General features: G+C 37.4%; 110 protein-coding genes (1 of these 110 running past the window's edge). 76 read left to right on the top strand and 34 right to left on the bottom strand.

The features are described 5' to 3' along the window. Positions 1 to 344, bottom strand: partial view of a hypothetical protein gene (locus RFX69_RS15895; RefSeq protein WP_000005343.1) — the 5' portion only. 304 nt of this gene lie to the left of the window's left edge; the window shows 344 of its 648 coding nt (coding positions 1–344); its start codon is at positions 342 to 344; the stop codon falls past the left edge of the window. 210 nt (positions 345 to 554) lie between these two features. Here RFX69_RS15895 and RFX69_RS15890 point away from each other — a divergent pair, with 210 nt between their 5' ends. The 3 genes from RFX69_RS15890 to RFX69_RS15880 all read left to right on the top strand — a co-directional run bounded on the left by RFX69_RS15890 (position 555) and on the right by RFX69_RS15880 (position 3,449). Beyond that, a complete protein-coding gene (locus RFX69_RS15890) occupies positions 555 to 1,010 on the top strand; it encodes a phasin family protein (RefSeq protein ID WP_000368000.1) in 456 nt (151 codons plus the stop codon). A gap of 169 nt (positions 1,011 to 1,179) precedes the next feature. Next, on the top strand, positions 1,180 to 1,452 hold the full coding sequence (locus RFX69_RS15885; RefSeq protein WP_001043034.1) for an HU family DNA-binding protein: 273 nt from the start codon (positions 1,180 to 1,182) through the stop codon (positions 1,450 to 1,452). Positions 1,453 to 1,583: 131 nt separating this feature from the next. After that, entirely contained in the window at positions 1,584 to 3,449 is a 1,866-nt protein-coding gene (locus tag RFX69_RS15880) for a SurA N-terminal domain-containing protein (RefSeq protein ID WP_215763631.1), read from the top strand. A 39-nt stretch (positions 3,450 to 3,488) separates the two neighbouring features. Here the strand turns inward: RFX69_RS15880 and RFX69_RS15875 are convergent, their stop codons facing one another. Further along, complete coding sequence (locus tag RFX69_RS15875; protein ID WP_000565267.1) at positions 3,489 to 4,454, bottom strand: AraC family transcriptional regulator; 966 nt, start codon at positions 4,452 to 4,454, stop codon at positions 3,489 to 3,491. Positions 4,455 to 4,625: 171 nt separating this feature from the next. Between RFX69_RS15875 and RFX69_RS15870 the strand changes: the two genes are divergently transcribed. Further along, positions 4,626 to 5,849, top strand: coding sequence for an alkane 1-monooxygenase (locus tag RFX69_RS15870; RefSeq protein WP_000993544.1), 1,224 nt, complete (start codon positions 4,626 to 4,628; stop codon positions 5,847 to 5,849). A 119-nt stretch (positions 5,850 to 5,968) separates the two neighbouring features. Here RFX69_RS15870 and RFX69_RS15865 read toward each other — a convergent pair whose 3' ends face one another. The 4 genes from RFX69_RS15865 to RFX69_RS15850 all read right to left on the bottom strand — a co-directional run bounded on the left by RFX69_RS15865 (position 5,969) and on the right by RFX69_RS15850 (position 10,621). After that, positions 5,969 to 7,174: an acyl-CoA dehydrogenase family protein gene (locus RFX69_RS15865; protein ID WP_001053244.1), complete on the bottom strand. Its 1,206-nt coding sequence runs from the start codon at positions 7,172 to 7,174 to the stop codon at positions 5,969 to 5,971. Positions 7,175 to 7,195: 21 nt separating this feature from the next. Next, positions 7,196 to 8,479: an acyl-CoA dehydrogenase family protein gene (locus tag RFX69_RS15860; protein ID WP_171519582.1), complete on the bottom strand. Its 1,284-nt coding sequence runs from the start codon at positions 8,477 to 8,479 to the stop codon at positions 7,196 to 7,198. A 229-nt stretch (positions 8,480 to 8,708) separates the two neighbouring features. Continuing rightward, complete coding sequence (locus tag RFX69_RS15855; protein ID WP_215763711.1) at positions 8,709 to 10,082, bottom strand: AarF/ABC1/UbiB kinase family protein; 1,374 nt, start codon at positions 10,080 to 10,082, stop codon at positions 8,709 to 8,711. Between the two features lie 236 nt (positions 10,083 to 10,318). Next, positions 10,319 to 10,621, bottom strand: a complete 303-nt coding sequence (locus RFX69_RS15850; protein ID WP_001985715.1) for a hypothetical protein — start codon at positions 10,619 to 10,621, stop codon at positions 10,319 to 10,321. 190 nt (positions 10,622 to 10,811) lie between these two features. Here RFX69_RS15850 and ybaK point away from each other — a divergent pair, with 190 nt between their 5' ends. From ybaK to RFX69_RS15750, 20 genes are all read left to right on the top strand, one after another. After that, positions 10,812 to 11,276 (top strand): Cys-tRNA(Pro) deacylase, encoded by a 465-nt coding sequence (gene ybaK / locus RFX69_RS15845; RefSeq protein ID WP_289332452.1) that lies wholly within the window; start codon positions 10,812 to 10,814, stop codon positions 11,274 to 11,276. A 373-nt stretch (positions 11,277 to 11,649) separates the two neighbouring features. Next, positions 11,650 to 13,434: an IucA/IucC family siderophore biosynthesis protein gene (locus RFX69_RS15840; RefSeq protein WP_289332453.1), complete on the top strand. Its 1,785-nt coding sequence runs from the start codon at positions 11,650 to 11,652 to the stop codon at positions 13,432 to 13,434. Continuing rightward, on the top strand, positions 13,427 to 14,860 hold the full coding sequence (locus tag RFX69_RS15835; RefSeq protein ID WP_289332454.1) for a lysine N(6)-hydroxylase/L-ornithine N(5)-oxygenase family protein: 1,434 nt from the start codon (positions 13,427 to 13,429) through the stop codon (positions 14,858 to 14,860). Before RFX69_RS15840 ends, RFX69_RS15835 begins: the two co-directional genes overlap by 8 nt. 20 nt (positions 14,861 to 14,880) lie before the next feature. Then, positions 14,881 to 16,320 (top strand): DHA2 family efflux MFS transporter permease subunit, encoded by a 1,440-nt coding sequence (locus RFX69_RS15830; protein WP_057051745.1) that lies wholly within the window; start codon positions 14,881 to 14,883, stop codon positions 16,318 to 16,320. Positions 16,321 to 16,331: 11 nt separating this feature from the next. After that, on the top strand, positions 16,332 to 18,173 hold the full coding sequence (locus RFX69_RS15825) for an IucA/IucC family siderophore biosynthesis protein (protein ID WP_057051744.1): 1,842 nt from the start codon (positions 16,332 to 16,334) through the stop codon (positions 18,171 to 18,173). Positions 18,174 to 18,182: 9 nt separating this feature from the next. After that, positions 18,183 to 20,093: an IucA/IucC family siderophore biosynthesis protein gene (locus RFX69_RS15820; RefSeq protein WP_057051743.1), complete on the top strand. Its 1,911-nt coding sequence runs from the start codon at positions 18,183 to 18,185 to the stop codon at positions 20,091 to 20,093. A 12-nt stretch (positions 20,094 to 20,105) separates the two neighbouring features. Then, on the top strand, positions 20,106 to 20,876 hold the full coding sequence (locus tag RFX69_RS15815) for a (2Fe-2S)-binding protein (RefSeq protein ID WP_001097745.1): 771 nt from the start codon (positions 20,106 to 20,108) through the stop codon (positions 20,874 to 20,876). Further along, positions 20,863 to 21,480, top strand: a complete 618-nt coding sequence (locus RFX69_RS15810) for an RraA family protein (RefSeq protein ID WP_001071704.1) — start codon at positions 20,863 to 20,865, stop codon at positions 21,478 to 21,480. Before RFX69_RS15815 ends, RFX69_RS15810 begins: the two co-directional genes overlap by 14 nt. An 85-nt stretch (positions 21,481 to 21,565) precedes the next feature. Next, positions 21,566 to 23,884 carry a TonB-dependent receptor gene (locus tag RFX69_RS15805; RefSeq protein ID WP_057051742.1) on the top strand — a complete coding sequence of 773 codons (2,319 nt, stop codon included), beginning with the start codon at positions 21,566 to 21,568 and terminating at the stop codon, positions 23,882 to 23,884. Positions 23,885 to 23,968: 84 nt separating this feature from the next. Continuing rightward, positions 23,969 to 24,262, top strand: a complete 294-nt coding sequence (locus RFX69_RS15800) for a hypothetical protein (RefSeq protein ID WP_057051741.1) — start codon at positions 23,969 to 23,971, stop codon at positions 24,260 to 24,262. Next, positions 24,263 to 25,786 carry a PepSY domain-containing protein gene (locus RFX69_RS15795; protein ID WP_057051740.1) on the top strand — a complete coding sequence of 508 codons (1,524 nt, stop codon included), beginning with the start codon at positions 24,263 to 24,265 and terminating at the stop codon, positions 25,784 to 25,786. It abuts the gene before it with no gap. Then, positions 25,783 to 26,121: a hypothetical protein gene (locus RFX69_RS15790; protein ID WP_000006577.1), complete on the top strand. Its 339-nt coding sequence runs from the start codon at positions 25,783 to 25,785 to the stop codon at positions 26,119 to 26,121. Before RFX69_RS15795 ends, RFX69_RS15790 begins: the two co-directional genes overlap by 4 nt. A gap of 134 nt (positions 26,122 to 26,255) precedes the next feature. Continuing rightward, on the top strand, positions 26,256 to 26,876 hold the full coding sequence (locus RFX69_RS15785; protein ID WP_000956973.1) for a GNAT family N-acetyltransferase: 621 nt from the start codon (positions 26,256 to 26,258) through the stop codon (positions 26,874 to 26,876). A 330-nt stretch (positions 26,877 to 27,206) separates the two neighbouring features. Further along, on the top strand, positions 27,207 to 29,354 hold the full coding sequence (gene mtlD / locus RFX69_RS15780) for a bifunctional mannitol-1-phosphate dehydrogenase/phosphatase (protein WP_289332455.1): 2,148 nt from the start codon (positions 27,207 to 27,209) through the stop codon (positions 29,352 to 29,354). Between the two features lie 105 nt (positions 29,355 to 29,459). Further along, entirely contained in the window at positions 29,460 to 30,086 is a 627-nt protein-coding gene (locus RFX69_RS15775) for a 2'-5' RNA ligase family protein (RefSeq protein ID WP_289332460.1), read from the top strand. After that, on the top strand, positions 30,074 to 30,592 hold the full coding sequence (cobU, locus tag RFX69_RS15770; protein WP_163049722.1) for a bifunctional adenosylcobinamide kinase/adenosylcobinamide-phosphate guanylyltransferase: 519 nt from the start codon (positions 30,074 to 30,076) through the stop codon (positions 30,590 to 30,592). The genes RFX69_RS15775 and cobU overlap by 13 nt, the downstream gene beginning before the upstream one ends. Positions 30,593 to 30,594: 2 nt before the next feature. Further along, a complete protein-coding gene (gene cobT / locus RFX69_RS15765) occupies positions 30,595 to 31,650 on the top strand; it encodes a nicotinate-nucleotide--dimethylbenzimidazole phosphoribosyltransferase (RefSeq protein ID WP_289332456.1) in 1,056 nt (351 codons plus the stop codon). Continuing rightward, complete coding sequence (locus RFX69_RS15760; RefSeq protein ID WP_280006719.1) at positions 31,643 to 32,242, top strand: histidine phosphatase family protein; 600 nt, start codon at positions 31,643 to 31,645, stop codon at positions 32,240 to 32,242. The genes cobT and RFX69_RS15760 overlap by 8 nt, the downstream gene beginning before the upstream one ends. Before the next feature lie 124 nt (positions 32,243 to 32,366). After that, positions 32,367 to 33,935, top strand: a complete 1,569-nt coding sequence (locus RFX69_RS15755; protein ID WP_272231910.1) for a histidine phosphatase family protein — start codon at positions 32,367 to 32,369, stop codon at positions 33,933 to 33,935. A 106-nt stretch (positions 33,936 to 34,041) separates the two neighbouring features. Beyond that, positions 34,042 to 34,785, top strand: a complete 744-nt coding sequence (locus RFX69_RS15750) for an adenosylcobinamide-GDP ribazoletransferase (protein WP_000187500.1) — start codon at positions 34,042 to 34,044, stop codon at positions 34,783 to 34,785. Between the two features lie 75 nt (positions 34,786 to 34,860). Here the strand turns inward: RFX69_RS15750 and RFX69_RS15745 are convergent, their stop codons facing one another. From RFX69_RS15745 to RFX69_RS15720, 6 genes are all read right to left on the bottom strand, one after another. Further along, positions 34,861 to 35,970 (bottom strand): 3-deoxy-7-phosphoheptulonate synthase, encoded by a 1,110-nt coding sequence (locus tag RFX69_RS15745; RefSeq protein ID WP_000572397.1) that lies wholly within the window; start codon positions 35,968 to 35,970, stop codon positions 34,861 to 34,863. 96 nt (positions 35,971 to 36,066) lie between these two features. Beyond that, positions 36,067 to 36,954, bottom strand: a complete 888-nt coding sequence (locus tag RFX69_RS15740; RefSeq protein ID WP_000011876.1) for a sulfite exporter TauE/SafE family protein — start codon at positions 36,952 to 36,954, stop codon at positions 36,067 to 36,069. A gap of 132 nt (positions 36,955 to 37,086) precedes the next feature. Continuing rightward, positions 37,087 to 37,389, bottom strand: coding sequence for a hypothetical protein (locus RFX69_RS15735; RefSeq protein WP_024432797.1), 303 nt, complete (start codon positions 37,387 to 37,389; stop codon positions 37,087 to 37,089). Continuing rightward, entirely contained in the window at positions 37,386 to 38,942 is a 1,557-nt protein-coding gene (locus RFX69_RS15730; RefSeq protein ID WP_024432796.1) for a PepSY domain-containing protein, read from the bottom strand. The genes RFX69_RS15735 and RFX69_RS15730 overlap by 4 nt, the downstream gene beginning before the upstream one ends. Then, positions 38,935 to 39,234 (bottom strand): hypothetical protein, encoded by a 300-nt coding sequence (locus RFX69_RS15725; protein WP_029641982.1) that lies wholly within the window; start codon positions 39,232 to 39,234, stop codon positions 38,935 to 38,937. The genes RFX69_RS15730 and RFX69_RS15725 overlap by 8 nt, the downstream gene beginning before the upstream one ends. Positions 39,235 to 39,295: 61 nt before the next feature. Continuing rightward, a complete protein-coding gene (locus tag RFX69_RS15720) occupies positions 39,296 to 41,431 on the bottom strand; it encodes a TonB-dependent siderophore receptor (protein WP_079548534.1) in 2,136 nt (711 codons plus the stop codon). A 221-nt stretch (positions 41,432 to 41,652) separates the two neighbouring features. Here RFX69_RS15720 and lpxB point away from each other — a divergent pair, with 221 nt between their 5' ends. Beyond that, the gene (lpxB, locus tag RFX69_RS15715; protein ID WP_024432278.1) at positions 41,653 to 42,828 is read left to right on the top strand and encodes a lipid-A-disaccharide synthase; all 1,176 of its coding nucleotides are present in this window, start codon (positions 41,653 to 41,655) and stop codon (positions 42,826 to 42,828) included. Here the strand turns inward: lpxB and RFX69_RS15710 are convergent. After that, on the bottom strand, positions 42,825 to 43,472 hold the full coding sequence (locus RFX69_RS15710; RefSeq protein ID WP_000091623.1) for a CerR family C-terminal domain-containing protein: 648 nt from the start codon (positions 43,470 to 43,472) through the stop codon (positions 42,825 to 42,827). The genes lpxB and RFX69_RS15710 overlap by 4 nt on opposite strands. 118 nt (positions 43,473 to 43,590) lie before the next feature. Between RFX69_RS15710 and RFX69_RS15705 the strand changes: the two genes are divergently transcribed. The 4 genes from RFX69_RS15705 to RFX69_RS15690 are packed head-to-tail and all read left to right on the top strand — an operon-like array spanning position 43,591 to position 48,621. Further along, complete coding sequence (locus RFX69_RS15705; protein WP_289332457.1) at positions 43,591 to 44,613, top strand: HlyD family efflux transporter periplasmic adaptor subunit; 1,023 nt, start codon at positions 43,591 to 43,593, stop codon at positions 44,611 to 44,613. Next, positions 44,606 to 46,363 carry an ATP-binding cassette domain-containing protein gene (locus RFX69_RS15700; protein WP_272247340.1) on the top strand — a complete coding sequence of 586 codons (1,758 nt, stop codon included), beginning with the start codon at positions 44,606 to 44,608 and terminating at the stop codon, positions 46,361 to 46,363. Before RFX69_RS15705 ends, RFX69_RS15700 begins: the two co-directional genes overlap by 8 nt. 10 nt (positions 46,364 to 46,373) lie before the next feature. Then, positions 46,374 to 47,498 (top strand): ABC transporter permease, encoded by a 1,125-nt coding sequence (locus RFX69_RS15695; RefSeq protein WP_032058404.1) that lies wholly within the window; start codon positions 46,374 to 46,376, stop codon positions 47,496 to 47,498. Between the two features lie 4 nt (positions 47,499 to 47,502). Then, a complete protein-coding gene (locus RFX69_RS15690) occupies positions 47,503 to 48,621 on the top strand; it encodes an ABC transporter permease (protein ID WP_289332458.1) in 1,119 nt (372 codons plus the stop codon). Positions 48,622 to 48,670: 49 nt separating this feature from the next. On the opposite strand, the gene RFX69_RS15685 is transcribed toward RFX69_RS15690, so the two are convergent. Continuing rightward, positions 48,671 to 49,540, bottom strand: a complete 870-nt coding sequence (locus RFX69_RS15685) for a DUF2797 domain-containing protein (RefSeq protein WP_000422836.1) — start codon at positions 49,538 to 49,540, stop codon at positions 48,671 to 48,673. A 39-nt stretch (positions 49,541 to 49,579) separates the two neighbouring features. On the opposite strand from RFX69_RS15685, the gene RFX69_RS15680 reads away from it, so the two are divergent. Then, the gene (locus tag RFX69_RS15680; protein ID WP_289332797.1) at positions 49,580 to 50,041 is read left to right on the top strand and encodes a DUF6231 family protein; all 462 of its coding nucleotides are present in this window, start codon (positions 49,580 to 49,582) and stop codon (positions 50,039 to 50,041) included. Between the two features lie 99 nt (positions 50,042 to 50,140). Continuing rightward, positions 50,141 to 50,731, top strand: a complete 591-nt coding sequence (locus tag RFX69_RS15675) for a YidB family protein (RefSeq protein ID WP_000183451.1) — start codon at positions 50,141 to 50,143, stop codon at positions 50,729 to 50,731. A gap of 109 nt (positions 50,732 to 50,840) precedes the next feature. Here the strand turns inward: RFX69_RS15675 and RFX69_RS15670 are convergent, their stop codons facing one another. The 3 genes from RFX69_RS15670 to RFX69_RS15660 all read right to left on the bottom strand — a co-directional run bounded on the left by RFX69_RS15670 (position 50,841) and on the right by RFX69_RS15660 (position 52,903). Beyond that, positions 50,841 to 51,947 carry a porin gene (locus tag RFX69_RS15670; RefSeq protein WP_000734917.1) on the bottom strand — a complete coding sequence of 369 codons (1,107 nt, stop codon included), beginning with the start codon at positions 51,945 to 51,947 and terminating at the stop codon, positions 50,841 to 50,843. 254 nt (positions 51,948 to 52,201) lie between these two features. Further along, entirely contained in the window at positions 52,202 to 52,615 is a 414-nt protein-coding gene (locus RFX69_RS15665; RefSeq protein WP_000312749.1) for an HIT family protein, read from the bottom strand. 18 nt (positions 52,616 to 52,633) lie between these two features. Beyond that, complete coding sequence (locus RFX69_RS15660; protein ID WP_001037927.1) at positions 52,634 to 52,903, bottom strand: YARHG domain-containing protein; 270 nt, start codon at positions 52,901 to 52,903, stop codon at positions 52,634 to 52,636. A gap of 264 nt (positions 52,904 to 53,167) precedes the next feature. Here RFX69_RS15660 and RFX69_RS15655 point away from each other — a divergent pair, with 264 nt between their 5' ends. The 5 genes from RFX69_RS15655 (at position 53,168) to RFX69_RS15635 (ending at position 56,141) form a co-directional block, all read left to right on the top strand. Then, positions 53,168 to 53,593, top strand: a complete 426-nt coding sequence (locus RFX69_RS15655) for a GFA family protein (protein WP_000065217.1) — start codon at positions 53,168 to 53,170, stop codon at positions 53,591 to 53,593. A 129-nt stretch (positions 53,594 to 53,722) separates the two neighbouring features. After that, positions 53,723 to 53,923, top strand: a complete 201-nt coding sequence (locus RFX69_RS15650; protein ID WP_000564581.1) for a hypothetical protein — start codon at positions 53,723 to 53,725, stop codon at positions 53,921 to 53,923. Between the two features lie 499 nt (positions 53,924 to 54,422). After that, complete coding sequence (locus tag RFX69_RS15645) at positions 54,423 to 54,647, top strand: hypothetical protein (protein ID WP_000826147.1); 225 nt, start codon at positions 54,423 to 54,425, stop codon at positions 54,645 to 54,647. Between the two features lie 178 nt (positions 54,648 to 54,825). Then, entirely contained in the window at positions 54,826 to 55,200 is a 375-nt protein-coding gene (locus RFX69_RS15640; RefSeq protein ID WP_000789457.1) for a TonB C-terminal domain-containing protein, read from the top strand. Between the two features lie 173 nt (positions 55,201 to 55,373). Next, positions 55,374 to 56,141: a class I SAM-dependent methyltransferase gene (locus RFX69_RS15635; protein WP_002057617.1), complete on the top strand. Its 768-nt coding sequence runs from the start codon at positions 55,374 to 55,376 to the stop codon at positions 56,139 to 56,141. Positions 56,142 to 56,221: 80 nt separating this feature from the next. Here the strand turns inward: RFX69_RS15635 and RFX69_RS15630 are convergent, their stop codons facing one another. Then, positions 56,222 to 57,307: an alpha/beta fold hydrolase gene (locus RFX69_RS15630; protein WP_289332796.1), complete on the bottom strand. Its 1,086-nt coding sequence runs from the start codon at positions 57,305 to 57,307 to the stop codon at positions 56,222 to 56,224. 133 nt (positions 57,308 to 57,440) lie between these two features. On the opposite strand from RFX69_RS15630, the gene RFX69_RS15625 reads away from it, so the two are divergent. The 7 genes from RFX69_RS15625 (at position 57,441) to RFX69_RS15595 (ending at position 62,913) form a co-directional block, all read left to right on the top strand. Next, positions 57,441 to 58,628: an O-succinylhomoserine sulfhydrylase gene (locus RFX69_RS15625; RefSeq protein WP_289332795.1), complete on the top strand. Its 1,188-nt coding sequence runs from the start codon at positions 57,441 to 57,443 to the stop codon at positions 58,626 to 58,628. Positions 58,629 to 58,805: 177 nt separating this feature from the next. Beyond that, the gene (locus RFX69_RS15620; protein ID WP_000917295.1) at positions 58,806 to 59,042 is read left to right on the top strand and encodes a hypothetical protein; all 237 of its coding nucleotides are present in this window, start codon (positions 58,806 to 58,808) and stop codon (positions 59,040 to 59,042) included. Between the two features lie 264 nt (positions 59,043 to 59,306). Then, positions 59,307 to 59,636 (top strand): YbaB/EbfC family nucleoid-associated protein, encoded by a 330-nt coding sequence (locus RFX69_RS15615; RefSeq protein WP_001024697.1) that lies wholly within the window; start codon positions 59,307 to 59,309, stop codon positions 59,634 to 59,636. Positions 59,637 to 59,645: 9 nt separating this feature from the next. Next, positions 59,646 to 60,242 (top strand): recombination mediator RecR, encoded by a 597-nt coding sequence (gene recR, locus RFX69_RS15610; RefSeq protein WP_000490551.1) that lies wholly within the window; start codon positions 59,646 to 59,648, stop codon positions 60,240 to 60,242. A 305-nt stretch (positions 60,243 to 60,547) separates the two neighbouring features. Then, on the top strand, positions 60,548 to 61,672 hold the full coding sequence (locus tag RFX69_RS15605; protein WP_032043206.1) for an HRDC domain-containing protein: 1,125 nt from the start codon (positions 60,548 to 60,550) through the stop codon (positions 61,670 to 61,672). 502 nt (positions 61,673 to 62,174) lie between these two features. Next, positions 62,175 to 62,441: a hypothetical protein gene (locus RFX69_RS15600; RefSeq protein ID WP_000183704.1), complete on the top strand. Its 267-nt coding sequence runs from the start codon at positions 62,175 to 62,177 to the stop codon at positions 62,439 to 62,441. 130 nt (positions 62,442 to 62,571) lie between these two features. Continuing rightward, positions 62,572 to 62,913, top strand: a complete 342-nt coding sequence (locus tag RFX69_RS15595; RefSeq protein WP_000367440.1) for a hypothetical protein — start codon at positions 62,572 to 62,574, stop codon at positions 62,911 to 62,913. Positions 62,914 to 62,984: 71 nt separating this feature from the next. Here RFX69_RS15595 and RFX69_RS15590 read toward each other — a convergent pair whose 3' ends face one another. Then, on the bottom strand, positions 62,985 to 63,149 hold the full coding sequence (locus RFX69_RS15590; protein WP_000086293.1) for a hypothetical protein: 165 nt from the start codon (positions 63,147 to 63,149) through the stop codon (positions 62,985 to 62,987). Between the two features lie 442 nt (positions 63,150 to 63,591). Between RFX69_RS15590 and RFX69_RS15585 the strand changes: the two genes are divergently transcribed. The 7 genes from RFX69_RS15585 to aroC all read left to right on the top strand — a co-directional run bounded on the left by RFX69_RS15585 (position 63,592) and on the right by aroC (position 69,947). Further along, positions 63,592 to 63,897, top strand: a complete 306-nt coding sequence (locus RFX69_RS15585; protein WP_000543500.1) for a YcgL domain-containing protein — start codon at positions 63,592 to 63,594, stop codon at positions 63,895 to 63,897. Further along, positions 63,890 to 64,276 (top strand): hypothetical protein, encoded by a 387-nt coding sequence (locus RFX69_RS15580; protein WP_001206390.1) that lies wholly within the window; start codon positions 63,890 to 63,892, stop codon positions 64,274 to 64,276. Before RFX69_RS15585 ends, RFX69_RS15580 begins: the two co-directional genes overlap by 8 nt. Positions 64,277 to 64,305: 29 nt before the next feature. After that, on the top strand, positions 64,306 to 65,157 hold the full coding sequence (locus RFX69_RS15575) for a MoxR family ATPase (RefSeq protein ID WP_309169485.1): 852 nt from the start codon (positions 64,306 to 64,308) through the stop codon (positions 65,155 to 65,157). Positions 65,158 to 65,172: 15 nt separating this feature from the next. Continuing rightward, a complete protein-coding gene (locus RFX69_RS15570; RefSeq protein WP_000498050.1) occupies positions 65,173 to 66,360 on the top strand; it encodes a VWA domain-containing protein in 1,188 nt (395 codons plus the stop codon). Positions 66,361 to 66,396: 36 nt separating this feature from the next. Continuing rightward, a complete protein-coding gene (gene trpB, locus RFX69_RS15565) occupies positions 66,397 to 67,602 on the top strand; it encodes a tryptophan synthase subunit beta (RefSeq protein WP_289332794.1) in 1,206 nt (401 codons plus the stop codon). 236 nt (positions 67,603 to 67,838) lie between these two features. Continuing rightward, the gene (gene prmB, locus RFX69_RS15560; RefSeq protein ID WP_289332793.1) at positions 67,839 to 68,843 is read left to right on the top strand and encodes a 50S ribosomal protein L3 N(5)-glutamine methyltransferase; all 1,005 of its coding nucleotides are present in this window, start codon (positions 67,839 to 67,841) and stop codon (positions 68,841 to 68,843) included. A 12-nt stretch (positions 68,844 to 68,855) separates the two neighbouring features. Then, complete coding sequence (gene aroC, locus RFX69_RS15555; RefSeq protein ID WP_000918444.1) at positions 68,856 to 69,947, top strand: chorismate synthase; 1,092 nt, start codon at positions 68,856 to 68,858, stop codon at positions 69,945 to 69,947. 96 nt (positions 69,948 to 70,043) lie between these two features. Here the strand turns inward: aroC and RFX69_RS15550 are convergent, their stop codons facing one another. Further along, complete coding sequence (locus RFX69_RS15550; RefSeq protein ID WP_000775755.1) at positions 70,044 to 71,273, bottom strand: GGDEF domain-containing protein; 1,230 nt, start codon at positions 71,271 to 71,273, stop codon at positions 70,044 to 70,046. 320 nt (positions 71,274 to 71,593) lie between these two features. On the opposite strand from RFX69_RS15550, the gene RFX69_RS15545 reads away from it, so the two are divergent. Beyond that, complete coding sequence (locus tag RFX69_RS15545) at positions 71,594 to 72,346, top strand: TenA family transcriptional regulator (RefSeq protein WP_289332792.1); 753 nt, start codon at positions 71,594 to 71,596, stop codon at positions 72,344 to 72,346. Between the two features lie 46 nt (positions 72,347 to 72,392). Here the strand turns inward: RFX69_RS15545 and RFX69_RS15540 are convergent, their stop codons facing one another. After that, entirely contained in the window at positions 72,393 to 73,532 is a 1,140-nt protein-coding gene (locus RFX69_RS15540; protein WP_000367581.1) for a helix-turn-helix domain-containing protein, read from the bottom strand. A 157-nt stretch (positions 73,533 to 73,689) separates the two neighbouring features. Continuing rightward, the gene (gene lipA / locus RFX69_RS15535; RefSeq protein WP_289332791.1) at positions 73,690 to 74,676 is read right to left on the bottom strand and encodes a lipoyl synthase; all 987 of its coding nucleotides are present in this window, start codon (positions 74,674 to 74,676) and stop codon (positions 73,690 to 73,692) included. A 364-nt stretch (positions 74,677 to 75,040) separates the two neighbouring features. On the opposite strand from lipA, the gene RFX69_RS15530 reads away from it, so the two are divergent. From RFX69_RS15530 to RFX69_RS15505, 6 genes are read left to right on the top strand one after another with little or no spacing between them, the layout of a single operon-like run. Continuing rightward, positions 75,041 to 76,003: a thiamine pyrophosphate-dependent dehydrogenase E1 component subunit alpha gene (locus RFX69_RS15530; RefSeq protein ID WP_004747291.1), complete on the top strand. Its 963-nt coding sequence runs from the start codon at positions 75,041 to 75,043 to the stop codon at positions 76,001 to 76,003. A gap of 13 nt (positions 76,004 to 76,016) precedes the next feature. Then, positions 76,017 to 77,036 carry an alpha-ketoacid dehydrogenase subunit beta gene (locus tag RFX69_RS15525; protein ID WP_001133053.1) on the top strand — a complete coding sequence of 340 codons (1,020 nt, stop codon included), beginning with the start codon at positions 76,017 to 76,019 and terminating at the stop codon, positions 77,034 to 77,036. Between the two features lies 1 nt (position 77,037). After that, the gene (locus RFX69_RS15520) at positions 77,038 to 78,573 is read left to right on the top strand and encodes a 2-oxo acid dehydrogenase subunit E2 (protein ID WP_215763506.1); all 1,536 of its coding nucleotides are present in this window, start codon (positions 77,038 to 77,040) and stop codon (positions 78,571 to 78,573) included. 10 nt (positions 78,574 to 78,583) lie between these two features. After that, entirely contained in the window at positions 78,584 to 79,987 is a 1,404-nt protein-coding gene (lpdA, locus tag RFX69_RS15515) for a dihydrolipoyl dehydrogenase (RefSeq protein WP_215763505.1), read from the top strand. A gap of 26 nt (positions 79,988 to 80,013) precedes the next feature. Further along, positions 80,014 to 80,799 carry an acetoin reductase gene (locus RFX69_RS15510; RefSeq protein WP_215763504.1) on the top strand — a complete coding sequence of 262 codons (786 nt, stop codon included), beginning with the start codon at positions 80,014 to 80,016 and terminating at the stop codon, positions 80,797 to 80,799. 29 nt (positions 80,800 to 80,828) lie between these two features. Then, positions 80,829 to 81,887, top strand: a complete 1,059-nt coding sequence (locus RFX69_RS15505) for a 2,3-butanediol dehydrogenase (protein WP_289332790.1) — start codon at positions 80,829 to 80,831, stop codon at positions 81,885 to 81,887. A gap of 51 nt (positions 81,888 to 81,938) precedes the next feature. On the opposite strand, the gene RFX69_RS15500 is transcribed toward RFX69_RS15505, so the two are convergent. Together RFX69_RS15500 and RFX69_RS15495 are read right to left on the bottom strand one after the other, a co-directional pair. After that, on the bottom strand, positions 81,939 to 82,850 hold the full coding sequence (locus RFX69_RS15500; RefSeq protein WP_000637008.1) for a bestrophin family protein: 912 nt from the start codon (positions 82,848 to 82,850) through the stop codon (positions 81,939 to 81,941). 69 nt (positions 82,851 to 82,919) lie between these two features. Continuing rightward, positions 82,920 to 84,191 (bottom strand): sigma-54-dependent Fis family transcriptional regulator, encoded by a 1,272-nt coding sequence (locus RFX69_RS15495; RefSeq protein ID WP_289332789.1) that lies wholly within the window; start codon positions 84,189 to 84,191, stop codon positions 82,920 to 82,922. A gap of 191 nt (positions 84,192 to 84,382) precedes the next feature. Here RFX69_RS15495 and RFX69_RS15490 point away from each other — a divergent pair, with 191 nt between their 5' ends. The 4 genes from RFX69_RS15490 to RFX69_RS15470 all read left to right on the top strand — a co-directional run bounded on the left by RFX69_RS15490 (position 84,383) and on the right by RFX69_RS15470 (position 88,822). Continuing rightward, on the top strand, positions 84,383 to 85,078 hold the full coding sequence (locus RFX69_RS15490) for an MBL fold metallo-hydrolase (RefSeq protein WP_163047693.1): 696 nt from the start codon (positions 84,383 to 84,385) through the stop codon (positions 85,076 to 85,078). A 9-nt stretch (positions 85,079 to 85,087) separates the two neighbouring features. Next, complete coding sequence (locus RFX69_RS15480) at positions 85,088 to 86,743, top strand: TIGR01244 family sulfur transferase (protein ID WP_350499138.1); 1,656 nt, start codon at positions 85,088 to 85,090, stop codon at positions 86,741 to 86,743. Positions 86,744 to 86,917: 174 nt separating this feature from the next. Continuing rightward, the gene (locus RFX69_RS15475; protein WP_000925652.1) at positions 86,918 to 87,709 is read left to right on the top strand and encodes a sulfite exporter TauE/SafE family protein; all 792 of its coding nucleotides are present in this window, start codon (positions 86,918 to 86,920) and stop codon (positions 87,707 to 87,709) included. Positions 87,710 to 87,817: 108 nt separating this feature from the next. Next, on the top strand, positions 87,818 to 88,822 hold the full coding sequence (locus RFX69_RS15470) for a homoserine dehydrogenase (protein WP_289332788.1): 1,005 nt from the start codon (positions 87,818 to 87,820) through the stop codon (positions 88,820 to 88,822). Positions 88,823 to 88,854: 32 nt separating this feature from the next. On the opposite strand, the gene RFX69_RS15465 is transcribed toward RFX69_RS15470, so the two are convergent. After that, positions 88,855 to 89,772 carry a DMT family transporter gene (locus tag RFX69_RS15465; protein WP_001023744.1) on the bottom strand — a complete coding sequence of 306 codons (918 nt, stop codon included), beginning with the start codon at positions 89,770 to 89,772 and terminating at the stop codon, positions 88,855 to 88,857. Positions 89,773 to 89,938: 166 nt separating this feature from the next. On the opposite strand from RFX69_RS15465, the gene RFX69_RS15460 reads away from it, so the two are divergent. Next, complete coding sequence (locus tag RFX69_RS15460; protein WP_000331398.1) at positions 89,939 to 90,793, top strand: helix-turn-helix domain-containing protein; 855 nt, start codon at positions 89,939 to 89,941, stop codon at positions 90,791 to 90,793. Here the strand turns inward: RFX69_RS15460 and RFX69_RS15455 are convergent. Next, a complete protein-coding gene (locus RFX69_RS15455; protein WP_079747754.1) occupies positions 90,790 to 91,185 on the bottom strand; it encodes a helix-turn-helix domain-containing protein in 396 nt (131 codons plus the stop codon). The genes RFX69_RS15460 and RFX69_RS15455 overlap by 4 nt on opposite strands. A 95-nt stretch (positions 91,186 to 91,280) precedes the next feature. Between RFX69_RS15455 and RFX69_RS15450 the strand changes: the two genes are divergently transcribed. Then, complete coding sequence (locus RFX69_RS15450; RefSeq protein ID WP_000771649.1) at positions 91,281 to 91,889, top strand: FMN-dependent NADH-azoreductase; 609 nt, start codon at positions 91,281 to 91,283, stop codon at positions 91,887 to 91,889. 83 nt (positions 91,890 to 91,972) lie between these two features. On the opposite strand, the gene chrA is transcribed toward RFX69_RS15450, so the two are convergent. Further along, positions 91,973 to 93,322 carry a chromate efflux transporter gene (gene chrA / locus RFX69_RS15445; protein ID WP_289332787.1) on the bottom strand — a complete coding sequence of 450 codons (1,350 nt, stop codon included), beginning with the start codon at positions 93,320 to 93,322 and terminating at the stop codon, positions 91,973 to 91,975. Between the two features lie 241 nt (positions 93,323 to 93,563). Between chrA and RFX69_RS15440 the strand changes: the two genes are divergently transcribed. The 8 genes from RFX69_RS15440 to RFX69_RS15405 are packed head-to-tail and all read left to right on the top strand — an operon-like array spanning position 93,564 to position 100,775. Next, positions 93,564 to 94,307, top strand: coding sequence for a GntR family transcriptional regulator (locus tag RFX69_RS15440; RefSeq protein WP_000080816.1), 744 nt, complete (start codon positions 93,564 to 93,566; stop codon positions 94,305 to 94,307). 28 nt (positions 94,308 to 94,335) lie between these two features. Next, the gene (locus RFX69_RS15435) at positions 94,336 to 96,069 is read left to right on the top strand and encodes a fumarate reductase/succinate dehydrogenase flavoprotein subunit (protein WP_272230807.1); all 1,734 of its coding nucleotides are present in this window, start codon (positions 94,336 to 94,338) and stop codon (positions 96,067 to 96,069) included. A gap of 20 nt (positions 96,070 to 96,089) precedes the next feature. Continuing rightward, the gene (locus RFX69_RS15430; RefSeq protein ID WP_000864074.1) at positions 96,090 to 96,335 is read left to right on the top strand and encodes a ferredoxin family protein; all 246 of its coding nucleotides are present in this window, start codon (positions 96,090 to 96,092) and stop codon (positions 96,333 to 96,335) included. Between the two features lie 19 nt (positions 96,336 to 96,354). Beyond that, positions 96,355 to 97,785: an ABC transporter substrate-binding protein gene (locus RFX69_RS15425; protein WP_289332786.1), complete on the top strand. Its 1,431-nt coding sequence runs from the start codon at positions 96,355 to 96,357 to the stop codon at positions 97,783 to 97,785. A gap of 34 nt (positions 97,786 to 97,819) precedes the next feature. Next, entirely contained in the window at positions 97,820 to 98,674 is an 855-nt protein-coding gene (locus RFX69_RS15420) for an ABC transporter permease (RefSeq protein ID WP_000096302.1), read from the top strand. A 1-nt stretch (position 98,675) separates the two neighbouring features. Further along, entirely contained in the window at positions 98,676 to 99,515 is an 840-nt protein-coding gene (locus RFX69_RS15415; RefSeq protein ID WP_272230809.1) for an ABC transporter ATP-binding protein, read from the top strand. Beyond that, a complete protein-coding gene (locus RFX69_RS15410; protein WP_289332785.1) occupies positions 99,512 to 100,510 on the top strand; it encodes a HEAT repeat domain-containing protein in 999 nt (332 codons plus the stop codon). Before RFX69_RS15415 ends, RFX69_RS15410 begins: the two co-directional genes overlap by 4 nt. Beyond that, positions 100,494 to 100,775: a gamma-butyrobetaine hydroxylase-like domain-containing protein gene (locus tag RFX69_RS15405; protein ID WP_001167100.1), complete on the top strand. Its 282-nt coding sequence runs from the start codon at positions 100,494 to 100,496 to the stop codon at positions 100,773 to 100,775. The genes RFX69_RS15410 and RFX69_RS15405 overlap by 17 nt, the downstream gene beginning before the upstream one ends. Before the next feature lie 39 nt (positions 100,776 to 100,814). Here RFX69_RS15405 and RFX69_RS15400 read toward each other — a convergent pair whose 3' ends face one another. Continuing rightward, positions 100,815 to 102,101 (bottom strand): MFS transporter, encoded by a 1,287-nt coding sequence (locus tag RFX69_RS15400; RefSeq protein WP_289332784.1) that lies wholly within the window; start codon positions 102,099 to 102,101, stop codon positions 100,815 to 100,817. 518 nt (positions 102,102 to 102,619) lie between these two features. Here RFX69_RS15400 and RFX69_RS15395 point away from each other — a divergent pair. Then, positions 102,620 to 104,824 (top strand): TonB-dependent siderophore receptor, encoded by a 2,205-nt coding sequence (locus RFX69_RS15395; protein ID WP_289332783.1) that lies wholly within the window; start codon positions 102,620 to 102,622, stop codon positions 104,822 to 104,824. A 55-nt stretch (positions 104,825 to 104,879) separates the two neighbouring features. Here the strand turns inward: RFX69_RS15395 and RFX69_RS15390 are convergent, their stop codons facing one another. Next, positions 104,880 to 106,298 carry an aspartate ammonia-lyase gene (locus RFX69_RS15390; protein WP_215763692.1) on the bottom strand — a complete coding sequence of 473 codons (1,419 nt, stop codon included), beginning with the start codon at positions 106,296 to 106,298 and terminating at the stop codon, positions 104,880 to 104,882. Between the two features lie 413 nt (positions 106,299 to 106,711). Between RFX69_RS15390 and RFX69_RS15385 the strand changes: the two genes are divergently transcribed. The 4 genes from RFX69_RS15385 (at position 106,712) to RFX69_RS15370 (ending at position 110,018) form a co-directional block, all read left to right on the top strand. After that, a complete protein-coding gene (locus tag RFX69_RS15385; RefSeq protein ID WP_000922089.1) occupies positions 106,712 to 106,897 on the top strand; it encodes a hypothetical protein in 186 nt (61 codons plus the stop codon). Between the two features lie 91 nt (positions 106,898 to 106,988). Beyond that, positions 106,989 to 107,210: a hypothetical protein gene (locus tag RFX69_RS15380; protein ID WP_125507878.1), complete on the top strand. Its 222-nt coding sequence runs from the start codon at positions 106,989 to 106,991 to the stop codon at positions 107,208 to 107,210. Between the two features lie 777 nt (positions 107,211 to 107,987). After that, positions 107,988 to 108,884 carry a LysR substrate-binding domain-containing protein gene (locus tag RFX69_RS15375; RefSeq protein ID WP_001047845.1) on the top strand — a complete coding sequence of 299 codons (897 nt, stop codon included), beginning with the start codon at positions 107,988 to 107,990 and terminating at the stop codon, positions 108,882 to 108,884. 237 nt (positions 108,885 to 109,121) lie between these two features. Beyond that, a complete protein-coding gene (locus RFX69_RS15370) occupies positions 109,122 to 110,018 on the top strand; it encodes a LysR family transcriptional regulator (protein ID WP_001983834.1) in 897 nt (298 codons plus the stop codon). 60 nt (positions 110,019 to 110,078) lie between these two features. On the opposite strand, the gene RFX69_RS15365 is transcribed toward RFX69_RS15370, so the two are convergent. From RFX69_RS15365 to RFX69_RS15345, 5 genes are all read right to left on the bottom strand, one after another. After that, positions 110,079 to 111,251, bottom strand: coding sequence for a thiolase family protein (locus tag RFX69_RS15365; RefSeq protein WP_000095308.1), 1,173 nt, complete (start codon positions 111,249 to 111,251; stop codon positions 110,079 to 110,081). 65 nt (positions 111,252 to 111,316) lie between these two features. Further along, positions 111,317 to 112,726, bottom strand: a complete 1,410-nt coding sequence (locus RFX69_RS15360; protein ID WP_215763664.1) for a short-chain fatty acid transporter — start codon at positions 112,724 to 112,726, stop codon at positions 111,317 to 111,319. Between the two features lie 116 nt (positions 112,727 to 112,842). Then, positions 112,843 to 113,484, bottom strand: coding sequence for a 3-oxoacid CoA-transferase subunit B (locus RFX69_RS15355; protein WP_289332782.1), 642 nt, complete (start codon positions 113,482 to 113,484; stop codon positions 112,843 to 112,845). Position 113,485: 1 nt separating this feature from the next. Further along, positions 113,486 to 114,190, bottom strand: a complete 705-nt coding sequence (locus RFX69_RS15350; protein WP_289332781.1) for a CoA transferase subunit A — start codon at positions 114,188 to 114,190, stop codon at positions 113,486 to 113,488. 245 nt (positions 114,191 to 114,435) lie between these two features. Then, positions 114,436 to 115,317 carry a LysR family transcriptional regulator gene (locus RFX69_RS15345; RefSeq protein WP_000172956.1) on the bottom strand — a complete coding sequence of 294 codons (882 nt, stop codon included), beginning with the start codon at positions 115,315 to 115,317 and terminating at the stop codon, positions 114,436 to 114,438. Positions 115,318 to 115,343 lie beyond the last annotated feature (26 nt).

The raw sequence follows: 115,343 nt of genomic DNA, 5'->3' as shown, positions 1-115,343 counted from the left end.
GTCTCTGCATCCCCATCAATTCGCATGTTATTCAGGCTACGTTGATTTGAAAAAACAAAAATTTTGATAAGGTCAACGAGAGTACTATTAATTTCTAAATCAATCCGACGGTCATATGAGTGAATATCAAATAGCAATCCTTTTTCCGTAAACTGCACATAGAAGTCGAAAAATGGCAAATAGCTATTAATACGGATTGTTATTTTATTGGCGATAAACTTTTTCGCTTGCAAGCGAAGAACACCATCGTGGGTGAGAATAAATGAGAAAAAAGTTTCTAAAATAATTAGAACAATATTCAGCAACAGACGTGGATGTTTTTGTCTTTGTTGCGTTTCACTCATAAAAGTTTATCCTTAAATATTAGAGATTAATTGAGAGAATGAGACATCCTATCTCAAATTTAACACAATGTCCTGTTAAATATATTTACATGACATGATTGTTTTGTAGAACAGTTTCATAAATGTATCAAGCCTTGACTTTGTTATTATAAGAATATTTTGTGGTTAAATAACACTTCGTCTCTCTCATCCGATCAGGAGCTTAGATCAATGGATAATGCAAACATAGAAACACAAGCAGAAGAGCAAGGAGAAAAAAATAAATCAAAATCAAAAAGTTCTAGAAAATCTGCATTAGATTTTAGAAAGTATACTAAACAAATCTGGTTGGCAGGTTTGGGTGCTTTTTCACGTGCCGAAGAAGAAGGGAACAAACTATTTGACTCATTAGTCAAAGTAGGGGAAGAGTTAGAATCCAAAACAGGTGATTTAGCAGATACAACTGTTGGTAAAGTAACCGAAAAAGCAAAAGAGTCGGTTTCTGATACAAAAGACAAGGTCGAGAAAATTTTAGATACGAGTGTAAACCACTCTTTAAATAGAATTGGCTTGGTCACTCCGAAGGATTTACAGCACATTGAACAACTCCTAGTTCAACTGCATATAAAGGTAGATGCTTTAATTGAAGAAAATCAGAAATTGAAGGCAAAATTGAATGAAAAGTAAAAAAATGTAGGGATTTAGCAAATATATAACAGTTTTTTAGCATTTATTTTTGCTAAAAGCTCTGCTCTAGTATTGCGTTTTCCCCCAAAGCATTGCTATAAAGGCGTCATGGCCTTTTAAACTATAGCCTTGGACCTTAAACAAACGATATTAAGAGGATGTTTTATTCATGAATAAATCAGAATTAATCGATGCAATTGCTGAAAAAGGGGGAGTATCTAAGACTGATGCAGGCAAGGCACTCGATGCGACAATTGCGTCAATTACTGAAGCACTTAAAAAAGGTGACACAGTAACTTTAGTTGGTTTTGGTACTTTCAGTGTTAAAGAACGTGCTGCACGTACTGGTCGTAACCCTAAAACTGGTGAAGAGCTTCAAATTAAAGCAACAAAAGTACCTAGCTTTAAAGCTGGTAAAGGTCTTAAAGATTCAGTTGCTTAATCTTTTAAGATGATTAAACGCGCCAATATAGGCGCGTTTTTTATTAAAAATCTGAATTGACCAATATTGCTCATTCATTCATTGTGGTTTTTCAGTTAAAATTCTCCTCGAAATAAAATATTGGAATACTTATGGAATCGTTTCGTACAGTCATTAAGGGTTGGCTCGGCAAAGTCCTTTTAGTTTTGTTTTTGACCCCTTTAGCGCTTGTAGGTATTGAAGGATATTTTAATAGGGGAAACAAGGCAGATGTCGCAAAAACTGTAAATGGACAGGACATATCAAAAAAAGACCTTGAAACTTTAACGCAAAGGTATAAAGAACAATATTTAGCTGCTGTAAAGGGTGATGAAAGTTTACTTAATTTACCGGTAATTCAAGCCAAAGCTCTTGATATATTGGTATCCCGTAATTTGCTCATTCAACAAGCTGAAAAATTAGGTATTTCTTTAAGCGATGCTCAAATCGAGCAAATGTTAGCTCAGCAGCCAAGTTTGCAAGAAAATGGCCAGTTTTCACAAAAATTATATGAAAATTATTTGCGTTCGATTGGCATGACAAGTGAAGGTTTAATTGCTAGCTTACGTCAAGATCACGCTTTAAAAATGTTGACTTCAACTTTTGCAGATTATTCTTTAGTGAGTAAAGTTGATTTAATGCAAATTGCGAATTTGCAAACCGAACAGCGTACATTGCATTTGGCTAGTATTAAGTTAGACCCTTATAAAACTGGTTTAACTGCATCGAACCAAGAGGCTACTGATTACTACAACAAACATCAGAATGAGTTTAAACAGCCTGCTTCTGTTGATGTAGATTATGTTGTTTTATCTCCGTCTTTAATGGCTAAGCCAGCTCCAGCCACAGATGCCGAGCTTAAACAAGCTTATGCAAAGTTCGTAGAAACTCAGCAAAAAGATGCTAAACGCATAGTGAAACATATCCTTATTACGACAGACGCTCGTGATGATGCGGCAGCTCAAAAACTTGCTAAAGATGTATATGCAAAAATTCAGGGTGGACTTTCATTTGCTCAAGCAGCAGCTCAGTTCTCTGAAGATCCAACTTCTAAAACGAAAGGTGGATTAGTTGAAGCATATGCACCTGGTGTTTTCTCTGATGCATTTGATAAAACTGTTTTAAGCTTGAAAAATGGTCAAATTTCTCAGCCAGTAAAAACACAATATGGCTATCATATTATTGAAGCGGAGACTCAGGCGAACCAAATTCCTTCATTTGAAGCTGAGAAACCACGTTTAATTGCAGAAGTCGAAAAGAATAAAGTTGCATCTGTTTATTCAGATACCGTAAATAGTTTGAATGAAACGATTGTTGGTAATGATTCTTTAGATGCTGTTGTACAGCAGGTTAAAGGTACAAAAATCGAATCATTAAACGGTGTAACTTTAGCTACTCAAAATCCATATTTAAGTGATCCTAACGTAAAAATTAAATTGTTTAATGATGATGTGAAAAATGGCGATCGTAATGCTTCATCTAATATTCAATTAGCGAACGGAGATACTGTTTGGGTTAAAGTACGTGACTATCATGCGGCTGGTGTTAAACCACTTGCCCAAGCAATGAATGAAGTAAAAGCTAAAGTAATTGATGAGAAAGCACGTAAAGCAGCTCAAGCGAAAATCGCTACAATGCTGACAGAATTCAAAACTCAGCCAGCTGAACAAGTTGTTGCGAAAAATAAAGTTGCTTTTGAATCAGCGGGTGTATTTACTCGTTCACAAGGTTTAAAACGTGCAATTGAGCGTGCAGCATTTAGTGTTCCTGCGCCAAAATCAGGTATGTGGTCTGTAACTACCGCGAACTTACCAAATGAGTTAGTGGTTGTAGCCGTTTCTAATGTAAATTCAGCTGCTGTTAACGCTATGCCTGCTGATCAATTGCAACAATTAAAACAGCTTTACCGCCAATCTCGTGGTCAACAGATACTTGAAGATTACAGCGAATACTTAAAGTCACACGCTAAAATCAAATAAAATCTATGTAATAAAAAAAGCGCTTCGGCGCTTTTTTTATTATTCATCGAGATTAGTACCAATATAATTTTGTCTATATTGTTTAGGTGATAAATCAAATACTCTTTTAAATGCCTGACTAAATGCGGTTTCGGAAGAATAGCCCACTTTATTTGAAATTTGTTGTATTGATAAATTACTTGTGCGTAGATATTGGCTAGCTAAGCGGAAGCGATAATGCTGTAAATAAGTAAGAGGTGGTTCACCAATAATACTATTAAAAAGATTGGCAAACTTAGATCGTGACATGCAGCATTGTTCAGCTAATGATTCAACAGTCCAGCTTATTTCAGGTTGACTATGAATTGCGGATAAAGCATTACTTAATTCAGGATGTGTGAGGGCACCTAACCAATTTTGTTGATCTGACATTTGTTGAATATGATCACGAATACATTCTATTAAAAGAATACTGACTAAGTGATCAATAATTTTGTCATGACCTGGTTGGATTTTTTGTGTTTCGACCGCTAAAAAGTAGAGACCTATTTGCAACCATTCAGGAGGAGTGGCCTGGTTCTCATGTTGAATATGCATAATAGAGGGTAATGCATTAATAAGTGGCCCTGCCATATAAGTATCGACTTGACAGCGCAAGCAGAGTAATAGGGTATTTTCAGATGTTGATGAGCCTAACTCAATTGGATCGTGGCGATGTCCATTAAATAATGGAGTAATATCGACTGGATCTACAAGTTTACTTGCAGTAGCTTTTGAGTCTGTAGCATGATGCGCTTTTCCAGAAGGAATTAAAATAATATCTCCAGCTCTTGCTGTTATTTTCTCTGACACATTTAATTGGATATATACAGAACCCGTTAAAACAATATAAGCCAGTAAAGCAGATTGATCTTGTGTTTTAAAAGCCCATTCACCTTGTGCTTTTATATAAATATATTCAGACTTATTTAAGTGGATATCATCAAAAAATTTACTTAGTGCATCCATGTTTACGTGATCAATCATTATTTTAATAAAATTATAGTGAGCTATAAGAATAGATCAACATGTGTTTTTAGGACAAAAAAGTGGAAGAAAATGCCAAAGACTTTGAAATAGGTTTTTTGGACGGTTACAACTGTTAAGAAAATAGTATTTCTTTAACTATATAGATATATAGAAAAAGGAAATATGACTATGAATGCACCAGTAAATGTTCAGCAAGAACTTATGCCAGTGCCAGCGTCTATGCGTGAGATAGATCGTAAGCGCTATTTATGGATGATTAGTCCGGCTCTACCTGTAATTGGTTTAGGTATTTTAGCTGGATACCATTTTGGTCCACGCCCATTAAAGAAAGTATTTGCTTTAGGTGGCCCACTTTTATTACATGTTGTGATTCCTGCAATTGATACAATTATTGGTAAAGATGCGCGTAATCCAACCGATGAAGAAATTAAACTTCTTGAGAAAGATCCATATTATTCGCGTTTGGTAAAAAGTTTTATTCCATTGCAGTATGCGGCAAATATTTATGCATGTTATTTAACAAGCCGTAAAGATACTTCATTTATTGACAAAATTTTGCTTGGTATTTCGATGGGTGCCATTAATGGTATTGCAATTAATACAGCCCATGAATTAAGCCATAAACATGATCGTATAGACCATATTTTATCTCATCTTGCTTTGGTGCCTACAGGTTACAACCATTTCCGTATTGAGCATCCATATGGCCATCATAAGCGTGCAGCTACTCCTGAAGATCCGGCATCTTCACGTATGGGTGAAACATTCTATGAATTTTGGCCACGTACTGTTATCGGTTCTTTTAAATCAGCAATTGAAATTGAGAAAAATCGTTTAAAACGTAAAGGTAAAGAGTTTTGGTCACTCGATAATGAATTGCTGCAAGGCTGGGGTATGAGTGCTGCTTTCCATGCTTCTATGGTAGGAATTTTTGGTAAAGGTACGATTCCTTATTTGGCAACACAAGCATTTTACGGGATTAGCCTATTCGAAATTATTAACTATATTGAACATTATGGCTTATTGCGTCAGAAAAAAGAAAATGGCCAATATGAACGTACAATGCCAGAGCATAGCTGGAATAATAACAATGTAGTGACCAACTTATTCTTATATCAGTTACAGCGTCACTCAGATCATCATGCTTATCCAACTCGTCCATTCCAAGCGTTACGTCATTTTGATGAAGCACCAGAGTTGCCAAGTGGCTATGCAAGTATGCTGCTACCAGCCATGATTCCTTCATGGTGGTTTAAAATGATGGATAAGCGTGTATTTGATCACTACAAAGGGGATCTAAATAAAGCAAATATTTCACCAAAACGTCGTGCAAAAATCTTCAAAAAATTTGGTGTAGTCGATAAGTCCTTAGAAGCTACACAGGCTGAATAATTAAAAAATATATTCCTGAAATACCGAACCCTCTAATCATGTGATTAGAGGGTTTTATTTTTGCCGATAAATCATAGTGCTAAAAAGCAAGGAAGTTAAAAAACTCCCTTGCAATATTTCTATTTTAGTTCACTTGAAGATTTTCCAAGCTCACGTCGAGCAATAATAAGTTGCTGGATTTGTTGAGTACCTTCAAAAATATCAAGAATTTTTGAATCACGTGCCCACTTCTCAAGTAGTTCATCTTCGTTATAGCCAACACTTGCTGCTAACTCGACACACTTCAAAGTGATTTCATTGCCTACACGACCTGCTTTTGCTTTAGCGATGGAAGCTTCTTTTGAGTTTGGTTTCTTATTGTCCGCCATCCAAGTGGCTTTCAGCATAAGTAACCGTGCAGCTTCCCATTCGGCTTCCATTCGGTAAATTTGTGCAGCAAGGTTAGAAGTTTGTAAATATGGAGTAGAGTAATTGGAGTCTAACTGGTCTTTAAAAATTTCTTTAATACGCTCTAAAGAAGCCTTGGCACAGCCAATTGCCATTGCTGCGACTAATGGACGTGTATTATCAAAGGTTTCCATTACACCGGCAAAACCTTTTGCAACATCAATTTCAGGGTTACCGAGCAAGTTTTCAGCTGGAACACGACAGTCAGTAAAACTAATAACGGCTGTATCAGAAGCTTTAATTCCTAACTTATGTTCAAGTCGTTCAACCTTCATTCCGGGTGTACCCTTAGGCACTACGAATGATTTGATTGCTGCACGTCCAAGTTTTCGGTCAAGTGTAGCCCATACAACTACCGAGTCCGCACGTTCACCAGAAGTTACGAAAATCTTTTCACCATTTAAAATATAGTCATTGCCATCTTTAGTTGCCGTAGTACGGATCGCTGCAGAATCAGAACCACAACCTGGCTCGGTAATGGCCATAGCCGCCCAAGTACCTTTAAAACGTTCTAGTTGCTCATCATTTGCGACCGCGGCAATTGCAGAGTTTCCTAAACCTTGACGTGGCATGCTGAGTAATAGCCCAGTATCGCCATAACACATTTCAATGATGCCTAACGCTGTTGACATGTTGGTTCCATTACGGACTCCTTCATTATCAGTTTCACCACGTTTTCCTGCACCGGCAGCCCCTGCATTAATTCCTTCACCACCTTCATTCATGCCATCAATGAGTGAAGCGAGCATATCGAGTTCTTTCGGATAAGCATGTTCTGCTTTATCGTATTTACGGGAAATAGGGCGTAAAACATTGATCGCAACATCATGTGCCTGATCAATCATCATTTTGAATTTTTTGGGATTTTGTAAATTCATGAAAATATCCTCTGATTGATCTTAAGCATGTAGGCCAGAATGTAAAATTGCGGTTGCACGTAAATCACGATACCAACGTTCAACAGGGTGTTCTTTTGTAAACCCATGACCACCTAAAATTTGTACGCCATCTGTTCCTATTTTCATGGATTTTTCTGCGCAAAGAATGCGAGCTAAATATGCTTCACGATGGAACGATTTACCTGCTTCGGCAAGACTTGCCGCATTTAGAATCAGCATACGCATAGCATCAATTTCAATTGCCATATCTGCAATCATGAATGCGACACTTTGACGATGTGAAATTGGTTCTCCGAAAGCAGTTCGCTCATTGGCATATTTAATACAATATGCTTTTACAGCTTCACAGGTTCCTACAGCCATTGCACACCACATTAAGTTGCCTAAATCTAAAAAGGCGGTGTAATCAAAATCTGTTGCACCTAGTCGTAGAGCAGGTGTATGACTGAATTTTAAAGTAGCTGTCTCTGCTGCTTTGAGACCCATAGCAGGAGTACTTTTAATAGAAATGGTATCGCCAGCTTGTACTACAAATACATCCGGCTTGCCATTAAAGTCTGCACTCACCAAGAACACATCAGCCAAATCTCCTAAAATGACCAATGTTTTTTCGCCCTCTATAAAATATTGATCATTTTCAAGAGAAGCTTTTGTTTTTAAAACATAAGGGTTAAATGCTGGAGTAGCTTCTTGTACAGCGAAAGTGGCGGTAATATCGGAGTCTTCTGCAAAGCAAGGTAAATACATTGACTGAACTTCAGTAGAACCCCAACGTGTAATGGCATTAATAACACTAAACGTACTTAAGAGCCCTGCTGTAAGACTAAAATCACCTTCAGCTAGTTTTTCAGCAATCAATAAGTTACTTACAATATTTTGTTCAGCGGCGACACCACCTAGTGCTTCTGGAAGAGCGTAATAGTTTAATCCTAAATCTTCTACATATTGCCAAAGGCTTTCTGGAAATTGAGCTGTCTGATCAGCATCATGAGCTAATCCCAATAAAACTTCTTGAGCAAATTGAGACATTGCCTCTGAAGTCATTTGTTGTTCTTCAGTTAGGCTTAAATCAAATAGGTTTTTCTTCTGTTGAGGCAGGCGTTGTTGGGGAATTTGCTTAGGTTTAAATGCTTTCTGAGTCTGACTTAATGCTCTAAAACCAGCTTTTGAACCTTGGTAAAGAGACCTTTCAAGAAATTTACGTAGTTTGAGTTGATCAAGTACATCGCTTCCAGCTAGTTTTGTGATCAGCGATAAACCCAACCCTTGGGCTTTATTGATCATATTTGTCATGATTATGGTGTCCTAACACATTGTTATTGTTTTATGCTGACACGCTGTATAAGAAAAAACTATGTCGTTGCTGACATTCAAAAAATGAGTAGATAAATGGTAAAAGCAAAATAGGTTTTGGTTTATGTTTCTGATTTCAAAAAATAAAATAAATTTTTAAAAAGAACTATTTTGATTGGATTGACTAGAATGACACGGAGTCATTCTAGTCTTAATAATATTAAGCAAAGTTACGAATCATACGTCGTACATTTGTTTTGGCATCAATAACAGTCATAAATGTATATGCACCAATAAACTTACGGCTAATAAACATAAATTCTTTTGGAGGAACCGAGAAATATCGAGACGCCATTGATTTGCTTGCTTGCTGCATAACACGACTATGTAACTGGCTCTTTTTCCAGTCATAACGTTCATGTTCATCCATCAGCCCAGCTGGCATATCTGGATTATTTGCAGGGGTACTGAATGCTTCTGTCGCAAGTAAAAAGACATCGGCCATGCCGGGTTTAATACTTTCAGGCATTGCATCGAAAAACTCATATCCAGTCATTGCTTGAACCATCGCATGTTTATCATGCTGATAACCCGCTTGTATAAGATTACGCGCAACTGAGAGTAAATGTTCATCAAACTGACGGATCGCACCAAAGTCTAATAGTACAATTTTATCCTGAATATCTTGGCCATTACCTAAACGAACAAGGTAGTTACCAAAGTTAGGGTCAGTTTGCATTTCGCCCCATTCAAAAATCTCACGAACTGCAATCTCTAGTGAAGCTTCACCGAGCTGATTGCGGCGTTCTTGAGGAAGGGAAAGCATGACTGGACTATTGATAGGCACGCCACGTTCAAAGGTCATACATAAGACTTGATCGGTACAGTATTCATCTACAATTGTAGGGACGATATAGCGCTCATCATCTTTTAAACGCTCAGCAAAGCGACGTGTTGTGGCTGCCTCTACGTGATAATTGACTTCACGATGCATCATTTCACGTACTTCATCGAACCACTGATCAAACTCACGAGTTTGAGGAACCATACGTGTAAGCTTAAGCATGTTTTTAAACAGGCTCATATCGGAGTCAATTGCATTCGCAACACCAGGGTATTGAATTTTTAAAACTAACTCTAAACCGTCTGACTTACGTGTTGCGCGATGAACTTGTGCCAGAGAAGCCGTACCAATAGGCTCATGGTCAATTGTTAGATCATTTAACTTAGAACCTAGTTGTTCTTGTAAATGAGATTTAATTGCTGGCCAGTCTAAAGCAACAGTTTGGTTATTTAAGGTATTTAAAGCTTGAGTAATTTCTTCTGGTAAAAAATGTTCACCATAAAGCGCCATCATTTGGCCAATCTTGACAATAGAACCTTTTAGTTTGCCAATTTCAGAAACAAGATAATTAGCTTGCTCGCTCATTGCCTTTTTACGCTTCTTCTCTTTTTCTTCTTCACTAGAAAAGAGGGAAGAGGCACTTGCAGTAGCCCAACGTGTTCCTGCCAGTAAAGAAGCTTTCGCGATTGATAAGCGTCGATCCATGGAAGAAGTTTTTAAACTCTTAAGCTTATCGTTCTGATTTGACATGAAAATAGAATCCTATGCGCATCATGCAGCCAAACGCTGGTGATCTAAAATTGTAACGAATATTACATGTTTTGAACGTATTAAAATAGTTCCCTCAGACTGAATGGTGAGTTGAAAGTCTCATTTTAGATTTTAATTTTCTAAAAATAGCCTAAGCGTTAGAGAGAAAATTAAAATATCTGCCATTCAGAAAAATAAACCACTATAAAACGTCGTATCAGATGCTAACCGTAAAATTACATTTTAAATTGAATTTTCAATTCAGCCTTTTGCATTAAATGTATACGATTAGCTTGAATATGTTGAATAACCATTTGCTTGACGGAATCATGCATAAAACCAAGCGCATGAGCCTTTACAATAACGATGCTAGGCAGTGTATAGAAAAAGTACTTAACATCATCAAAAGTCGCATTATTAAAAATGCCTTGTTCGATTAAGGTCTGCTGTAAAAATTGCTTTTCATTTAATACATGATCTGAAGACTCATCCCAAAAACGGTGACGCATTGCCATCAGATTATTGTGTTTGTAACTCATAAATTCGCCAGTTCAGACTTTAAATCTCAACTAAATATATTGGAGTCATCTACTCAATATCAAGTTTAGATTGTTTTTTGTTCGGTGTAGGTTTGATTTTTCATGTAAATGATGTAAATAGCCTAAGCAAATTTTAAACTTTTCTTAAAATAAATATAATCAATATCATTTCATTAAAATTTAAACTCCTATGACTCCTGCATGTAGACTGTTAAAAAGTAATAAAATCGAATTTTCTATCCATGAGTATGAACATGAGGCAAATGCTAAAAGTTTTGGCTTAGAAGCTGCGGAAAAATTAAACCTTAATGTAAATGAGGTGTTTAAAACACTTCTGGTTACCGATGAGAAAAATTATTTTGTTGCGGTTATACCAGTTAACCATCAACTCAATTTAAAAAAAGTAGCTACGGCAGTGGGGTGTAAAAAATTACAGATGGCAAATCCTAAAGATGCCGAACGGTTAACAGGGTACTTAGTGGGTGGAATTAGTCCTTTAGGCCAAAAGAAACGTTTGAAGACAATAATTGATGCCTCTGCACAAGAGCTCAGTAAAATTTATGTAAGTGGCGGTAAGAGAGGGTTAGATATTGGTGTAAATCCTAAAGATTTAGCACAAATATTAACGGCGCAATTTGTAGACGTACTTGATTAAATTTATGAAAAGAGGACTACTTATTAATTTAAGCAGGAGTGGGTTGGCTCAAATCGGGTTTTATAATGAAAACCTATTGTAAATGAAAAGATTATCATTTAATACTATTGTTAAATTTAGTGAAGAAATTTACATTAAGTAATCACTCTTAGAATAAACATATTTAATTTCAAAAAGTTATTAAAAAAATAAAAATTATTCAGCATGTTGAATAATGAAATGATAATAATTATCATTAATATTATTCTTAGCCTTACATTGGCTGAGTAGAAAAATCATAAACTAAATATGATTAAGCAGTTGTTTTTAACAAATTGTTAAAAAGAAATTTTTTTAAAACAAAAGCTTAAGATTCTGAATAGGATGTAGTCAGATGCAAGAACTTGCCAACCGATTGGCGATACAAAATTTCGTCAACGCTTATATGCAAGAGACTGGCAAAGGATATTTACTTTCTTTTGACCAACAAAGTTCAACTCAACAAGCGTTTAGCTCTGGTTTGACGCTGTTAACTCTTCCTCTTCCTTCTATACAAGCAGAATGTTCTGTACCTTTATCTTATGTAAGTCGTGTAGGACGCCATCGTCTCGCTGCTTTACCGAAAATGTGTATTGATGGTCAATGGCAAAAAATCAGTGCAGGAACCATTGTTAGTCTTTTACTTGAAGAGTTGGTTATTGAATCTCAATTCAAATTAGATGCTGCTTCATTGTTAGAGAAATGGATACAAAGCCGGGACGCGCTACTACAATTCTTAAAACAACGCCACAATGATTTCGATGATTTAGTAAAGGCTGGGCAGAGTTTTATTGAAAGTGAACAGGCATTAATTTTGGGTCATAGTATGCACCCAGCGCCTAAAAGCCGGTATGGTTTTGTTCATGAAGATTGGTTGAAGTTTTCACCTGAACATGCTGGAAAAACCCAGTTACATTATTGGCTTGTTCATCAGAATTATATTGCTGAAGGTTGTGCAACTGAGCAGCCAATTTCAGATCAAGTTAAAGACGCAATCCGTTGGTATTTGTCCGAAAGCGATTTAAACCTGTTAAAGACTCATGTTGAATTTAAATTATTGCCACTACATCCTTGGCAAGCCCGTTATTTACAAGGTAAACCTTGGTTTGAGCAATTAAAACAAACAGGACAGTTAATTGATATCGGTTTACGTGGATGGCAATTTTCACCGACTACATCAATTCGGACCTTGGCAAGTTTTAACGCCCCTTGGATGGTTAAAACTTCACTATCAGTCATGATCACTAATTCAATTCGAGTGAATTTGGCAAAGGAGTGTCACCGTGGCGAAATTTCTTATCGTTTATGGCATAGTGATTTAGGTAAAAAAATATTAAAACAATGCCCAACACTGAAAGCAGTTAATGATCCAGCCTGGATAGCTCTGCAAATAGACGGCGAGATTATTAACGAGACAATTTGTATTTTCCGTGATCAACCATTTGCAGTACAGCAACAAGTCACTTGTATTGCATCTTTATGCCAAGACCATCCAAATAAAGAGTTAAATCGTTTTAATGCTTTATTTGACCAAATTGCTCAGAAAAATCAACAAACGAATTTTAAAGAAATTGCTTTGGATTGGTTTGATCATTTCTTGAAGATTGGCTTGGCTCCGTTAATGTATGTTTATCATAAATACGGTATGGCTTTTGAATCGCATCAACAAAATGTATTGCTTGAGCTAGAAGATGGTTTACCGAAAAATCTCTGGTTACGTGACAACCAAGGCTTTTATTATATTGAAGAGTTTGCAACTGAAATTGTAGAAGCATTACCAGATTTACTAGAAAAAGCTCATGCGGTTGGTCCTAAAGATTTTGTGGATGAACGCTTTAGTTATTATTTCTTTGGCAACACTTTATTTGGTTTGATTAATGCAATTGGAGCAACTGGCTATATCTCTGAAGATGAACTGTTAATCCATTTGCAACAAAATTTACTTCAATTATTAGAGCAATATCCAGATAGCACATTATTACAGGGTTTATTGTTTAACGATTCTTTACCGTATAAAGGCAATTTACTTACACGTTTACATGAATTAGATGAGCTTATTGCTCCATTAGAACATCAGTCTGTGTATGTGCAGCTACCAAATCCACTGTACGTTGAACAGAAGGATGTGAGTTATGCTTGATTTTATTGGAATTGGACTGGGGCCGTTTAATTTAAGTCTGGCTAGTCTGTTACATGATAAAAGCGAGCTGCAATATCGCTTTTTTGATCAGCGTGAGAAATTTGACTGGCATGCTGGTATGCAATTGCCCAATGCGATGTTACAAGTTCCTTTTATGGCTGATTTGGTTAGTATGGTTGAGCCAACCAGCCCTTTTAGTTTTTTAAATTATTTAAAATACCATCAACGTTTATATAAATTCTATTTTAGAGAAAATTTGTATATACCGCGTCAGGAATATAATCATTATTGTCAATGGGTTGTAGAACAACTTAACCATATTGAGTTTAGTAGCCATGTGCTGGATATTAAACCGATTAAAGGTGGATTTGATGTGGAGGTAGTGTGTAATGGGCACCACCAACATTATCGTACTCGACAATTGGTATTGGGAGTGGGTACAACTCCACATTTGCCAGAAAGCTTACAACAGATTTATTCAAAATCAGGAACCTGCCTGCATTCATCAGAATATTTACAGTACAGCTCTCTGAAGTTATCAGGAAATGTAGTTTTAATTGGTTCTGGGCAGTCAGCAGCAGAGATTTTTTTAGATCTATTTGATCGTCAGTATATGAATGGTCGAACTACACCAGACTTTCATCTTTATTGGTTAACCCGTTCTGCTGGTTTCTTTCCCATGGAAAATACACCATTCGGTTTAGAACACTTTAGTCCGGATTACATGCATTATTTTTACCATTTACCATCAGGTTTAAAGGCAGAGTTACCAGCGCAACAAGCAAATTTATATAAAGGTATTAGCAGTAAAACGATACGTGATATTTATGAGCGTTTATATCATCGTAGTATCGGTGGAATGCCTACAGATGTTACGTTAGCTGGACATCATCAACTGCAATATGCAGAGCTTTTAGAAAACCAGAAAACAAAGTTGTGTTTTGAACACCGTCAGCAAAATAAGAATTATATTCTGGAGGCTGATTGTGTTATTGCAGCAACGGGTTATCGTTATCCAAACCCTAAGTTTCTACAAAATTTACAATCTTTGATCATACGAGATCAGGCCGACCATTGGCAGGTGGCTTCAAACTTTAAAGTCAATTATCAAGGTGAGGGATCTATATTTATTCAAAATATGGAAGTTTATCACCACGGCGTAGGTACGCCTGATTTAGGCTTAGGAGCATATAGGGCAGCCACAATTGCAAATCAATTGGTTGGTGAAGAGTTATTCAAACTTGATCATTCTCAGTCATTCCAACAATTTGGAGTGAATGCATCAGCGCAAGAAGAAGTTTCTGTTCGCAATATTGCAGCCTCAAAAATAACCGAGTTTTCAAGACCCTTAAATAAATCAGGGCCAATGCATCATTCTGCTTTGGGAGCGTATGCACGAAGTAAATTATCTGAGCATATTGAATAAGCTGAACAGAGGATATGTGTATGGAACGTTCTTCTGTGTCCGCGGCTCAACCTCATGAGCAAAGTTTACAACGCTACGTACTTCTGACGGTTATGCTTGGTACAGGTACGGTTAGTTTAAATAACAGTAGTTTCAACCCTGCAATACCTCATTTAATGTCCTATTTTCAGGTAGGTGAGGTATGGGCAAGTTGGGTAGTTGTTGCCTTTTTATTAGCAATGAGTATCAGTTTGCCTTTAGCTGGATTCCTAAGCCAGCGTTTTGGTAAGCGGTCAATTTATTTAATTGCCTTATCGGGATTTGCTTTGGCTTCTACAGCAGGTGGTTTATTTAATCAGTTTGAATCGGTGTTGATTGCTAGAGCTCTGCAAGGCTTTTGTAGCGGATTAATGATTCCATTATCTCTTGGACTAATTTTTTCAGTTACGCCAAGTGAACAACGGGGAAGTACAACAGGATTATGGGGTGCCATGATCATGCTAACCTTAGCAGTTGGGCCCATGCTCGGAGCACTGGTTTTGGTATGGCTTAATTGGAAGGCCTTATTTTTTATCAATTTACCTGTTGCTTGTCTGGCATTAATTTTAGGCTATGTTTTTCTACCTAAAGAGCAAGGGGACAATAAGCAAGAGTTTGACTGGGCAGGATTCTTTTTTCTCGGTTCAAGCATAGTTTTATTACTTGGGACACTGAGCCAAATCCATCAAATTCAGGACTTACTTCAACCTCTATATGGTGTGCTTTTAGTTCTAAGTGTGCTGCTTTTTATAAGATTTATTTTTGTACAAAAGAATAAGTCTATGCCATTAATCGAGCCAGCTTTGTTTGCTACGAAGGGTTTCCGCTACAGCTTAGTCATTTGTGTGGCACAAACAGTAGGCTTATTTATTGGCATGTTGCTCATTCCACTATGGATACAGCACCTTCTAAAGTTAAGCCCGCTTTGGACTGGTTTTGCGCTAATGAGCAGTGCAGTAGTTACCGGTATTTGTAGTCAACCTGCCGGAAAATATCTAGATCGTTACGGTGCTGCAAAAATCATGTCTCTTGGACTAATGATTACCGTGGCTTCTTTTCTTTTGCTTGCTTGGGCACCTATACAAAATGTCTGGTTCATTGTGTTTTGTATGATATTACATGGCTTAGGAATGGGACTTTCTTATATGCCATCGACTACGGCAGGTTTGAACAGCTTACGCCAGCAGCAACAGCATCTAGTTACTCAAGCGGCCGCTCTAAATAATTTATTCCGACGTATTTTTGCTGCAGTGGCAGTCGTTATTGCCGCGTTATATCTTCAGCTAAGACAACAATCATTGCCGTTAAATACTCAAGCAATATTTACATCATTTCACACTATGCAGGAAATCTTTGTGTGTTGTGCAATTCTTATACTTTGCACTTTGCCTTTCGCATGGCGTTTTCCTGAACAGTACAGAATCGACCAATTAAAGAAATAGGATTAATAAAAATGGGACAATTACATCCAGTTTTATCAAATACACATGTGATTCAAAATGCTTTACAGGCTTGGAAGCATCCAAATTCGGATCAGGCAAAATATGTTGAGCAACGTGTTATTAAACAATTACTTCAAGCTTTAATTTTTGAAGATATTATTCATTCAGAATATGATGGAAAAAATTTTATTATAGAAGTACAAAATAGTCAGTGCCAAACCATTCGTTATGTCGCTGCAGGGCAAAGACAATATAGTTATAAACTGGTACGCCTCGCCCGCAATCAGGATGTATTTCGTCAAGATGAAAACGGTCATTATCAGATTGCTACTTTAAATTTAGTTATTGATGAAATTCTTAGAACCATAACCGATGCAGCAAAAGTTGAAGATTTTATTTTTGAATTAAAACGAACATTTATTCATGATTTACAGTCTCAAGCATGTTTTGATCACTATGCTTTGCCGGCAATTCAATATCCATATGATATTTTAGAATCATATTTAATGGATGGTCATCCATATCATCCGTGTTACAAGTCACGTGTAGGTTTTAGTTTACAAGACAATGTACGCTATGGGGTAGAGTTCGCCCAACCAATCGCCTTGGTCTGGTTGGCTGTGCATCAGGACATTGTTGCAAAAAAACATTCAGAAGATATAGAGCCAGATTTATTTTTTAAGGAGCAATTGAATTCACAAGACCAAGAGCTATTCCTGCAACATCTCTCAGATCGTGATTTGAAGGCTGATGAATATATTTGGATTCCGGTTCATCCTTGGCAATGGGAAAACCATTTAATTTCTATTTTTGCTGAAGAAATTCTAAATGGCAAAATTGTTTATTTAGGGCAAAGTCAGGATCGCTATTTAGCCCAACAATCTCTACGCACTATGACTAACTTGCAGCATCCGGAAAAGCCTTATATCAAACTGTCCATGAGTCTAACTAACACATCAAGCTCACGTGTTCTGGCAAAACATACAGTAATGAATGGGCCAATTATTACAGACTGGTTGCAACGTTTAATTAAACAGAGCAAAACCGCCCAAGAGCTTGATTTTGCTGTATTACGTGAAGTGTATGGTTTAAGCGTGGATTTTACTAAATTGCCAAAATCACATGCTCAACAGGCCTATGGCACAATTGGATGTCTATGGCGTGAGAGTGTGCATCAATATTTACGTGAAGGTGAAGATGCAATACCGTTAAATGGCGTGAGTCATATCCAAAAAGATGGGCAAGCATTAATTGCACTATGGTTACAGCAATATGGTGTTGAATTATGGACACGTCAACTTTTGAAAGTTGTGATTACTCCTTTGATTCATTTACTTTTTGCGGAGGGAATTGCAACTGAATCACATGGACAAAATATTATTCTTGTACATAAACAAGGTTGGCCAACGCGAGTTCTTTTAAAGGACTTCCATGATGGTGTGCGCTATAGTCCAGCACATTTAGCACACCCTGAATTGGCTCCTGAACTCGATCAGTTGCCGCCTGAGCATGCAAAAACCAACAGTATGTCATTTATTTTGACAGATGATTTAAATGGTATTCGTGATTTTAGCTGTGCCTGTCTGTTTTTTGTCGCTTTAACCGATATTGCAATATTTTTAAATCAAAACTTTGATCTTCCAGAAAAAAATTTTTGGCAATGGGCTGCGGAAGTCATCCAAAATTACCAGCAGCAACATCCAGAGCATGCTTCACGTTACCAATTATTTGATGTTTTTGCCGAAAAATTGCGCATTGAGTCATTAACTAAACGGCGTTTATTTGGCGATCGTAGTATACAAATTAAATTTGTCGATAACCCGTTAGCTCCTTTTAAATTGCAGGTGAAGTGAGATTTATCTATGAATGCACTTCAGCCCGTTTATCAAGTAATGGACCAAGGAATCTTACAGGATTTTATCAATAGTCTTCTGGTTGAAACGATTATCCCTGAACAGTTTATTTTTGATTTTGCGACTGCCCAAACTGCGCTAAATCAACATGGCAAAAATCTTCAAGAAGTATTTAAAAACACGTCTGAACAATTTTCTTTTGTGCTATTACACGAAGAGAGTCGGCAAGGCTTGGTCATGTTTGCGGTACAAAAAGGTATTACTCAAGCCTGGAAGCTTGCTAATGAAACAGAAGTTTTTCTATTGGAACGCACAAATGATCATGTTCAGATCAATGCGATTGGGATAATAGAACTTTTTGAGTTTATTCAAGCGATAGGTCTTTTTAATCATTGTAGTGCTGATAAAGTTCAAGCCTTTTATGAGCAGCTGCAAAAATGTTTAAAGCAATATCATTTATTACAACAGCATCGGGTAAATGCACATGATTTATTGAATCAAAGCTTGGCACATAGATTCCGCATTTTAGAGCAATATGCAGGTTATCGGGACCGCCCATATCATCCTTTAGCCAAATTAAAAGAAGGTCTCAGTCAGCAAGAGTATATACAATATTGTCCGGAATTTGCTCAAGAATTATCTATTCATTGGGTGGCTGTACATAAGGATAAAATGATGTTTGGTGAAGGGGTAGAAAATATTTTCAAACAACAGCCAAGCGAAATTTTTATTCCTCGTTCTGAGCGATATCAATTAAAACAGGAAATGTTTCAACGTGGGTTAAATGAAACCCACATTGCAATGCCAATTCATCCTTGGCAATTTGAGCATTTATTTCCCAAGTTCTATGCGGATGATATTGCCGACGGTGTTTGTCATCCTTTGAATTTTATCTCTAAAGGAATGTATGCCAGTGCGTCTATGCGTAGCCTCTTATCAAAAAATGTTTTAGAAGAAAGTCTAAAATTACCGATAGGAATTAAAGCTCTTGGTTCATTAAGATTTTTGCCTATTGTGAAAATGATTAATGGTGAAAAAAATCAGAAATTATTACAGCAAGCCAAGGCAAAAGATGCTGTCTTAAAACAAAAATTATGGCTTTGTGAAGAAACACAATGGTGGTCATATTTACCCGAGAAGCAAAATGACCGGACAGCAGACAATGAGTGGTTATTTGTAGAGAAACCTACCCATTTGGCAGCTCAGCGCCGTCATATTCCAGCTGAATTATTGCAAGAACCTTATCAACTTATACCAATGGCAAGTCTTGGACATACAATTATGGGTGAGCCTGCCATTTTTGATTATATTTTGCAGCTTCAACACAAGGAAATAAACTCCAAGCAGATACTTATCGAGTTTGAGAAACTGTGTACATGTTTCTTTGATGTAAATTTGCGATTATTCCGCTTAGGGCTTATGGGTGAAATTCATGGGCAAAACATATGTCTTGTGTTGAAAAATGGCGAATTTGATGGATTGATGTTCCGTGATCATGATTCATTACGTATTTATTTACCTTGGGTAGAGCAAAGCGGATTGAAAGATCCTAATTATTTGAGTCCCCATGATTTTAGAAATACGCTTTATCATGAATCGGTAGAGGCTCTGTTATTTTATATTCAAACTTTAGGTATTCAGGTTAATCTAGGGTGTATTGTTGATAATTTAGCGAGTCATTATCAAATTGAAGTTAAGAATCTATGGTCTGTACTTGCTCATGCGTTACAGCAAGTTATTCAAAATCTAAACTTCCAGCCAGAGATTTTGACTCAGCTCCAACATTTACTATTTGAAGTGCCTGAATGGCCATATAAGCAGTTACTTCGACCTTTGCTAGAACAAGATACACGGATTGGTAGTATGCCATCGGGAATTGGGAAAACCCGAAACCCACTTTGGTATGCCTTAAATTGTTAGTGATATCTGACGATGAATACGTCTTTTAAAATACAGGCAGAGAAGTGCGCAACTCTGCCTATATTGCAACAGCGTCTGAAATTAAATGTTCAAATACTACCTGAAAGTTCAACAACCTTAGATTGTCTGTTGAATGATGATGTATGTCGACAGGTGTTACAGGATTTTGCAACACGTATTCATGCTAAAAATCTAACTTGTGCGACCTCATTGTTTGTCAAATATTGGTGTACAAGTTGGATCTTACCTTTTTTATATTGCCATGCAGCTGTTTTGCCATTTGTAAAATGGGATAGTTCAGCATTAGTTATAGACTTGCCGGAACAATGGTATTGGGATAGGACTTTACAGTTAAACCAAACAAGTTTTTATTCTTTTCAGATTATACATTTGCAAGAGTTTAATGACTTGATAGAACAACTTAATCTGTTATTTAAGCAGTTAGCGAAAATAGGTCGTGTACCTTATGTATTACTCTGGGAAAATGTAGCTGTTCGAGTAGTACAGTTTTATCATTCTTTTACAAAGCAAAATCTAAATCCGGATATACAGTCTCGGTTAGAACGGCAAAAACAATTCTTTAAGTCAAAAACTGCCGAAAGTTTTTATTTAACTGAAAATCCATTTATGCGTTTATGGAATGGATGGCATCCAGAATTTAATACTTTTATGAGACAAAAATGCTGTTTCTATTTTCAGCTCGAAGAGGCTGAGCAAACCTTATGCCGTAATTGTCCCTTACGTTTAAAAGAAATCGGAAAATTTAAAGATGAATCAAATTGATACTTCTAAAGCACTTGTTACAGCATATAAAGAAATAGCAACCTCTACTATTGGTCATGTACTTGATCAGGGATATATTCCACAGGTATTCCCCTTAAGACCTGAAGATAAGGTGGTAGGGATTGTACGTACGGTTCGGATTGAGTCGATCAATGCGAGTGGTTTAAGACAAGTCTTGATGAGTTGTCAACCAAATGAAGTTCTCGTTATTGATGCAAGATATGATCTACAACGTGCTTGCTGGGGAGAGCAAAGGAGTGTAGCCGCTATACACTGTGGTCTGGCTGGGGTTGTGGTCTTAGGTGCTATTACAGATCGGCAGGCTTTACTTAAACTCAAACTTCCTATATTTGCTCATACAACCAGTTGTTTAACCACTCGTAATGAAGGGGAAAGTCTCGTTGAAATAGATGCCAAGATTCATATTAATCATACCATTGTACAAACTGGAGATCTGATTGTAGGGGATGCAGATGGAATATTTATAATAAAAATGGATGTGGCACAGCAATATTTAAAAGAATTTCAAATACTTGAGCAAAATGAACAAAATAAGAAAAATGAATTCTTTTTAAAAAATAAGATAGATGACTATTATTTTTAATAAAAATCATTCTCATTAATGTTCGTATTTAGTATGATGTCGTGCCTCTTGAAAAATCGTTGAGTAACATTTGGGCTAGGGAGAAATGGAAAAAATGAATGTAAACAATAAGATTGGGGTTAAATCACGTAATCACATACGTTCAAAACAAGTACTTTTTAAGATGACACCTTGTTGTCTTGCCATATCGGCTATTTTTGCACAGCAGGCTTATGCAGAAACCGTAACTCAAACGGCTGAAGTAAGCGAAAATGCAACACAAAAACCAGTAACCCAATTGCAAAAGATTGTAGTAACTGCGACTCGTACACCAAAAAATATTGCAGAGATTGCAGGTACAGTTCAATCTATTGATCAGAAACAAATTATCCAGCAAGCTACGGCGGGTCGTAAAGTTGCTGATATTCTTGCTCAACTTGTACCATCTCTTGCATCAAGTAGTGGAACAACAAGTAATTATGGTCAGACAATGCGTGGACGAAACGTATTAGTCATGATCGATGGCGTTTCGCAAACAGGTTCTCGCGATGTTTCTCGTCAATTAAATAGTATTAGTCCTGGTATGATTGAACGCATTGAAGTAATTTCAGGTGCGACTAGTATTTATGGGTCAGGTGCTACTGGCGGTATTATTAATATTATTACTAAAAGAGCAGATACATCTAAACCACTTAGCTTTGAAACAAAAGTAGGCATTACATCTTCAGATACATTCCGTAGTGACGGCTTAGCTTATGAAGTCGGACAATCTGTCTCATTTAATAAAGGCAATATGGATGGTTTCTTAGGGGCTAATTTTACAAGTAGAGGGTCTCAATTTGATGGAAATGGCGATAGAATTTCCTTAAGCCCTTGGCAAGGTAGTACGATGGACACTGATACTATCGATGTAAATGGGCGTTTAAATTTCAATTTAAATGATACTCAGACATTGAGCTTTGGTGCCCAGTACTATAAAGATAAGCAGGATACTGACTACGGACCTGATTACTCTTATTTACCGACAACCTCTAAGAGTAATGATGCTACAACGCCAACTTATAAGGCAATTAAAGGTTTAAAGCTTAGTAATCCATTATTTACCGAGCGTTATGCTGTTAATTCACAGTATCAAAATCAAGACTTTTTAGGCCAAATACTAAATGTTGAAGCATATTATAGAAATGAAAAATCACGTTTCTTCCCATATGGCTTATCAAATAAATCCGTGACTTCTGTAAACCAGTCTCAATCAGAAATTGAAGTAGCTGGATTACGTTCAACTATGCAAACCGATCTTAATATTGCCAATCGGGATATGAAAATAACCTATGGCCTTGATTATGATTGGGAAAAAGATAAGCAATTTGTTGATATTTTGGCAACTCAATATCCTTATTTAGTGTATACGCCAACAGGCCAACGTAAAGGTTATGGACCAAATACTGAAATTCAAAATATTGGGGCATTTGTTCAAAGCGATTATGCAGTTACGGATAAATTGAACTTGCAAGCAGGTATTCGTTACCAATATATTCAAGCGGATACCGATGCTTATATTCCTAGCCGAGAGACAACAATGGTTCCGGCAGGATCAACACATGATGATAAGCCGTTATTTAATTTAGGTGCAGTTTATAAACTTACAGATGCACAGCAGGTATATGCTAATTTCTCTCAGGGCTTTAGTTTCCCTGACGTACAACGTATGTTGCGCGATGTTTCTACTTATACCGTTTCAACAGCAAATCTACAGCCAATTACAGTAAATAGTTATGAACTAGGTTGGCGTTTGAATCAGGATGATGGCCTAAATCTGGGATTGACTGGTTTTTACAATACTTCGGATAAAACTGTCCAATTCAACAATCGTGCAGCAAAGGTTGTAGATACAGATCAAAGAGTATACGGGGCGGAAGCAACTATTAGTTATCCATTTATGGAAAATTATAAGGTCGGTGGCACTTTAGGATATACCCGTGGTCAGTATAAAGACGTGGCGAATAAATGGCATGAATTAAACTCATTTACGGTTGCTCCTGTGAAAGGAACTCTTTTTGCTGAATGGGATAATAATGAAGGGTATGGTGTTCGTGTTCAGATGCAAGCTATTAAAGGAACAAATAAAGCTTATAAAGATGACCGTGAATTAGCCGCATTTGCAACAACTCAAGATGAAGCTTTCAGAAAAGCTGTAGAGAATGACGCAAATAGTGCTGCGCAAATCAAAGGTTATACCACTATGGATGTATTAGCACATTTCCCGGCTTGGAAAGGTCGTGTAGATTTTGGCGTCTATAATGTGTGGAACCGTCAGTATCGAACAGTATTTGCTCAGCAAGCAGCCGTCTCTAATGCTAATCCGTTGTTAGCAATCCCTGCAGAAGGCCGTACTTATGGTTTAAGTTATACTTTTAACTATTAATGCAACTAACGAAAGAGATGCCTGTATAGAGCAGGTATTTCTTTCAATCAAATCTGGCATATTTAAATTTTTAAGGCCATTTAAATGAGTCATCTAAAAAAACAAGAAAATTTTAATTTTACCTATAGCAGGATCTTTTTTATCTGTTTAGCCGCTTATTGCTACAGTTCATGGCTCAGCCTTGTTTTGGCCAAATGGTTACCTTTTGCTAAAGCAGAGAATGTTTATTTTTCGGTATTTATCAGTTTTATCTTTTTTATTTTTTATATTGTCTTTATGAGTTCCATTTTATCAAAACTATGGTTTTGGATGATCAATAGCTTAGGCGTAGCGTTACTAGTGAGCTATTGGCTATTAGCTAAATGGGGAGTGGCTTAAATGAATTTTCGTCAAATTCAGGCAATACTACATAGTTGGTTTGGAATTATTGTCCTTTGGGTTATCTTTTTCATTTTTTTTACGGGCTCTATTGCTTATTTTCGGACGGAAATTAATGTTTGGGCACAGCCAGAAGCAATCAGCCATATTCAAACAATCCCTTCTGCACAACATTCTGCGCAAACTGCGTTTAACTATCTCAATCAACATGCACCAAATGCCAAAAGATGGCGAGTTACAGTAGCCAATGAGCGGATGCCTGTGAACCTACTTCAATGGCAGGATAAAGAGGGGAAACATCAAGAGCTACAAAACCCTAATACCGGTGAGCTATTGGGGCCTGTACGGAAGACTTTGGGTGGAGATTTCTTTTTCAAACTACATTACACGCTTTATCCTTTGCCAAGCACGTTCGGTAGCTTAGTTGTAGCAGTTGTTGCTTTAATTCTATTAATTAGTTTAATCACAGGTGTGATTACACATAAGAAAATTATTAAAGAGTTTTTTACATTTAGGGCTTTTAAAGGACAGCGTTCTTTATTAGATCTTCATCACATAACAGGAGTTATCACTTTTCCTTTTTATTTGGTGATGGCCTTTACTGGGCTGTTAATTTTATTTTATCTAGTTTTACCGTGGGGGTTATCGGAACAATATGGTAAAGCTGGTATACCAAAGTTCTATAATGAAATGCAGTTTACCGAGATGGCAAAACCTCGAGAACCTTCCTTAACAGAAGCGATGCAACCTTTTAATCATTTCATGGAACAAATGCCTAAACGAACAGAATCAGGAGCTATTTTAGATAAATTTGAAGTTCAAAAACCTAATACAGCAGATGGGGTGATTACATTTGACTATAACTATAAAAATATTATTACCTTAAATACACCTCAATATATTTTTGCAACAAATACGGCTGAACGACTCAATCAGCCACGAAATTTAAGTGCAATTGCACAATTAGGTTCATCAAGTTATGGGATTCATTTAGGTTACTTTGCTTCTATCTGGATGCGTTTTATTTTGGCTTGTTTAGGAATAATAGGATGTGTCATGTTGGTTGCAGGCGCATTATTATGGCAAAAAAAGCGCATCAAAGAACAAAAGAAATTTGGATATAGATTAGTACAGCATTTGAACTTTTTTACTTTCTTAGGGCTGCCTTTTGCCTCAGCCTTTTATTTAATGGTTGGTCGGATTATACCTGCTTCATTTGAGCCGAGGGAACTATACGAGGTTTCTGCATTTTATATAGCATGGCTATTAAGCTTATTGATTAGCTTTAGCTACTCAATAAGGAAGGGAATAATCATCATGCTATATATTACGGCTGCTGTTTTATTGCTTATTCCTGTTATTAGTGTCGTTCTGGTACCAGAAGCCTCTTTATTAAATAATTTAAAGTCTGTGCATTGGTCTCTCGCTGGTGTTGATCTGGCGCTCATACTGCTCGGGTTATTCTATTTAGTAGTACTACGCTTCTACCAAACCAAATTTATTACGTTAGGAGAGGCCAAATGAGCTTTGCATCATTATTTTGGGCTATTGCTGCCATAATGCAAGCATGTATGCTCAGCCAATTTGGTCAGAAAAAGCTTCAATATAGCTGGCTTAAAAGTACATCTAGACGAATTTTATATGGAACAACCATATTATTTTTGCTTAGTTCATTGTTTTTGAATTGCTCCTTTGAAGGAAGCTCAGTAGGAGTCTTATCATGGTTTTTTGCCATCATCACAACCGCTTTCTTTTTGCAAATTATTGTTTTTTATTTTTTTAGAAAATATTTTATTCCTATTTGGTTAATGGTAATCGTCGTTGCAATTATTTTCTCGATTGTTGAGTTGGTACCTTAAATATTAGCAGGGGAAAGCTGAATTTTTTGTCCATAATTTATGCAATAAAAAAAATAGTAAAAATAAGCTTGCATCTTAAATAAAAATGATTATCATTATCAATTATAGGTTATGTCATAGCAAGGACCGTTATAATGCTTACGCTTTCACAAAAGCTCCCAGATTATTTTGAATATATTGAAAATGATGTTAGCTACTCATTACGTCAGGTTCAGTATCCTCAAGATATACCACTATTACACCGCTGGATGCATGAGCCACACGTTATTCCTCAGTGGCAATTAAATAAAAGCGAAATAGAACTCAAAGTTTATTTTGAAAAAATGCTAGCTGATGATCATCAACGTTTAATGATTGTAGGAATCAATGGTCAAGACGTGGGGTATGCCGAAATTTATGAAGGGAAGCGTGATCGCCTAGCTCGTTATTATAAAGGTGAAGACAATGATTTAGGTTGGCATTTACTATTTGGGGAGAAATCTGCTTTTGGTCAAGGCTTTTTGCGCCCAACAATTCGTTTATTGAATTTCTATATTTTTGAAAATTCCCCAACAAATAGAATTGTAGGAGAGCCAGATCATACAGTGAAGCCTTATGCGGCCGTAGTAGAAGACATGTGCTATGAAGAGCAGGGCTTAATTCCAATGCCGGAAAAAACGGCAATGTTGTATTACTGTTTCCGTGAAAAGTTCTATGACAGATTTTTTGAGTTATACCAGGCATCGCAACAAAAATTACAGCAAAAAGCGAGTTAATTTCTGGTATGGGTAGACCTGCAAGACATAATAAAAACAATGCAGGTTTGTTTAGCAGTAAATGGACCTAAGAAAAATAAACATGATCAGCGCATAAAAAGAAGAAGCAAAAGTAGCAAGCGAGGAAGGCTTGCTACTTTTGTGTTTAAACTCAGTTTCAGAATTATTTATATTGTTCAACCTTTTTGAGTTTTTAACTCTTCTCAGTAACAGATTGCTTATATTTTTGATTAAAAAATAACCACTAATGTTTCATTTATTATCATCCTGCCTTTTTTAGCAATTTTTTGTATACCCTGAATAAAACATGATCAAAAAAGAGGTAAAAACGTGCTTATTTTTCATGGAAAACCTGTTCATGGAGCTATCTTCGATATGGATGGGACAATGTTTGATACTGAACGGTTGCGGTTTCAAACATTGCAACAGGCATCTCAAGAACTCATTGGGCAGGAGTTTTCACACGAATATTTAATGCAATGTTTGGGGTTAAGTGCGACTACAGCGGAAAAGCTTGCACAACGTTTATACGGAGTAGATGTTCCATATAAGGAAATCCGAAAACGTGCCGATGAGATGGAACTAGAACATATTCGAAAACACGGCGTACCTATTAAAAAAGGTTTGGTTCAAGTTCTAGAGCGTTTAAGAAAATCTGGTTTAAGAATGGCTGTGGCTACTTCAAGCCGTAGAGCAATTGCCGAAGAATATTTAATTAATGCAAATGTTTATAAATTTTTTGATGTCATTACTTGTGGGGATGAAGTAGAACAAGGGAAGCCACATCCAGAAATCTTTTTAAAAGCGGCTAGTCAACTTCATTTAGACGCTAACCAGTGTCTTATGTTTGAAGATTCGGAAAATGGTTTAACTTCAGCACATACATCGAAAGGTTTAACGATTTTATTAAAAGATATTAAAGAACCAAATGATGAAATGCTGGAAAAAGCGCATTTTTATTATGACCAGATGTACGTCTTTTTAACTGATCTTGATCAATTTATTCCCGTTATGGATATGCCAGAGATACAGGAACCTTTTCCGCAAAGTCTGAATCAGCTTACTGTTGGAATACATGGTTTCGGTGCTATTGGCGGTGGTTATATAGCGCAGATCTTGTCGCATTGGGATGGTTATACGAAACCAAAACGTATAATTGCGTCAACACGAAATAGTCTTTTCCGCGAAGCTGTAAATGCGTTTGGAACCTATAGTATTCGCTATGGACAATTTTCTTATGATGAACGTATTGAGAATATGACCATTGTTGATTCTGACAATGAACAACAAATGTTAGAGATGTATACACATTCAAGTTTGATCGCACTTTGTTTGCCTGAGCAAGCGATCGAACCTGAATCAAAGATAATTGCAAAAGGATTATATGCGCGTTTTAATTCGCAACTTGAAACATGTATTGAACCACTAACTTTTCTAATTATTTTAAATAAAGTCGGCGCGAAATATTTGGTTATGAAGCATCTTAGAGAAGCTCTGCTAGAGTTGACCAATGATGAAGATGTGACTGAGCATATTTTAAAAGAACATTACTTTTGCGACACCGTAGTTAATCGCATGGTTTCAAAACTTTCTAATCAGAATTTATATCGTCAACTTCGTATTAAGCATAATTTTCTTGAACAGCATTTAGAAGATGTGGAGCAAGAAGACCAAATCGAAATTGAAGATTGTAATAAACTGAATCAAGATCAACTAAATCAGGCTTCTATCTATGTTGATAACATGCGCCGTAATTTCCAGCCGGGACATATCTTACAAAGCATGGATTTAATCTTGTTCCATAGTGAAACTGATATGCCAATCTATGTAGAGAAAGGCAGTCCTTTACTTGAAAAGTTGCGTCAGGTGGTATTGGTTGACCAAATTACTGACATTCAACTCATTAAAAATCGTTTATGGAATGGTGTACATGCGATGCTTGCTTGGTATGCATCTTTAATGGGTTATGAATCTATTGGTGTTGCCATGGGCGATTATTCAGTTAAAGCATTTGCAGAGAACTTAATTGCAGAAGTGAAGCAAGGACTTGCAATTGTATTACCTAACTATGCAAAAGATCTGGATCGAATGTCACAAAGTTTTCTAGACTCATGTGAATATGCATTTAAAGATCCTTGTCAACGCGTAGCTAGAGATCCACTACGCAAACTCAATCATAATGAACGTGTCATGGCATCAATTGCTGTGAATATTTGTCATGATTTGCCTTATAAAAATTTATTAAAAGGTGCTGCTTTAGGTTATGCCTATGCGATTCAATTTTTAGAAATTGAAGAGACTAAAGCTGTTGAACATCTGCAGCAACAAATTCAGAACCTAGACTTGAGTACAACTCAAAGAAGACAGCTTGAAGCTGAATTGGTTCAACTTATTCAATATTTGTTTTCTGAACAAGACAAACAATCCTTGAACATGAGTATTACCAACGCCAAAATTACAGGTACTCAATATGTTTAAATTCGCTTAATAAATTAAGGCTCTACAATTTAAAAGCAAACATGTTTTAATACACAACTTGAATGATTTTGAATTAAAACTGTGTTGCTAAAACCCTTAACACTCATGGTGCCGACACCTATACGGGATTATCCCGAATGGCATCGTGGGCGTCAGAATTACGCTTTATGGTATCTAGAAATTAATGATCAGAAATTAGTTCATTATTTAGATCAATTGCGTGCGCATTTTTCAGAATATCTAGTAGAACCTAATCACCGTCAATATCATGTCACGCTGTTTATATGTGGATTCTTGACCCATGAAAATAAAGTTCATGGTGATGACTTTTGTTTTAGTGACTTTGTGCAGCAAAGGGAAATTTTAAGAAAAGAAGATATTGCACCATTTCAATTAAAAATTGGATCAGTTGATAGCTTTAGCAGTGCTTTATTTGTAGAAGTCCAAGACATCGAAAATAACTTATCTCTCATACGGCAAAAATTAGGTACAGTTTCTAATGAAATTGCCGCTTTAGATTACTGTCCGCATATTACATTGGGTTTGTATAAGAAAGACTATAGTAGTAATTTGATTTTACAAAAAATTTCTCAATTACCTGTACAATACACACAGGCTGAATTTGATCTTAAAGTTGAGCATTTAACCTTTGGCTATTATCAGGCTCAAACTTTACAAGGTCAGCTGTATCCGTATGAGCATTTGTTTTTAGGTGATTCATGTTGCAATTGATTTTAGGTGGTGCCCGTTCTGGCAAAAGCCGATTGGCTGAACAAACGGCCATATCTATGCAATTAGCTGTCACTTATGTGGCTACGGCACAAGCGCTTGATCCAGAAATGCAAAGCCGTATTGTCCATCATCAAAATCAGCGTCCTGCTCACTGGTCTTTGGTTGAAGAACCATTATTTTTAGCAAAAACTCTGCAAGAAATTGATCGACCTAACCAAATTATTCTGGTGGATTGTTTAACACTTTGGCTAACCAATTTGTTACTTTTAGAAGATCAAAATATTCAACAATTTGAGTGTGAGCAGCTGTTAAGAGTTTTACCCACACTCGAGTCAGAAATTATTTTAGTAAGTAATGAAACGGGTTTAGGCGTTGTGCCACTCGGTGAGATCAGTCGTCGGTTTGTCGATGAAGCAGGCAGACTACATCAAGCTCTAGGGCAAATTGCAAATAAGGTTGTGTTTTGTGTGGCTGGTTTTCCAATGATTTTAAAAGGTGAGAAATAAAAATGAACTGGTGGTTAGAATCCGTACAGCAACCTAATTTAGATGCAAAACAACAAGCTGAGCAACATCAACTCCAGCTCACCAAACCTACTGGTGCCTTAGGTGATTTAGAGCAAATTGCAATTACACTTGCCAGTTTACAATCAAATGCACATCCACAAGTTAGCCATCCATGGATCACAATTTTTGCTGGTGATCATGGCGTAGTTGAAGAAAATATCTCTGCATATCCTCAAGCTGTTACCCGTCAAATGTTGCAAAACTTCACAACTGGCGGTGCGGCAATTAGTGTCATTGCCAAATATCATCAAGCTCATTTGCAAGTGATTGACTGCGGTACAGCAGGCGAAGCATACGAATATGCAGGTGTTGAACGTCATTGTATTCGTGCCGGCACAGCAAATTTTGTTAAACAAGTTGCAATGAATGCAGATGAATGTCGTGCTGCTTTAGAGTTAGGTAAAAACAGTGTAGACACGGCCAAATCTAAAGGTGCAGATATTTATATTGCAGGTGAAATGGGGATTGGAAATACCTGTTCTGCCTCTGCTTTAGCATGCCTTTTATTAAATGATACTGCCGAGCAATTGACTGGAGTAGGTACAGGAATTGGTGCTGATCAGTTAAGACATAAAATTGAAGTAATTGAAAAAGCTATTGAACTTCATCATAAACATGTCATTGGTGATGTCTTCAAAACACTATGTGCTGTAGGTGGTTTGGAAATTGCGGCAATTGTCGGTGCTTACATTCGCTGTGCGCAAGTGGGTTTACCTGTGATTGTAGACGGTTTTATTAGTTCTGTAGCCGCTTTATGTGCTGTGCGGATGAATCCTCAAGTGCGTGATTGGATGTTGTTTGGTCATCAATCGGCTGAATATGGACACCGCCGTATTTTACAAGAACTCAATGCTGACCCAATTTTAAAAATGAATTTGCGTTTAGGTGAAGGTAGTGGTGCTGGCGCTGCTTTGGCATTGGTTAAAATGGCTTGCGCTTTACATAACCAAATGGCTACCTTCGCTCAAGCGGCTGTAAGCGGGAATAAAATTGGCTAAATTTAGCATTGATTTGCTCAGACATGGAGAAAGCCAGTATAGCCATACCTTACGTGGCCATTTAGATGATAAGTTAACGGCAAAAGGTTGGCAGCAAATGCAGTCAACCATTGAGCAAGTTTCAAATCAGCCATGGGATGTCATTGTAAGTTCATCCTTAAAAAGATGTGTTTGTTTTGCCGAGCAACTGGCCAAAACAGCAGAACTCCCCTTACTTGTAAATCATGACTTAAAAGAAATGTATTTTGGTGAATGGGAAGGCATCTCAACTCAGCAAATTTATGAAACTTCACCCGAATTACTGGCAAACTTTTGGCAAAAACCAAGTCAATATTGTCCACCTCGCGCAGAAACATTAGACCAGTTTCAAACAAGGGTTCTTAAAGGCTTTCAAGATTTGCTGGAGCATATGCAAAAGCAAAACTTACAGCATGCTTTAGTTGTTACTCATGGCGGTGTGATTAAGCTATTGGCTTGTTTAGCCAGACAACAGCCTCTAGATGACTTACTTAAAATGCCGGCAGAGCTTGGAAAATTATATTCACTCGAATTTTCTGAAACAGATGGTCAATTAACTTTTAAGTTAAGATAGTAGTTTTATATTTTTATACACTTGTAAGTTATTATTTTTAAAATGTTATTTTAGCCTGTGTAATAGAACTGTCATTGCTAGTATCTAAGCTATTGGCATTTCTTATTAACCATACATCTGGCTTATGAATATTTTATTTAAAACAACTGTGCTTGCAGCATCATTATTACTCGCGGCTTGTAATAACAATGATGATCAAGAAGCTCAAACTGCACCATCTACAAACCCATCAAAATATTATCAAACGAAAACGCCTTACCAACCTCAACAAGACTTAAAAAGCTATGAACAAGCGCCGACTGGGTTCCAGCCAGTTTTTACAGAGTTAGTGGCACGTCACGGTTCGAGAGGTTTATCAAGTCTGAAATATGATTTAGCACTTTATAATTTATGGAAACAGGCGAAAGCTGAAAATGCCTTAACGCCACTAGGTGAGCAATTAGGTGCTGATTTAGAAGCAATGATGAAAGCGAATATTTTGTTAGGTTATGGTGTTGAAGGGATCCGTCAGTACGGTTATGGAAATGAAACCATGACTGGTATTTTAGAACACCGCGGTATTGCCGATCGCTTATTACAGCGCTTACCAACTCTTTTAAATACGCAGGCGTCTATATTGGTACAAAGTTCTGGAGTAGACCGTGCGGTAGATAGTGCTAAATTTTTCACTGCTGAACTCATTAAACAACAACCGCAACTGAAAGATAAAATTGTTCCATTGTCTTATACCAATTTATCAAGTGAAAACGTGCCGAGTGTTGAAGATGGCGGCGTTGATCGTTTTAAACTTTATTTTCATAGCTTGAATGCAGACGAAGACTTAGCTCAACCACTGAGTGTTAGCCAACAAAAAATTTATGATGCAAGTCAGGCTTATCAAGATTTTGAAGAAAATAATAAAGATTTAGCTCAAAAGTTAGATGAGTTAACAAAAAATACTCAGGCTGAAAAAACTGCCCAACTGGTACTCAGCCCAATTTTTAAAGCTGACTTCATTAAAAAGCTCGGTACCACTGGTTATAGCTTTAGCAATACCGGATCATTTACAGTAACTTCGCCGAAAGGTGAGCAAATTACAGAAAAAGGTAAGGGGAAAAATACAATTGCCAGCGCAGTTGATGCAGCGGCTTATATTTATGAACTCTATTCAATTTCTGGTGGTATGAAAGATGAGTTAAAAGGTATTGATTTTGATAAATATATGCCTTTGGAAGCCGCAAAATTTTATGCTGAATTTAATGACGCCAATGATTTTTACGAAAAAGGCCCAAGCTTTACAGAATCAAATAAAGTCACCAGTGAAATCGCTCAAGGACTTAAACAGGATCTGTTCCAACAAGTTGACGCCGTAGTGAATAAAGCTCAACCTTACAAAGCAGTTTTACGGTTTGCCCATGCTGAAATTATTATTCCTCTGGCAACTAGCTTAGATTTGCATAATATGATGCAGCCGTTACCACTACGCCAGACTTATAATTACTCGACAAGTGCATGGCGTGGTGAAGTAGTTTCACCTATGGCGGCAAATGTACAGTGGGATATTTACCAAAATAGCCAAGGCTCTACTTTGGTTAAAATGCTTTATAACGAAAAAGAAACTTTGTTCAAATCTGCATGTAACTATGCACGTTATACACCAACCAGTTTTTACTACGACTACATCAAATTGAAACAGTGCTATCAAATGCAATAGATTTTCAGTTTTTGAAGTCTTTAATGGGAATAGGGATTGCTATTCCCATTTTTATTTCTTCATAATTCAATTTGTTTTTAAATATAGACCAGTTAGAGACTTGGATATGACACCTTTTTGGATAGCATTGCAATTTTTAACTGTTCTGCCTATTGAGCTAAAAACAATACCAACGGCGCAACAAAATGGTCGAGCTATTCTGTTTTATCCTCTAGTTGGTCTGATTATTGGGGGCATACTTTTTCTTGTTACCTGTATTTTTGTTAAATTACCCGCTCTTTTACTTGCGGCAATCGTACTCGCTTTATGGATCTGGCTAACGGGTGGATTGCATTTAGATGGGCTAGCAGATACTGCCGATGCGTGGGTAGGTGGTTTTGGAGATAAACTACGTACTTTACAAATCATGAAGGATCCAAGTTGTGGTCCAATTGGAGTCCTCAGCTTAGTTATCATATGTTTGCTCAAATTTGCACTAGTTTATGTGTTGATTGAACAGCATCAATCTTTATTTTTAATATGCATTCCTATCCTTGGGCGTGTGGTGCCATCTATTTTGTTTTTAACTACACCATATGTTCGCGAAAAAGGCTTAGGCCGTTCTTTGACAGACCATTTACCCAAAACTGCTTCATGGATAATAACTGGGTTCGTTCTGCTATTACCTTTGTATTGGGGGTGGCAAGGGCTTATTGCCATCATTGGTTTTTTAATCAGTCTTGTTTATTTAAGACATGTGTTTATAAAAAGGATTGGCGGTATTACAGGGGATACCGTCGGTGCAGCGATTGAAATAGGTGAAACTGTACTGATGTTTACTTTTGTCGTAAGTTATTTTTATTTAGTTTGATGTTAAATTCCACCTCAATAAAATAAAAAAGCCCTCAAAAAATGAGGGCTTAATTTTCAATCTTAAAAAGATGAATTAGCGGTTTGGTAAAACTTCTTTTAAAGCTTCATGCATTTCAAGCAAGGTCTTTTCAGTAGTTTCCCAGTCAATACAACCATCAGTTACTGATTTACCATATTCAAGGTCACAAAGATTGTCAGGAATATCTTGGCGACCACCTTTTAGATGACTTTCGACCATAATACCTACAATTGACTTATTGCCATCTAAAATCTGTTCAGTAATGTTTTTAAGAACAAGCGGCTGTAAGTAAGGATCTTTATTCGAGTTAGCGTGGCTTGCATCAATCATAATTTTGTTGCTTACTTTTGCTTTCGCTAAAGCGTTTTCTGCTTCTGCAACAGAGCCAGCATCGTAGTTTGGTTTACCGTTACCACCACGCAATACCACATGTGCGTAAGGGTTACCTTTTGTATTAATGATTGAAACCTGACCGTCTTCATTTAAGCCTAAGAAACTATGGCCATATTTAACAGACTGCATGGCATTGGTTGCGACAGTTAAACCGCCGTCTGTACCATTTTTAAAACCTACTGGTGATGATAGACCAGAAGACATTTCACGGTGAGTTTGGCTTTCGGTTGTACGTGCACCAATCGCAGACCAAGAAATTAAGTCTTGATAGTACTGTGGAGAGTTAGGATCAAGTGCTTCAGTTGCACAAGGTAAACCCTTTTCATTTAACTCAAGCAAAAGTTTACGGCCAATACGTAAACCTTTTTCGATGTTAAATGAGTCATTCATATCCGGATCATTAATTAAGCCTTTCCAGCCAATTGTGGTACGTGGTTTTTCAAAATAAACACGCATAACCAGATATAAAGTATCTTTAACCTTTTCGCTTAGCGCTTTTAGGCGATCAGCATATTCGTGAGCAGCTTTTGGATCATGAATAGAGCAAGGACCAATAACGACAAATAAACGTTTATCTGAACCATCTAAAATATTACGAATAGTTTCGCGGCCTTTTAGAACAGTTTGTGAAGCAACATCAGATAACGGAAGTTCTGATTTAAGCTCAGCTGGTGTTACAAGAGTTTGGATGCTTTTAATGTTAACGTCGTCGATATCTGGCTTGGAAACGGAATTTGAATGTGTAGTCATTGCTGTCACTGGTTCGATCATACTAAAGGTTGTTTTGTGTACTGAATATACCATGAAATAATTATGAAAATACTACATCTCATGGCAATTCAGTTTGGAAAAATCCCATTGATTTTACTATCTTTCGGTCGAGTTGCCTGTTTTTTCAGCAACTACTGCTTGTTGTTGTACCACAGCTGCTTTTGGTTTGGCTTTGACTGGGTGGACCATAAAGTTAACACCAAGAGCAAATAGTGTAATACCCAAAATTTTACGGATTAAACGTTCCGGCATACGTGAGCTAATTAAGGTTCCAATAATAATTGCCGGAATTGAACCTACTAATAACCACATAAGCAGCACAAAGTCGACATTACCGGCACTCATATGCCCAAGACCTGCGACTAGGGTTAAGAGTACGGCGTGTACGACATCGGAACCAATAATTCGAATCATTGGTAAGTTTGGGAACATAATCACGAGTGCCATAATTCCAAAGGCACCAGCACCAACAGATGATAACGTTACGAATACACCTAGAATAATGCCCATAATCACAATATAGGTGCGTTTATTTTGAACAGCTAATTGCTCATTTTCAGTTTGAGTATTCTCTTTATTTCGGAATTTATTAAAGAACTTTTCAATACGAGTACGGAAAATGATGGAAACACCAGTTAAGGTCAACATAAAGCCTAATACCATGGTTAATACAGCTTTATAATGAGTTGACTGACTTAAATAATGCTCAAGTACCCACGCAGTACCAAAAGATGCAGGAATACTGCCGACGGCTAGCCATAAAACAATCGGCCACACGATATTAAGTTTTTTTGCGTGAACCATCGATCCACAGAACTTAGAGATCGCGGCGTAAAGTAGATCAGTACCAATTGCGATATGCGGTTCAATCCTAAAAAGACCAATTAAAATTGGTGTCATTAATGATCCACCACCAACTCCTGTAATACCTACACAGAAGCCAACTAACATACCCGCTAAGATAAATTCAAAAGCACCAGACATCTTTATCGCCACTTATCACGAAACGCAGATATCTTATTCCTTTTAGAGATAAACAGTTGTCATGAATAATGATTTACTTATGCAAAAAAAAGCTAAGCAATCAAAATCATGCTTAGCTTGAGGAAATTTTATTCAAATTGATGACTTAGATGAAGTTTTTGATGGCTTGAGCGGATTAAGCCAAAGTATCAGTAAAAAGGTTAAGGGTGTTGCAAAGATCCACCAGCTAACAAAACCAATTGAAAAACCATATTTTTTGATGAGAATAAACCCGCTCAACGCAAATAGTAAAAAGGCCAATATCCTCAACAATGAATAATATTTTTGAACTAAAGGTTTGAAATGACCAGTTGATTTCGGTGAGCGATATTTTTCAGTCGATATGAATAGTAAATACATGCCTAGTAAAGTCAGGATAAACACAAAGAACATCATGAATTCACCTCAATATTTAACTTACTCAGCTTTTTTTGAATTTTATCTGAAGCTTTATTTTGAATAGGCTTAATTTTAAGAAATATAAAAAAGGCTAAAGCTGCAAATAACCAGAAAAATATATCTATACGTGCGAAATCCCAATAACCACTAAAGTTTTGAATATAATTGTTTTTTAGTAAATAACTTATATTCAAGATAGGGAGTGCAATACAAAGTAGAATAAAAATACCTAGCTGAGTTTGCCATAAATATTGTTTTTTAGTGATGAGCGCAATAATAAAGCTCATGAGCCACACGAAGAAGAAACTATAAATTTCATAATTAACAGTGGTGGCCGTGACAGTAAACAATCGATTCGCATACAAATAAGCAAGAGTTGCACAAGGCAAACCTACAAAGGTAGCAACATTTAAACGGTCAACTAAATAGTACCCGAAATGAAACTGACTATTTTTACTTTGAAGTTGGCGTTTAAGACTCCAAAGCAACAAGCCAGAGGCAATCATTACACAGCCTAAAATGCCAGAGAAAAACAATCCTAAGCGAAGTAGAGGCTGAGCAAAAGTTGCCATATGGAGGCCATATACTCCAGCATAAAGTGTGGCAATAGGACTATGATTACGTGTATCACCCAAGACTTTAGCATTTGTAGCATCTAATGTGATTTGTGCTTGATTACGGGTAATAGAATGGTCTTCTTGCTGAATAAACGTAATTTGAGCCTGATTCGTATTTGGATTTTTAACACTCATAGTTGCTAAAGTTTGATTTCCCCAACGCTGTTTAAGTTGAGCTAATAGCTTTTCAACTGGTAAATTCTGTGCAGGATGCGGTGTTGTACTTTCTGTGACTGTTTTTGTACGTATATCATTGAAATATTGATATGGATTCTCTGGATAGAGTTTTTGCATTCCCCAAGGCAAATATAGATAGAAGAAAATAGCCAAGCCAGTAAAAGTAACTGTTAAAAAGAAGGGCAGTGCAATAACAGATGAAACATTATGAAAATCTAACCATGAGCGCTGTGATTTAAAGGTACGCAAGGTAAAAAAATCGGTGAAGATTTTTTTATGAGTAATAATGCCTGAGATTAAGGCAATCAACATAATAAAAGCTGCTAAAGATACGACCAACCGCCCAATTAATATCGGGACACCAAAAAGTTGATAATGGAAACGGTAGAAAAAGTCACCGCCTTCAGTCGCAGAAAGTTTTAATTCTTGACCAGTGTTTGCATCGAGGGTTGCATTTCCATAACTACCATCTGGTTTTTCCCAATACATCGTATTTACCGGACTTTCAGATGTAGCAACAGTTAAATACCAAGATTTAGCATCTGAAGCGTGTTCTTGTAAGTATTGATATGCCGTTTTAATTGCCACATCTTGTTTTATTTCAAATTGTGCAAGGGGTGGTTGCATCCACAAATTAATTTCATGGCGGTAATAAGACAAACTTCCCATTAAAAAAATAGCAAATACGAGCCATCCAAAAATTAAACCAGTCCACGAGTGGAGCCATGCCATAGATTGACGTATACCTTTATGCATAACCTACCGTCCGTGTCACAATAAAGAAAAGGGCAAATAGTGCGATTGATAAAATGGTCAGTCGCAATAATGATTGGATGCAGAAACCAACAATCACGAAAAATACATAAAACAAAATAGAAATAAAGGCCGCCAAATAGATAGCTTCTGGTTTGTCTAAGTTCAAATGGAAAATTTCAGTTAGTCCAAGACTTAAGTACACCATACAGGCATAACCCATACCGAAAACAACTAAGAATCGATAGAAAACTTTTATGCGATATAACATGGGAAGATTTAAAGTTCTGGACATATTTACTGACACATAAAAAATAAAAAGAAAGCCAACCCCAAAATTGGGATTGGCTACGCTATTAATATTTAAACTTTACAGCAACTGTATAGTTGGCTGGGGCACCATAAAAAGCCTGCCCATCTGGGAAACTATTTAAATATTTCTTGTCAAAAATATTATTACCATTTGCTTGAAGCGTAATATGATCATTGACTTCATAGCTTGCCATTAAATTGACTAAAGCATATGCATCTTGTTTGATCGTACCGTTTACATTTGAGTCATATAACTTTATCCCATCTTGCCACTGTAAACCTGCACCAACTTTAAGCTTAGGTAAAACTGGCGGAGTATAGGTAGTTAGCAAGTTAAGTGTCTGGTTTGGATTGTATGTTCTTGCTTCGCCACCATTTTTAGTATCTTTAATACTAAATTGAGCATAGCCGAAAGAAAGATTTACGTTATCAGTAATTTGACCTGATAGACCAACTTCTACACCTTGCGATTCTAGATCACTCGTTGGTACTTTTCGGTTAAGTGGGTTTCCATCCGAGTTACGTAAAGGGTAATTATTTTGTTCAGTTTTAAATACTGAAAGTGTGCCTGTTAAACGGTCATCTAGCCATGAGCTTTTTACACCCATTTCATAGCTTTTACCCTCAATAGGTTTTAAAGCTTGATTGGTATCTTTATCAATACCAGTTTGTGGACGGAAAATTGAAGTGTAGCTCATGTAACCCGTATATTCAGGTGTAAAGTTATAGGTTAATCCGACATATGGAGAAACTTTACTTTCACTATATGACATTGGTGAGCCATAACTTTCGCCTTTACTCTCAGCTTGAACATAGTTTGCACCAAGTAAAAGTTTTAAATCTTCATTAAGATGTAAACGTGTCGCGGCATAAATTGAGTTAATATTTTGTTTATAGTTAGCCGCTTCTGTGAAATCTGACCAAGTTATAGATTGCGGTGTCCAACTTGCCCAATCGGTAGTAGTTGACTTTATAACATTACTATCGTTAATCGTTCCTGTAGATTGTTTATCTTGTTGGTGATTACGTACATAGCTGTAGCCTAGAGTTGCTTCATGTTCTCGGTTAAATAGCTTATAGGTCCCTTCGAGATTAAAATCTACAGCATGTTTTTCTTGATGTTCTTGTCCACCCCAAGGCGTTAGAGAAACACCGGACCCGTCAGCTTTTGGATAACCATAGTAATAGAGAAGACGGCTATTATGCTTCGTATCAAGATAGTTGTAAGTCAGCTTAGCATTCCATTGGTCATTAATTTTTTGTTTTAATTCAACAAAAGCATTTTGTGTCTCATTATCCCAGTGCGCCCAGTCAGGGTTAGGGTTATATGAGCGATCATATGAAATTTGTTTACCGTTGGCATCTAATAAAGGTAGTGCACCCCAGTTATTTGCATTAGGTTTATTTTGTTCTTGGCTATAACCTGCGGTAAGTAAAGTGCTATCTGTTAAATCGGCTTCAACAATACCAGCAAAGCCGTTTTTTTCCGCAGAATATCGGTCTAGGTAAGAATCACCAGTTTGTTCATAGCCCATAATACGGCCACGTACTTTTCCACTTGGTAGAATTGAGCCAGATACGTCAGCTTCATAGCGCTGCGTATCCCATGAACCGTAACTTACACCACCGCTTGCTTGAAATTCTTGGGTTGGACGTTTTCGAATATTATTGATGGTTGCACTCGGATCGCCAAAGGCATTAGTTAACGAGTCAGCTCCTTTAACTACTTCTACACGATCATAAAAGTAAGTATCAGGATTCGTATTATTATAGTTATAACCTGAAAGAGGGAAGCCTACGCCATCCGTTAAGATATTTGAAATCTCAAAACCACGAGCCATATAAGTAGTTCGCTCAGTTTCTTGATTAGAGACTGTTACACCAGGGGTATTTCTTAAAACATCACGAGTACTGGTAAGGCCAAAATCTTCAATTTGCTGACGAGTAACGACATTAATGGTTTGGGGTGTTTCCTTAGCCTCAATATTAAGTTTGGTTGCACTACTCGAGTTTTTAACATTATATGCCTTGGTCTGTTCAGAAGACTGCTCTGCATTTGATGCTTTGACTTGAATCGTTTGCAAAGCTTGTACCTGTGTATCTTGGGCATAGGTGAGGTTGGCATAACAAATCGCGCAGGCGATTACAGACAACTTAAATGGTCGAGGTGGGATATTCATAAGATTAAAGATAATGTAAATAATTCTCATTTATTTTATTGTTTGTAAATGTAAGCTACAATTCAAATAACATTGTTAATTTAGATTAAAAGATAGTATATGAATGTAATTTTAGATAGTGATGTGCTAGGGCTAGGTTTAGCTGGGATTGATTAGGCAAGTTCAAGATTAATAAGTCTCTATGCTAGAATGCGTTATTTCAAATTCTTGGGTAAATCGCCTTGGCAAACCGAAAACTTAAAATAGGCATTGTAGTTGGAGAAGTTTCTGGAGATACGCTCGGCGTAAAACTCATGCGTAGTTTTCGCGAGCAGGGAATCGATGCTGAATTTGAGGGAATCGGTGGCCCTCAAATGATTGCGGAAGGTTTTAACAGTTATTACCCAATGGAAACTCTGTCTGTGATGGGCATTGTTGAGGTATTAAAAGACTTAAAAAAACTATTCGCCGTACGTGATGGCTTAATTAATCAATGGACTCAGCATCCAGTTGATATTTTTATTGGTATTGATGCACCAGACTTTAACCTCAGACTTTCGAAAAGTATCAAAGAAAAGAATCTTCCAATAAAAACAGTTCAATATGTGAGTCCATCAGTTTGGGCATGGCGCCAAGGGCGAGTACATGGCATCAAACAAAGTATAGATTTAGTACTTTGCTTATTTCCTTTTGAAAAAGTTTTTTATGAACAATATGAAGTTCCAGCGGCATTTGTAGGCCATCCATTAGCTAAACAATTAGCGCTTGAGAACCCTATTCAAATTGCTAAACAAGAATTGGGTATTGATGAAAATCAAAAACATATTGCTTTGTTGCCCGGTAGCCGCAAAGGTGAAGTAGAAAGGCTTCTTCCTATGCTATTGGGGGCAGCCAATATTTTGCATACAAAATATCCAGATATTCAATTTTTAATACCGGCAATTAATGATGCGCGCAAACAGCAGATTGAGCAGGGGGTTGAACAATTAGCACCGCAGTTAAAAGCAAAAATTCATATTTTAGAAAATACGGATAGCGAATCGAAAATTGGTCGTATGGTCATGAACGCGAGTGACATTATTGCCTTAGCGTCTGGAACGGCGACATTAGAAGCAATGCTCATGCATAGACCAATGGTCACTTTCTATAAACTCCATTGGCTAACTTATTTAATTGCTAAATTCTTGGTGAAAATACCTTATTACTCTTTGCCAAATATCATCGCGGGTAAAAAAGTAATTGAAGAGCTGATTCAGGCAGATGCAACACCTGAAAATTTAGCGGCTGAAATAGAAAAACTAATGAATGTAGAAACCGCTCAAATTCAAGTAATGCAACATTTAACTATGCATAAACAGCTTATTTCTGGAAATACAGAAGATCCGGTTCAAGCCATTTTGCAATGTTTGAATAGCTAATTTTTAAGATTTGATTGGCTAATTGCTTTTAATCCAGCTAATGAAAATTTTTTAAAGTGTTCAACTAAATCATGTAAGGGCATCTGAGCAATATTTTTAAGTGGCTCAGGTGCTTGAGCATTAGGTCCGGCAATAATAAGCATCATGCACGGGGTCATCACGCTTAAAATACAAGGTAAAACGGCCGGATCATTTTCATCTAAGTTCGCCACTTGGCTAATCAACTTTCGAATAAGAAAAAATTTTCTCATTCCAGTTAATTCAATAAAACTTAATAAATGCTCAGAAGGTGAAAACAGTTCGCGAATAAAAACTTTGCCATGCCAAACATCTTTTTCCGTCAACTTATGTAATAAAGTTTCAAGTAATAAACTCAATTTTTCTTCGGGAGAGTAAGTACTTTCAACAAGTTCTAGTAAGTATTGTTCATCTAGATAATGGGCATGAGCTTCCATTAACACTGCTTGATATAATCCATCTCGACCATCAAAGTGATAATTAATTGCTGCTAAATCGACATTTGCTACTTTGGCAATTGTTTTGTTTGCTGTTTTTGCAAAACCATATTGGGCGATTAAGGGGCCTGCTGCCTCAATAATTTTAGTCTTTGTTAAGTCACCATCACTTCGTCTAGATCTGGACATGTTTAAACCTAATTTTATTTCATCATAAAAGTATATCTTTTATTCAAAGATTAGGGTAATTTAAATTTAAATTGAATTTAAACTATGTAAATTTGAATTTAATAAGAAGGCCAAAAAGATGAATAAAAAAGTGATTGCCGGCATTTTAGTGGTTATAGCTGTAGTTGCCATCGGCTTTTGGGTATGGGGATATAATTATAAAAAACAATTAGATAATAATGTATTAACTTTATATGGAAATGTGGATATCCGCCAAGTTTCACTTGCATTTGAACAATCTGGCCGTATTCAGAAACTTTTAGTTCAAGAGGGCGATAAAGTTCAAGCAGGTCAAGTACTGGCGGCCCTTAATACCAATGCATTACAAATTCAGGCAAAGCAAGCTCAAGCACAACTTAAAGCTCAACAAGAGGCAATTGTTAAACAAGAGGTTGGAGCTCGCCCTGAAGAAATCACTCAAGCAAAAGCTCAACTTGCGTCTGCCCAAGCTGAGCTTGATAAAACCAATAAAAACTTGCAACGCTTACAAGTTTTGGTAAGCAGTACCGATGGTCGAGCAATTAGCCAACAAGAGTTCGATTATGCCAAAAGCAATCAACATAGTGCTGAAGCAGCGGTCCGTGAAAGACAAGCTAATTTAGAATTATTAATTAAAGGCGCACGAAAAGAAGATCGTGAAGCCACCAGAGCACAGTATGAAGTGACTAAGGCTAATTTAGATTTAATTAACTATAACCTTACTCAAGCAGAACTAAGGTCTCCTGTAAATGCAGTGGTACGAGCTCGGTTGCAAGAAGTTGGCGACATGACAACTGCTCAAAAGGCCGTTTATACATTAGCCTTGACCAATCCAAAATGGATTCGTGTGTATGTAAATGAACACGATTTAAGTTCAATTAAAATGGGAGGCACGGCCCAAGTCATTCGTGATGCTTATCCGAATCAGCCTATTAATGGAAAAATTGGCTATATATCTTCAGTGGCTGAGTTCACACCTAAAACAGTACAGACAGAAGAGATTAGAACAACACTTGTTTACGAAGTTCGTGTGTATGTAAATGATCCGAATGATCAATTAAAAATGGGTCAACCTGTGACAGTAAAAGTCCCACTTGCTTTAAGTGAGAAAGCCCATGATTGATAGTAAAGCAGTGGTTCAAGCCCATAATTTATTCATGACTTTTAAAGCCGAAAATAAAAATTCAGCAGATATTAGTGCAATTGTTGATTTGAATATGCAAATCAAAAAAGGAGAACTTACCGCTTTAGTCGGTCCAGATGGTGCGGGTAAAACAACTTTATTAAGGTTAATTGCAGGATTATATAAAGCGAGTTCAGGTTCTCTTCATGTGCTTGGGTTTGATATTGAAAAACATCCTCAAGTTGTCCAAGACCGTATTAGTTATATGCCACAACGTTTTGGACTCTATGAAGACTTAAGTGTACAAGAGAATCTAAATTTATATGCCGACTTACACGGCGTTCCAAAAAATGTACGTAACCAAAGATTTAAACGTTTATTGGAGATAACGGATCTTACTCAGTTTACTCAACGTCTAGCAGGGCAACTTTCTGGTGGAATGAAGCAAAAGCTAGGATTGGCATGTACTCTAGTTCGTTCCCCAGAGTTACTGTTGCTCGATGAACCTAGTGTTGGAGTAGACCCTTTATCACGACGGGATTTATGGATCATTATTGAACAACTTGTTCAGGAAGAAAATTTAAGTGTAATTATAAGTACCGCTTATATGGATGAAGCAGAAAAGTGCGCTTACGTGTATATCATGCACGAAGGCAAAATTTTAAGACAAGGTTCACCTGAGCAATTAAAAGCTTTAGTACATGAGCAAACATGGAAAATAAAACCTTCAGAGCAGATTAAGACTCGGATTGTACAAGCCCAGTTACTTGGAAATTCTGGAGAGATTATTGATGCAGTGCCAAGAGGAGAGCAAGTAAACTTTATTAGTCGCCAAAAAGAACTATCAACAGATATTTTACCTCTGGGGCTAGTGGCAAATAGGCGAACACCTGAACTCGAAGATGCTTTTATGATGTTGTTACAGCAAAATCAAAAACAACAAATCTCTATTTCTCAGCAGGCTTTTCGATTAGAACAAAACAATAATTCGCAATCAGACCAAGCGGTCATTGTAGTTAAAGATTTAGTGAGAACTTTTGGAGATTTTACTGCTGTTGCCAATACGTCATTTACTGTACAGCGTGGAGAGATCTTTGGGTTACTTGGGCCAAATGGAGCTGGTAAAACCACGACATTTCGCATGTTATGTGGGTTACTACCGGCAAGTAGCGGTTACCTAGAAGTTGCAGGTAAAAACTTACGGACGGCCCGTGCTGAAGCAAGAGCTAAAGTAGGCTACGTCTCTCAAAAATTTGCACTGTATAGCAATTTAACTGTGTTGGAAAACTTAAAGTTTTTTGGTGGAGCCTATGGTTTATCGGGCAAAAAACTAGATCAACAAATTGATAAAGCTTTACAGCAATATGATTTAAAGCCGCAAATTAAAAGTGGTGATTTACCTGGTGGTTATAAACAGCGCTTATCTATGGCGGCTGCATTATTACATGAACCAGAAATTTTATTTTTAGACGAACCTACGAGTGGAATAGACCCACTTGCACGGCGTTCATTTTGGTACAGCATTGGTAAACTCGCAAATCAAGGCATTACCATCATTATTACCACTCATTTTATGGAGGAAGCAGAATATTGTGACCGCATTGCTATACAAGATGCAGGAAAGTTACTAGCCCTAGGTTCTCCTCAACAGGTCCGCGAATTGGCAAGTAAAGATAAACATATTGTTGATATGAATGAGGCTTTTATTGCAATTGTGGAACAAGCACGTGCATTAAGGCATGCGGGTTAGGAGACCTACAATGAGCTTTGCATTTTGGAGTCGCTTGAAAGCCTTAGTTCGGAAAGAAACTAAACAGCTTCTTCGTGACAAAAGCAGTCTCGGAATTGGCCTAGTTTTGCCTGTTATCTTAATTTTACTGTTTGGTTATGGACTTTCTTTTGACTTGAACCAAGCACGAGTTGGTGTTGTAGTTGATCAGTCCTCGCCGCAGGTCAATCAGGTCTTAGCTGGCTTAAATGGATCGCGATATTTAACCAGTCTAGAATTTCATAATTTGCCTGAAGCAGAACAGGCCATTCGAAATGGCAAAATTGATGCGATTTTGCATTTGCCTTCCGATTTTGCAAATCAGGCCCAACAAGGTAACGCAAAGGTTCAATTGCTATTAAATGGTAGATCGACCACCATAGCAACTGCTTTAGAGGGGTATGTCGCGGGTGCTTTGGCTACCGCGCCATCAATACAAATTGATCGTAGCCCCATATTAGCATCTGCAAGCGCCGTTAAAATTGAACAAAGAATATGGTTTAACGAATCTGGTAACAGTACTTGGTTTTTAGTACCGGGTTTAATGGTACTCATTTTAACTTTAATTGGCGCCTTTTTAACGGGTCTGCTTATTGCCCGTGAAAGGGAACGGGGAACATTAGAAGCCTTATTTGTCACACCAGTACGGCCATTTGAAATTGTGTTGGCAAAACTCATTCCGTACGTTGTTGTCGGCATGATTGATATCGTTATTTGTATTGTTGCTGCACATTTTATTTTTGAAGTACCCATGCGCGGTTCATTATTCTCAATTTTATCTGCTTCATTTCTATATTTAATCGTTTCATTATTACTTGGTTTAACTATATCTGGCTTTGCCCAAAGTCAGTTTCAGGCGAGTCAAATTGCTTTGTTGGCAAGTTTTATGCCAGCACTGATGCTTTCCGGATTTGTTTTTGATACACGCAACTTGCCTTTGGTTGTGCAAATTATTAGCCAGTTACTTCCAGCGACGCATTTTATGGTTTTAATTAAAACTTTATTTATGGGAGGTGATGATTGGAGACTATGGTTTAAAGAGTGCAGTATTTTATTGGGATATATCGTTGTTTTGATATGTGCTGTGAACTTTTCACTGAAAAAACGGTTGAGATAAAGTTATGTGGCAGCAATTAATCACGTGGCTGAAACAATTAAGTTTTTTAGTCAAAAAAGAATTCTTAACCATTTTTAGTGATCCTGCAAATAGGGCTATTCTATTTGTACCCGCTCTGATGCAAGCACTTTTATTTGGCTATGCGGCTACTTATGACGTTAACCATGTAGATTATGCAATTTTAGATCAGAGCAACGGACAGATTTCACATGAGCTGATCTCGAAGCTCGATGGCTCTGGTATTTTTAAGCGTGTTGCAACACTGGAATATACCGAACAAATCAAACAGGTCATTGATAACCGTCAGGCATTACTCATAATTGCGATCCCTAATGATTTCGAGAGTAAATTAAACAATAACCAAAGCGCTCCTATACAGGTCATTGTTGATGGTAGAAATTCATCTACAGCTATGGTTGCAGGATCATATCTAAATAAAATTATTGGTCAGTTCAATCAGCAAAAGTTTAATTCAGCTTTACCGATTAGCCTTGAAACAAGAACATGGTACAACCCAAATCAGGAATCTCGTTGGAGCTTAATGCCTGCATTAATTGCAGCATTAAGTATGATGCAGACATTACTTTTATCTGCTTTATCGGTTGCGCGTGAACGTGAGCAGGGTACGTTTGATCAATTATTAGTGACACCTTATACGCCATTACAAATTATGATTGGTAAGGCTTTGCCGCCGATTTTTGTAGGTTTGATGCAATCGACCATTATTTTATTGATTATTTTGTTCTGGTTTAAAATTCCAATGAATGGCTCTATTGGACTGCTTTATTTTGGATTATTCAGCTTTAACGTGGCTGTAGTTGGTGTGGGCTTATCAATTTCAGCTTTATCATTAAATATGCAACAAGCCATGCTTTTTACATTTTTATTGATTATGCCTTTAATGTTACTTTCAGGCTTACTGACACCTGTAGAAAACATGCCAAAAGCATTACAAATAGCAACTTATGCAAATCCATTAAGATTTGGAATTAACTTGGTACAGCGGGTTTATTTGGAAGGTGCAAGCTTTGCACAAGTCAAATTGAATTTTTTACCAATGATTGTGCTGGGGATAGTAACATTACCTTTAGCAGCTTGGTTGTTTAGAAATAGATTATCTTAGTTATATTAATTAAAAAGCCCCATTTTTATGGGGCTTTTTTTAAATCGACTTATGCACGTACAATCAGCTCGTAACCTGTATATTTACGGATATTAATAACACCAATATCAAAAATTAAATATTGGCCCTTAATACCTTGCAATACTCCACGAATTTTTGGTGTTTTATCTAAGTTTAAAGACTTAATTTTTTCAGGATATTGTTCAACTGGGTAAACAAACTCACGTGGCAATTCATTTTCTAGTAATTCAACCGTTTCGTTAAATTCAAGGTTTTGACTAAATTCTTCACGAATAGTTTGAATTTTAGGGGCGAACTCTTCAATTAACTGATCACGTTGTTCTATCAAATTTAGAGGTTCAGCTTCGCCTTTGAGAAGTTTACGCCAATCTGTCTTATCCGCAATTAAGGAACCAAACATGGTTTCAAGCTGGCCAGATAAACGACGTGAACCAACTTTTAAAATAGGTAAGGCTTGAGTTGCCCCTTGATCTAACCAACGACCAGGCATATGGCTAACGCGAGTAATACCTACTTTTAAAGCACTTGAATTTGCCAAATACACAATATGAGGCTGGAAACATACGCTGTGGGCAAAATCATCTTCACGACATGTACCCAAATGGTAGTGGCATGTTTCAGGTTTCATAATGCAAAGGTCACATTCCGCTTTCGTTTTAAAGCATTTAAAGCAGTGGCCTTGCGAATAAGACTTTGGTGTTTTAGCACCACAAGAGGTGCAATAAATATTACCTGTCCATTCGATTTCTAGTTCTTGTCCTAAATTAAAAGGAAGATCAATTTCTGAACGGTCTAATACAAATTTGTATTCAACATTTGCCTTGGTTGTCTGTTGATCAGTTACACTAGCATCTTTTAGGCCTGCATGCATTTTATGGCAAATGCCTTGTAGTTCCATAAAGTTTAAACTCACATCTTTCAATTAAGGGTTGCAGTTATGGCTGAACAAAATGTCATCACTTCTATGCTAGACGATTTATCAAACGAACAGCCTATTCATACTGCACTTTGTATTGGCCAGAAAATTGACCAGAATAACGCAATTCAATGGCACTATTTTACCGTAACTGAGCTGTTAAGTCTGCCTTTTACTCAGCGTTATGATTTGGGTTTTGTATTGTTTGATACTGATGAAATGCAGGACATTAGTGATGTGCAGAAATCACAATTATTAGTAAAGCTAAGAGATTTATTAGCAAAACGAATTGTTGTCGTGAGCAAACGCAGTGATGAACTGCTTCTGCGTTCTTTAGGTTTTACCCAACTTATTGATAAGACTTCACATGATAGTGATTTTGCTTTATGGCAATTTAATATTTTGACCTATAAGCATGTACCAGACTGGTTTAATTCAAAATTTTGGGCAAATCCAGAAAATTGGAATAAATTCCGTTGGTAAAAGACCTTGCAATCTCTTTCAAAATTTAACAATTTGATTTTTGCTGTCTTAACAAAAAAACGCGTATGCTCATGTATAAACCATACATAAGAGTTACTCATGACAAATTTAAGCAACATTGTAGAAGTTTTGGCTAAGCAAGCTTTAGGTGGGAATCAGCAAGCGTCAGGTCAAGGTGGTTTAGGTGGAATTTTAGGTTCTGTACTAGGACAAATGGGGGGTAATACTTCATCTGGTGCCCAAGGTGGTCTTGGTGGAGTATTGGGTTCTGTATTGGGACAAGTCACTGGTAATAACAACACACCTCAAACTGGTGGTGGTGTACAAAGTTTATTAATTGCAGTGGTACCTTTAATCTTAGGTTGGGTTCAGCAACAAGGTGGTTTACAAGCTGCTCTTGAGAAATTAAAAGGTGCTGGCTTAGGTAGCCAAGTTCAAAGTTGGGTTGATCCAAACCAAAGTAATAGTGAAGTTCCGACCCAGCAATTACAAAGTCTGTTTAATCCAGCAGACATTGAACAAGTTGCTCAGCAAGCTCAAGCACCTAAAGAACAAGTTTATGGTGCAATCGCTTCTGTCTTACCTCAGGTCATTGATTCTTTAACACCTCAAGGTGAGAGTACAGATCATCAAGAAGCTAACCAAGATATTCAAAATGTGATGAATCTTGTAAGTGGTTTCTTAAAATAAAATATAAATTTTTTAAAAGCCGATATTTTTATATCGGCTTTTTTTGTTGGCATAACAAAATAAAAGGGCATAAGCCCTTTTATTTTAGATCTGAATCGAACATAACTGATTAGAAGTTATATTCAATACCAGTACCTACAACAGTTTGTTTGTCGTCGTCGTTCAACCAGTCACGTTTTTGTTGAGCAACGATACCGTAGAAGCGAGCTTGTTTATTGATTTGATAATCAAGACCTAAACCATACAAGTCAATTTTACGATCTGCCTGACCACTTACTTGTGTTTCAGCAGAAGCATATTCTGCTTTTACTTTAAGTTTAGTGTTAGGAATTTTATAAGCAGCAGTTACCGCGTATGCTTCTTCTTCTAAACCACGGTAAGCTTTACCAGCTTTATCGATTGAACCATCTGATTTATATGTTTGACCATATGCAGTCAAGTCATCAGTAGGTTCAGCATGTTGCCATAAAGCACCTACTACAAAACCAGATTTAGCAATGTCATAAGAACCAGTTACACGGTAAGCGTCTGTATAAACATCTTTCAAACCGTAAGCAGCATATTTACCTTTGATACCGAAGTCACCAGCAGCAGCGATTGCTAAACCTAAGTCTTTATTTTCATAACCTAGAGAAGTCGAAACTGAATCGAAGCTATCATTTTTGCTGTCTTTACCAGTTTCGCCTTTTTTACTATCAGAAGTGCTTTCACCAGTTTGAGCCATGATATTGAATGTCAAACCAGCTAATAATTTAGGGTCTAATTCAAAACCAACTACGTTATCTAAACGGTTTTCACCGTACATAATATTTGTAATATCTAAACGTGTGTCATCGTTAAAGATGTCTTGGTTGCTACCAGCAGAGGTTTTGAAGTAAGAGTCATATTTACCTACTTTTAACGTACCGACGCCTTCAGTTTTTAAACCAATAAAACGGTTACGGGCGCTAAGGTCAGTATCTGAACCAGAACCGTCAGTAGAAATTGCCCATTCAGCTAAATAAACAGCAGATAGCTTATCAGTCAACTTCTCTTCGCCTTTTACCCCAATACGAGAAGAGTTTGAGTTAACTTCGGTAACGTCACTTTTACCATCGAAATTTTTGTTGTCAACTTGGTTAATGGAAACGTTTAGTTTGCCGTACAAAGTTGGCGCTGCTTGCACCGCGTTTACGCTCAAAGTTGCAACTGCGGCAGCGAGAAGCAATTTCTTCATTGAGATTTCTCCAAAAGGTATTTTTAAATGGCGTATGCCTAGCTAACTTTTATTTTTTAGTTGGCTTATGTACAAAAAGTTACAGAAGCTCACCAACTTGCTAAGAAGTATCTGTAAACTTTGTGACAATGGAGTGAAGAAGAAATGACAGTTTTATGACAATTAAAAATTGGAAATACTTTATTTTCTTTTGATTTTATTACACTTTTTAAATAAAAAAAGCGGAGTTTAAACTCCGCTTTTATCTCTTAAAATCAAAGTGCTGCTTTAATTTTCTCAGCCAAAGCTTTGATTTTATCTTGGTCTCCTAATTGCGCCGCATGTTTGCCAAGTTGGTGAACATTTGTCGGAATTAGGTGAAAATGAACATGAGGGACAGTTTGTCCGGCAGCTGCTCCTGATAACTGCATGAGCACAATTCCATCCAAATTTAATGCAGTTTCCATTGCCTTAGCAATTTTTTGCACGATCTGGATGGTATAAGCTGCCGCTTCAGGAGGTAAATCAAGTAAAGTTACTGCAGGAGTTTTTGGAATAACTAATGCATGACCATCGGCTTGGGGCATAATATCCATAAAAGCTAGAACTTGATCATCTTCATAGAGTTTTATCGCTGGAAGTTCACCACGTAAAATTTTTGCGAAGATATTTTGATCATCATATGCCATGTATTATTCCTTTAAATACTATTTACACTTCAATTCTTTTTGACGTTCTTTAATTGCGTCTAGACGTTGCTGCTCTTTATCAGAGAATTTTGGCTTAGTCGTATGACAGTTTTCATTACCATATTTTTCTTTAGCATCTTGGTCTTTAAAACAAAAGCCTTTTGACGCATAAATCAAATTGTAATCATCTTGCAATTTTTGACATTCTTGCTCAGGTGTTGCAGCTTGAGCACTGAAACCGGCAAGGGTCACCATTCCAGCGAATACCGCAACCATTAATTTATTCATGAGCTTTTCCTCAGTTAAAGGTATGAACCTGTACTCAATATAAGGTTTATTCCCAATATTTCAATGACTATTAATTACTCAAGTGTTATTTAAAGTCACATTTCACCTTATAATATAAAAAAGCTTTATATATCAAGATCTTTTTTATAATCTTTTTTAAATCAAAAGATTAGATATATTTTATATTAAACAATTAAAATATATACTTAACCAATATTTAAAGTCATGATTAAAATTTTTATAGTAATGAAATAAGTACGTTATATGAGTAACATCGGTTCTTGTTTATGCCATAAAGTAAAATTCTCTGTACCTTGTGAAATCAAAACGGTTTATCACTGCCATTGCAGCTTATGCCGAAAACAAACTGGTACTGGAGCGAATGCCGCTACTTTAGTAAAAGAAAATCAGTTTAATTGGTTGATGGGTAAGGAATATGTGGCTACCTATAAAAAAGAAACTGGTTTTACTTCATCATTTTGTAATAGATGTGGCTCGCCTGTCCCTAATAAAATTAATGGTACAAACTATATGTGGATACCGTTGGGGCTTCTTGAACAACCGTTTAAACCAGATTTAAAACTTAATTTTTGTATAGAGTCAAAACATGATTGGGTTGTGTTAGGGGATGCTCATAAAAACTTTGCACATTTACCTGAGTTAGAAGAGTTCTTAAAATATTTTGAATAACACTATTTAACTTTTTATATATTTTAATAATTTTTAAGTATTCTTTACATAAAAGATGTGTGTTCACTGTTGAATATATCCGATATTTATTTGAGCATGAAATCACATAGCTTAAAAAGGATGGTTCACATGATAGATGAAGAAAAGCCTTTAAATTTTGAAGATGATGACGAGCCTCTTGATTTTGAAGATGAAGAATTCATAGACGATAAAAAAGAGGACGAAATGTATAACTCGATTACTAAGGATGGCTCTAGTGTCGATCCTGCTGATGATGGGACACGACATATTCGTCCTGAAGACGGCGATCCGATTGAAATTGATGAGTAAATGCATCAGTTTAAAAAAGATTAGTCTTTTTAATCTTTAAGTATAAGTGTAATATCCGAGCGCTGTCACAAACAGCAAAAAGTCCTGAATGATCAGCGCAAAAAATCAAAAAGGGGTAAAGCCTGCTTACAAAGCGGGCTTTTTTTGTATTTATAAAAATCTAGACTAAAGAAAGTAAGTAAACGCTTTTAAAAAAATAATTAATTTTTCAAAAATATTTAGCAGATGAGAAGAACAGATACAAATACCTAGTGTTTGTAATGAGCATTTAAGAGGAGTACAAAGGTAAATAACAAAAATAAGAAAAATAAAAAGATCATAAGTTAAAACATATCATTAAATTATTTAGGTATTTTACACAATTTAACACTTTATGCAAATTACTTTACATTTCATTGAGTTTTTGTAAAAAATTGGCTAGTCCTAATCGTTTTAAAAATGTGACAATCAGTGGATAATTTGTTAGATTGTTTGATTTTTATAATAACAGGTGAAACAGATGAAGAGATTGTTACTTGTATTGGCTACAGGATTTGGTTTAGATGGGTGTGCATCGTTAACACAAAAAGCAGATGAAAATTATATTACTAAATCGCCTGTTACTCCGGTCAATACTGCCTTTAATGCCACTAAAGTACTTGAACATGGAATTTTTACTGAGCAGGATATTGCTGATATGCCTGAACACTCAAATATAAATTCACGTTATAAAATATCTTTTTAAAACGATGCTGAAAATTATAATTAAATAGTTAAACTAAATAATCATCGTAAATTAGCTGAAATTTAGAATTTGCTAAGAACATATTTAGTAGTAGCTATTTAGCATAAAACCACCATTTAGGTGGTTTTTAAAAAGATAAAATGTTAAATTTTAATCGTTGAAAAAATTGGTTTTATAAATGAAAAACATCATTATTTTAACTTCTATATTGTTATTAAGTGGGTGCACAATTAATTCTAAGTTATTATCACCAGCAAAAAGTGATGATGAGAAAATTATTGTAGAAGCAGAAAAGTACAAGCAACAATATCAAAAAAAGATCTTTAAAATTTGGAATGTTCCGCCTTCTTCAGTGGGAATGAGTGCTAGCGTTAAAGTCTTTTTAAGTGATACTGGTGAGATTGAGCAAATTATTTTTCTAGATAAAGAAGACCAAAAGTTTAAGTCGAGTATTGAAAAGGCGATATGGCGTGCAAGTCCCTTTGTTTTACCTTCTAATCCGGAAGTTAGAAAACAAGTAAGAAAGTTCAATATTAAATTTACTGCAAAGTAATTTTTAAATATGAACTTGGCCTTACATTAAAAAACCACCATTTGGTGGTTTTTTATTAAGAATTGATAGAGATACAAATTATAACTTTATTTTATTAATTATTGAAAAACTAATCATTATTTTTTATCTACTTTTTCTTTTATGGTTAACTCATCAAAGAAGAGGAATAAGCCATGTTGAATCAACATGAGATAAATTTAAAACAGTATCAAAATAAATCTTTAAGTTATTTGAATAGCACAGCTCACTCTGAAGGGGTCGAGTTTGATAAATTCATTAAAGAAATTGATGAATATTCAAATGCCGTTGTTTTAGATTTAGGTTGCGGTGGTGGTCATGTAGCTTATAACGTTGCTCGCCATGCAGATCTGGTTTTTGCTTATGATTTATCTCATGAAATGCTCGATACAGTTTCAAAAGCTGCCAATGCTCGAAAAATAAAAAATATTTTTGTACAGCAAGGTATTGCTGAAGATATGCCTTTTACTGATGAACAGTTTGATGTAATTATTAGTCGATATTCTGCCCATCATTGGCAGCATGTCCCAACAGCAATGAAAGAAATAAATCGTGTATTAAAGCCAAATGGCATTGTTATTTTTGTTGATATTATTAGCTCAAGTTTCCCTATTTTAGATACATTTTTACAGACTATAGAAGTGATTCGAGACCCTAGTCATGTACGAAATTACAGTATTAAAGACTGGGTTCACTTTATTGAAGATGCTGGGTTTGAATTAACAACTTTAGAGAAACAAACCCTCAAACTAGATTTTGATAGTTGGGTACAGCGCATGAAGACACCTGAAGATCAAATAAAAACGCTTAGGTATCTCCAAGAAAATGCAGCAGATGTTGTTAAAAAGTATTTTAATATTCAAAAAGATGGAAGTTTTGAAAGTAAGGTCGGGTACTTTGTATTTAAAAAACTATCCTTCTAGTGAGTCTAAGCTTGGATTTGTGTTCATAGAGAAAATGTTAGATAAAAGCCCTCATATAGAGGGCTTTTTTATGCCTAAATTTAGATTTTTGTTGAACGCTCACTCAGCCATGTTGCTAGCTTTGGCCAGAATTCCTGCGCACTTGCTTGGCTTGACATTAGACCTAAATGACCGCCAGGAATAAGAGTAAATGTAACATCTTGGCTACTGGTTAACTGACTTAATGGCTGAGCTGCATCTGCCGTCACTAATTGATCACTACGACCAGCTCCAACTAAGAGTGAACAGTCGATATTTTTTAATTCGATTTTTTTATCTTTTAACTGAATAGAACCTTGTCTTAATGGATTTTGCAGCCAAACATTAAATAACATGTCCTGATTAATACCTCCCGGATAATCAATCATATTGTTTAAAAAACTGCTTAATGTGGCATGTTCTTGTACGAACTGAAGGTCATTAAGGTTCTTAAGTAATTGAATATGGCCATCGAACCAGCCTTTAGGGTCAAGAATTTTAAAGCCTAAAGAATTTAAAATGCCCGGAGTATGAATTAAACGCTTCGGTAAACCTGAGTAAATACGTTCCTGAAGCTTTTTATTGCGGGCAATAGTTTTGTTTATGGTTCGGTAGAGTTTTCCAATATAACCAGAAGCATAGCTATCGATTGGGCTACCTAAAACTATAAGGTTTTTGACATAATTCGGATGATTATGCGCTGTATATAAAGTAACGAATATGCCAGCCATACTCCATCCGTGTAGAGAAATTTGATCACTGCCTGAATGTGTTCGAACAAGCTCTATAGCTTTAGGAATAAAATCTTCAATAAACGATAAAAAGTTAAGATGTCTATCTTTAAAGCCTAAACGCCCCCAATCGACAAGGTATACGTCAAAACCTGCATTTTGGAAGTATTTGATAAGAGAACGATATGGATATAAATCATAAATCGCCATATTAATAGCTAAAGGTGCCACAAATACTAATGGTTCTCTAAAGTTCTTTTCTGTAGCTGCATAATAACGAACACGGGTTTGGTTGAATTCACCAATCACTTCAAACGGAGTGCTTTGTGACAATACTAATGTTTGAGGACGAAATAGTCGGGTAGAGAGGTGCTTGATTTGACTTTGTTCTGAGACAAGGGACTTTAAGCGTTTCATCTTGTTTTACCAACTATACTAAAGATTGATTGAAGTCTAAGCGATAATTTTCAGGTTTACCTTGACCTTAAATACCTTAGGCACTCAAAATGATGATAGTTTTTAGTACATGACCAGTAAAGGCGAACATTTAATGAACCAGTCTGATGATTTAGAATACCAACTTGATACTTTAGCCATTCGTACCGGACACACTCGTAGTTTTGAAGGTGAGCATGGCGAACCAATTTTTTTGACTTCATCTTTTGTATATGAAAACGCTGCTGAAGCAGCTGCAAAATTTTCTGGTCAGGTTCAAGGAAATATCTATTCTCGTTTTACTAATCCGACTGTATCGATGTTCGAAAAACGTTTAGCGGCTTTAGATGGGGCTGAACGTGCCGTGGCTACAAGCTCAGGTATGGGAGCAATTCTATCGATTGCTATGGCGTATCTAAAAGCAGGTGATCATGTTATTTGCTCAAGAGCAGTTTTCGGTTCTATTGTCGCTTTATTTGAAAAATACATTGCCAAATTTGGTGTAGATATCACATTTGTTGATCTACGCGATTTAGATGCATGGAAAAATGCAGTACGTCCAGAAACTAAACTATTATTTGTTGAGTCACCGTCTAATCCATTAGCTGAAATCGCAGATATCCAAGCGCTTGCAGATATTGCACATGCAAATGGCGCATTACTTGCTGTTGACAATAGTTTCTGTACACCTGTTTTACAGCAACCGTTAAAGTTGGGTGCAGATCTAGTGATTTACTCTGCGACTAAATATTTAGATGGCCAAGGCCGTGCGTTAGGTGGTGCAGTGGTAGGTAAACATCAACTCCTAGAAGAAGTTTTTAGCGTAGTGCGTACTTTAGGGCCATCTATGAGTCCGTTTAATGCATGGATTTTCTTAAAAGGATTAGAAACTTTGCGTTTACGTATGAAAGCGCACTGTGAAAATGCTCAAAAACTTGCCGAGTGGTTGTCTACCCATGAAAAAGTAGAAAAGGTCTATTATGGCGGGCTTCCAACTCATGAAGGTCATGAACTTGCAGCAAAACAGCAAAATGGCTTTGGCGGGATTGTTTCTTTTGTAGTTAAAGGTGAGCGTGAAGGCGCGTGGAAGGTTATTGATAACACCAAATTTATTTCTATCACGGGTAATTTAGGTGATGTGAAATCAACAATTACGCATCCTGCTACAACCACACACGGCAAACTTTCTACTGAAGCAAAACAAGCTGCTGGTATTCAAGAAGGCTTAATCCGCGTTTCGGTTGGCTTAGAAGATATTAACGATATTATTGGTGATATCTCACGTGGATTAGATTTGATCTAATAAAATTTATATATCTAAGAATTAAGCCACACTCATTTTAGTGTGGCTTTACTTTAAGGGAAGTTACTCACAAACAACGATTGAAATAAAAAAGCTACATTTTGTTGTAAATGAATTAAAAATCACAACGTATAAAAGTTCTAAATTTAATAAAAATAACAAAGTGAGTTTTTAACCATGCTTAAGCCTATAATTATTTTAGTTGCTATAGGGGCAATTGGTTTGGTTGGATACAAAGTATTTGCCCAAAAGGATGAACCGACTCAAATTAACGAAACTGTTCTATTGATTAATGATGCAAATAAATCAGTTGAAGAAGCTGATCATACAATAGAAAAAGCGAATGCCTCTTTTCAGAAAATTCCTTTAAATGAATATAAACCCGACAATAGCACCCTCCAAGCCTCGCAATAGCTTAACTTAAATTTTAGAACTGGCCTTCGCAGTAAAAAGTTTCGTATAGAAGCTTTAAATGGATGAGTTACCTCAAAGAGTTTCATAGATACCAATAGAAAACATTAATTTATTGTGTCAGAATTGCGGATTAATTTTGATTTAAACGTACTGACCTCAATGATCTCACTGATCGATAGGGGCGTTCAAAGAGTTTAAGTTCCGAAGTGTTATATGACTATCAATAATACTTGAAATATTTGATAGAGATACGGAGTTAGGTTTATGAATATCAATATGCTCATGCAGCAAGCGCAGCGCATGCAAAAAGATATGGAATCAAATATAAAAAAGGCTAAAGAAGAGCTTGCTCAAACTGAAGTACACGCTGAAGCGGGTGGTGGTTTAGTTAAAGTAACAATGACTGGCCGTTATATCGTAAAACGTATCGAAATTAATCCAGAATTACTTCAAGACGAACCAGACATGATTGAAGACTTAATCGCAGCTGCGGTGAATGATGCTGTGCGTCAAGCTGAAGTAGTTTCTGAAGAAAAAATGCAAAAAGCTAACTCAGGTATGGGTTTACCTCCTGGTTTAGCAGGCATGTTCTAAGGAAAATCAGTGTTTAGTGATAGATTTGAACAACTCGTTCAAGCTTTACGTATTTTGCCTAGCGTTGGACCGAAGTCGGCCCAACGTATGGCTTTACATCTTTTGATGAAAAATCGTGAAGGTGCATTTGCTTTAGCACATGCTCTACATGAAGCATCAAGTTATATTCATGAATGTAGTGTTTGCCACTCTTTAACAGAGCACGAAATTTGTGATATTTGCGCTTCAACAGAAAGAGATGATCAATTGCTTTGTGTAGTTGAGTCTCCGGCAGATGTTATGGCAATCGAGCAAAGTGGTAGTTTTCGTGGCAAATATCATGTGTTGGGTGGGCACCTTTCTCCATTAGATGGAATTGGGCCAGAAGAAATAGGTATTCCTTATCTAATCCAACGGTTAAGCCAAGGTACGATCGAAGAAGTCATTTTGGCAACTAATGCTACTGTGGAAGGTCAGGCGACAGCGCATTATTTGGTTGAAGCGACGAAGCATTTACCTATTCACATGACACGTATTGCGCAAGGCGTACCACAAGGTGGCGAGCTTGAATATGTGGATAGTCATACCTTAAGTCAGGCTGTTCATAACCGTATGCGTATGAAATAAGTACCTCGGTGCTTATTTCAAAGATTTTTTAAATAATATCGTATTATCTAAAAATCTTTTTAAAAGACAAAAACATATTTTTAAAAACGACTCAGTGAATATATAAATTAAAAAAAGCTTTTGTAAAAAATAAATATTTAGAAGGACATTAAATTTGAAAAATTTAAAATAATGATCAAAAAATTATCTCTTTTTTGGAAAATTGTTCAAAAATAGATTATTCATCAAGGATTCAGTAGCATTTTTCTAATCCTATGTTATATATACCAGAGTTTAAAGCACTCTTTGCATTTACTTGAGAAAGCATGTTTCAGTTTATCCAACAGCAAACCGAATTGGTTGATGTTCTTCAACAAATGGATCAATGTTCAACTTATGGGCTTGATACAGAATTTATTAAGGTTGATACCCTTTGGCCTAAACTTGGAGTATGTCAAGTCAATGTCAACGGAAATGTATATTTGCTGGATGGAGTGTCTTTAGATTTAAGCGAGTTTTGGAAAAAAATCTTTCTTGCTCAACAAAATATTTTTCATGCATGTGGTGAAGATATTGATTTAATCTATCACTATGCCGATGAACAAAACCTATTAAATGTTTTTGATACTCAAGTTGGATTATCCTTTTTGGGACATGGTTTACAAGTAAGTTATCAAGGTGCATTAAAGCTTTGTTTAGAGATTGATATTGAAAAGGACCAGACTCGATCAGACTGGTTGGCACGTCCTTTATCTCCGCAACAGCTATGCTATGCGGCAAATGATGTTTTATACCTTATGCAATTAGCTAACCATATTAAAGATCAGCTCAAACAAAAAGGGCTTTATGAGTATGTTCTTGAGGATTGTAGTAGTTTAACCAAAGAAATTATTAGTGAAACACCAACCCCGTTGTTATATACAGATGTGGGCAATTATCGTCATTCACGCCGTCAATTAATGCAATTGCAAAATTTAAGTGAGTGGCGTGAAGAGGTGGTTAGAGCAACAAACCAACCACGTAGTTTTATCCTTAGAAATTCGACGATGATTGATTTAGTCGAAAAAAATCCACGTAATAGTTTCCAATTATCTCAAGTAAAAGATATCCGTCCGAATGTTGTCCGTGAATATGGAAAGATTATTCTTGATCTTTTAAAAGACTTACCTGTTGAAGGACACTGGCCAGCTAAAATTGCTAAACCTTTTAAAATTACATCCAAAGAAACTCTGAATAAAATGGATGCATTGATCTCTAAAGCGATAGAACAAACCTCTATACCTAAAGAAGTTTTACTACGTAAGAAATGGTTAAATGCGATTCATCAGCATGTGCTTACTAAAGGTGATGAACAGGATCTCCCAGATTATTTATTGGGTTGGCGCTATGAGCTTTTAACTAAGCCGCTTATTCAGTTATTTAAAGAAGAGAGAGCTAGTCTTTTATTTTAGGTTTAGGTATTAAGAAAAATTTTCAGTTAAATTGAATTTTAAGATTCAAAATAACTTATCTGATTAATAACTAATCAGTTGGTGTTCGTTAATATAACTTTAAAATAAAATCATTTAATAAGTTAGTCTTTATAAGATTAACTTTTTGTTTAGTTTTAGTTTATATTTCACTAATTTTATAAAGTTTAAATTATAAAAAGATGAGTTAATCTTAATTATAGAAAGTCATGCTGAATTAAATTAACTTTATTAGTGAGAAAAATTCAATTGTGTATATATACAGGTCTGTATATTCTTGGTAGCAAGAAAAACAATTTCAAAATAAACAATATATAACTATAAGTTTGTTTCGGTGCAGAAATATAGAGGCCTTCTCGGGGAGAGGAGGCCTCTAATTTTATATATGGAGGAGTAAAAAGTTTTTAAAATCAATAATAAGCTAATATTGAGATCAATTTTTTTATGTTATAAATGAAAACTACTAATAATTAGAGATATAAATATGACGAATAATTTTAATGCTGAACAGGCAAGAAAAAATGCGAAAGACGTAAAAATAGATCAAGCACTATTGTTAGAAAAAATTTTATCTGGAACCGAGGAAATCTCGAAAGAAGGTAAGCGACGGGCAGTTTTTCAATTTCCAATAGATGCTTTGCATCCTGAACATATCACACAGGTAGAGGAAGAGTTAAAAACACGAGGTTTTAATGTCTCAACCAATATTGAGCAATCAGGTACAACAGTTAATATTGAAGTCAGTTTCTAAGCTTTTGTTCAATGAAAACGCCCATAATTTTGGGCGTTTTTTATAATTTTTTACAATCTAAATTCATAATAATCAACATATTGTTTGACAGGTTTATCCTTCTTCTGTAGCTTTACTTTTTGAGTGGAATATGGATATGAACTTCCAAACAATACTTTCATCTTTCAAAAATCAATCTACTGGTACAGATGCATTTAAGAATTTAAAAAGTGCCTGTGAACACCATCTCAAACATTCATCACACCTAAACGAAAAAGCTGTAATTTATCTCATTTATGGGTTTGCCCGTAGTTATGTCATCTTATATGAAGATGAAGCGGTAACTACCGATTTCGCTCAAGCTTCGAAAGAAATGTTAGTGAATTACATGAATCGCTTAAATGAAGCCTTAAGTACTCAAGATGACCATATAATCTTAAATACTTTAAATCAGGTAAGTAATGATTATATGCAAGGCTCAAGAATCTTTTAATGCTTGCGTTAACATGTTGATAAGATACTTCTTTAGTCATAGGCCAACTAAAGAAGTATCCAGTGGTAGTTTTAATGTGATTTTTTCTTGCCGCCGCCATCTTGTTTATTGACGGTAGACCATGCAATACGTTCAGCTTCTTCTTGAGAATGACCTCTATCTACTTCACTCTCAACAATATGTTTCGCCTGACGTTTTTGTTTTGCTGTATAAGATGATTTGTCGCCACGAGACATAGCATAGACCTCCATATTTTCTTTTAAGATCTTCTATTATTGAATCATATTAAAAATCAAAAACGGTTAAATAATGTCTTATCCTGTATACATAAGTTGAATCTTATTTAGAGCTTATTTAACTTTATACTTAACCGTAAATTTATAAAATTCAATAGATTAAATCAAAGCTAGTCTGCTTTAGTTCAAATTTTATTGTTTTTAAAATGTAAAATTTTTATTTTATAAAAGTCGACAAAAAGATTTTTTATGTAAAATTAAAGAGTTAATGAAGGTTGAAAATTTAAAACTTTGGAAAATTAAAAGTTATTTATCGACCTTAATGATTGTTGTAGGTTAATATTTTGCAAGAAAAGAAAAAACGACTGATGCGTAAACAAACCTGCGTGTGTCTGTCGTTTTTTTTCATGTATGCTGTCCTTAGTTCAAGAGTTGATTTGAAATGCACTGTGATATTTATAGATCGAGCAAAAAAGATGAAATGTACATTTATATTGCTCGTCCAAACTATCCTGATGAAACGGAGCAAGCCGATCCGTTTGAAAAAGTTCCAGAAGCTGTTTTACAAGCCTTTGGCCGTGCAACGTTTGTCATGCATTTAGAATTGGCTCCAACACGTAAATTAGCGCGTGTAAATGTTTTACATGTTCTAGACTCATTACAAACAAAAGGCTTCTTTATTCAGATGCCGCCAGAAGGGTTAATTAACCCAAATGCAGTTGAACCAGAGGGCTTACGTGGTGCGTGAAGATCAAGCTGGAATTTTAAATCAATTACTTTCTTCTCTCGATGCAATTCCTGAAGAGATTATTGCTTTAACAGCTTATGGCGTTGGCGCTATTATTGCCTTGTGGTGCTGGTGGCGTTTAATGCGCCGCTTACCTACCACTTTGGGCGCAATAAGCTGGTTAGTTGTTTTTGCTATTTTGGTGACACCGACTGTTTCGGAAGGGCCTAATGCATCTGTAGCGCCAGCTATTTTTGGACTACTATTTGGTGTTTTAACTAAAGACAGTCCTTTAATCTGGTCAAATTTATCCTTAATTCTGTTTGTAATCGGTCTAGGTTTGGTTATTGGCTATTGTTGGTCAAAATATATAACAAACAAAAGCATGCGTTCCATCTAACCATTGAAATAGAAAAATAAGGTCTCTACATGTCTGCTGATACCCAACATTTTACCGGTACAGATCAATATATCGCGACTGATAGTCTTAAACTTGCTGTAAAAGCAGCTCGTGCTTTGCAAAAGCCTTTATTGGTTAAAGGTGAGCCGGGTACAGGTAAGACTTTACTTGCCGAGCAAGTGACAGAAAGTCTTGGTTTAAAACTCATTACTTGGCACATCAAGTCAACGACTAAGGCACAGCAAGGCTTATATGAATACGATGCTGTGTCTCGTTTGCGTGATAGCCAACTTGGTGATGATCGTGTTTACGATATTAAGAACTATATTAAGCCCGGTAAATTGTGGGAAGCTTTCACCAGTGAAGAGCGCTGTGTGCTTTTAATTGATGAAATTGATAAGGCAGACATTGAATTTCCAAATGACCTGTTACATGAACTTGATAAAATGTCTTTTTATGTTTATGAAACAGGCGAAACAATTACGGCTACTCAACGTCCAATCGTAATTATTACTTCAAATAATGAAAAAGAATTACCAGATGCTTTCTTGCGTCGCTGTTTCTTCCATTACATTGAGTTCCCAGATGAAGCAACGATGCGCGAAATTATCTCGGTACATTTCCCGAATATCTCTGCAACTTTGGTAAATGAAGCGCTTCAAGTTTTCTTCAAGCTCCGTGAAATTCCTAACTTGAAGAAACCACCATCTACATCTGAACTGATCGATTGGTTGAGTCTGCTTATGGCAGATGATATGCCTGAAGATGTACTACGTAATCGAGATACATCAAAAGCTATTCCACCTTTGTATGGCGCACTCATTAAAAACGAACAAGATGTGCAACTGCTTGAACGTTTGGCTTTCATGTCGCGACGTTAAAGGAGGGAATAACCCATGTTTGTGCGGTTATTTTACACCTTACGAAAATATGGTGTTCCAGTCACGACTCGTGAACTGATTGACTTAAATCGTGCAGTAAGCGAAGGGCTAGTTTTTGCCGATCAAGAAGATTTCTATCAACTTGCTAAAACCATTTTAGTTAAAGATGAACGTTTTTTTGATAAGTTCGATCGTGCCATGAAAGATTACTTTGATGGCATAGAAACCTTTGATATTGATGAGTTACTCAAGCAAGTCCATAAACTTCCAAAAGACTGGTTCGACTTAGAACTTCTAGAAAAGCATTTAACACCAGAGCAAAGAGCTGAACTTCAAAAAGCAGGTTCTTTAGAAGAACTGATGAAAATGCTAGAAGAGCGTTTACGTGAACAGCATAAAAAACATCAAGGTGGTAACCGTATGGTTGGCACGGGTGGAACTTCACCTTTTGGTGCTTTTGGTGACCATCCGGAAGGCGTCAGAATTGGTGGGCCGGGCCGTAAACGTTCAGCGGTTAAAGTTTGGGAACAGCGTAAATACCAAAACCTAGATGACGACCAAGTTCTTGGTACCCGCCAAATGCAAATTGCTTTACGACGTTTACGTAAATTTGCAAGACAAGGTGCTGCCGAAGAGTTAGACGTTGACGGTACAATCCGTGAAACGGCCAAGCAGGGTATTCTTGACGTTCAAATGGTGCCAGAGCGTCGAAATCGAATCAAAGTGCTCATGTTGTTTGATGTAGGTGGTTCGATGGATGCACACATTGCCCAATGTGAAAAGTTATTTAGCGCAGCTAAAACAGAATTTAAAACGCTTGAATACTTTTATTTCCATAATTGTCTTTATGACTATGTTTGGAAAGATAACTACCGAAGAACAGCTACTCGCATGAACACATGGGACTTGTTTCATACCTATGGACGTGACTATCGTGTAATTGTCGTAGGTGATGCCAGTATGGCACCGTATGAGCTGAAATCGGTAGGTGGTTCGGTTGAATATATGAATGATGAAGCAGGTGAAGTTTGGTTACGTCGCCTACGTCAGCATTTTGATAAAACAGCATGGTTAAACCCTGAAACAGAAGGGTATTGGCATTACACTCAAACAATTGGTTGGATTAAAGAGATTTTTGAAAACCATATGTATCCAATGACCCTAAAAGGCATTGAGGATTTGACGCGTTACCTTTCTCGATAAACTTGATAACTTTAATAATTTAAAAAGAGGGATGATATGCAACATCAAATTAATGGTATTGCTTTACCGAATGAACAAGGATTTTTTGGTGAATATGGAGGGCAATTTATTCCTCCACATTTAAAAGAAGCAATGGATGAAATTAATGTTGCTTATGAAGAAATTCGCCATACGCCAGAATTTCAAAATGAATTAGCAGACCTCTTTGCAAATTATGTCAGCCGTCCCAGTCCTTTATTTCATGCAAAACGCCTTTCAGAACAGTTAGGTGGCGCGCAAATTTATTTAAAGCGTGAAGACTTAAATCATACCGGTGCCCACAAAATTAACCACTGTTTAGGTGAGGCTTTACTTGCTAAGTATATGGGCAAAAAGAAAGTCATTGCCGAGACGGGTGCGGGTCAGCATGGGGTGGCTTTAGCAACGGCTTGTGCTCTAGTGGGTATTCCATGTGAAATCCACATGGGGCAAGTAGATATTGAAAAAGAACATCCAAATGTGGTCAAAATGAAAATTTTGGGCGCTCATTTGGTGTCAGTAACTCGCGGTACAGCAACCTTAAAAGATGCCGTAGATAGCGCGTTTGAAGAATATTTAAAAGATCCTAAAAACTTTATTTATGCGATTGGTTCTGTGGTTGGACCCCATCCATTTCCTAAAATGGTTCGAGATTTTCAATCGATTATTGGTAAGGAAATTAAAGAGCAGACGCATCAACGATTTGGAAAAAATCCAGATTGTGTTGTCGCATGTGTCGGTGGTGGTTCAAATGCAATCGGTGCCTTTACAGCTTTTTTAAATGATTCAGATGTGAAACTTGTAGGAGTTGAACCTGCTGGACATGGGCTAGACACAAATATGCATTCGGCAACCCTAACATTAGGTAAACCAAGCCAAATTCATGGTATGGCATGTTATGTTCTTGAAAATGAGGCGGGTGAACCTTTACCTGTGCATTCTATCGCTTCAGGATTGGACTATCCTGGTGTTGGGCCACAACATAGTTTCTTAAAAGATTTAGGCCGTGTGGAATATAGCACTGCAACTGACCAAGAATGTTTAGATGCGTTTATGACCTTATCACGAGTTGAAGGTATTGTTCCTGCGCTTGAAAGCTCACATGCTGTCGCATGGGCAATACGTGAAGCGCCAAAACTGCCGAAAGAAACCATGATCGTGGTGAATCTGTCGGGTCGTGGCGATAAAGATTCTGATTATGTGGCAGAAAAACTTAAGCTTTAAACTAAATATACTTAAAGAGCGGCTCATTTCGAAAGGCCGCTTTTTTATTTTATAGACTAAATTTTACCCTATTTAAAAGTTCATTATTTCTTAATTAAAACAAAGTATTTTGATTTTGAGCCCTGACTGTTCGAGATAGATATGTAAAACACTGGTTCACAAGGCAAAGCGTTGCTTTGCACTACCTCACTCAGTAGAATAGTCACTTTGCAAAATTTGCCTTTGGAGACGCCTAAGTGGAGCGACCGACGATTAGCCCTGAACAATTACAGGAAGCTGCTGAAAATTTATCAACAATTCGAGATTTTATTCGTTTTGGGGTGTCAGCATTACGTCAATATGATGCACATTTAGGACAAGGTACTGAAGATTATTTCGCAGAAAGCTCTGCATTAGTTTTACAAACCTTATCTCTTGAATGGTCAGCAGATTCAGAGATTTTAGATGCGAAGCTTTTACCAAGTGAAAAAGCAGAATTCTTAAGCTTGTTGGAACGCCGTATTAATGAGCGTATTCCGACTTCTTATTTATTAAATTTAGCTTATTTCTTTAATAAGCCATTTTATGTGGATGAGCGCGTACTTATTCCTCGCTCACCAATTGCAGAGTTAATTGAGCAACGTTTTGCGCCATATTGTTTAGATGAAAATGGCCAAATGCGTGAAGCGCTTAATAACTTACCAGAAAATACCAAGCCTAAAACTCCACAACGTATTTTAGATATGTGTACAGGTTCTGGCTGTATTGCGGTAGCTTTAGCTTATGCTTATCCAGATGCAGAAGTAGATGCAACAGACATCTCTAAAGAAGCTTTAGAAGTAGCATCAATTAACGTTGAACATCACAATAAACAATACCAAGTTGCATTACTTGAGTCGGATTTATTTGAAAAAATTCCAGCTGAAAACCAGTACGATTTAATTGTAAGTAATCCTCCGTACGTTGATGCCGAAGATATGGCTGACTTACCGGAAGAGTTTTTACATGAACCTGAGCTTGCATTGGCAGCAGGTCAGGATGGTTTAGACTTGGTTCGTAAAATGCTTGCTCAAGCGGCAGATTACTTAACGGAAGATGGTCTTATAGTTATTGAAGTCGGTAACTCTGAATGGGCTATGCGCCAAAACTTTAATACAGTTGATTTCAACTGGCTTACTTTCCAAAAAGGTGGTTCAGGTATTTTTGCTTTGACTGCTGAACAATGTCGTCGTTATAGAAAATTATTTGAAGAACAAGTTTAAGGAGTTGTACATATGGCAGGGAACAGTATTGGACAACTCTTTCGTGTGACTACATGCGGTGAATCGCATGGGGTTGGTTTAATGGCAATTGTTGATGGAGTGCCACCAGGCCTTGCATTAACCGAAGAAGATTTGCAAAAAGATCTCGATCGCCGTAAGCCGGGAACCTCCAAATTTGCGACTCAGCGTAAAGAGCCTGATCAGGTTGAAATCATTTCGGGTGTGTTTGAGGGTAAAACTACTGGTACGCCAATTGGTTTACTCATTCGCAATACAGACCAAAAATCGAAAGATTATGGAAATATTGCACAAACTTTTAGACCGGGTCACGCAGATTACACTTATACGCAAAAGTATGGTTTCCGCGACTATCGTGGTGGTGGCCGTTCAAGTGCTCGTGAAACTGCTATGCGTGTTGCAGCGGGTGCTATTGCGAAGAAATATCTAGCAGAAAAATTTGGTGTTTTGATTCGCGGTCATGTGACTCAAATTGGTAATGAAGTTGCTGAAAAACTAGATTGGAATGAAGTTCCAAATAATCCATTTTTCTGTGGCGATGTAGATGCTGTTCCTCGTTTTGAAGCATTGGTGACATCTTTACGTGAGCAAGGTACAAGTTGCGGTGCTAAGTTAGAAATTTTAGCCGAAAAAGTTCCTGTAGGTTGGGGTGAGCCTGTCTTTGACCGTTTAGATGCTGATATTGCACATGCAATGATGAGTATTAATGCGGTTAAAGGTGTTGAAATTGGCGATGGTTTTGCTGTAGCAGGACAGTTTGGACATGAAACTCGTGATGAATTGACTAGTCATGGCTTTCTAGCGAATCATGCTGGTGGTATTTTAGGTGGTATTTCAAGTGGCCAGACCATTCGTGTGGCGATTGCACTAAAACCAACAGCAAGTATTACAACGCCAGGTAAAACGATTAACTTAAATCGTGAAGATACTGATGTGTTAACTAAAGGCCGTCATGACCCGTGTGTGGGCGTTCGAGCAACTCCGATTGCAGAAGCAATGTTAGCGATAGTTCTAATGGATCATTTCTTACGCCACCGTGCTCAAAACGCGGATGTTGTTCCTCCATTTGCGCCAATTGAACCATAGTTAATTCTAATCAGCGTATTAAAAAAGCCACATAATCAAAATTATGTGGCTTTTCTATTTTTATTGAAATCACATGATTACCTTAAAAATAAATCATTAAGTTAGATCTACAATTTGTTCTTCATTCAAAGCAATTTGATATTGATTGCGGCCATTTGTTTTTGCCTGATAGAGCGCATGATCAGCACGACTAACAAAAGCAGAAATTGAATCATTTAAACGTGGAATTGTGGTCGCCACGCCAACACTAATAGTTACGTATGGTGAAACACTACTACATGGATGAACAATAGCAATTTTCTTAATTGCATTCATTAATCTTTCGGCCTGAATTTTGGCTTGTTGTGCATTTGTCATCGGGAACAAAAGTAAGAATTCTTCACCGCCATAACGGGCAACTAAATCGCCACTACGAGCAGCAATTGAGGAAATTGCAGTCGCAATATCTTTTAAACACTGATCACCCTTGAGATGGCCTAAGCTATCGTTATATGGTTTAAAGAAGTCAATATCAACCATCATAATAGTAAGAGGAGTCTCATGGCGTAATGCACGTCGCCATTCATTATCAAGTGTTTCATCAAGATAACGTCGGTTAGCAAGCCCGGTTAAAGCATCTTGTTGAGAAAGCAGTGACAGTTGTTGAGCTTGTTGCATGAGTTCAATACGGTTGAGCTCAATCATACAGTTTTGTAAATAGTTTTCACGGTGCTGACGATCCGTAGCATAGGCAAGGGTCATGCCTAAGAAACTACTAAACGTATAGGTACGGTTTAAGAAGGTCCAGTCTATGTCTCCGTTCAAATAGGTACTTACCAAAATACCAATAAGACCGCCGACCCATCCTGCAATAATGGCAGTATAAAAACGCATGCCTACCGCACCATAGATAATCACAATGGCATACATCATTGCTGCATGAAAAAGTACATTATCTTGGCCATTTTCTAAAACGTTAATTAAAATAAATGTTATGGCAACGGCAGCGGAAGAACCAATGCCGACATAATAATCAAACCACTGATTTAATTTTTTAATAAATGATAAAATCCAGGCGATTAAAACAATTATGCCTACCCAAGAATAATAGCTTAACCAGGATAAAACTTGTTCGGTTGGTAAAACTTGGTATATACCAAAGCTTAAAAATAAATATAATATTAAAATAATAGGTGCTCTATAGCGAAACTCATAGGCTGCACCATTTTGATATTGAAAACGATATATCGTTTCAAGTTGCTTTGGAAACCATACGAAATTTAATCCGCGTGTGGTTAATAAATCTATTTGTTCCTGTCCCAATATATTGGAACCTTGCAACTTCATAATTAATGCTCTCTATATTGGAAGTTGGCATAAAATGAGACTTGTTTTATTAAAGTTCCATCTAAAAGTATTGGTTATATAATGTGTGGTTTATTTAAAATAATAATACAGATTTTTTAAAAAAGTAATGATTTTTACGCCCCCTAATTGTGATAAAAATCACGACATTTCAATGATTAGCGTCACAATTATCTAAAGATTCGAAACCTTTGAGAAAAAATTACAAATGGTCGATTAAAGATTGTATCTTTATCATTTTCGGATAGACTTATAGCCGTGAAGTACAGATGATTGCTGTCATATAAATAGGAAAATTAGCAATGACTGCTCTAAATCAATATGGAATGAGTTTAGAAATTACGCCGCATAATGGATGGTCTCAGCGGTTTTGGGAGGATCTTTTACCAGTTAAGGAGCGGGTGAGTAAGCATCCGTTTTTTACTGAAATGGCCAATGGGGGATTGAGCCTAGAAAGTTTCCGTTATGCTTTACTTAATTTCTATCCATTAGTAGCGCATTTCCCGTCATATATGGCTGGTGCGTTAGCTAAAGCAACTGCTTTTGCAGAACCTGGCGTTACTGAAACAAGAGATTGGTTAATTCAAAATATTAAGGTCGAAGAGCGCCATTTACAGTGGTATCGGGATTGGGCTAGAGGTTTTGGATTAACGGTAGAACAACTCGATAGTGTTCGCCCACCAGCTTCGATGAATGCGGTGAATCATTTTCTTTGGAATATGAGTCATCGTGGCAACTTGGCTGAATGTCTGGCAGCGACCAATTTAGCAATTGAATGGGCGACAGGTGACTGGTCTATTCAAGTCTATAAAGGCATACACGCTTATACGGATCATCCGGAAGTTACCATTGATAAGCGTTCTTTAGCTTGGTTGCGCGCTCATGCACATTACGATGATCTTCATCCATATGAAGCTATGGAGTTGATTAAGCGCTTATGTAATGACCGTCCTGACTGGCAGCAAAAAGCATTTCATGCTGCTGAAGAAGGGCTGCGGTATTATGAATTAGCTTTAGACGATTGCTATAGAGTACAGCTTCAAGCCTCTGCTTGATCTCAACTTAAAAAGGGAGAATATTCTACATATTCTCCCTTTTATTTTATTCGAGCAATTTTAAGAGCTTTGCCCGATACGGTGTTTCTTCGGGCAGAAGTTCAAGTAAGCGTTCAACGGCATCAACACGGTCGGGAACACGGCTAACCACACGTAATAGTTGGTCTACATCATCAATTTGATAGATAACATGACTCAAGCGGGCGTCAAAGCAATCTCTCCAAGCACACAAAAACGGACTTTCTGACTTGGCTAAAAAACTACCTCTATACAGTGTTAAAGTGGTTGCAGTAAAACCTAAGTTTAGTGCTTGCTCAGCCATGAGAAAGTCACATTGAATTTCACAGTTAAGTCTATATGGTCGTGACTCGATCACATCGGGAATCAGGTTTCGAAGCTGTGAGAGCTCAGCTTTTAGTGTAGTGGTACTCACTGGTCGATCGCCATATAAGGCATAGTGAAGCTCTTCTAAGTTTATGCCTTCCGGACATAAAGCAAGAATACATAAAATTTCGATTTGGCGCTGCGTGAGTGTCAAGCCATGTTGATTGTATTGAACCTTAGGCGTGCCTAGCGCCTTAATATATAAAATGTTCTTTTGATGAAGTTGAATGGCTTGTTTTACAATATCGGCGCAGCGTTCAACAGCTAAAATTCCAAGTGAATTATGCTTTTGATATTTAGTTGATAAGTTCATAATGCCATAAAACTGGCCTGTATTTGCGTCAGTGATTGGGGCTGCATAACATACCCAGTCTCTAACGCTGTTCATCTGGTTTTCATGTGAATAAACACAGCTTGCAGAATGTGTATTTAGGGCAAGACCAATTGCATTTTGACCAACCGCTTGAGTTGACCATTGCCCACCTTCAACAAAATGGACTTGTTCAGCAGATGAACGCATAGGTGTACTACTCCATGTCCAGAGTAAAGTACCGTGAGGGTCAGTCACCCCAATTGCCATATCTGCATCTTCAGCAATGTGCATCAAATTTCTATGGCACTCTTGGATTGAACGACCAAATAAGGAATGTTGCCATTCATGATCTAGATCAAATATAGGAGCCGCATCTAGATCGAGTGACGGCTTTTTTCCTAAACAAGGTGTTTCAGAGATTGTTTCCGGTCTAAAGAAAGACGGAAGGTTGTCTGTAGAAGGCAATAATAATTGTTTTGACATATCCATATCGAAGTTCCTTTATCGTTGAAATGGCGTATCCGTGGCCGCTCAACAGGTTTAGCTTTCTTATTGTGACTATTTCCTCGTTATTTCATTTACCTTAAATAATTTTAAACGGTTTGACTATTATCCTATTGAGTAAGTTTTGTTATTTCGCTTCGTCCTATGACAAAACATCCTCTCTTGAAAATGGCTTTGGTGCAGGTTCTCCAAAATATTGCCGATCGGCAAAATAGCTAGAACGGACCATTGGCGCACTCCAGATATTTTTAAAGCCTAAACGCTGGCCATGCTGAGCGTATCTTTCAAATTCTTGTAAATTCACAAACCGGTGAATAGGGGCATGTGATTTAGAGGGCTGTAAATATTGTCCAATAGTCACTAAATCTACATCATGATCTTTTAAATCGTTGAGTAGAGCAATAACTTCAGCTTCAATTTCTCCTAGCCCTACCATTAGGCCGCATTTAGTTTTGATATCAGGACAGTATTTTTTAAAACGTTTTAATAAATTTAACGAATGCTCATAGTCCGAACCGGGCCGCATCGCTTTATATAAACGTGGTACTGTCTCAATATTATGATTAAACACATCGGGTGGTGATAAACTTAATGTAGAGAGTGCTGTTTCTAAACGGCCACGAAAGTCCGGAACTAAAATTTCAATCAGCGTATCTGGACAACGGTTTCTGATTTCTTCAATACACTTCACAAAATGTGCTGCACCACCATCGTGTAGATCATCACGGTCTACAGAGGTAATGACTACATATTTTAAGTTTAGGTTAGCGACCGTCTCAGCTAGATGTTTAGGTTCATTTTCATCTAAAGGCATTGGACGACCATGTGCTACATCGCAGAAAGGGCAACGTCTTGTACAAATATCTCCCATAATCATAAATGTTGCCGTACCACCACCAAAACATTCAGGTAGATTTGGACATGCGGCTTCTTCACAAACACTATGTAGCTTTTGTTGGCGTAATAAATTTTTGATACGTTGAATTTCTTCGAAATCAGTTATTTTTGCTCGAATCCATTCAGGTTTTTTAGGTAATTCTTCGGTAGGTAAAATTTTAATGGGAATACGAGAAACTTTATCTATTCCTCTTAACTTAATACCTGTTTCTATTTGCCTTTTTAAGTCCATATATAAAATTCCATTTTATATTAAATTAATTTGCAACTTAACTGGTTATAATAAAAAACCTTATTTCTATAAATAAGAAATAAAGAATTTATTAATGCGTATAGTGCACAGCAAATATTATAAATTAATAAAGGTTGGTTAAAGGTTTGTTTTACAAGTGCATGAAATGAATTAAAATTTTTTAATTTTATTTTTGCGGTGTAAGCTTGTGATAAATAAAAATTAATAGCTAAAAAACTTATTTAAAACTTTTTAGTCTAATAGCATATTAAATTAAATTGAGCTTTATTATTTGTAGCGAAATATATAACACTCGCTGAAACTTGGTTGATTTTTAATAATCAAGATAATAAAGGAAAAGGATATGCAATTAACGGAAGAGCAATTACTCGCAGCATATAAACGCATGCGTGATATTCGTGAATTTGAAGATCGACTTCATGAAGAAAATACCAATGGTGATATTCCAGGCTTTATTCACTTATATAGCGGAGAAGAAGCTGTAGCAGTCGGGATTTGCGAAAACTTAACCGACAAAGACTATATCACTTCAACACACCGTGGACATGGACACTGTATTGCAAAAGGCTGTGATATTCACGCCATGATGCTGGAAATTTTCGGTAAAGATGACGGGCTATGCCGTGGAAAAGGCGGTTCTATGCATATTGCCGATTTAGATAAAGGTATGCTCGGTGCCAACGGGATTGTGGGTGGTGGGCCTCCTTTAGCAATTGGTGCAGCGTTGACAGCGAAAACTTTAAAGACTGGTGGCGTCGGACTGTCTTTTACAGGTGATGGTGGTTCAAACCAAGGCCTTACTTTTGAAGCGATGAACATGGCTGTTGTTCTTAAACTTCCTGTGATTTTCGTTTTTGAAAATAACGGTTTTGGTGAGGGGACTGGTCATGATTACGCTGTAGGAAGCAAAGACATTGCTGGTCGTGCAGCAGGGTTCGGTTTACCGGCAGTTAAAGTTGATGGTACAGACTTCTTTGCCGTCTATGAAGCCGCTCAAAATGCCATTGAACGCGCGCGCCGTGGTGAAGGTCCAAGCGTGATTGAAACCATCACAAACCGTTTTTATGGCCACTTCGAAGGTGACCCTGGCTTGATTCGTTCTAAAGAAGAAGTCGAGTTCATCAAAGAAAATAAAGATCCTTTAAAAATTTTCCGTGAGAAAGTCAAAGGCAAAATTGATGAAGCCAAACTAGACGAGATTGATGCAGCTTCAAAGGCAAATGTTGATGATGCCGTTGCTAAAGCCCGTGCTGCGGCATATCCGAAACCAGAACAACTCCTTACTGACGTCTATGTCTCTTACTAAAGGAATAGTAAAGATGCCAAATAAAAGTTTTCGTAATGCAATTAAAGAAGCCATTGAATCAGAAATGCGTCGTGATCCAACCGTATTTGTTGTTGGTGAAGATGTTCGTGGTGGGCACGGCGGTAAAAACACTGAAGAAAACCAGTTAGAAGGTTTCGGTGGTGTATTGGGCGTAACCAAAGGTTTATGGACAGAATTTGGTTCGGAACGTGTTATTGATACCCCAATTACCGAGTCTGCAATTATCGGTATGGCTGCTGGTGCTGCAGCAACAGGTTTACGTCCTGTTGCCGATTTAATGTTTATGGATTTCTATGGCGTGTGTCATGACATGCTCTATAACCAAGCCGCTAAATTCCGTTATATGTTTGGCGGAAAAGCAAAAGCGCCAATGGTTGTACGTGGCATGATTGGCGCAGGTTTCTCTGCGGCAGCTCAGCATTCTCAGTCACCGTATAACGTATTTGCTGCGGTTCCGGGCTTAAAAGTTGTGGTTCCATCTAGCCCATATGATGTGAAAGGGCTATTAATTCAGGCTATTCGTGATGATGACCCTGTAGTGTTCTGTGAACATAAAATGCTTTATGACATTAAAGGCGAAGTTCCAGATGATGCCTATACTATTCCTTTTGGTGTAGCAAATTACACCCGTGAAGGAACAGACGTGACCATTATTGCTTTAGGCCTGATGGTACACCGTGCCAATGAAGTAGCAGATAAACTAGCAAAAGATGGCATTTCGGTTGAAGTGGTCGACCCTCGCACAATTTCACCTCTGGATGAAGAAGGAATTTTAGAATCTGTTGCATCGACTGGGCGTGTGGTTATTGTGGATGAATCAGCGGCACGCTGTGGCTTTGGTCATGATGTTGCCGCCCTGATCGCGCAAAAAGGTTTCCACTATTTGAAAGCACCTGTTGAACTCGTAACGCCACCACATACGCCTGTTCCATTCTCTCCAGTTTTAGAAAAAGAATGGATTCCAAGTGTAGAGCGTATTGAGCAAGCTGTGCGAAAAACATTGGAGGCTTAGGATGAGCGAAATTAAAACGCTGGAGATCCCGAAATGGGGATTATCCATGGAAGAAGGCACGATCGCCCAATGGTTGATTAAAGAGGGTGATAGCTTTAATAAAGGCGATGAAATTTGTGAAATTGAAACCACAAAAATCGTCAATGTGTTAGAAGCGCCTTTTGCTGGAACGCTCCGTAAAATTTTAGCGAAAGATGGTGATACTTTACCTGTTGGTGGTCTTATTGCCGTATGTGCTGATAGTGAAGTTTCTGATGCAGAAATTGAAAAGTTTATTGCATCACTAGGTGGTTCAGCAGCTCAAGCCCCGGAAGCACCTTCGGAGCAAAGTAAAGCGGAAACATCTGCACCTGTTGCTGAAAAAACAGAACAACCACAGACTGTAGCAGCTAGTGCTTCAGCTCCTGCAAAGGTAGCGAAAGAGGACTACGCTGTACCAGAGTCATTACAAGGCTATCAAACATCTAATGAGTTGTTTGCAACGCCGCATGCATTAAAGCTTGCAGAAAAACACAATGTAAACTTGGCAAAAGTCACAGGTTCTGGTCGTGAAGGACGTATTAGTGTTCAAGACATCCAGAAGGCTGTACAGGCTGCTGGTGGTCAGTGGCCTGATATTAAGCAGCAAACTCAAGCTAAAGTGGTTAAATCTACGGCCGATGATAGCCAAGTTTTAGCAACGCCTGTAGCACGTCGTTTAGCAAAGCAGTGGAGCATTAACCTAAATGATTGCCGTGTTTCAGGTACTCGTGGCCGTGTCTGTAAAGAAGATGTTGAGGCAGTTTACTATCGTAACAATCCAACGTCGGTAAATGAACAACCTGTGCAATGTGCAGCTCAACCACAATCAACCGTTACGACGGTGGCGATGAATGGGATGCGTAAAGCGATTGCTTCACGGTTACAGGCTGCAAAACGTAACGCACCGCATTTCCGCTTAGTGGTCGATCTCAACGTAGAGGCTTTGCAAAAACTACGTAAGCAGATTAATGAGACTGTTCCCCAAGTGAAACTTTCTATTAATGACATGCTAATTAAAGCAGCTGCCGCCGCGCTGATTAAAGTACCTGAGGTGAATGTTCAATTTGATGAGGCGACTCAATCAATTTTACAGTTCTCTCAAGCGGATATTTCGGTGGCCGTAGCGATTCCAAACGGTTTAATTACACCCATTGTAAAAGCAGCAAATCAGAAGTCTTTAGCACAAATTTCCGATGACATGCGTGATTTGGCAACTCGTGCTAAGACTGGCAAGTTACAACCTGACGAGTTTCAGGGTGGTAGCTTTAGCATTTCAAATTTAGGAATGTTAGGCATTAAACAGTTCGATGCCATTATTAACCCACCGCAAGGTGCAATTATGGCATTAGGTGCTTCGGAATCTCGCGCTGTTGTCGAAAATGGCAATGTAGTGGTTCGTGAGATTGTCACAGCGACGTTGTCATGCGATCACCGAGTTATTGATGGCGCAGTTGGGGCGAAATTCTTGGCCAGCTTTAAGCAGTTTGTTGAAAACCCTGCTTTAATTTTGGTGTAGGAGAACCCGCATGTCAGAAGCTCAATTTGATTTAATTGTGATTGGCGCGGGACCGGGTGGGTATGTGGCTGCAATTCGTGCAGCCCAGCTCGGGTTAAAAACCGCAATTGTAGAAGAGCGACATTTAGGCGGAATTTGTCTAAATTGGGGCTGTATTCCAACCAAAGCTTTGCTTGCAGGGGCAGAGCTCGCAACCCAGTTTAAACATGCTGGACAGTTTGGTTTTCAGGTATCCCAACTCGATTTTGATATTCAAAAGCTTGTGCAACATAGCCGACAAGTGTCAGCTCAATTAGTACAAGGCATCGATTACTTGTTGAAAAAGAATCAGGTCACTGTTTTTAGTGGTCGCGCTCAACTTACAGCGAAAGAAAAAATTGAAGTGACCGATGCTCAAGGTAATAGTCAGGCTTTGAGTGCACCACATATCATTTTGGCAACTGGAGCTAAAGCCCGACATGTTCCTCAACTTCCTGTCGATGGAACATATGTCTGGAGCTATAAAGAAGCGCTTGTTCCAGAGCAGTTACCAAAAAGTTTACTGGTTGTAGGTTCAGGTGCAATTGGTAGTGAGTTTGCCAGTCTTTATCAAGATTTGGGATGTCAGGTGACCCTTATTGATTTAGCCAAGCAGATTTTACCTACTGAAGATCCGGAAGTTGCCCAATTTGTCAGAAAACAATTTGAACAAAAAGGAATGAAAGTTTTAACCGATGCTGTCGTTCAAAGTATTCAAATTGAAAATGGTCAAGTTCACTGTGTGATTGAAACAGCAAATGACGTTCAAACGCTTGTTTTTGACCGTGTGCTTTCGGCAATTGGTGTACAGTCGAATACCACGGAACTAGGACTGGAGCGTTTAGGTGTAGAACTCAATCCCCAAGGTTTTGTGGCAATTGATGATTATTGTAAAACCAACGTAGCAGGGCTTTATGCAATTGGTGATGTGGCTGGTGCACCGTGTCTTGCACATAAAGCAAGCCACGAAGCCATGATATGTGTCGAAAAAATTGCTGGTGTAGCTAATGTACATTCACTTGACCGTAGCCAGATACCTGGTTGTATTTTTACGCATCCACAAGTGGCGAGTATTGGTTTAACGGAAAATGCAGCAAAAGCTAAGAATCTACCTATACGAATCGGCAAGTTTTCTTTAACTGCAAATGGTAAAGCTTTGGCAATTGGAGATGCGACAGGTTTCGTTAAAACGGTGATACATGCAGAGACTGGGGAATTACTTGGTGCACATATGGTTGGCCATGAAGTGACCGAACATATTCAAGGCTTTGCGATTGCCAAATATCTAGAGGCAACTGATGAAAGTTTAGCTCAAGTGATTTTCCCACATCCAACATTATCAGAAGCCATGCATGAATCCATTTTGGCTTCAATGCAACGAGCGATTCATATGTAGAAATTCTACATTTACAGGAGTTGAACATGGTTAAGGGATTAAAAAATAAAGTCGTTTTAGTGACTGGGGCAGCTCAAGGCATTGGCCGTGGGATTGCCCTGCGCTTGGCGCAAGAAGGGGCACATATTGCATTAGTTGATATTAAACAAGATCAACTGAATGATGTGCAGCAGGAAATTCAGGCTTTAGGTGTAAATGCGAGCACATTTATTGCTAATGTAAGTGACCGCGAGCAAGTATATGCCGCTATAAATCATGCTGAGCAGACACTTGGTGGGTTTGATGTCATGATTAATAACGCTGGAATTGCACAAGTACAAGCGATTGCGGATATCACACCTGATGAATTCCAAAAAATTGTTGATATTAATATTGGTGGCGTGCTGTGGGGAATACAAGCTGCTGCTGCAAAATTTAAGCAACGTCAACATAAAGGAAAAATCATTAATGCTTGCTCAATTGCAGGCCACGATGGGTTTGCTTTACTCGGTATTTACTCGGCAACCAAATTTGCGGTACGAGCACTTACCCAAGCTGCCGCAAAAGAATATGCCAGTCACGGTATTACGGTAAATGGATATTGCCCCGGAATTGTTGGAACGGACATGTGGGTTGAAATCGATAAACGTTTTGCTGAAATTACCGGTGCCGCAATTGGTGAAACTTATAAAAAATATGTGGAAGGCATTGCCTTAGGTAGAGCCCAAACACCATACGATGTAGCCGCATTAGTTGCTTTTCTGGCAAGTGAAGATTCGGACTATATTACGGGTCAATCCATTTTAACAGACGGCGGAATTGTCTATCGCTAAAACAACATCCTGATTTGAGGGAGATAATAATGAAAGCAGCGCGTTTTTATGACAGAGGCGATATTCGTATTGAAGATATCCCTGAACCAGAAGTCACTCCTGGCACTGTAGGTATCAAGGTGGCTTGGTGTGGAATCTGTGGTACAGATTTACATGAGTTTATGGAAGGGCCAATTTTTATTCCACCGTGTGGACATCCGCATCCTATTTCAGGTGAATCTGTACCGATTACCATGGGACATGAATTTTCAGGTGTGGTCTATGCCGTAGGAGAAGGTGTTGATGATATTGAAATTGGTCAACATGTCGTCGTAGAGCCTTATATTGTGGCCGATGATGTGCCGACTGGACCGGGCGATAATTATCATCTTTCCAAAAATATGAACTTTATTGGTTTAGGCGGTCGTGGCGGTGGCTTATCGGAGAAAATTGCGGTTAAACGCCGTTGGGTGCATCCAATTTCCAATAAAATTCCACTGGATCAGGCGGCCTTAATTGAACCGTTATCGGTAGGTCATCATGCCTATGTGCGCAGTGGTGCAAAGGCTGGTGACATTGCACTGGTTGGTGGTGCAGGCCCCATTGGTTTGTTGCTTTCGGCAATTTTAAAAGCCAAAGGTCTTAAGGTCATAATTACCGAGTTAAGTGCAAAACGTAAAGAAAAAGCCAAAGAGTCGGGTGTTGCAGATTATATTTTAGACCCGTCAGAAGTTGATGTTGTTTCTGAGGTCATGAAAATCACTAATGGCGATGGTGTCGATGTTGCGTTTGAATGTAGTAGCGTTAACAAGGTGCTAGATACCTTGGTTGCGGCAGTGAAACCAACAGGCGTCATAGTTATCGTTTCGATTTGGAGCCATCCAGCATCGATTAATGTGCATAGTGTGGTGATGAAAGAGCTTGATGTAAGAGGCACAATTGCCTACGTAAATGACCATCAAGAAACCATTAAACTGGTCGAAGAAGGTAAAATAAATCTTGAACCTTTTATTACCCAGCGCATTCAACTTGATGATTTGATTTCACAAGGTTTTAAAACCTTAATTCATAACAATGAGTCAGCCGTTAAGATTATCGTACATCCATAAATAGACACTTAAGCCTATAAAAAAAGAGCGATGATTCGCTCTTTTTTTTTATTAAAGTAAATTGTTGTTTTTGGCTTCAATAATAGGGGGTAATGGCTGCCCTAAAGAGCTTAGAGACTCACGTTCAATCAAACGCACAATAGAATCGAGCGGTAAATCATTTTCTTGCAAACCGAAAGGTTCTTCAATTTGAGCACTTAGGGCATCTAAACCTAAAAACATATAAGCGATTAAACCCACAATAAGTGGTGTCCAAATGCCTAAAGCTGCTTCAAGGCTAAACGGTAATATGAAACAGAAACAATAAACGGCACGGTGCAAAAGTACTGAATAAGAGTAGGGCAAAGGCGTCCCAGCAATTCGGTCACAACCTGCTTGGATATTGCCTAGCTCAACAATATGTCGATTTAGCGTGCTATAGATAATGTCACTAATTTCACCATCTTTGAGTATTTTAACTAAATCTTTTTGAATATTTTCGAGTACAAATTGAGGTGCATTAATATGCTCATTTAAATAATTAAGCGAAGAGTTATTTAAATAGGCATGCTCAAGAAATTTTGTGGGTTCGACTGTTTGTTGGCGCAGTCGATCACGCAGTAAATTACTAAAAATTAAGACCTGATGAATTAAATGTTCACGTTGTTCATTAGATAAAACATGGCTATCTCTAACAATATGTCTGGCATTGGCAATTAAAGCACCCCAGAGCTTGCGACCTTCCCACCATCGGTCATAACACGCGTTATTTCTAAAACCCGTACAAATCGAAAGAATCACGCCAAAGATGGTAAATCCGATCGCGGGTACGGTAGGAATTTGAATCCAATGATAATAAGAGAGCCAGACCACACATGCTGAAATAAGTACCACAAAACTCAGTGCAGGCAAAACCTTCGGCAAAATTGTTCCTTTCCAAGCAAATAATAATTTAAATACATTGCTTTTATCACGGACAATCATATAAAGCCTTTGAACTAACGAACCTAACCAAGTGCAATATGATACGCCTTAGACGAGCTAAATACCTAGCTAAAGCTTATGCTTTTGTCTGTATCGCCAAAGGGTAGTACGGCTAATTCCAAAAATATTCGCGACCATATTCAGGTTATGATCATATTTTTCTAAAGCAGCTTGTACATTTTCAGGGGTAAGTTCTGTATTTGTCTCAGGCAATTTAACGTAATCTTCAGCATTTAAGAGTTCATTTGGTAAGTCTTCGACTTCAATTTCATCCTTACCATTTGCCATGGTTAAAGCATAAAGAAGGGTGTTTTTAAGCTCACGAACATTTCCTGGCCAGTCATAGTTCAATAAAACTTGCATGGCTTTCTGATTAACATGGCGAGGCATTGTGTCGAGTTGAGTGGAGCTCTCTTTTAAAATTTGATCGACAATAAGAGGAATATCGACTTTTCTCTCTCTGAGTGGTGGTATGAAAATTGGAATTACGCGTAGACGGTAGAGTAGATCATGACGAAAACGCCCAGCCTTAGCCTCTTCGCGTAAAGCTTTATGTGTTGCTGTAATAATGCGGACATTAGCCTGAATTGGTTTTTCACCACCTACAGGAGTAAATTCACCTGTTTCTAACACCCGTAATAATTTAGCTTGAAGCTCTAAAGGAATCTCGGCAATTTCATCCAGAAACAGCGTTCCACCAGCGGCACGTTCAAACACACCTTTATGGTCACGAATTGCTCCCGTAAAAGCACCTTTCACATGCCCAAAGAGTTCACTTTCTAAAATATTAGAATTTAAAGCTGCACAGTTAATGGCAACAAAGATCTTATTTTTACGCTGGCTATAATCATGAATTGCTTTTGCCACAAGTTCTTTACCGCTACCAGATTCACCGCGTACGAGCACTGGAAACTCAGTAATTGCCACTCTTTGAATAATTGAAAACATACGAGTCATTTCTGGTGAACAACTATTGAAAACTTTAGCCAAGTCTTGCAATTGTTCTGTTAGCTCTACTTCATCAACAATATCATTCTCTATGCTAACGGGCTGTAGAATATGCAATTTCCCGATAATGCGATGCTCCGCGATGTAAATATCATGTTCTTGATAGATAAATCGCTTTCTCATTTTAGGAGTATTGATCTCAAGATATTGATTGTGATGGTCTTGAGTAAGCGCTGCCATGCTCTCTACAGAAATGTCATCTGTATTAAATTTATAGTGAATTGCTTGAGTCGTTGTGTCTGCTAAAAACAGGCTCGCATTTGGGAAGAGAGCCTTAAGCTGCTCAAATAAAATATAAAAATTCTGTTCTGACTCAAAATTTAGCTTTGCCATTTTATATGTTTCACAATCGTTTCATTGAAACATACTTGAGTTTCATAGGAACATCAAGCTGAGTTCATTTTCTAAGTTTAGTTTTACTTATTATTTTAAGTTTTTGATTTTTATATTTATTATTTAATTTTAAATAATTGGCATCTTATTTGCAAAATATAGGAAAGAAATAAATTATTAGGGTATAAATCATGTTCTTTAAGCAGTTTTTTGAGCAGGAAAGTTCGACTTATACATATATGCTTGGGTGTGAAGAAACACGAGAGGCTGTTTTAATTGACCCAGTCGCATCAGATATTGAGATTTATGCAAAAGAATTAGAGCAGCATCAATTTACGCTCATCTATACCTTAGACACTCATGTTCATGCAGACCATATTACCGCTGCAAATTTACTTCGTGAACGTTTCCATTGCAAATCGGTTTTACACCGAAACTCAGAAGTAAGTTGCGGAGATATTTTAATTACTGATGGTTGCATGCTTAAAGTTGGCAACCTCAGTATTGAAGCGCGTTACACACCAGGTCATACCAATGCTTGTACGAGTTACCTAGTTGGAAACATGATTTTCACTGGTGATGCATTATTAATTGACGGCTGTGGTCGAACTGACTTCCAGCAAGGTAATGCAGGTACACTTTATGACAGTATTCATAAACAACTTTTTAGCCTGCCTGACGAGACTATTGTGTATCCGGGACACGATTATAAAGGTCGTCTGTCTTCAACAATTGGTTATGAACGCTTAAATAATTCACGTCTAGGTCAGAATCGCTCGCGTGAAGATTTTATTGAATTAATGAATAACTTAAATCTGCCATATCCAAAACAAATCGATAAAGCACTTCCTGCTAATCAGGCTTGCGGCTCAATTTCACAATTATAAGGTGGCAATATGGAACTTAAACGAGTTAATCAAGATTTTTATGTTGCTGGCCAGATTACTGCCAACGATATTGTAAAAATTGCAGACCAAGGAATAAAAACTCTGATATGTAACCGCCCGGATGGAGAAGGTGCAGAACAACCCAATGTGATTGAAATTGAAGAAGCAGCTCAACAATATGGTCTAAAGGTAATTTATCAGCCTGTGACCAGTGGCAAAATTACCGATCAACAAGTTGCCGAGTTTAAACAGCTTTATAAGAATGCCCAAAAACCTGTTTTAGCGTATTGCCGTTCTGGTATGCGTGCAATCAGTTTATGGGCTTTGGCCGAAGTTGCCCCACAAGATGTAGCACTGTTAGTTGAATCGGGTAACAAACTTGGTTTTAACTTAAAAGGCTTAGTGCCACGTATTTTAAAACGTGATCATGAACCAGCGACAATTCCTTGTTATAGCGTTGTGATTGTGGGCGCTGGAGCAGCAGGAATTTCTGTAGCATCGAGCTTACTGTCTCGCGAACCTCATTTAGATATTGTCATTATTGATCCCGCAGATACACATTATTATCAACCGGGCTGGACCATGGTTGGTGGCGGTATTTTTAAACCTCAAGTAACCGCACGTTCAATGGCAAGTGTGATTCCTTCAAAAGTGAAATGGATGAAAGCAGCAGTTGCTGGATTCGATCCTGAGCATAATCAAGTTATTTTGGAAGGATGCCAACCCATTCAATATAAAGCCTTAGTCGTCTGTCCTGGTTTAAAACTGAATTGGCATGGAATTGAAGGTTTAGTTGAAACCTTAGGTAAAAATGGGGTGACGTCTAACTATCGTTATGACTTGGCGCCGTATACATGGGAACTGGTGCAACAGCTAAACGGTGGAAAAGCAATCTTTACCCAGCCGCCTATGCCGATTAAATGTGCCGGAGCCCCACAAAAAGCGATGTATCTTTCAGCCGACTACTGGTTAAAGCAAGGCAAACTTAAAGATATCTCTATCCATTTTTATAACACTGGTGCTGTTTTATTTGGTGTGAAGGAATATGTACCTGCACTAATGCAATACGTTGAAAAATATGGCACTGAACTTCATTTTAACCATCAACTTGTCAAACTAGACGGGCCTGCAAAGAAAGCATGGTTCAAAGTGGTGAATGATGAAAATGCAGCTTTGGTCGAAACAGATTTCGATATGTTGCATGTTGTTCCACCGCAACAAGCGCCTGATTTTATTCGTGCAAGTACTCTTACTGATGAAGCCGGCTGGGTGAGTGTGAATCCTCAAACCCTACAACACACACAGCACGCCAATATTTTTGCTTTAGGTGATGTGATGAATGCGCCTAATGCCAAAACTGCTGCTGCGGCACGGGCACAAGCTCCGATCGTTGCTGTGAATGTTATAGCCCAGCTCAAAGGTGAGCAAAACTTCTGCGAGTACAACGGCTATGGTTCATGTCCACTCACAGTAGAGCGTGGAAAAATCGTTCTGGCTGAGTTTGGCTACGGCGGCAAATTACTTCCAAGTTTTCCAAAATGGGTAATTGATGGGCAAAAACCTTCCCGTTTGGCTTGGCTGCTTAAAGAGCAGATTTTACCGCCAATTTACTGGCAAGGCATGCTCAAGGGCCGTGAGTGGATGGTCAAACCTGAGCGAGGATAAGTAAAGCAACGCTTTACCCGAGCGCAAGACGAGAACTATGTTCGAGTTAAGAGGATAAACAAAGCAACGCTTTGTCCTGAGAAGCGACTAAAGCTTCGCAAGAAGACGAGATCAACTCACTCATTAACCAGCAGTCTACTGCAAACGATGTATATGCAATTTTAGGCTTTTAATATGTTATTACTTGTCGTTGAAGGCATTGTGATTGGCTTTTTACTTGGTCTTACTGGTGCGGGTGGTGGCATTCTTGCTGTACCCGCGCTTATGACCAGTCAAGGCTGGAGCGTGGCGCAAGCTGCACCGATTGGGTTATTGGCGGTTGCGCTATCTACTCTCATAGGAACCATTGAAGGCTTATTTAAAAAGATTGTTCGTTATCGTGCTGCAATCTGGATTGCCTTAATTGGTGCCCCTATGGCACATATCGGTATTTTAATAGCTAACACAATTTCACCTATTTGGCTCATGTTAATGTTTAGCTTGGTCATGTTTACAGTCGGCTATCGACTTATTAGTAACCGAATTTCGGATTTTCATAACCCGCCGTGTCAGGTCAACCCAAGTACGGGACGCTTTATCTGGAATTTTAAAACTGGTGGTGTGCTTGCAAGCATCGGGATTATTGCTGGGCTTTTAACGGGGATGTTAGGGGTTGGCGGCGGCTTTGTAATTGTACCCGCGCTTAGAAAAGTCACAAATTTGGATATGCATAGCATTGTTGCAACCTCACTTATGATTATTTTCCTGATTAGTGGCATGAGTATTGTGATGCATATTGCAGAGGGCTTTCACTATCCAGTAGCAATCACTAGTGCGTTTGCACTCGCATGTGCATTCGGTATGTTATTAGGACGCCGAGCTATTCGGTTTATTCCGTCTGCAATTGTACAAAAGGTCTTTGCTTTAATGGTTTTTGCTGTCGCAATTTATATGGTTATTAAGATTGTTAATCTAACAAATATCTGAGCGATATAGTATTTTAACCTTCTCTATAAGTAGCAATTTTTCCAAGATGAGATATTAAAATTATCTTTGGAAAATTGATTTAAACCATTTAAATTTTGAGAAAGTGAAATGAAGCGAATTAATGTGGCAATTTGTGGTTTCGGACGGATTGGGCAACAAATTGCAGAGCTTCTTTTAAATCGATCGACCTACTATAAACAAAAATATCAAATTGATGCCCGTTTAGTGGGTGTTTGTAACTCATCATCAGGCTTAATTGACCAAGAAGGTTTACAAGCTTCAAAGTGGCTAGATAAAACACAATATCAAGCAGGCCTAACAGAGCAAAAGTTTTTAGAACAGGTTCAAGCAGATGTCATTATTGAAACTGGACCAAGTGACTATGTGACAGGTGGGAAAGGCCTATTTTATTTAAATTATGCTTTAACACATAACATGCATGCGATTGCGGTATCTAAAGGTGCTTTAGTTGTAGAAGGTAAAAAATTAGTTAACTTGGCACATCAACACAATAAAAAATTATTTTTTAGCGGTGCGACGGCTGCCGCCTTACCAACTGTTGATTTGTTTGAATATAACTTGGCTGGTTGCCAAATTTTAGAAATAGAAGGTGTGTTTACAGGCACCACGAATTTTATTTTAAATGATATGTTGCAACACGAATGCGCATTTGCAGAATCTCTTGAAAAAGCTCAAGCAAAAGGTATTGCGGAACCTGACAGTTCTTTCGATGTAGATGGATGGGATACCGCTGCTAAAATTACCATATTAGCCAACACTGTTTTGGGGGCTGATATAAAAATTCAAGATATTCCAAGACAAGGAATCAGTCACGTGACTACCGATCATATTCGTGACTGGAAAAAAGAAAATGTAATTCCTCGTCTGGTCGGTTTTATTCATGTTAAAAAGCAGCAAATTCAAACAGGTATTGAATTAAGGTTAGTCCCAGCAAATCATGCGTTTGCTCATCTGCAAGGTTCTCAAAAATGCATTCGGGTGTTAACACAAGAAATGGGAGAATTTGTGGTCAGTGGAGGGGCATCTGCGCCTTTAGCCACAGCAGCCGCAGCTTTAAAAGATTTCGAGTTGATGCTAAAAACGGGCTGCTAAAATTAATTATGATTTATAAAAAAAGCAGGCTTTTATGCCTGCTTCTCACAATTTTTTTGACTGCTAAATAACTTCTTTCCAATTTCAAACTTACTAAACATTAAGTAGTTACCAAGTAAGATGAGTAAAATTCCAAATACAGCATTTAAAGTCCACTCATATCCTTCAAAGAAAGTAGAAACTGTTAAAGCAACTAAAGGAAAGAGCAACGTGCTATAGGCTGCTTTAGCTGCGCCAATTCGTCCGACCAGAGAAAAATAAGCTGAAAACCCAATAACCGTGCCAAATACAGCTAAGTATAGTACCGAGCTTAAAAATGGGAAATTCATCGGCGGCATTAAATCTTGTCCTGTAAATAAAGCCAGAATTAACATCACCAATGCGCCATAAGTCATGGCATAACAGTTTGTTGAAAAGATATTTAGGCCACGTTTTTGGTGTCTAACACTAATCATATTCCCTAAAGAAAAACCGTAAGTGCCTATTGCACATAGCCCAATACCCATTAATAACTGCGCATTAAACTGGCTATTAATCAGATCGTGCCAAAATAGTAAAACAATACCACTTAGGCCCAAAAGTGCAGCTGGCGCAAAGTTTGGGGAAGGTTTCTGCTTAAAAAAGATAAGTGCATTAATGGCATTAAAGAAAACCGCCATCGAAAAAATGACAGACTCTAAACCGCTATTTACATATTTAACCGCAGTATAAAAACAAATAAAGTTTAGGCCAAAAACACAAAGTCCTTGCAGCATACAGAACAAGTGATCTTTTAAAGCAATTCGCTGTAATTTTCCTGAAAATAGTAAAACCACCCAAAGTAATAAGGCTGAAATGGCAAAACGCCATAAAATTGCGACAACGGGTGTTGCATAGTGGCTTTGAACGGCAATTCCAATCCATGTTGTTCCCCAAATCAACACCACCGCAACATAGAGTAAAATATTCATAACTTCATCCTCGATTACCAAGCTTAAGTATCTAGGAATGCTTCATTTTTCACGTATATATTCTTGTGTTGTACATGCAAGATCTTGCGTTTTTTATAGATCTAAACTAGCTGAATTTTGCTGAATATGGTTAACTTAAGCTCAATCATATTCGTTTTAATTTTGCATGGCTTATCAAACTTTAGAACAGCTACAGCAGTCTAAAGCCAAGCTTCACGAAACTGTGGTGCTTGATGAAAATATGCAACTTGCATTTTGGTCTAATCAGCAAGATCGTGTAAGTGTCTGTAGCGATCACCACACTTTAAGTCTTTATATTCAAGATGGTTATGAAAGCTATCAAAAAACACCTGCGGGCTGGAAAAATGGTGGTGGGCCGGGACGTTTTTGCCTATTGCCCGAACATCAGGAGTCAACTTGGGACATACGTGGTGGGCTTAAATTTGTCCACTTGTACTACACCGACCAACATTTGCGTGATGTTGCTGAAAAAATATGGGACAAAGAGCCGAATCAAATTGAACTAAACGAAGTTGTATTTAATGATGATGAACGGATTCGGGCGTTATATCAATTCTTCTTATTAGATTGCGATTGGCAAGATTCTTCAAATCATTTGCAAATGAGTACAACGGCAAGTTTATTGTTGAATCACTTAATTCGAAAATATAGTAGTGTTCAATGGCAACAGCCTACTATCAAGGGCGGACTGGCACCCCATAAACTCAAATATATTCAGGAATGGATTGAAGATCATCTAGATCAGGCACTCACTTTGTCTGATTTGGCAAATATTGTGAATTTAAGCGAATACCATTTTGCTCATATGTTTAAACAGTCCATGAATATGGCGCCTCACCAATATGTCATGCAAAGACGCTTAACTAAGGCCAAAGGACTAATTCAGTCATCTCAGCTTTCTTTGCAAGATATTGCCCTAGTATGTGGGTTTAGTTCAGCAAGTCACTTAAGTCATCGCTTTAAACAATTTTATGGCATGAGTCCTTCGCAGTTACGTTAAGTGTCTAATGTAATTGATTTCTCCTGAGCTGCATCAAATGCAGCTCTTGCCGCATCAATATCTGCAATATGCTGCTGAGCCCATTGGCCTAAAGCAATTACAGGTTCTGTAAGTGAATGGCCCAGTGGAGTTAATTCATATTCAACATGAGGTGGAACTACAGGATAAACCGTACGTTTAACCAACCCATCTCGTTCTAAACCACGCAAACATAATGTAAGCATACGCTGCGATATTCCATTGATACGTTTCTTTATTTCAGAAAAGCGATGAGGATGTGATGCAAGTGTCATTACAATGAGTATACTCCATTTCTCTCCGACTCTAGCCAACACTTGACTAACTCTTTGGCAATCTGAACTTTGGATATCATGAGGTATGGTTACAGTCATATTACTTGGTTCCCTAAATGTGCCTTCTTGTGCATAAGAATAATAGTAGTAACATAATTAGCTCAAGTAACAATTTTATACTGTAGGTATAAGCGATGAAACTACTTCAAATTGACACAAGTATTTTAGGTGAGCAGTCTGTTAGCCGCCAACTCACCTCATCTGTTATTCGTCAGCTCAGCACAGCTTATCCAGATGCAGAAATTATTCATCACGATTTTGCTTTAGAGCCAATTCCTCATTTGTCTGATGCTGAGTTTTTAGCATGGCAAGGTGTTGAACCTAATAATGAAACAGCGCAACAACGTGTTGCACGAAACACCCAATATTTGGATGAGTTCTTATCGTCAGATATCGTTGTAATTGGCGCACCTATGTACAACTTCAGCTTCCCATCACAGTTAAAAGCGTGGCTTGACCGACTATCTGTTGCTGGAAAAACATTCCGTTATACGGAAAATGGTCCTCAAGGTTTAGTAGAGGGGAAACGTGTCATTATTGCTTCTTCGCGTGGTGGTGTGTATTCAGAAGGTTCACCAGCTGAAGCTTTAGACTATCAAGAAACATATATCAAAGCGTTTTTCAATTTTATTGGGGTGACTGATATCACTTTTGTGCGCGCGGAAGGGATCGCTTTCGGACCAGAAGCACGTCAAGCTGCCTTAGATAATGCAGCAGCGCAAATTGCACAGTTAGCAGGCTAAAAATATAAATAGCCGAACAGTAATGGGGCTGTTCGGCCTTATTGAGATTATGATTTTGAAAAATCAATTCAATCAGTAAATAACTAGAAGAAAGTGACAGCGAGCCCAACCAGAGCTGAAGCAAAAATGACATATAGCACATTAATGTTAAATCGGAATAAAGCAATAAATGCTGCAGCAGTAATTATTGCTGCAATAGCATCAAAATGGCCTGAAAAGCCTTGTGGCCATAACACGTGATAACTAAAAAATAGTGCTAAATTTAAAATGACGCCGACCACAGCTGCAGTAATGGCAGTAAGGGGTGCAGTAAATTTAATTTCGTTATGTGTAGACTCAATAATGGGCGCACCCGCAAAAATAAAGACAAATGAAAATAGAAAGGTAAACCAAGTCACAATGACTGCACCGAGTGCTCCAGCAAAAAATAAATGCTCAGAGCCTAGTAATGAATGATTTACACCTCCTAAAAAACCAACAAAGGCAACGACCATAATCAGTGGACCGGGTGTAGTTTCACCAAGTGCCAATCCATCAATCATTTGTGTAGGTGAAAGCCATCCAAAATGATTGACAGCCCCCTGATAGACATAAGGTAAAACCGCGTAAGCGCCCCCAAACGTAAGCAGCGCAGCTTTAGTGAAAAACCAAGCCATTTGGGTATAGGAATGATGCCATCCAAAATATGCGCCTAAAGCTAAAATTGGCAATAACCATAAAGCGATTGCCACAAAAATAAGTCTGGCTAACCGTGACCAATGGAATTTAGCGTGCTCTGGTGTTGGGGTATCATCATCAATATATGCCGGACCATAATCTTTTTGACTGGCTTTATGTCCAGCCGCTGAGGAAAATAGTTCTGGGTACTTTTTACTCGCTAAATAGCCAGCAATACCAGCTGATAGAACGATAAGCGGGAAAGGAAGTTTTAAGACAAAAATGGCAAAAAACGCTGCAATCGCGACGACCCATAAAAACTTATTTTTAAGCGAACGACTACCTATACGGTAAGTTGCATGAAAGACAATTGCAGTGACGGCAGGCTTTATCCCGTAAAAAATACCTGCAATAACAGGCACATCTCCAAATTTTATATAAACCCAAGATAGCCCAATTAAAATAAATAAAGAGGGTAATACAAATAGAATACCTGCAACCAATCCTCCCACAGTTCTATGCATAAGCCAACCAATGTAGGTTGCTAACTGCTGCGCTTCAGGTCCGGGTAACAACATGCAGTAGTTCAGTGCATGTAAAAATCTTTTTTCTGATATCCAGCGCTTTTGTTCAACCAGTTCCTGATGCATCACAGCGATTTGTCCAGCTGGCCCCCCAAAGCTAATAAAACCAAGCTTGAGCCAAAATAAGAAGGCTTGCCAGAAGGTGACTTGTTCCACTGAATCATCAGGGGTATTTAATTGTTTTTGTTGCATATTATCCCCTAAAAAATAATATTAATTTTTACGTTTATGGCATAACGGAGTATGTTTTATAGCATAACAAACACAAATGTATTTTTTATGATAACCATTCAACTTTTATAGATAACTATTTATTAATTTATTGATATTAAATGAAATTATTTTTTTAACTAAAGTTATCGCTTTAAATTATTTCCAAAGCTGAAACATTTTAAACATTATTTGCTCAAGTTGTTATAACAGGTTGTGAGCCGTGAGCCAGCTACCCCAAGATCCCAAAAATCACAAGCCTCTTTACGATCAATTAAGGGAACTCATCCTTAACAAAATTGTAAATGGTGAATATGCCGTACTGAGCCAAATTCCATCTGAAAACGAGTTTGCTGAACAATTTGGTGTAAGTCGAATTACAGTTCGCCAAGCGCTCAACCAATTACAGTTGGAAGGCTATATTTTTAAGGTGCCAGGTAAAGGGACCTTTGTAAGCAAGCCAAAAACGTTCCAGAACATCTCAAGTTTGCAAGGCTTTGCAGAAGCAATGTCATCTGCTGGTCACGAAATTTTAAACCGTGTCATCTCGGCCGAGCTTAAGCAGATCCCGATGCACGTTGTGCCCAAATTAAAGTTACCTGTTAAAGCTAATGTGTATGAAATTCAACGTGTCCGTTTACTCAACCGTCAGCCAGTGTCGTATGAGTTGACTTATTTGCCTGAACATATTGGTTTGAAGCTTAAAGAGAAAGCGATTGATTTACGTACAACCGATATTTTCAAGGCATTAGAACAAGAGTGCGATATTCCTTTGGGACATGCGGATTTAAGCATTGATGCCACGGTAGCGGATGAAGAATTAGCGGCTTTGTTGCAAGTCGAAATCGGAACTCCGGTATTACGGGTCGAACGTTTGACTCATGATGCAAATGGTCAACCGATTGACTATGAATATCTCTACTTCTCGGGCGATACCTTCCAGTACCGTTTACGTATTCATCGTTAATAACTCAAATAAAAATAAGGAATATTCAATGGAAAATAAATATCTTGAGTTCGATATTGTGGTGATTGGTGGTGGAACTGCAGGGCCAATGGCTGCGATTAAAGCCAAACAAGAAAACCCGAATTTAAAAGTCTTGCTCATTGAAAAAGCGAATGTAAAACGTAGTGGGGCGATTTCAATGGGAATGGATGGACTGAATAATGCTGTTATTCCGGGCTACGCAACACCTGAGCAATACACCAAAGAAATTACCATTGCTAATGATGGGGTAGTTAACCAAACCACTGTATATGCATATGCGAAGCATAGTTTCACAACCATTCAACAGCTCGATCAATGGGGTATTAAGTTTGAAAAAGATGAGACTGGCGAATTTGCAGTAAAAAAAGTACATCACATGGGGGCATATGTTTTACCAATGCCCGAAGGCCATGACGTTAAAAAAGTTTTATATCGTCAGTTAAAGCGTGCTCAAGTCAAAATTAATAATCGGATTGTCACCACAAAGCTTTTAAAAAATGAGCAAGGTGCAATCAATGGTGTAGTCGGTTTTGATTGTCGTAGTGGTGACTTTTATGTCATTAAAACGAAAGCTGCCATTTTATGTTGTGGTGCCGCAGGGCGTTTAGGTTTGCCAGCTTCTGGCTATTTAATGGGCACTTATGAAAACCCCACCAATGCAGGTGATGGCTATGCAATGGCATACCATGCAGGTGCTGAGCTTGCCAACTTAGAATGCTTCCAGATTAATCCATTGATTAAAGACTATAACGGTCCTGCTTGTGCCTATGTGACCGGACCTTTAGGAGGTTATACCGCCAACAGTAAAGGTGAACGTTTCATTGAATGTGACTACTGGAGTGGTCAAATGATGTGGGAGTTTTACCAAGAACTGGAAAGTGGTAATGGTCCTGTTTATTTAAAAGTAGATCATCTGGCCGAAGAAACGATCCAAACTATTGAAGAGATTCTACATACCAATGAGCGCCCAAGCCGTGGTCGTTTCCATGAGGGCCGAGGAACCAATTACCGTCAAGATATGGTGGAAATGCATATCTCCGAAATTGGTTTCTGTAGCGGACACAGTGCTTCTGGCGTATGGGTCAATGAAAAAGCGGAGACTTCGGTTAAAGGATTATATAGCGCTGGCGATATGGCGGCTGTACCTCATAATTATATGCTTGGTGCATTTACCTATGGTTGGTTTGCGGGTGTAAATGCTGCGCAATACGTGAATGCAATTGAAGATAGCGAATTAAACCAAAGCGAAATAGAAGCAGAAAAAGCTCGAATATTTGCGCCACTGGATTGCTCAGAAGGTTTGCCTCCAGAACAAGTGGAATATAAGCTGCGCCGTTTTGTAAATGACTATTTGCAGCCTCCTAAAACTCGCCAAAAAATGCAAATTGGGCTCAAGCGTTTTGAAGAAATTAAACAGGATATTAAGCGAATTTCTGCCAGAAACCCACATGAGCTGATGCGTGCCGCTGAAGTTTCTTTTATTCGAGATTGTGCGGAAATGGCAGCAAGAGCTTCATTGTTTAGAGAAGAAAGCCGCTGGGGACTGTACCACTATAGAGCAGATTTCCCTCAAAAAAATAACTCGGATTGGTTCTGTCACGCGCATTTGAAAAAAGATGAACACGGCAATATGGTCAGTTTCAAAAAGCCAATCGAGCCTTATCTGGTTCCGATTAATCAAGATGAAGCTGTGTCGTATGACCGTTTACGCATTCAAAAAGATGTTGCTCTAGCGGACTAAATAAATCAGGAATTCAAATCATGGCTTTTATTTTTAAAGAAGTACAGCACCGTACTGTCGCACCCGTCATTATCGATGAAGATAAATGTATTGCTGATAAAGGATGCACTGTCTGTGTAGATGTTTGTCCAATGGATTTATTGGCAATCGATCCAACAACCCAAAAAGCTTATATGCAATTTGATGAATGTTGGTATTGCATGCCTTGTGAAAAGGACTGCCCAACAGATGCAGTCAAAGTAAATATCCCATACCTACTCAAATAATTAATTTGGAATACGTAACATGAGACAAAATAAATTGATCAATAAAAAACTATTACTCAGTAGCTTAATTGGTGCCATGGTACTCGGCACTTTGGGGTGCGGCAGTAAAACAGAAACTGTGCGTGTCGCCATTGGTACACAAGACACGACCATTAACTGTGCAACAGGTGGGTTGCTAATTCGTGAATTGAATTTATTACCAAAATATTTGCCTAAAGATGGTAAATACAAACACGTTAAATATGATATTCAATGGAAAAACTTTACCTCTGGTGCACCACTTACCAGTGAGATGGTGGCTGGGCGTCTAGATTTGGGAGCAATGGCTGACTTTCCTGCGGTTAATAATTTAGCGGCATTTAAAAAAGCTGGGAAAGAAAGCATATTTTTAGCGCCATTGTCAGGCAGTATTAATGGTAGCGGTAATGCGATTGTTGTTCCAATTGACTCAAAAGTAACATCACTGAAAGAACTAAAAGGACAAACCATTTCCGTACCTTTTGCTTCAACTGCTCATGGACTATTGCTACGAGCGATTCAGGCTGAAGGCTGGCAACTTGATAAAGATATTAAAGTGATTGCTCAGGCGCCAGAAGTGGCGGGACCTGCATTAAAAAGTCATAAAATTTCTGCACATGCTGACTTCGTACCATTTGGTGAGTTATTTGCTTACCAAGGTTTTGCCAAAAAAATCTATGATGGTTCTCAAGCAAAATCACCCACATTTCATGGTTCGCTTGCCAGCAAGGATTATGCACAGCAGCATCCCGAAGTCATAAAAGCTTATTTACAAGCAACTATTGAAGCGAATCGTCTGATTCAGGAACAACCAGAAAAATATAGTGAACTTATTGCTGAAAAAACAGGTATTCCTGCCGAAGTTGTTTATCTATTTCATGGCCCTTTAGGTCTGCAAACTCGTGACTTAACGTGGAAACCTGAATATCGAAAAGCGACTCAAATTGCGATAGATACCTTGAAAGTTTTAGGAAAAAACGACGGTACGCTTGATGTAAATAAATTTATTGATGACCAATATATTAAGGATGCATTTCAGGCATCTGGACTTAATTACAGCCAGCAACTTGCTGACTATGCAAAATCACCTTTGGTTGCCAATGATGCTTTAACGGGCCAACCCATCAAGACATTTGATCGGGTAACTCAAATTTGGGTAAAGGGTGAAGAAAAAGTGCGTAGCTATGAAACGCCTGAGCATGCTTTTTCTGATTTAAAGAAAATACAAGCCGATGGAAAAACGGTGCGTGTGGTTTATAGCCAAGATCATCAGTCCGATATTAAGTTACTTGCTAATTTGGCATGGTATGCCACAGACAAAGCAGGACAAATTCAAGCCTTTTTATTAAAAGATGATGCTGAAAAATGGGCTAAACAAGAGGGCGGAAAAGTATATGACTTTGAAGCTATTCAGCTTGTAACAAAGAGCTGATGTGTTGTCTTACCTAATGATCAGGAGGTGACAAATGAGTAGTTTAGCCCAGACAAAACCTAAAAACCAAAGTACATTTTTGATTAAATTTTTCCAACAATTGACATTATATCGGGCGCATTTAAAAAGCTATGTCATTGCTTTTACATCTATAGCTTTTTGGATAGCAGTTTGGCAAGGACTTGCTCAGTTTAAAATAAATTTAGGCTTTGTGAACTTTAGCAATGTCCCGACACCTTTAGATGTCATCCATGCGCTTTGGGCTTTTTTTCAACTCAGCACTGCATTTGAACATGTTGAATCGAGTGTGTTTCGTGTAGTGATTGGTTTTGTGCTTGCGGCTCTAATTGGTGTAGGTATTGGTTTGTTAGCAGGACGTTATCAAAAACTGGCTGCCTTTCTAATGCCACCATTAGAAGTATTACGTCCAATACCAGCAGTTGCATGGATTCCTTTAGCAATTCTGATTTTTCCCTCATCAGAAGCTTCCATGATTTTTATTACGTTCATTGGGGCTTTATTTCCAATTTTATTAAACACCGTACATGGCGTTGGTGCAGTTGATCCAAGACTCGTTGCATCTGCAAAAAGTCTAGGTGCTTCTGATCTTGCCATTATTCATGAAGTCATTATTCCGGGGGCATTACCGAATATTATTACTGGTTTATCCATTGGAATGGGTACTTGCTGGTTCTGTTTAGTGACTGCCGAAATGATTTCGGGGCAACATGGAATTGGATACTTCACATGGGAATCTTTCACCTTGCAAAACTATAGCAATATCGTGGTTGGCATGGTGCTGATCGGAGCGTTAGGTATGTTTAGCAGTACATTGGTGCGTGTGATTGGAAACCGATTTACTCCATGGTATCAATTGAGGAAGTCTTAAAATGTCAGTTACACAAGGCCATGTACGTATTCAAAATCTATCTCTACATTTAGGGCAAGCTAAAAATCGTTTTCAGGCATTAGATCGGGTTAATTTCGAAATACAACCGGGCGAGTTTATATGTCTACTTGGCCCGTCGGGTTGCGGTAAATCAACATTATTAGGTGCTTTGGCAGGGCACTTACCCATTAGTTCTGGGTCTTTAACGGTCGATGATGAATCGATATTTGAACCTCATCCAGATAGAGGTTTGGTGTTTCAGCAACATACCTTATTTCCGTGGAAAAGCGTGCTCGAAAATATTGCCTTTGGTTTAAAAATGAAAGGCATCGCTAAACAAAAGCGTACTGGACAAGCTCAGAAAATGATTGATCTGGTCGGACTTAAAGGTTTTGAGCATAAATTTCCAGCTGAACTTTCTGGTGGCATGCAGCAACGGGTTGAAATTGCGAGAGTACTAATTAATCAACCTCGCATTTTATTAATGGATGAGCCGTTTGGTGCGTTAGATGCTCAAACTCGTTTAAAAATGCAAATGCTATTACTCGAAATTTGGCAAGAAATTCAAACGTCGGTTTTATTTATTACCCACGATATTGATGAGGCACTTTTTTTAGCCGATCGAGTGTTGATTATGAGCCATCGACCAGGGCGAATTATTGAAGAAATTCCACTTAAGTTTGAACGTCCACGGGATGTTGAGCTTGTAACGAGTAGTGAATTTACAGCCATTAAAAAACATTGCATTCAAACGTTAAAAGAAGCCACTCAACAAGAAGAGTTAAGCCGTTTAAATCCATTAGGGCTTGGAAAGAAATCACAAATTAAGGAATACGAATGAGTTTTTATTATCAAGCTTTAGATGATATCGATGAATATAATCAGGAATTTCTTGCGCCGCTCAATCATGCAGATGAAAAGATCCGCTTTGTTGCTTTAATGAATATTGGTGATGAAGAAAATCCGGATTTACTTCCGTGGCTGCATGCAGCACTACAACACGACTCTTCAGCTTTAGTTCGTGAAGAAGCGGCAAAAAAACTAGAAAGCTGGGAAGACTCAACCAGTTTGCAAGTATTGGCGCAAGCCTTATTTGATGCTGATCTGAATGTGAGACAAGCTGCCAGCCAGAGTTTAAGTGAAGTCAAAAATGTGGCATCGGCCCAGATACTGGCACCGTATTTAAAGCATACGGATACTTTTGCTCTTGGTGCAATTCTGCGTGCTTTAAAACCTTTACGACCACAGCAATTATTTGAAGAGATATCTGCTTTGGTGCACCACGAAGATGCATTTGTACGCCGTGAGGCAGTCAGTGCATTAAGTTGGTTACAACAAGACCAAGCAATTACGATATTGGCAAAAATTGCCGAAACAGATACAGATGATGAGGTCCGCCGTATTGCAACAGGTGGTTTAGCTTATAGTCAGAACATATCGGTTGAAGTTATCCAAGCACTTCAACATTCTTTAACTTCGGAAAGTTGGCAACTAAGAGTGGAAGCTGCTCTTACGATTGGAAAATTACGTATTGTTCAGCTCGAAGCTCCTTTAATTCATGCTGTATCAGACTTGTATTGGCAAGTACGTATTGCAGCAGTACGGAGCTTGGGACTACTTAAATCACATCTGGCAGTTGCTCATTTGACTGATAACTTTAAGCATGAAATTAGTAATTTGCGTAAAGAAGTCGCTTTAGCCCTAGGTGAGATTGGTACAGCAGAAGCTCAGAAGCTATTGGAACAACATCAAAATGATCCAGATCCTGAAGTACGAAAAGCGATCCGTATTGGATTAAATCAAATTGGTGAGGTGAAGTATGCAAATCAGACCTGATATCCGTGTCGACACTATAAATAAGCAGGTTCACTTTATATGGACCGATGGCTCAAGCGTATGCCTGAGTCATCAAAGTTTAAGGGAAATTTGCCCATGTGGCTTTTGTCGAGCGAAGCGGATTAAACAAATTAAAATAGAGCATCAAAATGTTGAAGTGACAGCTATGTTTGATCAAGGTTATGGTGCCCAAATTTGCTTTAGTGATGGGCATGACAAAGGGATTTTTCCGTGGGCTTTTTTTAAAGAATTTGCTAAGAGCTAAAAGATGCCTTCTGCTTGGGACAGATGGCATCTTATTTAATTAATGATCATGTTCTAAGTAATCTGGTTTTTTAGGAAGCGCAAGGCTACATAAGAAACAGATAACCAGCATGACAATCACATATATAAAGAAGGTATTTTCAATTCCGGCAGCTTTAAACTGTAAGGCAACCGAAGGCGCAGAACCACCAAACAGCGCATTACCTACTGCATAAGAGAAACCTACACCTAAAGCTCGCACATGAGGTGGGAACATTTCAGCTTTTACCAAACCACTAATAGAAGTATAGAAGCTGAGTAACATCATCATAAAGATGAGTAGCAATGTAATGATGATCGGAGAATCTATATAGGCACGCATCCCGATCACCATGACGGGATAAATAAAAATGGCGGACAATAAGCTAAATGCCAACATTGAAGAGCGTCGCCCAATACGGTCCGAAATTGCACCAAATACAGGTTGAGCACACATATAGACAAATAGGGCGAAGGTCATGATATAACCAACAGTTTTTCCATCCATCCCTAAATTGGTTAAATAGGTTTTTGAATAAACAGTCTCTACATAAAACGTTAATGAACCAGCAGAAGTGTATCCAACCACCAATAAAAAGGTTTTCCAGTGTTTTTTAAAGAGTTCTCTTAAGCTACCAGACTCTTTTCGTTCGCTGTCTTGATGAGAAAGCGTTTCTTCTAAACGACTACGTGCAAGCAAAGATAAGATTGCTGCGATACCACCAATAACAAATGGAATACGCCAACCGCCATCATGTAATTGTTGTTCACTTAAGAACGTCAATAAAATAACGCCCAGTAAGCTTGCAAGCAATTGACCACCAGAGAGAGTGACATATTGGAAAGATGAGTAAAAACCACGCTGACCTTTTAAGCCTAATTCACTCATATAAGTCGCAACGGCGCCATATTCACCACCCACTGATAAGCCTTGAAGTAAACGAACAAGGAGCAATAGAAAAGGGGCAGATAAACCGACTTGATCATAAGTAGGCAAAGCTGCAAATAAAAAGGAGCTTAAAGCCATCAAACAGATTGATATGATCATCGACTTCTTTCGGCCATGTCGATCTGCAATACGACCAAATAGCCAGCTTCCAATCGGACGCATAAAGAAGCTTGCGGCAAACACCCCCCAAACATAAATAGACTTGGTTGTACTATCCATATCTGGCGCGGTTAAAGCTTGAGTAAAGTAAGCAGCAAATACTGCATAAATATAAAAATCAAACCATTCGACTAAATTACCAGAGGCTGCGCCTACAATCCCACGTATCCTGCTACGTTTTTCTTCCTGAGTATATGTCATATTACTTCCATCATTTTGTAGACAAAAACTAGGAACTTTTTAGGTGAGCTAAACAGAAAATAGAATGAACTTTTTAAAAATCACTCAACCCTGAGCACGTCCTTAGAATTCCTAACCATTCATTTTTTCTAATTTTAAAATTCGATTCTAGTGAGATTATGTCCTTTTGTTCGATTTAAAGAGATTTTCACCAATGATCGAACACTTCCTTTCATTTAACTGAATAATTAATTGTTTTTAAAATCAGTAAGCTAATTTAATAACGGTATTTTTCTATTCTATTTCTCCTTTTAAGTGCCATTTTGAGCTTAAGTGTATTTTGAATATTTGATAATACTTAAAAAGTTATAGTATCAATTCCCAAGAAAATAAAGGAAATTCATAGAATGATAAGTTGAAAAAGTCGAACTAAATTCAATTAATCGAAAAAATACAGAATATGTTGTTTCTCAATATATGTAGCTGTATTCTTGCGTGGCTAAAAATCGGCTCAGCACTTATTTCTAGCGCTTCAAATTATGCACGGTATGGCAGGTAGTTATTCAATGGAAAGACGTTCGTTAAATCTTCACTTCATGACATGCTCTAAAACAGCATTGGCTTCATCTATTGCACTCATAACATCTGTCGTCTATGCAAATGAAGCGGAGGTTTCGCAGCTCCCAACCATTACTGTGAACGCTACACAAAATAGTGATGCACTATACACATCAAAAAAAGTGAGTTTATCTGGTTTTCAAACTGGTGATGTAAAGAAAGTACCTGCATCTATTACCACCATTACATCTGAACGTATAGCAGATCAACACGCAAAAACACTGACCGATGTGATTAAAAATGATTCATCCTTAGGCGATGGTTATGCCGCTATTGGTTACTATCCAAACTTTGTAGCACGTGGTTTCGCACTCGATTTAGGCTCAAGCTATCTCATTAATGGCCATACCATACGTGGCGAACAAAATGTAGCTTTAGAAAATAAAGAACAAGTTGAAATCTTAAAAGGCATTTCTGCAATTCAAAGTGGAATGTCGACACCAGGTGGTGTGATTAACTATGTAACCAAAAGACCAGCCGATGTTAAAAACATTACAGTCGATGCAAATTCAGAAGGTGGTTATACACTGGCAACGGATGTAGGCGGCTTTGTTAATGATAGTTTTGGTTATCGAATCAATTTAGCCCATGAAAGCATCCATCCAAATGTTGATCACGCAAATGGTAAACGTGAGTTTGGTTCAGTAGCTTTAGACTGGAAAATTAATGAGCGTTCTAAATTATTGTTTGATATTGAAGCTCAGCATCAAAGTCAACGTTCAGTACCCGGTTATCAACTGCTTGATGGGCAAGAAGTACCAACAAATGTAGATCAAGACCGTTTATTGGGTTACCAGTCTTGGAGTAAACCTGTTGTAAATAACAGTCTAAATGCGAGTTTGAAATATCAATATGCATTTAACGATCAATGGAATGGTAGCTTAAGTGCGTCTCAAAGCCGTGTTGTGATTGATGATAATAGTGCTTTCCCATGGGGATGTTATAGCAGCATTTGTGAAGTTACCGGTTTGGGCAATACTTTTGATAAACACGGAAATTATGACATTTATGACTTCCGCAGCCCAGATGATACACGAATTACTAACCAGTTCGCTGCTGGGTTAAATGGTCAATTCAACACTGGCAATATTCAGCATCAAATCGCTTTCGAATTACAACGTACATATAAAACCTTAAAGCACCATACACCACTGAATGTAGCGGTAGGAACAGGCAATATCTATGAAGATACGGTCGACTACAGTCCTTCATCGGAAAGCCCTGGCGATCGTTACAAAGCTCTAGAGAGTAATCAGACTGCACTTACTGTATCTGACCGAGTTCAATTTAATGATCAATGGTCAACTCTACTCGGTGGAAAACTGATTCACCTTGATGAGCAAGCTTATAATTCAGATGGGCAGCAAAGCCGTGATACGGATTTAAACAAATTCTTGCCACAATTAGCACTCATGTATAGTCCAACTTCCACGACTAATCTTTATGCTTCATATGCCAAAGGATTATCAGATGGTGGTGAAGCTCCGTGGTTCGCTAATAATGCTCTAGAAGTTCTATCTCCTAAAAATTCTGAACAATATGAAGTTGGTGTTAAACAACAAATACGCAACTTCTTAGTAACAGCAGCTATTTTTGATTTAAAACAAGACAATCAATATAGCAAAGTAAATGCAGATGGAACTTTCGATTTTATTGAACAAGGCGAACAACACAACCAAGGTATTGAGTTAGGTTTAACGGGCGCTTTAACCGATACAGTTGACGTAAGCTCTGGCGTTACCTATACCAAATCTCGTCTTGTTGATATTGATAATGACAGCTACAAAGGGTATCAAACTCAAAATGTACCAAAAGTCCGCGCAACTGCGCAGTTATCTTATAAAGTACCTTCAGTTGAAGGATTAAGATTATTGAGTGGTATGCAATACAGTAGCAGTAAATATGCAAACAAAGAGGGAACGGCAAAAGTAGGTGGTTATAGCGTCTTTAATATTGGTGCTGCCTATAAAACAAATTTTGCTGGGCATGACACAACTTTTAGATTCAATATTGATAACTTGTTTAATAAGAAATATTGGCGTGATGTAGGGGCATTTATGGGTGATGACTATTTATTCTTAGGTAATCCACGTACAGCCCAATTCTCTACAACTTTCAGTTTTTAAAATATAGAACAAATAAAAAAGGAGCTTATAAAAGCTCCTTTTTTATTTTCAGGAATTAAGCCGACATTTTTGGTTTAACCATATTATTAATCGACAAGATCTCATCAAGCACTTGGGCTGATAATAAACCTTCATTTTGAACTAAAGCCAATACGCTTTGCCCAGTTTCGTTTGCAGTTTTAGCAATACGAGTTGTAGTTTCATAACCTAGGTATGGGTTAAGTGCAGTCACAATACCAATTGAATTTTCAACCAAAGCTTTACAGTGTTCAGGGTTCGCCGTAATCGTATCAATACACTTAGTTTGGAACATTGCCATTGCTTTACCAAGCAAGTCCATCGATTCAAACAGTTTGAATGCAATAAGTGGTTCCATTGCATTTAACTGTAATTGACCAGCTTCAGCAGCTAACGTTACAGCCAAATCATTTGCAATGATCTGGAAGCAAGCAAGGTTCATTGCTTCAGGAATAACTGGGTTTACTTTACCTGGCATGATCGAGCTACCAGGTTGACGTGCTTCTAAATTAATTTCATTAATGCCAGTACGTGGACCACTTGAAAGTAAACGCAAGTCATTGGCAATTTTTGAAAGTTTAGTTGCAGTACGTTTTAATAAACCAGATAAAAGAACAAAGTCACCCATATCAGAAGTTGCTTCAATCAAATCTGGAGCTGACTTAATTTTCTTACCAGAGATTTTTGCAAGTGCTTGAATCGCGAGTTCACGGTAACTATATTCAGTGGTAATTCCCGTACCAATCGCTGTACCGCCAAGATTCATATAAGCTAAAACATTTGGAATAAGCGTATTAATTTGCTCAAGGTCTTTTTGTAGAGTTACCGCAAAAGCACCAAACTCTTGACCTAATGTCATAGGCACAGCGTCTTGTAACTGAGTACGACCCATTTTTAAAATGTGTGCAAACTCTTGAGATTTATTCAAAAAGCTAAGAATCAAATTGTTAAATGGAAGATTTAACTCATCTAGGCTAAGTAATAAACCTAAACGAATTGCAGTAGGGTATACGTCATTTGTTGACTGCGACATATTAATGTCGTTATTTGGATGTAAGTATTGATATTGACCTTTAGAATGGCCCATATATTCTAAAGCAACGTTTGCCAATACTTCATTTGCATTCATATTGGTTGAAGTGCCAGCACCGCCTTGCATCATGTCGATTGGGAACTGGTCATGGAAATTACCACGAATAAGCTGATTACAGCTGTATTCAATCGCTTCAAATTTAGTTTGATCTAAGTTTTTAAGATTGTAGTTTGCTTCAGCACAGGCAAGTTTAACCATAGCTAAGGCTTTAATTAAATTAGGAAAGTTTCCAACTTTGCTATTTGTTAAGTTGAAATTTTCTAAAGCACGTAATGTTTGAACTCCGTAATAATGGTCATTATTGATCTCTCTATAACCAATAAGATCCTTCTCAATACGGGTAGTAATATCAGCGTTCATCATTAAACTTCGAATCAGTAAAGATGATTCATCTTAGAATTCGAAATGCTTCACTTCTAATGCATTTATTAAAGCAATTATGCATTTTTTGCATAACAAAAAAGAGGGTAGTCGAGAAATAATCGTTGGTATATGAGCGTATACAGAATGAATACTTGTTCTAAAGTTTAATATATTCAAATATTTATTTAATTTTATAGATTGGTCAAAGGTGTGAAAATGTAAGTAAATCAAAATTTATACAGAAAACTAAGCAATCATTTCCGTGTATTAAAATCAAAAAAATATTTGATTTTTCATGTGAAAGTTAATTTATATAAGGAAATAATGAGTTTTGTTTAATAAATTTTAATAAAATTGTGATGCATTTCACATAAAAATACTTATAATACAGAAAATTTTGATTTATTAAGTTTATGTTAAAAGTAACTGCTGCTTTATTAATATTGGGAAGTTTTGCTTGTTATCTCCTTTGGGATAATGAAGAAAAAGCTGAAACTAAAAGTTCGCACATGCTTAAAGAAGCTGAGCAATCAATTAAGAATGCTGAGTTATCTATTCAAAAAGCTAAACAAAATATCCCTACTGCATCGTATCAATAATTTAGGCATTCAAGATTATTGTCTGTTAAATAATCTTTTGACTGAAATTTTATAAGGTGTAAGCACGCTGTAAAGAGACAAATGCATGAGAATGAAGTTTATTGCATATGACCCTAACTCTGGTGAGAAACTCAGCTTGAAAGAGCATATTCATCACATGGATAAATACACAACTTATGTTTTTTTTAGTGATGAAAAAGACAATATGGTTTTCAATCCACAGAAAAAACAGATATTTGAAATCAGTCAATATACTTCTAATATGATTGTTGAAATTTCAAGAAAGTTATACTACTTGATTGGTGAATATTAGGTCATTTTGATCAACCCGTCTGCGAAAATCGTCACCGCTTTTAAAGGCGACTCAATACGTTTGCGTACACCCAAATAGATACTTTAGTATAATAGTCGGGATTATCTTTTTATCTTATACTCTTTTCAAATATTGTATTTAAATACAATCAATTATTATGACTGCTTAAATCCTGAAATGAGGTAAGGTAATCATTTTCTAATCAATTATTACCTTACCAACCCATTGAGTGAGTAAAAAATCATTTTTCATGTTTTTTGGGTTAGGCAAAGTAAAAAGGGTATGAAAATAGATTTTTTAACTACCTTTTATAGTGGAAAAGTATCTTAATTAAGATTCTGAAAAATTTAATCAATAACATAAGGATTGGTTATTGAAACAGTTTACAGTCCGCATTCTTCCCCAAGGTGCGGACTTTTTTTATCAATAAAATGTACAAATATAAGTTCGTGCTTATTTCTAAAAGTTATTTTGTTAAGATCACTTATTTATTTTTATGATGGCTTTTTATTGTTTGATTTAAATAATTTTTTTAGCTGAATTGTACTTATGTTCATCTCTTGTCTTGTGAAAACAAATCCTATTATTTTCTTATCTTCTTTTCTATGTCAGAATTATTAAATACTTAATTTTATAGATTGGCTTTGTCCTTTCACTTCTCGCATTTTTGCAGGTACTCCCTATGTTTTATCATTCTTTCTCATCACTAAATTTATTTATGCTACTTCCCAAAAATATCAATTAATAAAATTACAAATCTAAAAGGGAATAGATAAGATGAATTTAGAAGTCCGTTGGGTAGAGGACCTCCTCACATTAGAACGTGAACGTTCAATCTCAAAAGCAGCAGAGAAAAGATTTATTAGCCAGTCTGCATTTACTCGAAGAATTCAACAAATTGAAGAAATGATTGGTGCTGAAGTCATTATTAGGAACAACAAAAACAACATCGAATTTACAGACATTGGTCGAATTTTATTAGTGATGTCTAAAAATATTGAAAAACAGGTAGAGGAGACCGCAAAACTCATTAAAAATATTAAAAATGAAACTGAATCGACCATTCGTTTCTGCGTTGTTCATTCTTTAGCTTCTGGATTTTTAACTACTTTTTTAAAGAAATTTCCTACACTTATTCGTGATTTAAAAATTGAAATTGTCGCAACGAATAGTGGAGAAGGCCTGTCTTTGTTAAAAGAAGGTGCTTGTGACTTTATGATTTGCTATGCAGATAAAAGCAATATTAGAAAAGTGGGGGATGATATTTTAAGTGGGATTAAAATTGCTGAAACGGTTATTGTACCAGTTTCTGCAACTGAACCCGACCATAGCCCGAAACATACAATACAAAGTAACTTTGCCCTGCTAGCGTATAGTAAACACGCGTACTTAAGAAAACTGGTAGATCAACTGATTGAAGGTAAACTTATATATAAAACGTTATATGAAACAGATAATGCCACCAATTTAAAAGAGCTGGTTTTACAAGGTCTAGGGGTTGCTTGGATTCCAAAAATTAATGTTGAAGAAGATCTTGCAGCTGGAAAATTAGTCATTTTAGACCAACAAGAATATTGCCTTGCTCAAGATATTTATATCTTCAAAAATAATTTGAGTGATAATAAGTCGGTACAGAAAATATGGAATGGTTTTAAAGGCCAGCAAGACCTATAACGTCTACTCATTTGAAATGATGAAGTACACGATATTTATATATAAATTAAGCAAATAAGTAGATTATCCTTTGGTCTTTACGATGAAAAGCAGTATAAAGCATTGCCCCTTGTCTAAATTCTTTGATAATTTAGAGTAAATTTCAATAAGTCAAAAGTAGAGTATAGGAGTATTTATCTCTTTCATACCTACTTTGAACTTATTTCAATGGATTATTGAGTCCAAGCGGAGACAATTTTGTTTGATCTAGACAGTAGATTATTAAATATTTTTTATCATATTTATCGGTTCAAAAGTGTTTCAATGGCTGCAGATGCTATTGGTTTGACACAGCCGAGCGTTAGTAATGGTCTAAACAAAATCCGCCAACATTTTAATGATCCTTTGTTTATTCGAGTCGGCAATGAAATGATTCCGACTGAACTGGCAAAGCAAATTTTTCCACTCATTAGTGAAGTTATTGATAAGGTTGAAAGCATTAATAATTTTAATGTGAACTTTGATCCGTTGACCTCAGATCAGTTGTTTACGATCGCGATGACTGATGTATCTCATTTGGTTTTGTTGCCGCAACTAACCAATTATTTAAAAGAAAAAGCACCTTTGATTCGTTTAAATATTAGGCCTATTACACCAGAAACTAGCTATCAAATGGCAAACGGCGAAATTGATCTAGCCATAGGTTTTTTACCACAGTTAGAAGAAGGTTTTTATCAGCAGAAGTTTTTTCGTCAACATTATGTTGTAATTAGCTCAAAAAGCCATCCACGTTTAGACCCAAATAATTTCACTTTAGAGGATTATATGCGTGAATCTCACATCGATATTGATGCGGGTATTGGGCATTATCACATCAAAAATGAGCTACAAAATAAAGGGCTGGATCGAAATATTTTAATTCGCTTACCAAGTTATTTAGGAGTGGGATTGGTCGTTCAGGAAACAGATGCTATTGCCACTGTGCCATATTATTTAAGTCAGGTTTTATTGGTTAGAGAGAACTTACAGATTTTACCGGCACCGCTTGATTTTCCAACTTATGATGTTAAGCAACATTGGCATATGTCTTGTCACCACAAGAGTAGCCATAAATGGTTCCGTCAAACCTGTTATGAGCTATTTAAAACTGCTTAAGAGTTTTAATTATAAAAAAGAAGATGTAAGAAAATCCTTACATCTTCTTTTAATTTTAAATTAAATTTCAATCGCAACGGCTGTTGCTTCACCACCACCAATACATAGGGCAGCGACACCTTTCTTTTTACCTAAGCGTTTTAATGCATAAATAAGAGAAAGGATAATTCTTGAACCTGTAGCACCAATTGGATGGCCTAATGCACATGCACCACCATGGACGTTTACTTTTGCTTCATCAATTCCTAGCTCATGAATTGGTGCCATTGCCACCATCGCAAAAGCCTCATTAATTTCCCAAGCATCTACTTCATCAACAGACCAACCAGCACGCTCAAGTACTTTCTGAATTGCACTAATTGGAGCAATAGTAAATTCGCTTGGATGCTGAGAGTGAGTCGAAGTTGCCACAATTTTTGCTAAAGTATTTAAACCATGGCTTTGAGCATATTCTTCAGTGGTAAGTACTAACGCAGCAGCACCATCAGAAATAGAGCTTGAGTTAGCAGCTGTAATTGTGCCGTCCTTGCTAAAAGCAGGGCGTAAAGTCGGAATTTTCTCAAGATTTGCTTTTAATGGTTGCTCATCTTGATCAATAACTTCAACACCTTTACGGGTTTTTACTTCAACAGGAACAATCTCTTCTTTGAAATAACCTTCCGTAATCGCAGTTTGCGCTTTTTTAAGTGAAGAAATTGCAAAGTCATCCATTTGCTCACGGGTAAAGCCTTTGGTATTTGCCATGTCTTGAGCAAAAGAACCCATTAAACGACCAGTTTCTGCATCTTCGAGGCCATCTAAAAACATATGGTCCTTAATTTCGCCGTGTCCCATACGATAACCACCGCGAGCTTTAGGCAAAATATAAGGTGCATTCGTCATGGATTCCATGCCGCCAGCCACAATAATATTGGCACTGCCTGCTTTTAAGGTATCTGATGCCATTAACACCGCTTTCATTGCAGAGCCGCAAAGTTTATTAATGGTCACAGCTCCGACATGATCAGGCACGCCAGCTTTACGCATGGCTTGACGAGCAGGGCCTTGACCAATACCTGCACTGAGTACGCAACCGAAAATCACTTCATCTACTTGTTCAGGCTTAACACCTGCACGTTGGATCGATTCACGGATGACAGCAGCGCCAAGTTCTGGAGCAGTTAGAGAAGATAAACTACCCTGAAAACCACCCATTGCAGTACGGCTACCTGAAACTATAACAATTGAACTCATCTTAATATCTCTTATTGGTGTATTTGCTAAATTTGCCTTTAGCCTAAACTAAAGGCGCCACTAAATTAAAAAGTTGGAGGGGTATAGCTGAGCGTTCTACCAAAGAACCACAGCAAGAATAAAACTAAAGGAAAATGCACAACGAGCTGAGTCACTGTAAAACCAATCACATCTTTTGCTTTTAGTTTTAAAATGCCTAACATTGGAAGCATAAAGAATGGATTGATTAAGTTTGGTAAAGCTTCGGCTGCATTATAAATTTGTACAGACCAGCCTAAATGAACCTTTAAATCATTTGCTGCTTGCATTACATATGGGGCTTCAATAATCCATTTTCCACCACCTGACGGTACAAAAAATCCAAGTACCGCAGAGTAAATTCCCATCACAATTGCAAAGGTTTCTTTTGAGGCGATTGAAACGAAAAACTCGGCAATATAATGTGACAGCGATAAGTCTTGGCTATTTAAAGCTTGGGTCATAATAAAAGCGATGCTTCCGTAAAGTGGAAACTGAATTAAGATTCCTGATACAGCTGGAACTGCTTTTGAAACTGCATTTAAAAAGTTTCGTGGTGTGCCATGCAATGCTAGACCAAGCATTAAAAACACGAAGTTGTAGGTGTTGAGACTTGAAATGGCAATGATGGGATTGCTTTTTGAAAATTCAAAAAACATCCAGATTAAGCCTAAAACCACCACAATAATCGTTAAGATAGGCGAATTTTCTAACCAGTCACCTGGACGAGTAGATTTTGCTTCATTTGTTTTTTCTTCTTCAAATTGCACATCAAAACTATCAATGGTTTTAACGCTATTGCCTTTTGGGGCAGACCAATATGCAATAGCGATTGAAACAATCACTAAAATAATGGTCATTGCAATTGATTGCCAAAGGAAAATGGTTTCGGTAAATGGAATAACACCAGTCAGGTTATAAATTGACTCAGGTAAACTGGTTTTATTTGCCTGAAGCTGTGCTGCTGATGAACTAATTCCAAGAGCCCAAGTTGCTCCCATACCAATGATTGCGGCTGCCGCAGCAGCACGATAATCCATATTCAGCTCTTTACGTTTTGCTAATGCAATCACTAAAAGTGCAGTAAGAATCGTACTTATTGCCCAATTGACTAGTGAAATTAATAAACTAACGGTTGCCACCAAAACAATAGCACTACGTCCAGAACTTGGAATACGCGCCATTTTTTGGATCAGGAATTTTACGGGCTTAGATACAGAAACGACATAACCTACAATAATGAGCATAGTCATTTGCAGGGTAAAGGGAATAAGACTCCAGAAGCCATTACCAAATGAGGTCGCTACATCATGGATTGGAGCACCAATACCCAACGCGGCAACAGAGACAATAATGACGCCAAGCAGAGCAAAAATATATGAATCAGGAAACCATTTTTCAGACCAGTCACTAATCCGAAGAGCAAATCTTTCAAAAATTCCTTGCTGTTTTTCCATAGCTGAAAAAATCCTTCTCATTCTTATTTATAGACAGCACATCCGGTGCTTGATAGGGCTAAGACTCAAGCTCACTTACTAACTTGAGTCTTGTACAGCTAACTAAGCCTTAGAATTTACGCGACTAAGGTTTTATAAAACTCGACACCTGTAGCAGCTTGAATTTGTTCGAGCGTTACGTCTTTAGCAAGTTCAATGAGCTCTATACCTTGTGGCGTAATATCCATTACGCCTAAGTCTGTAATTACGCGATGAACAACACCTTTACCTGTTAAAGGCAAACTACAGTTTTTCACGATTTTTGGTGTACCGTCTTTTGCGCAGTGTTCCATAAGAACAACAACTTTTTGAACACCAACAACCAAGTCCATTGCACCGCCCATACCTTTGACTTTTTTACCCGGAATCATCCAGTTCGCTAAGTCTCCTTTTTCAGAAACTTCCATTGCACCTAAAATTGCAATGTTGACATGGCCACCACGAATCATGGCAAAAGATTCTGAGCTTGAGAAAAAGGCTGCACCAGGGCGAGCAGTAACCGTTTGTTTGCCGGCATTAATTAAATCGGCATCGACAGTTTCTTCAGTCGGGAATTCACCAATACCTAATAGGCCATTTTCAGATTGAAGCCAAACATTAATATTTTCAGGAATATAATTGGCAACAAGGGTAGGTAAGCCAATACCTAAATTGACATAAAAACCATCTTCAAGTTCTTTTGCAGCACGTTGTGCCATTTCATTACGTGACCAAGCCATTTTATACTGCCTCCGTGCTTAAAGTTTTATGCTCAATGCGTTTTTCAGGTGATGCATTTAATACAATGCGGTTCACATATATACCTGGTAAATGGATTTCATCCGGATCCAATTCACCAATTTCAACCACCTGTTCAACTTCTGCAATTGTAATTTTTCCAGCCATTGCGCATTCGGGATTAAAATTCTGAGCAGTTTTACGAAATACTAAATTACCTGCCTTGTCTGCCTTATATGCTTTAACAAGAGCTACATCGGCTGTTAAAGATTCTTCTAAAATGTAATTTTTGCCGTTGAAAATACGTTCTTCCTTACCTTCAGCAATGAGTGTACCTACGCCAGTTTGTGTGTAAAATGCTGGAATTCCAGCACCTCCAGCACGTAACTTTTCAGCTAAGGTGCCTTGTGGGGTTAGTTCAACTTCTAATTCACCATTTAAATATTGGCGCTCGAATTCTTTATTTTCACCCACATAAGAAGAGATCATTTTTTTGATCTGTTTGGTTTGAAGCAATATACCTAAACCGAAATCATCTACACCTGCGTTATTCGAAATACATGTGAGACCAGTCACACCACTTTGCTTAACTGCAACAATTAGTTTTTCCGGAATTCCACACAAACCAAAACCACCAACAGCAAGTGTTTGATTGTCTGCAATTACATCTTTCAGTGCTGCCTCTGCGTTGGCATAAACATTATTCATTCTGTTGTTTTCCTATATCCCTTAGTGTTTCTAGTTTTAGCATCACATTTTGTGTTATAGAAGTTAATTTTTTTAAATGATTAATAAGTATAATCAATGAATAATATCAAATTAAGAACAAAACTTAAGACGCGTACAAGCTAAAAAATTTAAAAATTACTCTGCAAAATATTGAAACTTTTAAAAATTAAAGAATTTAACTTATCCATAAGCTTAACTTATACTAAAAAACAATCTTTAATTTTTTAAAATTTATATTGAACGAGTGCCTCAATAAATTGAGCAGAAATATTTGAAATTTCAAAGTTCTTTTTATAAACAATTCCTACTGTTTTATGAATGGCTTCATCTTTTAAATCAATCAGTACGTTATGTTCTTTATCAATGTGTTTAGCAAAATGCCTTGGAATTGCACTTACCCCAATTCCATAAGCAACGAAACTTGAAAGAGATGAAATTTGGTGGCATTCAACTTTTAAATCAAGCGTTATATTATTTCGCAAACAATTTTGCTCAACTAAATATCGAACAATTGAGGGTTTTTGCAAAGTTACAAATGGATTTGAACAAAGCTCATGCCATGTAATAGAAGATGATTGAGCGAGTGGGTGACTCTTAGGTAATAGAGCTAAGAAGTCTTCTTCAAACAACGGTTTAAACTCTAAACCTTCGGTGAGATCTGGTTCAAAACAAATACCAAGCTCAAAAATACCATCTTGTACTTTTTCTATGATGGTCTCATTTGGAATATCGTGAATTGAAAAATTAAGATTGGGATGGACTGCTAAAAATTGATGAATCACCTCTGGCAAAATTGCATGGGTCACAAAGGGCATTGAGGCAATACTTAATGTTCCACGATTGAGTTTAAAGCGTTGTTTAACATCGTTTTCCATTTCATCCCAATTGGCGAGTAATTTTTTTGCATATGGAATGAGTGATTTACCTTCTTGAGTAAGCTCAACTCGGCGTGTATTACGGTTAAACAGTTTACCGCCTAATTCTTCCTCTAAGCTTTTGATGGTGAGACTTAAAGCAGATTGGCTGAGATGTAACTCTAAAGAAGCATTGGCATAGTTGAGTGTACGCGCAAGGGCCAAAAAAGCTTTTAGTTGTTTAAGCGTCATTTCTTTCTGATATACGCTGAATTATC

This window comes from Acinetobacter sp. 148 (assembly GCF_031196675.1).
GTDB lineage: Bacteria > Pseudomonadota > Gammaproteobacteria > Pseudomonadales > Moraxellaceae > Acinetobacter > Acinetobacter baumannii.
Note: the sequence above shows the minus strand (reverse complement) of the source record. Positions and strands in the feature narration are given on the sequence as shown.

Bases quoted from the DNA above. Each gene is read 5' to 3' on its own strand.
- RFX69_RS15890 (WP_000368000.1), top strand. From the start codon at position 555: ATGGATAATGCAAACATAGAAACACAAGCAGAAGAGCAAGGAGAAAAA.
- RFX69_RS15885 (WP_001043034.1), top strand. From the start codon at position 1,180: ATGAATAAATCAGAATTAATCGATGCAATTGCTGAAAAAGGGGGAGTA.
- RFX69_RS15880 (WP_215763631.1), top strand. From the start codon at position 1,584: ATGGAATCGTTTCGTACAGTCATTAAGGGTTGGCTCGGCAAAGTCCTT.
- RFX69_RS15875 (WP_000565267.1), bottom strand. From the start codon at position 4,454: ATGATTGATCACGTAAACATGGATGCACTAAGTAAATTTTTTGATGAT.
- RFX69_RS15870 (WP_000993544.1), top strand. From the start codon at position 4,626: ATGAATGCACCAGTAAATGTTCAGCAAGAACTTATGCCAGTGCCAGCG.
- RFX69_RS15865 (WP_001053244.1), bottom strand. From the start codon at position 7,174: ATGAATTTACAAAATCCCAAAAAATTCAAAATGATGATTGATCAGGCA.
- RFX69_RS15860 (WP_171519582.1), bottom strand. From the start codon at position 8,479: ATGATCAATAAAGCCCAAGGGTTGGGTTTATCGCTGATCACAAAACTA.
- RFX69_RS15855 (WP_215763711.1), bottom strand. From the start codon at position 10,082: ATGTCAAATCAGAACGATAAGCTTAAGAGTTTAAAAACTTCTTCCATG.
- RFX69_RS15850 (WP_001985715.1), bottom strand. From the start codon at position 10,621: ATGAGTTACAAACACAATAATCTGATGGCAATGCGTCACCGTTTTTGG.
- ybaK (WP_289332452.1), top strand. From the start codon at position 10,812: ATGACTCCTGCATGTAGACTGTTAAAAAGTAATAAAATCGAATTTTCT.
- RFX69_RS15840 (WP_289332453.1), top strand. From the start codon at position 11,650: ATGCAAGAACTTGCCAACCGATTGGCGATACAAAATTTCGTCAACGCT.
- RFX69_RS15835 (WP_289332454.1), top strand. From the start codon at position 13,427: ATGCTTGATTTTATTGGAATTGGACTGGGGCCGTTTAATTTAAGTCTG.
- RFX69_RS15830 (WP_057051745.1), top strand. From the start codon at position 14,881: ATGGAACGTTCTTCTGTGTCCGCGGCTCAACCTCATGAGCAAAGTTTA.
- RFX69_RS15825 (WP_057051744.1), top strand. From the start codon at position 16,332: ATGGGACAATTACATCCAGTTTTATCAAATACACATGTGATTCAAAAT.
- RFX69_RS15820 (WP_057051743.1), top strand. From the start codon at position 18,183: ATGAATGCACTTCAGCCCGTTTATCAAGTAATGGACCAAGGAATCTTA.
- RFX69_RS15815 (WP_001097745.1), top strand. From the start codon at position 20,106: ATGAATACGTCTTTTAAAATACAGGCAGAGAAGTGCGCAACTCTGCCT.
- RFX69_RS15810 (WP_001071704.1), top strand. From the start codon at position 20,863: ATGAATCAAATTGATACTTCTAAAGCACTTGTTACAGCATATAAAGAA.
- RFX69_RS15805 (WP_057051742.1), top strand. From the start codon at position 21,566: ATGGAAAAAATGAATGTAAACAATAAGATTGGGGTTAAATCACGTAAT.
- RFX69_RS15800 (WP_057051741.1), top strand. From the start codon at position 23,969: ATGAGTCATCTAAAAAAACAAGAAAATTTTAATTTTACCTATAGCAGG.
- RFX69_RS15795 (WP_057051740.1), top strand. From the start codon at position 24,263: ATGAATTTTCGTCAAATTCAGGCAATACTACATAGTTGGTTTGGAATT.
- RFX69_RS15790 (WP_000006577.1), top strand. From the start codon at position 25,783: ATGAGCTTTGCATCATTATTTTGGGCTATTGCTGCCATAATGCAAGCA.
- RFX69_RS15785 (WP_000956973.1), top strand. From the start codon at position 26,256: ATGCTTACGCTTTCACAAAAGCTCCCAGATTATTTTGAATATATTGAA.
- RFX69_RS15775 (WP_289332460.1), top strand. From the start codon at position 29,460: ATGGTGCCGACACCTATACGGGATTATCCCGAATGGCATCGTGGGCGT.
- cobU (WP_163049722.1), top strand. From the start codon at position 30,074: ATGTTGCAATTGATTTTAGGTGGTGCCCGTTCTGGCAAAAGCCGATTG.
- cobT (WP_289332456.1), top strand. From the start codon at position 30,595: ATGAACTGGTGGTTAGAATCCGTACAGCAACCTAATTTAGATGCAAAA.
- RFX69_RS15755 (WP_272231910.1), top strand. From the start codon at position 32,367: ATGAATATTTTATTTAAAACAACTGTGCTTGCAGCATCATTATTACTC.
- RFX69_RS15750 (WP_000187500.1), top strand. From the start codon at position 34,042: ATGACACCTTTTTGGATAGCATTGCAATTTTTAACTGTTCTGCCTATT.
- RFX69_RS15745 (WP_000572397.1), bottom strand. From the start codon at position 35,970: ATGATCGAACCAGTGACAGCAATGACTACACATTCAAATTCCGTTTCC.
- RFX69_RS15740 (WP_000011876.1), bottom strand. From the start codon at position 36,954: ATGTCTGGTGCTTTTGAATTTATCTTAGCGGGTATGTTAGTTGGCTTC.
- RFX69_RS15735 (WP_024432797.1), bottom strand. From the start codon at position 37,389: ATGATGTTCTTTGTGTTTATCCTGACTTTACTAGGCATGTATTTACTA.
- RFX69_RS15730 (WP_024432796.1), bottom strand. From the start codon at position 38,942: ATGCATAAAGGTATACGTCAATCTATGGCATGGCTCCACTCGTGGACT.
- RFX69_RS15725 (WP_029641982.1), bottom strand. From the start codon at position 39,234: ATGTCCAGAACTTTAAATCTTCCCATGTTATATCGCATAAAAGTTTTC.
- RFX69_RS15720 (WP_079548534.1), bottom strand. From the start codon at position 41,431: ATGAATATCCCACCTCGACCATTTAAGTTGTCTGTAATCGCCTGCGCG.
- RFX69_RS15710 (WP_000091623.1), bottom strand. From the start codon at position 43,472: ATGTCCAGATCTAGACGAAGTGATGGTGACTTAACAAAGACTAAAATT.
- RFX69_RS15705 (WP_289332457.1), top strand. From the start codon at position 43,591: ATGAATAAAAAAGTGATTGCCGGCATTTTAGTGGTTATAGCTGTAGTT.
- RFX69_RS15700 (WP_272247340.1), top strand. From the start codon at position 44,606: ATGATTGATAGTAAAGCAGTGGTTCAAGCCCATAATTTATTCATGACT.
- RFX69_RS15695 (WP_032058404.1), top strand. From the start codon at position 46,374: ATGAGCTTTGCATTTTGGAGTCGCTTGAAAGCCTTAGTTCGGAAAGAA.
- RFX69_RS15690 (WP_289332458.1), top strand. From the start codon at position 47,503: ATGTGGCAGCAATTAATCACGTGGCTGAAACAATTAAGTTTTTTAGTC.
- RFX69_RS15685 (WP_000422836.1), bottom strand. From the start codon at position 49,540: ATGGAACTACAAGGCATTTGCCATAAAATGCATGCAGGCCTAAAAGAT.
- RFX69_RS15680 (WP_289332797.1), top strand. From the start codon at position 49,580: ATGGCTGAACAAAATGTCATCACTTCTATGCTAGACGATTTATCAAAC.
- RFX69_RS15675 (WP_000183451.1), top strand. From the start codon at position 50,141: ATGACAAATTTAAGCAACATTGTAGAAGTTTTGGCTAAGCAAGCTTTA.
- RFX69_RS15670 (WP_000734917.1), bottom strand. From the start codon at position 51,947: ATGAAGAAATTGCTTCTCGCTGCCGCAGTTGCAACTTTGAGCGTAAAC.
- RFX69_RS15665 (WP_000312749.1), bottom strand. From the start codon at position 52,615: ATGGCATATGATGATCAAAATATCTTCGCAAAAATTTTACGTGGTGAA.
- RFX69_RS15660 (WP_001037927.1), bottom strand. From the start codon at position 52,903: ATGAATAAATTAATGGTTGCGGTATTCGCTGGAATGGTGACCCTTGCC.
- RFX69_RS15655 (WP_000065217.1), top strand. From the start codon at position 53,168: ATGAGTAACATCGGTTCTTGTTTATGCCATAAAGTAAAATTCTCTGTA.
- RFX69_RS15650 (WP_000564581.1), top strand. From the start codon at position 53,723: ATGATAGATGAAGAAAAGCCTTTAAATTTTGAAGATGATGACGAGCCT.
- RFX69_RS15645 (WP_000826147.1), top strand. From the start codon at position 54,423: ATGAAGAGATTGTTACTTGTATTGGCTACAGGATTTGGTTTAGATGGG.
- RFX69_RS15640 (WP_000789457.1), top strand. From the start codon at position 54,826: ATGAAAAACATCATTATTTTAACTTCTATATTGTTATTAAGTGGGTGC.
- RFX69_RS15635 (WP_002057617.1), top strand. From the start codon at position 55,374: ATGTTGAATCAACATGAGATAAATTTAAAACAGTATCAAAATAAATCT.
- RFX69_RS15630 (WP_289332796.1), bottom strand. From the start codon at position 57,307: ATGAAACGCTTAAAGTCCCTTGTCTCAGAACAAAGTCAAATCAAGCAC.
- RFX69_RS15625 (WP_289332795.1), top strand. From the start codon at position 57,441: ATGAACCAGTCTGATGATTTAGAATACCAACTTGATACTTTAGCCATT.
- RFX69_RS15620 (WP_000917295.1), top strand. From the start codon at position 58,806: ATGCTTAAGCCTATAATTATTTTAGTTGCTATAGGGGCAATTGGTTTG.
- RFX69_RS15615 (WP_001024697.1), top strand. From the start codon at position 59,307: ATGAATATCAATATGCTCATGCAGCAAGCGCAGCGCATGCAAAAAGAT.
- RFX69_RS15605 (WP_032043206.1), top strand. From the start codon at position 60,548: ATGTTTCAGTTTATCCAACAGCAAACCGAATTGGTTGATGTTCTTCAA.
- RFX69_RS15600 (WP_000183704.1), top strand. From the start codon at position 62,175: ATGACGAATAATTTTAATGCTGAACAGGCAAGAAAAAATGCGAAAGAC.
- RFX69_RS15595 (WP_000367440.1), top strand. From the start codon at position 62,572: ATGGATATGAACTTCCAAACAATACTTTCATCTTTCAAAAATCAATCT.
- RFX69_RS15590 (WP_000086293.1), bottom strand. From the start codon at position 63,149: ATGTCTCGTGGCGACAAATCATCTTATACAGCAAAACAAAAACGTCAG.
- RFX69_RS15585 (WP_000543500.1), top strand. From the start codon at position 63,592: ATGCACTGTGATATTTATAGATCGAGCAAAAAAGATGAAATGTACATT.
- RFX69_RS15575 (WP_309169485.1), top strand. From the start codon at position 64,306: ATGTCTGCTGATACCCAACATTTTACCGGTACAGATCAATATATCGCG.
- RFX69_RS15570 (WP_000498050.1), top strand. From the start codon at position 65,173: ATGTTTGTGCGGTTATTTTACACCTTACGAAAATATGGTGTTCCAGTC.
- trpB (WP_289332794.1), top strand. From the start codon at position 66,397: ATGCAACATCAAATTAATGGTATTGCTTTACCGAATGAACAAGGATTT.
- aroC (WP_000918444.1), top strand. From the start codon at position 68,856: ATGGCAGGGAACAGTATTGGACAACTCTTTCGTGTGACTACATGCGGT.
- RFX69_RS15550 (WP_000775755.1), bottom strand. From the start codon at position 71,273: ATGAAGTTGCAAGGTTCCAATATATTGGGACAGGAACAAATAGATTTA.
- RFX69_RS15545 (WP_289332792.1), top strand. From the start codon at position 71,594: ATGACTGCTCTAAATCAATATGGAATGAGTTTAGAAATTACGCCGCAT.
- RFX69_RS15540 (WP_000367581.1), bottom strand. From the start codon at position 73,532: ATGGATATGTCAAAACAATTATTATTGCCTTCTACAGACAACCTTCCG.
- lipA (WP_289332791.1), bottom strand. From the start codon at position 74,676: ATGGACTTAAAAAGGCAAATAGAAACAGGTATTAAGTTAAGAGGAATA.
- RFX69_RS15530 (WP_004747291.1), top strand. From the start codon at position 75,041: ATGCAATTAACGGAAGAGCAATTACTCGCAGCATATAAACGCATGCGT.
- RFX69_RS15525 (WP_001133053.1), top strand. From the start codon at position 76,017: ATGCCAAATAAAAGTTTTCGTAATGCAATTAAAGAAGCCATTGAATCA.
- RFX69_RS15520 (WP_215763506.1), top strand. From the start codon at position 77,038: ATGAGCGAAATTAAAACGCTGGAGATCCCGAAATGGGGATTATCCATG.
- lpdA (WP_215763505.1), top strand. From the start codon at position 78,584: ATGTCAGAAGCTCAATTTGATTTAATTGTGATTGGCGCGGGACCGGGT.
- RFX69_RS15510 (WP_215763504.1), top strand. From the start codon at position 80,014: ATGGTTAAGGGATTAAAAAATAAAGTCGTTTTAGTGACTGGGGCAGCT.
- RFX69_RS15505 (WP_289332790.1), top strand. From the start codon at position 80,829: ATGAAAGCAGCGCGTTTTTATGACAGAGGCGATATTCGTATTGAAGAT.
- RFX69_RS15500 (WP_000637008.1), bottom strand. From the start codon at position 82,850: ATGATTGTCCGTGATAAAAGCAATGTATTTAAATTATTATTTGCTTGG.
- RFX69_RS15495 (WP_289332789.1), bottom strand. From the start codon at position 84,191: ATGGCAAAGCTAAATTTTGAGTCAGAACAGAATTTTTATATTTTATTT.
- RFX69_RS15490 (WP_163047693.1), top strand. From the start codon at position 84,383: ATGTTCTTTAAGCAGTTTTTTGAGCAGGAAAGTTCGACTTATACATAT.
- RFX69_RS15480 (WP_350499138.1), top strand. From the start codon at position 85,088: ATGGAACTTAAACGAGTTAATCAAGATTTTTATGTTGCTGGCCAGATT.
- RFX69_RS15475 (WP_000925652.1), top strand. From the start codon at position 86,918: ATGTTATTACTTGTCGTTGAAGGCATTGTGATTGGCTTTTTACTTGGT.
- RFX69_RS15470 (WP_289332788.1), top strand. From the start codon at position 87,818: ATGAAGCGAATTAATGTGGCAATTTGTGGTTTCGGACGGATTGGGCAA.
- RFX69_RS15465 (WP_001023744.1), bottom strand. From the start codon at position 89,772: ATGAATATTTTACTCTATGTTGCGGTGGTGTTGATTTGGGGAACAACA.
- RFX69_RS15460 (WP_000331398.1), top strand. From the start codon at position 89,939: ATGGCTTATCAAACTTTAGAACAGCTACAGCAGTCTAAAGCCAAGCTT.
- RFX69_RS15455 (WP_079747754.1), bottom strand. From the start codon at position 91,185: ATGACTGTAACCATACCTCATGATATCCAAAGTTCAGATTGCCAAAGA.
- RFX69_RS15450 (WP_000771649.1), top strand. From the start codon at position 91,281: ATGAAACTACTTCAAATTGACACAAGTATTTTAGGTGAGCAGTCTGTT.
- chrA (WP_289332787.1), bottom strand. From the start codon at position 93,322: ATGCAACAAAAACAATTAAATACCCCTGATGATTCAGTGGAACAAGTC.
- RFX69_RS15435 (WP_272230807.1), top strand. From the start codon at position 94,336: ATGGAAAATAAATATCTTGAGTTCGATATTGTGGTGATTGGTGGTGGA.
- RFX69_RS15430 (WP_000864074.1), top strand. From the start codon at position 96,090: ATGGCTTTTATTTTTAAAGAAGTACAGCACCGTACTGTCGCACCCGTC.
- RFX69_RS15425 (WP_289332786.1), top strand. From the start codon at position 96,355: ATGAGACAAAATAAATTGATCAATAAAAAACTATTACTCAGTAGCTTA.
- RFX69_RS15420 (WP_000096302.1), top strand. From the start codon at position 97,820: ATGAGTAGTTTAGCCCAGACAAAACCTAAAAACCAAAGTACATTTTTG.
- RFX69_RS15415 (WP_272230809.1), top strand. From the start codon at position 98,676: ATGTCAGTTACACAAGGCCATGTACGTATTCAAAATCTATCTCTACAT.
- RFX69_RS15410 (WP_289332785.1), top strand. From the start codon at position 99,512: ATGAGTTTTTATTATCAAGCTTTAGATGATATCGATGAATATAATCAG.
- RFX69_RS15405 (WP_001167100.1), top strand. From the start codon at position 100,494: ATGCAAATCAGACCTGATATCCGTGTCGACACTATAAATAAGCAGGTT.
- RFX69_RS15400 (WP_289332784.1), bottom strand. From the start codon at position 102,101: ATGACATATACTCAGGAAGAAAAACGTAGCAGGATACGTGGGATTGTA.
- RFX69_RS15395 (WP_289332783.1), top strand. From the start codon at position 102,620: ATGCACGGTATGGCAGGTAGTTATTCAATGGAAAGACGTTCGTTAAAT.
- RFX69_RS15390 (WP_215763692.1), bottom strand. From the start codon at position 106,298: ATGATGAACGCTGATATTACTACCCGTATTGAGAAGGATCTTATTGGT.
- RFX69_RS15385 (WP_000922089.1), top strand. From the start codon at position 106,712: ATGTTAAAAGTAACTGCTGCTTTATTAATATTGGGAAGTTTTGCTTGT.
- RFX69_RS15380 (WP_125507878.1), top strand. From the start codon at position 106,989: ATGAAGTTTATTGCATATGACCCTAACTCTGGTGAGAAACTCAGCTTG.
- RFX69_RS15375 (WP_001047845.1), top strand. From the start codon at position 107,988: ATGAATTTAGAAGTCCGTTGGGTAGAGGACCTCCTCACATTAGAACGT.
- RFX69_RS15365 (WP_000095308.1), bottom strand. From the start codon at position 111,251: ATGAGTTCAATTGTTATAGTTTCAGGTAGCCGTACTGCAATGGGTGGT.
- RFX69_RS15360 (WP_215763664.1), bottom strand. From the start codon at position 112,726: ATGGAAAAACAGCAAGGAATTTTTGAAAGATTTGCTCTTCGGATTAGT.
- RFX69_RS15355 (WP_289332782.1), bottom strand. From the start codon at position 113,484: ATGGCTTGGTCACGTAATGAAATGGCACAACGTGCTGCAAAAGAACTT.
- RFX69_RS15350 (WP_289332781.1), bottom strand. From the start codon at position 114,190: ATGAATAATGTTTATGCCAACGCAGAGGCAGCACTGAAAGATGTAATT.
- RFX69_RS15345 (WP_000172956.1), bottom strand. From the start codon at position 115,317: ATGACGCTTAAACAACTAAAAGCTTTTTTGGCCCTTGCGCGTACACTC.